General features: G+C 44.9%; 96 protein-coding genes and 1 pseudogene (1 of these 97 running past the window's edge). 59 read left to right on the forward strand and 38 right to left on the reverse strand.

Annotation, left to right across the window (positions count from 1 at the left end):
- The first annotated feature begins 58 nt into the window (after positions 1-58).
- The 4 genes from D5I41_RS12655 (at position 59) to D5I41_RS12670 (ending at position 5,677) form a co-directional block, all read left to right on the forward strand.
- Complete coding sequence (locus D5I41_RS12655; protein ID WP_119010084.1) at positions 59-2,605, forward strand: metallophosphoesterase family protein; 2,547 nt, start codon at positions 59-61, stop codon at positions 2,603-2,605.
- Positions 2,606-2,741: 136 nt separating this feature from the next.
- Positions 2,742-3,596: a peptidylprolyl isomerase gene (locus D5I41_RS12660; protein WP_119010085.1), complete on the forward strand. Its 855-nt coding sequence runs from the start codon at positions 2,742-2,744 to the stop codon at positions 3,594-3,596.
- Positions 3,586-4,533: a HupE/UreJ family protein gene (locus D5I41_RS12665; protein WP_162892834.1), complete on the forward strand. Its 948-nt coding sequence runs from the start codon at positions 3,586-3,588 to the stop codon at positions 4,531-4,533. The genes D5I41_RS12660 and D5I41_RS12665 overlap by 11 nt, the downstream gene beginning before the upstream one ends.
- 295 nt (positions 4,534-4,828) lie before the next feature.
- On the forward strand, positions 4,829-5,677 hold the full coding sequence (locus tag D5I41_RS12670) for an alpha/beta hydrolase (RefSeq protein ID WP_119010087.1): 849 nt from the start codon (positions 4,829-4,831) through the stop codon (positions 5,675-5,677).
- A gap of 473 nt (positions 5,678-6,150) precedes the next feature.
- Here D5I41_RS12670 and D5I41_RS12675 read toward each other — a convergent pair whose 3' ends face one another.
- A complete protein-coding gene (locus D5I41_RS12675) occupies positions 6,151-6,795 on the reverse strand; it encodes a TetR/AcrR family transcriptional regulator (protein ID WP_119010088.1) in 645 nt (214 codons plus the stop codon).
- Between the two features lie 68 nt (positions 6,796-6,863).
- Entirely contained in the window at positions 6,864-7,604 is a 741-nt protein-coding gene (locus D5I41_RS12680) for a DAPG hydrolase family protein (RefSeq protein ID WP_119010089.1), read from the reverse strand.
- A gap of 670 nt (positions 7,605-8,274) precedes the next feature.
- On the opposite strand from D5I41_RS12680, the gene D5I41_RS12685 reads away from it, so the two are divergent.
- The 3 genes from D5I41_RS12685 (at position 8,275) to D5I41_RS12695 (ending at position 11,053) form a co-directional block, all read left to right on the forward strand.
- A complete protein-coding gene (locus tag D5I41_RS12685; RefSeq protein ID WP_119010090.1) occupies positions 8,275-8,754 on the forward strand; it encodes a hypothetical protein in 480 nt (159 codons plus the stop codon).
- Between the two features lie 136 nt (positions 8,755-8,890).
- Positions 8,891-9,889 (forward strand): LacI family DNA-binding transcriptional regulator, encoded by a 999-nt coding sequence (locus D5I41_RS12690; RefSeq protein WP_119010091.1) that lies wholly within the window; start codon positions 8,891-8,893, stop codon positions 9,887-9,889.
- A gap of 336 nt (positions 9,890-10,225) precedes the next feature.
- Positions 10,226-11,053 carry a family 16 glycosylhydrolase gene (locus tag D5I41_RS12695; RefSeq protein ID WP_119010092.1) on the forward strand — a complete coding sequence of 276 codons (828 nt, stop codon included), beginning with the start codon at positions 10,226-10,228 and terminating at the stop codon, positions 11,051-11,053.
- A 74-nt stretch (positions 11,054-11,127) separates the two neighbouring features.
- Here D5I41_RS12695 and D5I41_RS12700 read toward each other — a convergent pair whose 3' ends face one another.
- Positions 11,128-12,129 carry a substrate-binding domain-containing protein gene (locus D5I41_RS12700; RefSeq protein ID WP_119010093.1) on the reverse strand — a complete coding sequence of 334 codons (1,002 nt, stop codon included), beginning with the start codon at positions 12,127-12,129 and terminating at the stop codon, positions 11,128-11,130.
- A gap of 259 nt (positions 12,130-12,388) precedes the next feature.
- Positions 12,389-14,410: an elongation factor G gene (gene fusA, locus D5I41_RS12705; protein ID WP_119010094.1), complete on the reverse strand. Its 2,022-nt coding sequence runs from the start codon at positions 14,408-14,410 to the stop codon at positions 12,389-12,391.
- A 403-nt stretch (positions 14,411-14,813) separates the two neighbouring features.
- Here fusA and D5I41_RS12710 point away from each other — a divergent pair, with 403 nt between their 5' ends.
- Positions 14,814-15,287, forward strand: a complete 474-nt coding sequence (locus D5I41_RS12710) for a Fur family transcriptional regulator (RefSeq protein WP_119010095.1) — start codon at positions 14,814-14,816, stop codon at positions 15,285-15,287.
- Positions 15,288-15,297: 10 nt separating this feature from the next.
- On the opposite strand, the gene D5I41_RS12715 is transcribed toward D5I41_RS12710, so the two are convergent.
- The 5 genes from D5I41_RS12715 to D5I41_RS12735 form a co-directional block, all read right to left on the reverse strand.
- The gene (locus D5I41_RS12715) at positions 15,298-16,068 is read right to left on the reverse strand and encodes a glutathione S-transferase family protein (protein WP_119010096.1); all 771 of its coding nucleotides are present in this window, start codon (positions 16,066-16,068) and stop codon (positions 15,298-15,300) included.
- A gap of 342 nt (positions 16,069-16,410) precedes the next feature.
- Positions 16,411-16,740: a hypothetical protein gene (locus D5I41_RS12720; protein ID WP_119010097.1), complete on the reverse strand. Its 330-nt coding sequence runs from the start codon at positions 16,738-16,740 to the stop codon at positions 16,411-16,413.
- Between the two features lie 158 nt (positions 16,741-16,898).
- Positions 16,899-18,122 carry a dipeptidase gene (locus D5I41_RS12725; protein ID WP_119010098.1) on the reverse strand — a complete coding sequence of 408 codons (1,224 nt, stop codon included), beginning with the start codon at positions 18,120-18,122 and terminating at the stop codon, positions 16,899-16,901.
- 410 nt (positions 18,123-18,532) lie between these two features.
- Positions 18,533-20,692 carry a glycoside hydrolase family 3 N-terminal domain-containing protein gene (locus D5I41_RS12730; RefSeq protein ID WP_119010099.1) on the reverse strand — a complete coding sequence of 720 codons (2,160 nt, stop codon included), beginning with the start codon at positions 20,690-20,692 and terminating at the stop codon, positions 18,533-18,535.
- Between the two features lie 426 nt (positions 20,693-21,118).
- Complete coding sequence (locus D5I41_RS12735) at positions 21,119-21,790, reverse strand: glutathione S-transferase (protein WP_119010100.1); 672 nt, start codon at positions 21,788-21,790, stop codon at positions 21,119-21,121.
- A 377-nt stretch (positions 21,791-22,167) separates the two neighbouring features.
- Here D5I41_RS12735 and D5I41_RS12740 point away from each other — a divergent pair, with 377 nt between their 5' ends.
- From D5I41_RS12740 to D5I41_RS12755, 4 genes are all read left to right on the forward strand, one after another.
- Entirely contained in the window at positions 22,168-23,736 is a 1,569-nt protein-coding gene (locus tag D5I41_RS12740) for an ABC-F family ATP-binding cassette domain-containing protein (RefSeq protein WP_119010101.1), read from the forward strand.
- 385 nt (positions 23,737-24,121) lie between these two features.
- Positions 24,122-25,213: a NapC/NirT family cytochrome c gene (locus D5I41_RS12745; RefSeq protein ID WP_119010102.1), complete on the forward strand. Its 1,092-nt coding sequence runs from the start codon at positions 24,122-24,124 to the stop codon at positions 25,211-25,213.
- A 13-nt stretch (positions 25,214-25,226) separates the two neighbouring features.
- On the forward strand, positions 25,227-27,677 hold the full coding sequence (locus D5I41_RS12750) for a molybdopterin guanine dinucleotide-containing S/N-oxide reductase (RefSeq protein ID WP_119011507.1): 2,451 nt from the start codon (positions 25,227-25,229) through the stop codon (positions 27,675-27,677).
- Between the two features lie 105 nt (positions 27,678-27,782).
- Positions 27,783-28,322, forward strand: a complete 540-nt coding sequence (locus D5I41_RS12755) for a hydrolase (RefSeq protein ID WP_119010103.1) — start codon at positions 27,783-27,785, stop codon at positions 28,320-28,322.
- A gap of 96 nt (positions 28,323-28,418) precedes the next feature.
- Here D5I41_RS12755 and D5I41_RS12760 read toward each other — a convergent pair whose 3' ends face one another.
- Positions 28,419-28,904 (reverse strand): VOC family protein, encoded by a 486-nt coding sequence (locus tag D5I41_RS12760; protein ID WP_119009913.1) that lies wholly within the window; start codon positions 28,902-28,904, stop codon positions 28,419-28,421.
- Positions 28,905-29,125: 221 nt separating this feature from the next.
- Here D5I41_RS12760 and D5I41_RS12765 point away from each other — a divergent pair, with 221 nt between their 5' ends.
- Together D5I41_RS12765 and D5I41_RS12770 are read left to right on the forward strand one after the other, a co-directional pair.
- Positions 29,126-30,037: a LysR family transcriptional regulator gene (locus tag D5I41_RS12765; protein ID WP_119010104.1), complete on the forward strand. Its 912-nt coding sequence runs from the start codon at positions 29,126-29,128 to the stop codon at positions 30,035-30,037.
- Between the two features lie 108 nt (positions 30,038-30,145).
- Positions 30,146-31,348 (forward strand): MFS transporter, encoded by a 1,203-nt coding sequence (locus D5I41_RS12770; protein WP_119010105.1) that lies wholly within the window; start codon positions 30,146-30,148, stop codon positions 31,346-31,348.
- 48 nt (positions 31,349-31,396) lie between these two features.
- Here D5I41_RS12770 and D5I41_RS21225 read toward each other — a convergent pair whose 3' ends face one another.
- Entirely contained in the window at positions 31,397-31,615 is a 219-nt protein-coding gene (locus D5I41_RS21225; protein WP_147094862.1) for a hypothetical protein, read from the reverse strand.
- Positions 31,616-32,059: 444 nt separating this feature from the next.
- On the opposite strand from D5I41_RS21225, the gene mrcB reads away from it, so the two are divergent.
- Together mrcB and D5I41_RS12780 are read left to right on the forward strand one after the other, a co-directional pair.
- On the forward strand, positions 32,060-34,339 hold the full coding sequence (gene mrcB, locus D5I41_RS12775; RefSeq protein WP_235868913.1) for a penicillin-binding protein 1B: 2,280 nt from the start codon (positions 32,060-32,062) through the stop codon (positions 34,337-34,339).
- A 220-nt stretch (positions 34,340-34,559) separates the two neighbouring features.
- Positions 34,560-36,467 (forward strand): BCCT family transporter, encoded by a 1,908-nt coding sequence (locus D5I41_RS12780; RefSeq protein ID WP_119011508.1) that lies wholly within the window; start codon positions 34,560-34,562, stop codon positions 36,465-36,467.
- A 59-nt stretch (positions 36,468-36,526) separates the two neighbouring features.
- On the opposite strand, the gene D5I41_RS12785 is transcribed toward D5I41_RS12780, so the two are convergent.
- Both D5I41_RS12785 and D5I41_RS12790 read right to left on the reverse strand, forming a co-directional pair.
- Positions 36,527-37,555: a metal-dependent hydrolase gene (locus D5I41_RS12785; RefSeq protein WP_119010107.1), complete on the reverse strand. Its 1,029-nt coding sequence runs from the start codon at positions 37,553-37,555 to the stop codon at positions 36,527-36,529.
- A gap of 77 nt (positions 37,556-37,632) precedes the next feature.
- A complete protein-coding gene (locus D5I41_RS12790) occupies positions 37,633-38,508 on the reverse strand; it encodes a LysR family transcriptional regulator (protein WP_119010108.1) in 876 nt (291 codons plus the stop codon).
- 60 nt (positions 38,509-38,568) lie between these two features.
- On the opposite strand from D5I41_RS12790, the gene D5I41_RS12795 reads away from it, so the two are divergent.
- On the forward strand, positions 38,569-39,006 hold the full coding sequence (locus tag D5I41_RS12795; RefSeq protein WP_119010109.1) for a CidA/LrgA family protein: 438 nt from the start codon (positions 38,569-38,571) through the stop codon (positions 39,004-39,006).
- Positions 39,003-39,689: an LrgB family protein gene (locus D5I41_RS12800; protein WP_208639151.1), complete on the forward strand. Its 687-nt coding sequence runs from the start codon at positions 39,003-39,005 to the stop codon at positions 39,687-39,689. Before D5I41_RS12795 ends, D5I41_RS12800 begins: the two co-directional genes overlap by 4 nt.
- A gap of 313 nt (positions 39,690-40,002) precedes the next feature.
- Here D5I41_RS12800 and D5I41_RS12805 read toward each other — a convergent pair whose 3' ends face one another.
- The 3 genes from D5I41_RS12805 to D5I41_RS12815 all read right to left on the reverse strand — a co-directional run bounded on the left by D5I41_RS12805 (position 40,003) and on the right by D5I41_RS12815 (position 43,025).
- Positions 40,003-41,034 carry a porin gene (locus D5I41_RS12805; protein ID WP_119010111.1) on the reverse strand — a complete coding sequence of 344 codons (1,032 nt, stop codon included), beginning with the start codon at positions 41,032-41,034 and terminating at the stop codon, positions 40,003-40,005.
- A gap of 442 nt (positions 41,035-41,476) precedes the next feature.
- Entirely contained in the window at positions 41,477-42,727 is a 1,251-nt protein-coding gene (gene yjeH / locus D5I41_RS12810) for an L-methionine/branched-chain amino acid transporter (RefSeq protein WP_119010112.1), read from the reverse strand.
- 46 nt (positions 42,728-42,773) lie between these two features.
- On the reverse strand, positions 42,774-43,025 hold the full coding sequence (locus D5I41_RS12815) for a hypothetical protein (RefSeq protein WP_119010113.1): 252 nt from the start codon (positions 43,023-43,025) through the stop codon (positions 42,774-42,776).
- A gap of 222 nt (positions 43,026-43,247) precedes the next feature.
- On the opposite strand from D5I41_RS12815, the gene D5I41_RS12820 reads away from it, so the two are divergent.
- The 3 genes from D5I41_RS12820 (at position 43,248) to D5I41_RS12825 (ending at position 44,185) form a co-directional block, all read left to right on the forward strand.
- Positions 43,248-43,634 (forward strand): hypothetical protein, encoded by a 387-nt coding sequence (locus D5I41_RS12820; protein WP_119010114.1) that lies wholly within the window; start codon positions 43,248-43,250, stop codon positions 43,632-43,634.
- A gap of 86 nt (positions 43,635-43,720) precedes the next feature.
- Complete coding sequence (locus tag D5I41_RS21230; protein WP_162892835.1) at positions 43,721-43,888, forward strand: hypothetical protein; 168 nt, start codon at positions 43,721-43,723, stop codon at positions 43,886-43,888.
- Positions 43,889-43,984: 96 nt separating this feature from the next.
- Entirely contained in the window at positions 43,985-44,185 is a 201-nt protein-coding gene (locus tag D5I41_RS12825) for a hypothetical protein (RefSeq protein ID WP_119011509.1), read from the forward strand.
- A gap of 11 nt (positions 44,186-44,196) precedes the next feature.
- Here the strand turns inward: D5I41_RS12825 and D5I41_RS12830 are convergent, their stop codons facing one another.
- From D5I41_RS12830 to ugpB, 5 genes are read right to left on the reverse strand one after another with little or no spacing between them, the layout of a single operon-like run.
- Positions 44,197-45,036: an HAD-IIB family hydrolase gene (locus D5I41_RS12830; RefSeq protein ID WP_119010115.1), complete on the reverse strand. Its 840-nt coding sequence runs from the start codon at positions 45,034-45,036 to the stop codon at positions 44,197-44,199.
- Positions 45,029-46,135 carry a sn-glycerol-3-phosphate import ATP-binding protein UgpC gene (locus tag D5I41_RS12835; protein WP_119010116.1) on the reverse strand — a complete coding sequence of 369 codons (1,107 nt, stop codon included), beginning with the start codon at positions 46,133-46,135 and terminating at the stop codon, positions 45,029-45,031. Before D5I41_RS12835 ends, D5I41_RS12830 begins: the two co-directional genes overlap by 8 nt.
- A gap of 3 nt (positions 46,136-46,138) precedes the next feature.
- Entirely contained in the window at positions 46,139-46,987 is an 849-nt protein-coding gene (gene ugpE / locus D5I41_RS12840) for a sn-glycerol-3-phosphate ABC transporter permease UgpE (protein WP_119010117.1), read from the reverse strand.
- The gene (ugpA, locus tag D5I41_RS12845; RefSeq protein WP_119010118.1) at positions 46,987-47,868 is read right to left on the reverse strand and encodes a sn-glycerol-3-phosphate ABC transporter permease UgpA; all 882 of its coding nucleotides are present in this window, start codon (positions 47,866-47,868) and stop codon (positions 46,987-46,989) included. The genes ugpE and ugpA overlap by 1 nt, the downstream gene beginning before the upstream one ends.
- Positions 47,869-47,918: 50 nt before the next feature.
- Positions 47,919-49,226, reverse strand: coding sequence for a sn-glycerol-3-phosphate ABC transporter substrate-binding protein UgpB (gene ugpB, locus D5I41_RS12850; protein WP_119010119.1), 1,308 nt, complete (start codon positions 49,224-49,226; stop codon positions 47,919-47,921).
- 218 nt (positions 49,227-49,444) lie between these two features.
- On the opposite strand from ugpB, the gene D5I41_RS12855 reads away from it, so the two are divergent.
- The 8 genes from D5I41_RS12855 (at position 49,445) to D5I41_RS12895 (ending at position 59,615) form a co-directional block, all read left to right on the forward strand.
- A complete protein-coding gene (locus D5I41_RS12855) occupies positions 49,445-50,182 on the forward strand; it encodes a glycerophosphoryl diester phosphodiesterase (protein ID WP_119010120.1) in 738 nt (245 codons plus the stop codon).
- Between the two features lie 17 nt (positions 50,183-50,199).
- Positions 50,200-50,958, forward strand: coding sequence for a DeoR/GlpR family DNA-binding transcription regulator (locus D5I41_RS12860; RefSeq protein WP_119011510.1), 759 nt, complete (start codon positions 50,200-50,202; stop codon positions 50,956-50,958).
- Positions 50,959-51,463: 505 nt separating this feature from the next.
- A complete protein-coding gene (locus D5I41_RS12870; protein WP_119010122.1) occupies positions 51,464-52,771 on the forward strand; it encodes an MATE family efflux transporter in 1,308 nt (435 codons plus the stop codon).
- A 54-nt stretch (positions 52,772-52,825) separates the two neighbouring features.
- A complete protein-coding gene (locus tag D5I41_RS12875; protein ID WP_119010123.1) occupies positions 52,826-53,590 on the forward strand; it encodes an ATP-binding cassette domain-containing protein in 765 nt (254 codons plus the stop codon).
- Between the two features lie 3 nt (positions 53,591-53,593).
- On the forward strand, positions 53,594-54,400 hold the full coding sequence (locus D5I41_RS12880) for an ABC transporter ATP-binding protein (protein ID WP_119010124.1): 807 nt from the start codon (positions 53,594-53,596) through the stop codon (positions 54,398-54,400).
- A 12-nt stretch (positions 54,401-54,412) separates the two neighbouring features.
- Positions 54,413-55,918, forward strand: coding sequence for an ABC transporter substrate-binding protein (locus D5I41_RS12885; RefSeq protein ID WP_119010125.1), 1,506 nt, complete (start codon positions 54,413-54,415; stop codon positions 55,916-55,918).
- 5 nt (positions 55,919-55,923) lie between these two features.
- Complete coding sequence (locus D5I41_RS12890) at positions 55,924-57,660, forward strand: ABC transporter permease subunit (RefSeq protein WP_119010126.1); 1,737 nt, start codon at positions 55,924-55,926, stop codon at positions 57,658-57,660.
- A gap of 1,769 nt (positions 57,661-59,429) precedes the next feature.
- Positions 59,430-59,615, forward strand: a complete 186-nt coding sequence (locus D5I41_RS12895; RefSeq protein ID WP_119010127.1) for a hypothetical protein — start codon at positions 59,430-59,432, stop codon at positions 59,613-59,615.
- Positions 59,616-59,621: 6 nt separating this feature from the next.
- Here the strand turns inward: D5I41_RS12895 and D5I41_RS12900 are convergent, their stop codons facing one another.
- Entirely contained in the window at positions 59,622-60,629 is a 1,008-nt protein-coding gene (locus tag D5I41_RS12900) for a LacI family DNA-binding transcriptional regulator (protein ID WP_119010128.1), read from the reverse strand.
- A 151-nt stretch (positions 60,630-60,780) separates the two neighbouring features.
- On the opposite strand from D5I41_RS12900, the gene manD reads away from it, so the two are divergent.
- The 4 genes from manD to fdhF all read left to right on the forward strand — a co-directional run bounded on the left by manD (position 60,781) and on the right by fdhF (position 70,061).
- Positions 60,781-61,998, forward strand: a complete 1,218-nt coding sequence (manD, locus tag D5I41_RS12905; RefSeq protein WP_119010129.1) for a D-mannonate dehydratase ManD — start codon at positions 60,781-60,783, stop codon at positions 61,996-61,998.
- A 46-nt stretch (positions 61,999-62,044) separates the two neighbouring features.
- Positions 62,045-63,178, forward strand: a complete 1,134-nt coding sequence (locus tag D5I41_RS12910; RefSeq protein WP_119010130.1) for a Gfo/Idh/MocA family protein — start codon at positions 62,045-62,047, stop codon at positions 63,176-63,178.
- 179 nt (positions 63,179-63,357) lie between these two features.
- Positions 63,358-65,640 carry a 5-methyltetrahydropteroyltriglutamate--homocysteine S-methyltransferase gene (gene metE, locus D5I41_RS12915; RefSeq protein WP_186811132.1) on the forward strand — a complete coding sequence of 761 codons (2,283 nt, stop codon included), beginning with the start codon at positions 63,358-63,360 and terminating at the stop codon, positions 65,638-65,640.
- Between the two features lie 221 nt (positions 65,641-65,861).
- Complete coding sequence (gene fdhF / locus D5I41_RS12920; protein WP_119010132.1) at positions 65,862-70,061, forward strand: formate dehydrogenase subunit alpha; 4,200 nt, start codon at positions 65,862-65,864, stop codon at positions 70,059-70,061.
- 116 nt (positions 70,062-70,177) lie between these two features.
- Here fdhF and D5I41_RS12925 read toward each other — a convergent pair whose 3' ends face one another.
- A complete protein-coding gene (locus tag D5I41_RS12925) occupies positions 70,178-70,579 on the reverse strand; it encodes a glycine zipper family protein (protein ID WP_235868914.1) in 402 nt (133 codons plus the stop codon).
- A 180-nt stretch (positions 70,580-70,759) separates the two neighbouring features.
- Here D5I41_RS12925 and D5I41_RS12930 point away from each other — a divergent pair, with 180 nt between their 5' ends.
- From D5I41_RS12930 to D5I41_RS12950, 4 genes are all read left to right on the forward strand, one after another.
- Complete coding sequence (locus D5I41_RS12930; RefSeq protein WP_119010133.1) at positions 70,760-72,307, forward strand: cryptochrome/photolyase family protein; 1,548 nt, start codon at positions 70,760-70,762, stop codon at positions 72,305-72,307.
- Positions 72,308-72,324: 17 nt separating this feature from the next.
- A complete protein-coding gene (locus D5I41_RS12935; protein WP_119010134.1) occupies positions 72,325-72,972 on the forward strand; it encodes an endonuclease III domain-containing protein in 648 nt (215 codons plus the stop codon).
- 650 nt (positions 72,973-73,622) lie between these two features.
- Positions 73,623-74,642 (forward strand): IS110 family RNA-guided transposase, encoded by a 1,020-nt coding sequence (locus D5I41_RS12945; protein ID WP_119009901.1) that lies wholly within the window; start codon positions 73,623-73,625, stop codon positions 74,640-74,642.
- 285 nt (positions 74,643-74,927) lie between these two features.
- Positions 74,928-75,122 (forward strand): hypothetical protein, encoded by a 195-nt coding sequence (locus D5I41_RS12950; protein ID WP_119010136.1) that lies wholly within the window; start codon positions 74,928-74,930, stop codon positions 75,120-75,122.
- A 716-nt stretch (positions 75,123-75,838) separates the two neighbouring features.
- On the opposite strand, the gene kdgR is transcribed toward D5I41_RS12950, so the two are convergent.
- Complete coding sequence (gene kdgR / locus D5I41_RS12955; protein ID WP_119010137.1) at positions 75,839-76,624, reverse strand: DNA-binding transcriptional regulator KdgR; 786 nt, start codon at positions 76,622-76,624, stop codon at positions 75,839-75,841.
- A gap of 216 nt (positions 76,625-76,840) precedes the next feature.
- On the opposite strand from kdgR, the gene D5I41_RS12960 reads away from it, so the two are divergent.
- Together D5I41_RS12960 and D5I41_RS12965 are read left to right on the forward strand one after the other, a co-directional pair.
- Positions 76,841-77,368, forward strand: coding sequence for a YgjV family protein (locus tag D5I41_RS12960; RefSeq protein WP_119010138.1), 528 nt, complete (start codon positions 76,841-76,843; stop codon positions 77,366-77,368).
- A 117-nt stretch (positions 77,369-77,485) separates the two neighbouring features.
- Positions 77,486-78,163 (forward strand): DUF3047 domain-containing protein, encoded by a 678-nt coding sequence (locus D5I41_RS12965; protein WP_119010139.1) that lies wholly within the window; start codon positions 77,486-77,488, stop codon positions 78,161-78,163.
- On the opposite strand, the gene D5I41_RS12970 is transcribed toward D5I41_RS12965, so the two are convergent.
- Positions 78,155-78,979 (reverse strand): FTR1 family iron permease, encoded by an 825-nt coding sequence (locus D5I41_RS12970; protein ID WP_119010140.1) that lies wholly within the window; start codon positions 78,977-78,979, stop codon positions 78,155-78,157. The genes D5I41_RS12965 and D5I41_RS12970 overlap by 9 nt on opposite strands.
- Before the next feature lie 319 nt (positions 78,980-79,298).
- Here D5I41_RS12970 and D5I41_RS21235 point away from each other — a divergent pair, with 319 nt between their 5' ends.
- The 4 genes from D5I41_RS21235 (at position 79,299) to D5I41_RS12985 (ending at position 82,494) form a co-directional block, all read left to right on the forward strand.
- Positions 79,299-79,454: a hypothetical protein gene (locus D5I41_RS21235; protein WP_162892836.1), complete on the forward strand. Its 156-nt coding sequence runs from the start codon at positions 79,299-79,301 to the stop codon at positions 79,452-79,454.
- Positions 79,455-79,853: 399 nt separating this feature from the next.
- Positions 79,854-80,735, forward strand: a complete 882-nt coding sequence (locus D5I41_RS12975; RefSeq protein ID WP_119010141.1) for a LysR substrate-binding domain-containing protein — start codon at positions 79,854-79,856, stop codon at positions 80,733-80,735.
- Positions 80,736-80,872: 137 nt separating this feature from the next.
- Positions 80,873-81,766, forward strand: a complete 894-nt coding sequence (gene yihG / locus D5I41_RS12980; protein ID WP_119010142.1) for a 1-acylglycerol-3-phosphate O-acyltransferase, YihG family — start codon at positions 80,873-80,875, stop codon at positions 81,764-81,766.
- Between the two features lie 167 nt (positions 81,767-81,933).
- A complete protein-coding gene (locus D5I41_RS12985; RefSeq protein WP_119010143.1) occupies positions 81,934-82,494 on the forward strand; it encodes a sugar O-acetyltransferase in 561 nt (186 codons plus the stop codon).
- Between the two features lie 59 nt (positions 82,495-82,553).
- Here D5I41_RS12985 and D5I41_RS12990 read toward each other — a convergent pair whose 3' ends face one another.
- The 5 genes from D5I41_RS12990 to D5I41_RS13010 form a co-directional block, all read right to left on the reverse strand.
- Positions 82,554-83,735: a multidrug effflux MFS transporter gene (locus D5I41_RS12990; protein WP_119010144.1), complete on the reverse strand. Its 1,182-nt coding sequence runs from the start codon at positions 83,733-83,735 to the stop codon at positions 82,554-82,556.
- Between the two features lie 111 nt (positions 83,736-83,846).
- Positions 83,847-85,235 carry a HAMP domain-containing sensor histidine kinase gene (locus D5I41_RS12995; RefSeq protein ID WP_119010145.1) on the reverse strand — a complete coding sequence of 463 codons (1,389 nt, stop codon included), beginning with the start codon at positions 85,233-85,235 and terminating at the stop codon, positions 83,847-83,849.
- Entirely contained in the window at positions 85,232-85,918 is a 687-nt protein-coding gene (locus D5I41_RS13000) for a response regulator transcription factor (protein ID WP_102555283.1), read from the reverse strand. Before D5I41_RS13000 ends, D5I41_RS12995 begins: the two co-directional genes overlap by 4 nt.
- 11 nt (positions 85,919-85,929) lie before the next feature.
- Entirely contained in the window at positions 85,930-86,505 is a 576-nt protein-coding gene (locus D5I41_RS13005; RefSeq protein WP_119010146.1) for a PepSY domain-containing protein, read from the reverse strand.
- A 225-nt stretch (positions 86,506-86,730) separates the two neighbouring features.
- Complete coding sequence (locus tag D5I41_RS13010) at positions 86,731-87,633, reverse strand: 1,4-dihydroxy-2-naphthoyl-CoA synthase (RefSeq protein ID WP_119010147.1); 903 nt, start codon at positions 87,631-87,633, stop codon at positions 86,731-86,733.
- 221 nt (positions 87,634-87,854) lie between these two features.
- Here D5I41_RS13010 and D5I41_RS13015 point away from each other — a divergent pair, with 221 nt between their 5' ends.
- Positions 87,855-89,291, forward strand: coding sequence for a M48 family metalloprotease (locus D5I41_RS13015; protein ID WP_235868915.1), 1,437 nt, complete (start codon positions 87,855-87,857; stop codon positions 89,289-89,291).
- Positions 89,292-89,579: 288 nt separating this feature from the next.
- Here D5I41_RS13015 and D5I41_RS13020 read toward each other — a convergent pair whose 3' ends face one another.
- The 4 genes from D5I41_RS13020 to D5I41_RS13035 all read right to left on the reverse strand — a co-directional run bounded on the left by D5I41_RS13020 (position 89,580) and on the right by D5I41_RS13035 (position 93,923).
- Complete coding sequence (locus D5I41_RS13020; RefSeq protein WP_119010149.1) at positions 89,580-90,929, reverse strand: carbohydrate porin; 1,350 nt, start codon at positions 90,927-90,929, stop codon at positions 89,580-89,582.
- A gap of 20 nt (positions 90,930-90,949) precedes the next feature.
- Positions 90,950-91,366 carry a GYD domain-containing protein gene (locus tag D5I41_RS13025; RefSeq protein ID WP_119010150.1) on the reverse strand — a complete coding sequence of 139 codons (417 nt, stop codon included), beginning with the start codon at positions 91,364-91,366 and terminating at the stop codon, positions 90,950-90,952.
- Between the two features lie 14 nt (positions 91,367-91,380).
- A complete protein-coding gene (locus tag D5I41_RS13030; protein ID WP_119010151.1) occupies positions 91,381-92,046 on the reverse strand; it encodes a DUF3299 domain-containing protein in 666 nt (221 codons plus the stop codon).
- Positions 92,047-92,147: 101 nt separating this feature from the next.
- Positions 92,148-93,923, reverse strand: a complete 1,776-nt coding sequence (locus D5I41_RS13035; protein WP_119010152.1) for an amidohydrolase family protein — start codon at positions 93,921-93,923, stop codon at positions 92,148-92,150.
- A 214-nt stretch (positions 93,924-94,137) separates the two neighbouring features.
- Here D5I41_RS13035 and D5I41_RS13040 point away from each other — a divergent pair, with 214 nt between their 5' ends.
- The 6 genes and pseudogenes from D5I41_RS13040 (at position 94,138) to D5I41_RS13065 (ending at position 100,534) form a co-directional block, all read left to right on the forward strand.
- The gene (locus D5I41_RS13040) at positions 94,138-95,130 is read left to right on the forward strand and encodes a helix-turn-helix domain-containing protein (protein ID WP_119010153.1); all 993 of its coding nucleotides are present in this window, start codon (positions 94,138-94,140) and stop codon (positions 95,128-95,130) included.
- Between the two features lie 173 nt (positions 95,131-95,303).
- Positions 95,304-96,659 (forward strand): dipeptidase, encoded by a 1,356-nt coding sequence (locus tag D5I41_RS13045; protein ID WP_119011512.1) that lies wholly within the window; start codon positions 95,304-95,306, stop codon positions 96,657-96,659.
- Positions 96,660-96,730: 71 nt separating this feature from the next.
- Positions 96,731-96,859: pseudogene (gene tatA, locus D5I41_RS13050) on the forward strand (twin-arginine translocase TatA/TatE family subunit); the annotation flags it as partial.
- 27 nt (positions 96,860-96,886) lie between these two features.
- A complete protein-coding gene (locus tag D5I41_RS13055) occupies positions 96,887-97,726 on the forward strand; it encodes a hypothetical protein (RefSeq protein WP_119010154.1) in 840 nt (279 codons plus the stop codon).
- 381 nt (positions 97,727-98,107) lie between these two features.
- The gene (locus tag D5I41_RS13060) at positions 98,108-98,401 is read left to right on the forward strand and encodes a hypothetical protein (protein WP_119010155.1); all 294 of its coding nucleotides are present in this window, start codon (positions 98,108-98,110) and stop codon (positions 98,399-98,401) included.
- 513 nt (positions 98,402-98,914) lie between these two features.
- Entirely contained in the window at positions 98,915-100,534 is a 1,620-nt protein-coding gene (locus D5I41_RS13065; protein ID WP_186811115.1) for a BCCT family transporter, read from the forward strand.
- A gap of 68 nt (positions 100,535-100,602) precedes the next feature.
- Here D5I41_RS13065 and D5I41_RS13070 read toward each other — a convergent pair whose 3' ends face one another.
- Positions 100,603-101,757 carry an amino acid permease gene (locus D5I41_RS13070; RefSeq protein ID WP_119010157.1) on the reverse strand — a complete coding sequence of 385 codons (1,155 nt, stop codon included), beginning with the start codon at positions 101,755-101,757 and terminating at the stop codon, positions 100,603-100,605.
- A gap of 610 nt (positions 101,758-102,367) precedes the next feature.
- Between D5I41_RS13070 and D5I41_RS13075 the strand changes: the two genes are divergently transcribed.
- The 3 genes from D5I41_RS13075 to D5I41_RS13085 all read left to right on the forward strand — a co-directional run bounded on the left by D5I41_RS13075 (position 102,368) and on the right by D5I41_RS13085 (position 105,842).
- Positions 102,368-102,958, forward strand: a complete 591-nt coding sequence (locus D5I41_RS13075) for a murein L,D-transpeptidase catalytic domain family protein (RefSeq protein ID WP_119010158.1) — start codon at positions 102,368-102,370, stop codon at positions 102,956-102,958.
- Positions 102,959-103,153: 195 nt separating this feature from the next.
- Entirely contained in the window at positions 103,154-104,368 is a 1,215-nt protein-coding gene (locus tag D5I41_RS13080; RefSeq protein ID WP_119010159.1) for a peptidoglycan DD-metalloendopeptidase family protein, read from the forward strand.
- A gap of 265 nt (positions 104,369-104,633) precedes the next feature.
- Complete coding sequence (locus D5I41_RS13085; protein ID WP_235868916.1) at positions 104,634-105,842, forward strand: multidrug effflux MFS transporter; 1,209 nt, start codon at positions 104,634-104,636, stop codon at positions 105,840-105,842.
- A gap of 40 nt (positions 105,843-105,882) precedes the next feature.
- On the opposite strand, the gene D5I41_RS13090 is transcribed toward D5I41_RS13085, so the two are convergent.
- Positions 105,883-106,881 carry a TerC/Alx family metal homeostasis membrane protein gene (locus D5I41_RS13090; RefSeq protein ID WP_119010161.1) on the reverse strand — a complete coding sequence of 333 codons (999 nt, stop codon included), beginning with the start codon at positions 106,879-106,881 and terminating at the stop codon, positions 105,883-105,885.
- Positions 106,882-107,253: 372 nt separating this feature from the next.
- The gene (locus D5I41_RS13095; protein ID WP_119010162.1) at positions 107,254-108,516 is read right to left on the reverse strand and encodes a metal-dependent hydrolase family protein; all 1,263 of its coding nucleotides are present in this window, start codon (positions 108,514-108,516) and stop codon (positions 107,254-107,256) included.
- A gap of 655 nt (positions 108,517-109,171) precedes the next feature.
- On the opposite strand from D5I41_RS13095, the gene D5I41_RS13100 reads away from it, so the two are divergent.
- From D5I41_RS13100 to D5I41_RS13125, 6 genes are all read left to right on the forward strand, one after another.
- Positions 109,172-110,659, forward strand: coding sequence for a SulP family inorganic anion transporter (locus tag D5I41_RS13100; RefSeq protein ID WP_119010163.1), 1,488 nt, complete (start codon positions 109,172-109,174; stop codon positions 110,657-110,659).
- 10 nt (positions 110,660-110,669) lie between these two features.
- A complete protein-coding gene (locus tag D5I41_RS13105) occupies positions 110,670-111,503 on the forward strand; it encodes a universal stress protein (RefSeq protein WP_119010164.1) in 834 nt (277 codons plus the stop codon).
- Between the two features lie 448 nt (positions 111,504-111,951).
- Positions 111,952-112,488 (forward strand): GNAT family N-acetyltransferase, encoded by a 537-nt coding sequence (locus D5I41_RS13110; protein ID WP_119010165.1) that lies wholly within the window; start codon positions 111,952-111,954, stop codon positions 112,486-112,488.
- Between the two features lie 137 nt (positions 112,489-112,625).
- Complete coding sequence (locus D5I41_RS13115; RefSeq protein WP_119010166.1) at positions 112,626-113,417, forward strand: helix-turn-helix domain-containing protein; 792 nt, start codon at positions 112,626-112,628, stop codon at positions 113,415-113,417.
- A gap of 76 nt (positions 113,418-113,493) precedes the next feature.
- Complete coding sequence (locus D5I41_RS13120; protein WP_119010167.1) at positions 113,494-113,943, forward strand: GNAT family N-acetyltransferase; 450 nt, start codon at positions 113,494-113,496, stop codon at positions 113,941-113,943.
- A gap of 273 nt (positions 113,944-114,216) precedes the next feature.
- Entirely contained in the window at positions 114,217-114,831 is a 615-nt protein-coding gene (locus D5I41_RS13125; RefSeq protein WP_162892838.1) for a nucleotidyltransferase family protein, read from the forward strand.
- A gap of 132 nt (positions 114,832-114,963) precedes the next feature.
- On the opposite strand, the gene D5I41_RS13130 is transcribed toward D5I41_RS13125, so the two are convergent.
- Positions 114,964-115,343, reverse strand: partial view of a TetR/AcrR family transcriptional regulator gene (locus tag D5I41_RS13130; RefSeq protein WP_119010169.1) — the 3' portion only. 217 nt of this gene lie beyond the right edge of the window; the window shows 380 of its 597 coding nt (coding positions 218-597); the start codon falls outside the window, past its right edge; the stop codon is at positions 114,964-114,966.

The raw sequence follows: 115,343 nt of genomic DNA on the forward strand, positions 1-115,343 counted from the left end.
TCATTGGTTTGATGACCATTAGTTCAATAATCATATCTTTCAATTTTTGGAGTATATAATGCGTATTATGTTGCCATTCTTGGCACTAGCAGTATTGACCGCTTGTAACAGTTCAAAATCAGATAACGATAGTCATGCGCCTGTAGAGCCGCCTGTTGTTAACCCACCTCAACTTGTTCCCCTGACAGGTTTTGCTCTCGGCGAATTCATTGTGAATGGTGAAGTGAAAGCTGAAGACATTTCTGTTGAGCGCGACCACGTAGTTACGGCTACAACTACACGCAACGGCCAGTTCGTGTTTTCTGGTGAACAACTAGATGGTTTGCATGAAGATAGTGTTTATTTAGTTGAGGTAACGGGTGGATATTTAAGTCGCTCTGGCTCTATGAGTGATGACAGTTTTACCACGAGCTTTGAGGAAGAAACCTTATCAGCTTTGGTTAAGACGGGCTTGAACAAAGATCTTATTATTAGCCCTTTAACAACGGGTATCTCACGCTATGTGATGGAAAATGGTCTTGACTACCAAGACTATGAAGCATTGTTGCAAAGCTTACCTGAACCACTGCAAGCCATGCTTGAGCTTGACGAAAATTGGTCGTCAGTTAATGAGTTGGGTTATGCAATCAGTTATTTGAACCAAGCAGTTGCTGGTGCTTCTGAGTCAACCATCACGGGTATGAATAACGTAATTTCGTCACTAGAAGATGATGCAAAGTTCGATACAAATGATCTTGTTACACCAGAGATGATTGCTGAGTTTGCACCGCTTGCATATAAGTATGCTGAACGTGCACACAATCACATCAATGCGGCTGGGCAGTATGGTGCTACATTAAATGGCAACGAAGAGAGAGTTAAAGTTGGTGTTGTACCAGATACACAAGGTAGTGGCGACAACAACTCTTGGATTCTTCAAGACGGTTTGATGAACTTCTATAAAGAGCAAGGCGTTGATCTTGTTTTAGCGGTTGGAGACTTGACCAACAGCAATACTCAATATGAGTACGATAACTGGCTACGTATCATGGATAAGTACATGGACGAAACCGACGTTACTATCCTGCCTGTACGCGGAAACCATGAGAAGAACAGCATCTCTATCGCTGATCCTTCTGGGGGAGCAGATATATTCAAAGAAAACCTCCACTTTATGACTGAAGGGGGTGAGCACTTAGAGGGTTATGAAGGTCTGACATATGCTCATAAGTACAAAAACGTACTAGCTATCAGCCTTGATGTATACAAACACCACAACGGCAGTGATCTCAACCTTAAAAACCCTTGGTTAACCGCTTATCCATGGATCCAAGCTTTACTGGAAAAATATCACGACGAAGTTGACCATGTCTTCTTATCCACCCATGAGCCTATGTTTGGACGCCGCCGTAATGGTTATTGGAGTAGTATCGCTCAATGGCCTATAACGGGTGGAGCAGATAAATTAGAAGAAATGATGAAGTTGTTCTCCGATAACAATATTACCTACGTTTCTGGTCACGACCACCAGTACTCTCGCTCGGCGATTTTGGTTGATAGAAATCGTAATGTCAGCGATGAGCTACAAAAGCTCGTTCCTGTGCAGTACTTCGATCATATGATTAGTGGTAATGCCTCGTTTAAAGAGTACACGACCCGTTATCATGCTGGTGCACATCACTCTAATGATGATGAGTCGGTTCATGAAAGGTTAGTGGCTCGTCACACAATGTCAGGTATTGATACCGTTGGTTTGAACGCTTCAATTTTTGATATTCGAGGTAACCTTATCGAATACACTGGATACGTGGCACCACACACCTATACACAGTCAATTCAAGATGAGCATGAAGAGCGTGAAGAATGGGACGCATTTGACTATGACATTCCGTTCGAGTTGATTGACCGTTACAGCAAGGTTAAAGGTGCACATTCATATATTCTTGATAGTGAATTCAATACGGCAACTGAGACGGGGCTTATTCACCTTACTGCCGAAGCGAATGATGACTATGTAGGGACTCAAGCTCAGCTGCTTAACTACATCAATTACACCTTCAATACCTACGATAGTGAGGGGAGTGGCGGTATTTTAGAGCGCACTATGAACCAGGATACGCTTCTTACCTTCTCTTTCTTATCTGATTCAGAAAGTAACACGACATTGACCGATGTCTTGATGGTTAGTGGTACTCAGCAACAAGATGGTGTTCATTTGGATTCAGCAGGTGTTAACGTAACAGATGAAGGTCGTTTTGATGCTCACCGCATTCGTTATGACGATGAATCAATGGATGGCTTTATTGAAGATGTAAAAGGTGACCTATATGCACTTGGCTTCATTGTGCCAGAGGGCGTTGAACTTGATGAAGTCGAACCTGCTCGTTACGAGGAAGCAACAGGCCAATGGATTTCACAAGCCTACTCTGAGGGTGCGTTGAGTGAAGGCCGTCCGTTTGATGATACGTACTTGCAAGCTGGTACTTCGCTACCGGCTGAAATCGCCAATATCACAGACACAGAGCGTCACAAAATCAATGGCGTCGATCCAGAGTCACGCATGATTTGGTTCTTGTCGAATCAAGATGGCAAATTTGCTCTAGTTCGCAAGGGCTCTGCACTGTAAGCGCAGTAATATGAGTTCATTCATAAGTAGGGGAGTAGTATCCCCTACTTATTCGTGTCACTCCCCTATGATTTATAGGCTCTATTGAGCGTCACTTCGCAGTTACTTAACTGCATGAGATCAGTAAGACAAAGTTATGTTGAAAAAGAACGCTATCTTCATCCTTTTTTTAATTCTTTCGGTGGCCTACACATACACTGACTATCATTCATCACAAACTAATAAAGAGGTTAGGGTTGATAAAGCTGCAGTCAATAATTATCTCCACCACACCCTTGAAATAGTTCATCCTGAAGCGTTTGAAAACTTTCAAACAGGGCTTGATAAACAAACGCAACAAGCATTAATCAATAACCTCATTAACGATGAAATCCTCTATGAATATGGAATGCGCAAGCGCTTTGCTGAAAATGATGGAGACATAAAACAGATCGTTATAGGCAAAGCACAAAATGATATCGAGATGGAGTTACTCTCTGAGATAGATATCAGCAATGATCAAGTCTATGCCTACTATTCTAGTAATATTGATGACTATGTGTCGCCAGAGACGATTTCATTGGAACTGATCAATTTAATTGATAGCTCAGAGCAAACGGTCGGGGCCGCGCTACGCGCTATTGATAACGGTCAGAGTGCCAAAGAAATATCAACTCTTGCCAATATGCCTAACTTGATGCGCAACACAGATCCTCAGCGCCTCGACTTGGTGTTTGGACCAGAGGTTAGACAGCAGCTCTTTGAACAGGCTCGTGCTGGTCAATTAAATCGCTGGCAACAGGGCTTTACGACGAAACAGGGTTACCATCTCTATCGCCTCTCACAGTATCAAGAAGCACAACCAATTCCATTTAACCACGTTAAACAAAGTGTTGCGCAAGAACTGCTGATGGACGAATTACGCACCGCTTACGACGCACGCTTGGCAGATAAAAGACAGGCGTTTGAGGTTACCATTGAGCTTGACCAAGGAGGCAATGATGCGTCGTAAGCTCACCCTTACTATCTTGTGTTGGTTATATTCGCTCAGTGCATTCGCTCACTCGTTGGACGCAATGTTTGTCTCAATCACCGAGTATGCTCCCAAGCAATATCGAGCGGTTGTTACCCCAAGCGCAAAAGCGGATGCTGGAAATACTCCAAACTTGGTATTTCCAGAATTTTGCTCAAACGAATCCATCTTGGAGAATTTTTATACCTTAAACTGCAGTGAAAGCCTCATTGATGCTCAGATCAAAGTGGACTACTTCCTCAACGATTTGTGGGTCAACATGGTGGTCAGCTTTCGTGATATCTCAGGTAGAACTTCGGCTATAGAGATTCATCAAGATAATTACTTCACCTTGTCACAAAGTACTCACAGTACCCAGAGCTTCTCTTTTTTAACTGGCTTTGAGCACATGCTTGCGGGTATTGAACATGTGCTGATGGTGATTTTAATAGTCATGCTCTACCCAAAATGGCGAACGTTACTGAAAGTGATTTCACTTTTCACGATTGCACATCTATCAGCAATGTGGGCAGGCGGACATATCTCAAACTTTATCAGTTCTCAAAGTGCTGAGTACGTCATTTATCTTGCTTTGATTATAGGATTCTATCGTTTGGTGATGGCTCCTGAAGAGCATGCGATTCCACCCGTGTTCTTCGCCCTTGTAGGGTTATTTCATGGCTTGGCAATGTATAGCGTCATTTCAGAGATTTCGGCTCAGGGCCAATCGTCACTAGAACTTGTGCATTTTAATTTTGGGGTGGAGTTTGCTCAGTTGGTTGTAATAGGGGGCCTATTATTGCTATCAGCAATCGTTCGTCGATTGCAGATACCTAAGCAAGAGATAACCAAACATCTCTCCCTTGCTACTTATGTTATGAGCTTTTTTAGCCTGTACTTTATGATCGACTTCATCGCTAAACATCATATCTATTAACCTAGACAGCCAAGTATCAAACTTGGCTTTGTCCAGAACCGTCATAGATGGCACTTCGTAACTCGGAAGTGTCCAAGACGTGCTATCGAACCATCCGAACTCGTGAACAATTGCTTCAACTCTTCTTTTGGCAGAAATAAATTGAACATATAGACCTCAAGTATATTTACCAACTTAGAAAAGAATCATTACAGCAAACTAATCATTAATATTAAACGTTCATTCGTTCACCCGCTCCAAATGCTTGTCTATTATTAACCATAAATATGACTATGATGTTGGAGAATTAGTGAGTATGTCTAGAAAAGGAGTTCTGCTTCTTGTTTTGTCATTGATATCAACTATTGCTATATCAGTGATAGTAGCTTCGATTATTGCGCAGCAACAATTTCAAGAAAGTACATTTACTTCTTCGTCTCAAGGGGTTGAAAAACCTACAGATATCGGACTTAAATATGAGAAAATCGATATTATTCTAGATGGTCGTATATTGAAAGCTTGGTATGTCCCTGCGAAAAATGAAGTAGGTGCCGTATTGGTTTTTCATGGGCAGAATGAATCTTTGTCAAGTTGGATATCAGCAATTCAACGTCTGAATAACTACGGATTATCGGTTTTTTTGTTTGATTACAGTGGTTTTGGAGATAGCCAAGGTGAACCATCGGTTACTGCGCTACGCGAAGATGCAGGGGCGGCGTACAAAGAATTCCGACGATGGAGAACAGACACTGTTCCATCGTATTTTCTTGGATATTCTCTAGGTACAGGCATTCTTATAGATGCACTTAGTCACTATGACATGCCTGCAGACGGCATAATACTCGCTAGCCCATTTTCAACTATTCGTGATGTCGCGATTGAAGAAGGTTCTATACTACCTCTATTCTCATTCTTGGTGCCAAATGCCTATGATAATGTTGAGGGAGTTATGTCTATAAAACTCCCAATTCACATTATACATAGCGAAACTGACGGCCGATTTCCTGTATGGATGGCTCAACAAATTGCTAGTGCTACACCAAATGCTGATTTAGTAGTCGTTCCTACTCCAACCCATTCAGAGTTCTTAGCTAGCCCTCTTGAACTAGGTGGTGATGGGAAGCTTTTCTGGGGTGCGGTTTTACATGCGATGCACCCTAATTAAACATGACACTTCAATGGATGTCAGAGGGATTAGTCAACTGACCAGTTCTCGCGAGCCGGCACACTCCGTCAATAGCATGTTGTTTTATACCGAGGGTACTTCAGGTAACGTCGAACAAAGGAAACGCACTCCAGAGAATATAAAAAAGTAATTACCTTAGTTAATCATGGGGTAACAGGCTGTTGCTCATTTGTGGGGAATGATAGTTGTTGAAGATTCTGTAACTCCTTAGGATTACTCGGTAATTGCTCGATGTCTAATGTGCATGTATTGCACATTAGCTAAAGCTAATTCGATGGCCAGTGCTATGACTTCTGAAACATTTTGGGGTATTTCCTTCTTAGCATAAAAGCACTAAGGTGCTTCCGCCCCAAAACGTGCCAGCTTAGTTTTGGAGCGATAATTCCGGTCACAATTTACCCTACATTTCCTAATGCTAGGTCAAGATCGGAGCGTTCACGTATGCTTCGCTATTAATACTCTCCAAAAAGTGAGTTCATTATCAGGCTTTGGTAATGCTTTTTGAAGTCGGGACAGTTCATTCGGGTATTGTTTAGAAGATTACTTAAAATAGGAAAGAGAATGGGCGAGGAAACTAAACCAAGTAGCACAATTAAGAATGTGTCCTCATTGTAGATTTCTAGTTGTTTAGACTCTTTTTTTGCCGCCGTGAACAACTTGCTTATATGTTGATGGGTAGGAATCAAAATTCTTGTAAGATATTGAGAACGCTCATTACTAACGTCATACTCCATACAGATAAGACGAAGCATCTTTGGGTGTTCAAATAAGGTATTGATCAACACAGCCACTGCATTTTTAAATAGATTTAAGTTGTTTAGATCCGTGGTTTTAGATTGATCTAAAGCTTGATTTAAATCGGCTAAATAAGCGGCATTGTGTCTGTCAACAATAGCAAACCAAATATCCAACTTTGACCCGAAATGATGCTGGATGGTGCTATGAGAAACACCCGCATGAGTCCCTATCTGCCGAATGGAAGTCGAATCAAAACCTTTAGTAGAGAAAAGTTCGAATGCCCCATTGAGAATATCATGTCTAGTTTTTTGTGCTTCTTCAGCAGTTTGTCGGCCAACCCTAATTGTTTTTTTACTCACGTGTTGCTACCTGTTAAGCGGAGAAAGTCTGAGTAGCTTTTATCGGCTACTCAGCTAATTTACAGAGATTAAAGGTTAGTTTCTGTTTCGTAAAGCTCAGGTAGGAAACCCGCGAGAATATTCATCTCCCCTATAGCATGGTCCATCAGGGCAAGTGCTGAGTGTTTATCGAAGACCAACGCTCTTGCTAATGCGGTATTACCAAGCAGACTCTGAATTGAAAGCACGGTTTCGTTTTGATTGTTAGGGTCTCGTGTCTCAACATACCCCATCCAAAACACCGAACGCATTTCTGAACCATATTCCGTTTTGGTGACGATATGGCACATCTTATTTGCATTGATCAACTCTTCACGTAAACCGCCACGCGCGCAGATAACAAATCGGTCATTGGTTTCCTCATAATTATTTAGAATTTCTGAAGGGTCGACAAATTGAATACGCAGCTTATTTAAGGTTTCACCGATGTATTCATCGACTAAGTGACTGGCTCCAATGTGTTTGCCTGGAAGTTTACTTTCCCAGTCCATCCATAAATGCTGCGTAGGATACCAACGCTGATAATGCTCGATTGTCTGCATGTAATCTGCAAACCACCAACGAACCATTTCTGGCTCAACATCAGGCATTCTCGTCAAGGCTTTAACAACCATAATGCCATTTCCAGCGCGGTAAACACCTGTTTCTAAATCTGTGTGTGAATAGGACAGCACATCCTTTCCGCGATTGGCTGTTGCCCAAGGGTTAACCCCGAATACAGCGATAAATAAAGTGGCGGCCACCGCCAAAATTACAATGTGTTTCCTCATATTCTATCTTCCTATCAGCATTTAACAATACGAGTGTATTGTTAAAATCCAAATTAAGCAATACAGTTGTATTGCTTAATTCAATAATCCGACTGATTGGGTGCGATTTAAGGACGCCGTATGCTTATACCAATCGTAGTAAATAACTAATCATCCTAGCTTGTTAAAACACTCGATAACGGCGTTAGAATTTTTGATTGTAGAATGACTACTTATCAAAAAGTTCTGCCTTGTTATCCAGCGTTTTTCCTACGCTATTTCTGACCACTTACTTACTGTGATTGGTATTATTTGTGTAACTTTATATGGGAACATGAAGGCATCTCAGATAAAACATGTACGGAAAATTTGAATGCTGTCAGGAGGGGATAGATATGAATGACGCTATGTTATGAGTTATTAAGATATCAACGTTCTGGTTTAACAACAGAGAACGGCTCACAATTGTCCAGATACGAGCTACATATCCATTCGAAATAAGCAATGGCAAAGCAAAAAGCTCTCTTCATATGAACACTCTCTTTAAAAAGTAGAAATAACTCTCTGTTATGTTTGTTCTGGTTGACGATAGAAATTAATGATATGTCATCAAATGGCAGTTATTGAAATCCGACTTTGGTTAAGATGTACATCAAATCGAGGTCACCTAGCCAAATTAAGAGAGTTATGTATGTCTAACGTAGAAAAGAATTATGGTTTCAACACTCAGCAACGCCTTTTTGTGGGTTACACGCTAGCGGTACTAGTCGACTTAGTGGTACTAAACCTGTTTGACGAGTACTGGGGATTTGTCAGTATCGAGTCTTTTACAATCTCACTGATTGCCGCATTGCTACTTCAGTTGCTACTTAAGCTTTCTATTGGACTTGAGCATAAGATTGCTAATCACTTTAAATCTAAGCCAGGTAAAGCCCCTAAGGTATACCGAGCGATTTCGACTTATATCATCTTGGTTGGTTCAAAGTTCATTATGCTAGAAGCAATCAACTTATTATTTGGTGAGAAAGTACAATTTACCGGCCCTTGGAACGGTGTTGTCGCTTTCTTCGGTGTGGTATTTGCTATCTTGATTGCTGAAACGATTGTATCGAAGATCTACTTTGCGCTAGACGATACTAAGAAACAATCAGTTGAAAAAGTCACAGCTTAATCAATGCATTACAGAGTCACCTCGTAAGAGGTGGCTCTTTTGTTATCTTGCGAACCGTCATTTTTAGACCTAGTTAACTGCACCACAGTCAATAATAGGTATAATTTTTCTCCCCTCCTTATGCCTGACAGCTTGAATGAAAACGCCCACCGCAAAAGACGTCGCAGATGCTGCCAATGTTTCTATGAGCACGGTATCACGCTATCTCAATCGAACTGCCCCAATTACCAAACAGACGATTATTGCCATTGAACAGGCCATATCTGAGCTGGGTTTTGTTCCGTTAAACCCTAAGCAGAAAGTCGTTAAGACTAAAGAAAAATTGATTGGTTTGATGATTCCGACATTTGATAGCTCTTTTATTAGCAGCACTTTAGATGGCATGGACCCCGCCATTCAAAATAGCGCGTATCGCCTTGTTATCGAAACGAGCAACTGGAACAAGGATAGAGAAGTAAAAGTGATTCATCGAATGCTGAAGCAAGGGATTGAGGGGCTTATTGTTCTAGTGAATAGCTTGTCGGAAGCAGAAATAAAAGCCATTGTTGATGAGTTACCCGTGTTGGTTGTGGCTGGTGTGAGCGAAGGTATTTATCAGCATATAAGCATTGATAACGTGGCTGGTGGACGTTTGGCTACCGACTATCTTATTGAGCTTGGCCACAGAAATATTGTGAATCTTTACAGTAGCGAGTTAGGCAATAAGGATTCCTTGCTACGTAGCCAAGGTTATCGTGAGAGCCTTGAAAGTGCAGGAATACACTATGATACAAAGCTGAGTTTAGAGGGCGGTTATCGAGCAAGTTGTGCCTCGCGAGCAACACAATCATTGATTGATCAAGGTATCGAGTTTACAGCGATATTCGCGGGCAACGATCTTAGTGCTCTAGGGGTAATCAAGACCTTATCGCAAAATGGCATCAAGGTACCTGATCAGGTGTCAGTGGTTGGTTTTGATGATTCGCCCGCTGCGTCAGTGTTCTTACCTAAATTGACAACTATAAAGCAACCCTTGTCGGAAATGGGAGAGGTGGCGATACAACAGATGATGGCCATGATCGCTGGCAAAACGGCAAGTTTACCAACTTTAAAACTCGAGATTATCGTTAGAGGCAGTACCGCTAGGATAGCCTGAAAGGTGAAAACCGGTTTGGGATTAGCTCGCTTTATTCTTTGAGCTAGCGTACATCGATCCTAACCACAAACCCAAACCATCTCATGAAACAAAAGTCTATTTTTTCATGCAACTCATTGTTTATTAATGAAAATTATGATGAAAGCGGTTTGCTGTTTCATCTCTCACTATTGATAGCACTCTGAACACTTTTTCTTGCAGATAAATATAATCATTTCAGTTAATTAGAACACTTGCTGTTAAAAGTCCGCATTGTAAATGGAGCTGAAAACACACCGAAAATAGTGCTCTATTTGATGCAGCTAGGTAGTCTCAACGGTCTTAAGGGAAGAAACAATGAATCGAATTGCTAAACTGGGTAGTGCTTTGCTAATGAGCTCTATTCTTATGGGATGTACATCAGGCAGCAGTGTGCCTGCAGAAAACCAGAATGCCAACCAAGATACTATGGCGGCATCTGGCAAGTTAAATACGACTGATGTACCTTTGTATGGCGCGGAGGTTTACAGCAAGGATAAGGTGAAATTTGGTAAGTTTGTCGTTCGAATGAAGATGGTGTCAAACCCTGGTGTCGTTTCATCGTTCTTTACTTATGACAACGAATCTTGGCAGGGCGGAATACCTTGGCGTGAGATTGATATTGAAGTGATTGGCAAAAACCCAAATCAGTTCCAAACCAACTTAATCACGGGTGACTCAGCGAATCGAATCCATTCTGAGAATATTCACGAGCTTGCGAATATGGATGAATTTCATGAGTTTACCGTGATCTGGACGCCAGATAAGATCAGTTGGTTGGTTGATGGTAAAGAGGTCTACACAGAACGTGCTGAAGATTCTCAGCAAGTCATTGATATGCGCTCGTCTCCGCAAAGCTACCGTATGAACCTATGGATTTCAGAGGCGGCTGAATGGGTTGGCAAGTTTAATAAAGAAGATCTTCCTCTCTACCAATACGTTGATTGGATTGAGTACCACAGCTATGAAAATGGTGAGTTTGAGCTAGATTGGCGTGATGACTTTACCTCTTTTGACAGCGAGCGTTGGGGCAAGGGAGATTGGGGCTTTGATTCCAACTTAGTGACCTTCGCGCCAGAGAACGTGATTATTAAAGACGACATGCTTATCCTTGGCTTAACGGCAGGAAGCAAGGGCATCAAATAACACCTAATCTCAACCGTTTATTTAGGTATTTTGAACACCGCTTTGCTCCGTTGGCTTAGCGGTTTTTTTAGTCTTCAATTCATCACTTTGGACGCACTGTCTCTAACGATGAGCTCAGCGGGTGGAACGAAAGGTTTATCGGCATTGCTGCTCATTATGTCGCAAATATGGCTTAGTGCTATCTTACCTATTTCATACAAGGGCTGGCGCACTGTGGTTAAGGCTGGGGTGACTATTTCTGAGGTATAGAGGTCATCAAAACCGATAACGGAGACTTGTTGTGGAACGGCAATATCATGTTCTCTTAGGGCTTGAATTACACCATAAGCGCTTAAGTCATTAGCAGCAAAAACCGCGCTGAACGCAATATCATCTTTGATGAGCTGAAGAACTGCATTGTAGGCGGTTTTAGTATAATAACCACCATCGACAATGAGCCTTGAATCGACCTGTAGTCCCGCCTCTAACAAGCTTTGCTTATAGCCTTCTAGTCGGTCTTTGGCATCTGGTCCCTCGTTTAAGCGGCCATGAGCATGAACAATCTTAGTATGTCCTAGCTGTATTAAGTGGTTGGTGGCAATCCTTCCTGCAATCACATTGTCGATCTTGAGTATCGGCAGAGATCCCTTATCTGAGCCTGCAACAATGAGTATCGGAAGCGTTCCTACCAATCGTTTAATTTCATCTTCGCTAAGTAAACTGACCACCAGTACTAGGGCATCCACGCCCAAGTTGAGCATCTGCTTTATGACCTTTTGCTCTCGAACCTTGCTAAAGCGTGAGCTTTCAATTCGCAAGCTGTAGGCACTGTTTTGGGCGCAATGATTAATGCCGTTTAAGATGCTAGCAAAGTACGAGTTATCGAACGTTGGCACTACTACGCCAATCTTCATGCTGCGAGCCTTGTTACCATGATGTTTTGTGGTCTTGGCGCTAAAGCTTAGCTCAGATATTGCTTGCTCTATCGCTTGGGCTTTCTCTTTGGCTATGTATCCCGTTTGATTGTTGAAGCGAGAAACAGTGCTTACAGAAACGCCAGCGAGGCGAGCGACATCATAAACGGTAGGCTTTTTCATATAGGTAGATTAGCGACTGAGCGTTATTGAAGAGTGATGCAATAATGTATCTTATTGTGAGATAAAAAGGTTTTGATTTTGCTACTTTTGTCTTGTATGTCTAGGCAGTGTTGACCTTTTGCTCGACCAGAAGCCGTTTGGGTAGTGCTGTGTTGGGTATTAAACAAAAATAACCTCAAAAAGTCAGCGGGCCTTAAGAGCACAGATAAAAAAGCACCAGAGGAACCCCCACTGGTGCTTTGCTTGTTTGGCGTTCTATTTACGCAGGATCTAGCTCCTTACATACTCGTTTTTGAACAAGTGGCGGGGCAGGTTCGTAGTGACTCAAACTCATGGTAAAGGTACCTTCTCCGCCCGTCATTGCCTTGAGTCTTCTCGAGTAGTCTTGAAGCTCATTAAGAGGCGCTTTAGCCATGATTAGGGTATGGCCGATGCTGATACTCTCACTGCCTTCCACAAGCCCTCTGTTCCCTGCAAGATCACCTGTGACATCACCAACGCTATTGATAGGCAACTCTAAGGTGAGGTCTACAATAGGCTCTAGAACAATAGGGTTTGCGTCTTGAACGGCTTGAAGAAAGGCTTTTTTACCTGCGATAACAAAGGCGATCTCTTTAGAGTCTACAGAGTGGTGTTTACCGTCAAACACAGTCACTTCAATGTCTCGTATTGGATTGCCAGAAATTGTTCCTTCATCCAAGCCTTGGCGAACGCCTTTTTCAACCGCGGGGATCAGTGACGTAGGGATAGCGCCACCCACTACCTTGTTGACGAATCTAAAGCCTTCGCCACTGGCGAGGGGGCTGACTTTGAGCTTCACCTCACCAAATTGTCCAGCACCGCCACTTTGTTTTTTGTGGCGATAGAGCGCTTCTGCTTCTCGGGTAATGGTTTCAAAGTATTCAACGCTCGGTTGGGAGGTGTCCACTTCTAGCTTGTAAACCTTGGCCATTTTTTCTAGAGCGACCTTGAGATGAAATTCCCCCTGACCGGAGAGTAAGGTTTCGTTGCTGCGGTGGCGGTGTTCAATCTCCAAGGTAGGGTCTTCACACGCAATACGTTGTAGCACCTCTCCCAATTTTTGTTCATCTCCACGTTTTTTGGGTTTTAGGCACAGTGAGTACATAGGGCTTGGGAAATCCAAGGTTTTTAAACTGACACCATCTTCATCATGCGAGTCGTGAACAATTGAATCGAAGTTGAGTTCATTGACCTTGGCGATTACGCAGATATCTCCGGCTCTAGCATGGTCAATTTCATTACGGCTTTTGCCTTGCAGTTGATAAAGGTGCCCAATCTTAAATGCTTTATTGCTCTCACCAACAAAGAGTTGGCTGCCTGTGTGTAAGTCTCCTTGGAACACTCGAAGGTACGCCATTTTTCCCATATAAGGGTCGACGCTGACCTTAAACACGTGTGCAACTGTATGCTCTAGAGTCTCACAGTTCACCGGCGTAAGTTTGCCGTCTTTCTCTAGCAAAGGAGGGTTGCCTTCATTAGGCATCGGCATGAGTTCACTTAGCGTTTTTAGCAGTAACTCTAGTCCAGCGCCTGTTTCTGATGAGACAAAGCAAATTGGGACTATGTGTCGTAGGCGCAGAGCTTCTTCAAATGGGTCGTGCAGCTGTGTTGCTGTGAGCGATGAGCCTTGTTCTAGGTAGGTTTCCATCAGGTCTTCATCAAGCTCAACCACTTGATCAATCAAGGCTTCATGCGCAGTATCAACAGCTTGGATAGAGGTAGTAAGCGTGTAGTCAGGCTCAAAGTAGCAATCGATCACATCAGTGCTATCTTTACTCGGTAAATTTAACGGTAGGCAGTTACTGCCAAAGATAGTTTGAATCTGCGTAAGGAGTTCGGGTAACTGCTCTGGGCGTGTGTCTATCTTGTTGATGATAATCATCTGGCAGTTGTTTCGCTGTTTGGCGAAATCAAACAATCTGCGAGCGCTTTGATTGATTGGAGTATTGGGGTCGATAACAAGCGCCGCTGTTTCAACGGCAGGAAATACGCTTAGGCTTCTTCCTAGTAATTCGTTCTGTCCTGGAGTGTCGATAACGTTGAGACGGTGTTTTTTGTAGCTTAGGGTGACGGGGGTGGCTTCGATGCTGTGTTGATAATGAATGGATTGCTCATCAAAATCGGTGACAGTATCACCTCTGTCAACACTCCCAAGGGAGTTGGTTTCATAACAATGAAACAGCATCTTTTCTATTAAAGTGGTTTTACCTACACCGGCTTGACCGGTAAATACAATGTTGCGAATGTGATTGATAGGCATAGTAGCCTCCTTGCAAGATTCTTTCTAGATATCCTCAACCAAAGGCATTGAGAACTAATTTGGGCAATAGAAGGTTGGGGCGGGAATTCCCGCCTTGTCGTCTTCCAAGTCATCTTGCGAGATAGGAGCCGCATAGGCTGTACTCAATGGAAATTGAACACTGTTATAGCATGACGAATTTCATTGGCTCTTGGTGTGATCAGCCTAGTTATTAGGCCGTTTGAAAGTTAATCTAAATCAAAATTTACTTAGATAGTTTAAAAGTTGACAAATTTTGAGTGAAGGTTGTGAGTCTGAATGCTATTTGAGAGTGAGGCGTTGAGTAAATAGTAGGAAAATCGTCGCGTTTTAAAGTAGACTAATCTACCGTGTTTACGTCAATTAAGCAGATCTAAAGAACCCTATGCAAGACCCTCGCGAAAGCTCTAAAACCGAAGCCATCATTGAACACGCTACTGCCAAGTGCAAGCAAAACGGTGGACAGCTGACAGAAAAACGAAAGAAGATCCTATTGTGTCTGACTGGAACTCAAAAGGCGCTATCGGCTTATGAAGTCGCTGATCTGTATAAAGAACAGTATGGCCAGAGCATGTCACCGATGTCGGTTTATCGCATATTAGATTTTCTGCAAGAGCAAGGCTTGATTCATAGACTGCAAATTGCCAATAAATACATCTCATGTATGCACATTACCTGCGCTCATAGCCATGAAACGGCGCAATTTTTAATTTGTTCTAATTGCTTTAAGGTCAAAGAGGTCAGTATCGATCCTGCACTGTTCAGTGAACTAAGGCAAAACGTCGCTGATGCTGGCTTCGTATTTGCTAGTCAGCAACTAGAGGTGAATTGCCTTTGTGAGGATTGCAAAAACCTATAGGGTTAGTGAGCTATTTACCCATCTGAGGTAGCCAATCCAAGATAGCTCGTTTGAAGCTTGGGCGTTGCATTATGGCTTCTTTCCACTGTTCAAGGTGCTGATAATTCTCAAATGGAAATTTGGCGGCTTTGAGTACGATAAGCTGCGGCACCCAGGCAATATCCGCGAGAGAGTATTCTTCTCCGGCTAACCATTTGTGGTCCTTTAAGCGCTCATCCATCTTTTTAAAACAGTCATCAATAACCTGTGTCGCATTGACAACGTCTTGCTCAGAAAACCCTTCATTAGAATTAAATCGTTCATGAAACTCGAGTAGAGCCTTATCAAAGGTTTGATTCTTGCGATAGTCACCCATCTCTTGTTGTGAGCGTTTCATCTTATCGCTGAAACCAAGGTTCGCATACATGTAGGTCTTGATGGATAAGTGATTGTCACGGGCTAGGTACATCCACTGGTACATCTGGCTTTCGTCCTGTTTGGACTGTGGGCGAAGAGAACCTGATGTGTAGTGTTGATCGATATAGTCGATGATATCCGCCGAATCAATGATAACTACGCCGTCGTCCACTAGAGTTGGAACCACAGCATTAGGGTTGATGCCAATGTATTCCTTGGTTAGCTGCTCGCCTTTTTGTAAATCGATAGGGTGGCTTTCCCACGCTAAGCCTTTTTCCTCTAGCGCAAGTCTCACTCGCATTGCACAGTTAGAAAATCCTGTGTGGTAGAGATGCAATCCTTTGAAACTTTCTACCGATTTATTGGTTGGTTTGATAATACCCATCTTGTTACCTCTTCATCGATTAGTGCTAGTGAGGGAAATCTGAACAACCAAATGGTTGACAAACACAACTTTAATGTTATTGGTGGATTTTGTCAACCATTTTATGTCTGTCATTTTGTTGGTTCATTTTAAAGAGCTTCAGGAAGGTGCTATCAACAGAAAACCTAGCTAGATAAAGCGTTGTAATTTAACAATTAAAACGACGGTTTGATGTTTCTAGGTGATCTAGTGGTGGATTGTACAATGTGCGCTGGATCAGCCTTTGTTAGAGTCATAGAGGTCGGTCTAATCGTTTTAGATCCTGATTATGACCGACGTTTTTAGGCTCTATTGTTGTATATATTATTGGCAATGAATATTGTCTTTAACCGCTTGTGGAACCGCTATATTGTCACATTTAAGGGTAGTAGGCGCTTTATCTTGTTGCTGTCCATTAGTTTCAACGTACTGGTCGACATCACCCGTCGCTTCTAGTTGCACTAGGGCTTGATTGTGCTCAACGGCGTTGATAGTGGCTTGCTGATCAGAAGTCATGGTTGCCATGTGTACCTCGGCTCTGACTTCGTCAGTAGACTCTGCAGCATTATTGGGATTTGCTACTGCTGCGCCTGCCATCAATGCAGAAGTAATGAGGCCCAGTTGGATAGTTTTGACGATGTGCTTGTGGTTCATGAATATTCTCCTAATCAAAAATCAATGACACCGCAAACGGCTGCGGTGTTTTGCTGTTGATAGAAGATTACATCGGAGTTTGTATATCTTTTAATCGCATTTGTAGGGTGCTGCCCTACAAAAAACGGCCACTAGGGCCGTTTTGTATAAGGTTACTATTATTTCCAAGATTGCTGATAAACGCGAGTTAGGTTGCCACCAAACAGCTTACGCAGGTCTTCGTCGGTGTAACCCATTTTCCAAAGTTCATCAACAGTTGCCGCTAGGTGTTTAGAAAGTTCAGCACAGCCGGTAGCACCTTCATTGAACGCATAAATCATATAACCATTATCGGTATATTTGTCCGCATGCTTCTTGGCAAAAGCGACCACTTTCTCTGTTTTCATCATGTCATCGGTAGCGATACCCACATGGTCAACACCAACTACTTGCACCGCACCATCAATCATTTCAGCATATTGCTTTGGTGTAATGTCTTCTGGCCAAACACCGTCCATCATCCACTCAGTACCAGTGACCGAGATGACGCCGCCCATGTCGGCTACTGTTTTTGCTTGTTCATCTGAGATCAGGCGATAACAAGGAGCAAGGCGGTAGTCAGCATCGCCTTTTTTCAAACCCTTGCTTGCCATGCGCTCTTGCGTTTCAGGCACTGTTTCATGAGGCTCACAACCGTAGGTAGAGGCCAGAGGTGAATGCGAATAGATTGCAGGGACACCCTTATGGTTCTTCTTCATATAATCGGTAATGTCTTTGGTGGTCTGGTTCGACGTATGCGAAAGGTCAACGGTAATACCGTGTTTCACCATCTCGTCGATGACGTTCTTACCAAAATCGGTTAGACCCGATTTGTCACCACCCATGCCAGAGATCACGCCAACACCGGTTTGCTCTTTGCCGTTATAAACCAGTTGCATGGTTTTGATGCCCATATCCGCCATGGTTTTTACCTTACTTACATCACCTTCCAGCATCATCGTGGTTTGAGAGTTCCACATAATTGCGTACTCACCATTTTTGTGTGCCAGTGCAAAATCTTCAGGCGTCTTTACAATGCGTATCTTGGTATCGGCGGATTTGATTGCATGGTTCCACTTTTGATACTCAGACTGAAATGCTATCCACGTTGGTGTATGCGGCGCGCCTAGAGTAATTGAAGCACCAGTAATGCCACGTTGATGGGCAAGGTCAATGTATTGCGCTACTTCTGAGTCTTTGTCCCAGCCCGTTTGATAAGGTGATGCATAGAAATCGATAGCGACATTGTCCACAACAAACTGCTGCGCTTTAGGGGTTGCCTGCTCGTGCCAATCTTTAGTTTCAATGGATGCAAATGCTGAAGTAGACGCAAAGATTATTGATGCAAGAAGTAACTTTTTCATATCTAAATTCACCTGTTTGTTTAGGCTGTATCGCCGTGTTGATGTAGTTACTATAACGGTTGGAAAATCTCCAGATACCCATATTGCGCCACATATTTCAGAATGATCTTAGGGTAGGTAAAGCGTGCAAGGTAACTGTAACATATTGATTTGTAATTATTAGCTTAGACTAAATCTCAACTAGTGAAGGAAAATATAACGTTTAAGAGCGATGAAATAGTTGGGTATAGAAGCGCACAATAGTTAAGGCAACCATGACGTACACCAGCATGTTCACCGGCGTCGTGATCTCATAGACGAGCCACTGTGGGTTGCCGAAGATAGGAGAAAAACAGACTTGCCAAACAAGAAAGGTTGAGAACAACTGCCAGTTAAGCTGACAGTTGTTGGTTCTTGTTACAGCTCAGAGATTAACCTTGAATGGTAAATGTCGCTGATAGCAGAGCGTTTGAGTCGTTACCGATGAATACGTCTATCTCACCTGCATCGTTGGTAAAGCGCTCTTCAGCGCCGTAGTATGCCAATGATTCGGGTGTAAGCGTTAACTCCACCTGTATTGACTCTGCAGGCTTAAGGGTTACCTTCTTGAATGCCTTGAGCTCTTTTACTGGGCGGGTAGTGGAAGCCACTTTTCGTCGAATGTAACACTGGACGGTTTCACTTGCGATAACCTTACCAAGGTTAGTTACGGTCACCAAAACCTGTTGGTCTTCATTAGGCGTAACCATTGCGTGGGAGAGTGTGATATTGCCAAATTCAAATTGGCTGTAGCTCAACCCAAAGCCAAATGGATACAGTGGGGTTTCTAAACTGTCTTTGTAGGGGTGATAGTCAGGGAAACCTCGCATTTTACCTATAGGTTTGCGAGCGTAATACATAGGTATTTGCCCTGTGCTACGAGGGACTGTTATTGGCAATTTACCACTTGGGGATACCTCACCAAACAATAGTCTTGCCACCGCGGTGCCTGTTTCTGTTCCCGACTGCCATGCTTGAAGTAGTGCATCGGCGTATCGTTCTGTCATCGGTGACGGAATTGGGCGCCCGGTGCACTGCACTACAATCAGAGGCTTACCTGTCTCGCCTATCGCTTGTATGAGTTCTTCTTGACCTGGTGGTAGCGTCAACTCAGCGATATTACGTGCTTCACCATTACGGCGTTGGCTTTCGCCGACACATAATACGACCACATCAGCGCTGTTAGCGCACTCAACCATTTCATCACTAAAGGTGGCGTGCTCAGTTAGAAGCTCAACGTTTTTTACTAGGTTAGCAATGCCTTCTGCAATAGAGGTGACGTCGCCCGCTTTACCGTCGAGACACCAAGAACCAAGGTGTTGGCGCTTGGAATGTGCATGAGGGCCGATCACTGCAACCTTGTAGGCTTTATCGCGTAAAGGTAACACTTGGTTGTCGTTCTTAAGCATGACAATACTTTGCTCTGCTAAATCGAGGGCTTGAGCGACGTGATCGGGGTGGCGTAGTATTGTTTTATGCCTATCTGGATCAACGTATGGGTTCTCAAATAGGCCCACCTTAAACTTCGCCTCTAACACTCGGCTGGTGGCAAGGTCGATGGCTTGCATTAATTTGCAGTCGTTCTCAACTAGTTGCGCTAAATGGTCTTCGTAAGCTTCATTGGTCATGGCCATGTCGATGCCAGCCAGTAGTGCCTTTTTGGCCGCGCCTTCGCCATCTTTAGTGACACCAAAATATTCAAGGTCAGCAATGGAACCCCAATCACTGACAATCATACCGTCAAACCCGTTCTCTTCTCTGAGCCAGCCGTTTATGAGCTTTGAAGCGGATGAGGTTGGCGTGCCTCCAAGGTCATTGAACGCTGTCATTAAGGTGGCGACACCGGCTTCTACTGCTGATGCGAAAGCAGGTAGGTAGACGTTATGTAAGGTATTGTCTGTGATTTCCGTTGTGTCGTAATCACGACCTCCCTCTGCAGCACCATAACCCACAAAATGTTTAGCGCAAGCAAGGATAGAGTCAGGGTCACTTAGGTCGTCACCTTGGAAACCTTTTACAACAGATTGAGCGAATTGCGAACCGAGATACGGGTCTTCGCCACTACTTTCAATAACCCGTCCCCAACGAGGATCGCGCACTATGTCTAGCATAGGGGCAAAGGTCCAGTTGATGCCCAGTGACGCCGCCTCTTTAGAGATACTGCGATACGCTTCTTGTACTAGTTTAAGATTCCACGAAGCCGCTTGTGCTAAGGGGATCGGAAGCACCGTTGCTTGACCATATATAACGTCTCTGGCAAAAATGATGGGGATGCCCAATCGACTGCCTTCTACTGAGGCCTTTTGAATTTCGTTTAGCTGCGCTGGCTCTACCGTGTCGACAGGGTTGTTTCCTGCCCAAGCAGTCTCAGCTAAGATTTTCGAACCCCATTGTCCCTGTTTAACCTTAGCTAGATAGTGTTGTTTATTGTTTTCGTAGTCATGCATCGGACATTGGCATAACTGACCAATTTTCTCAGCTAAAGTCATGCGACCGAGTAAGTCATGTACGCGCTCTTTAACCGGTAATTTAGCGTCTAAATAAGCATTCATTACAGCTCCTAAAATGGGATAAATACCCTTGAGATTTTGGCAATGGCTTAGTTCAACATAGAACGCGTTAAGGGCATAAACTCTTTGTAAGTGAGATGCTAGAACATTGATGCATATCGAGTTTTTAATAGATACAGCATCAACAGCTTCATTTCGAGCCTGTCTCTGTTTCCCTGTACCCGCCTTGTTCTAGGTGGGAGATGGAGTTAAGACTATAAAATGAGTGCATCTAAGAGAAGTTTCCCCCTTTTTTAGACGCACTCTAATGGAAAATATCGGCCTGTACTTTGCTAACTAATGAGTGTTGGGATAAGAATTGCTTACTTGTGCGCAAACTTCACATGCTGATCGGCTTGCCAATGAATCCCTTTAGAAAGTGTTTGTGAAGTAAGGGTTCGCTGGATAAATGACGTTGTCATTTCAGTTCTATATTGCTCTCTTTCTTGCCAAATAACAGTCTTTTCGATTTTCAAGCCAGAGTTCATGTTGCTGCATAACTATAGAAAATAGCGAGCTTTGTAGGTAATCATTTAGCCATTTTCGCAGATTAGGGTAGGGGCTTTGACGAAAGCGCTGTTTGTCGATCTTGGCGAATTTACGCATAAAAGGTAATAGCGCAATATCCACTAGGCTTTCATTTTCTGAGAACAAATAGGGGGACTTGCTTAGTCTTGCCTCAAGTGAACCAACATACTCTTCACAAGCTTCACGACATTCTTGTAGGTCGTCGTCGTGATAGCGCTTGGCGCAGCTGTAAGCGTCAAATAGAGGAATGAAATTGCGCTCAAACTCAGTAATGAAAGAGATCATCAAGGGTAGCGCTTGCGGGTCTTCGCAGCGCAATAGATTGCCGGGGTCATCTTGCCTTAAAGCCCACAGCATGATCTCTAAGCTTTCTTCTAAGACAACCATTTGGTCTGCGTCAGTATTTGGCAAAACCAATACCGGCACAGTGCCCTTAGGGGAGGCGAGCAGCATTTCTTTTGGTTTGTTGTCCAGCTTAATGGCTCGAATGAGAACCTGCTGATTGGCCTTTATAAGCGCAGTTCTTGCTCTCATAGCATAGGGGCAATGCTGCAGTGAATAGAGTATTGGCATTTTTTTCATACGCTTAAGTGTAGTGAAGAAAACCGCGAAGCTACTTTTTGATGTACAGTTTATGGGTTTCATTTTGGATACAACTTACGTTTTGTGAGCCAGTAAACTTGACTAACTCTTCGCCAACTCGTTAATATTGGCGCATCACTTCTTTCGGAGATTACGCCAATATGAATAACTAAACCTGTCATCCATTTTTCATTTTATTTTTGGATTTACAGGGTTAGTAGGCGTAGCTCACTTACCGATATTTCGTTGCACCAGACATTAATCTAGTTTCTCTACGCTTTGCGTGTGTTGGCATCGATCTCATCTTAAAACTGCATTTATCACTGCATTAGCTGCGGCTGTTGTCCCTGTCATACAGGAGGCAAATTATGCCAGTATTACAGGCTAACCATATTAGCCATCAATTTGATAACGGTGATATGCCGTTTCAACATCTATCTTGCGCTATGAATCAGCGCCGTGTTGGGTTAGTTGGGCGCAATGGCGTCGGCAAATCGCTGTTTGCCTCTATATTGTGCGGAGAGATAGCACCATCTGATGGCAAGGTGACCTTACCCTCTTCGTTTGCGACTTATCGCCAGCAACCCTCAGAGTTACTCTCTAGCAACAGCACCATTGCGCAGTTTTTAGGGAAAGATAAGGTGCTCGAAGCGATCGGAAAGATTGAAGCGGGCGACAGCTCTGAACACTGGTTTGAACTCGTGGGAGAACAGTGGGATCTTGCGATTAGGCTACAGAATCAATTGCGAGAAATAGGTTTACCACCGCGTTCAGACGCACTTTGTTCAGACCTTAGTGGAGGACAATTGGCACGACTGCAACTATGGCAATTGTTTGAACAAGACGTTGAACTTCTCATTCTCGATGAACCCTCAAACCACCTTGATGTAGCTGCCAAGCAATGGTTGATAGAAGCTATGCGCTCTTTTGAGGGGGCTATTTTACTTATCAGTCACGACCGTGAACTGCTTCGTCAAATGGATGAAATCTGGGAGTTATCGGGGCTGGGTCTTACCGTGTTTGGCGGGAACTACGACGATTATGCAGAGCATAAACGGACGGAGCTAAGGGCTGTCGAGCGTCACTTAGCCAATGTAAGCAAGCAAACTAAGCGTCTAGAGGAACAAGCGCAGCGCAATCGCGAAAAGGCAGAGCAAAGGGCGGCGCAAGGGAGTAAACAGCGCAAAGAGGGAAGTCAGCCAAAGATTTTGCTGGATGCGAAAAAGGATCAAGCAACCGCACGAGCCTCAAATCGGACTAAGAATGAGCAGCTTCGCCAAGCTCACTTGCAAGATAAAGCGCAAACATTGAAATCGAGAAAAGAGCAACTGGAGAATCAAAGGCTTTATCTTGCCGATACCCAAAGTAGCTCACGAAAGGTTATTTCGCTGCTTGAGGGGGTATTGCCGTTTGGCCATGCACAGCCGATTACGTTGCAGGTTTTTGCGGATGATAAGATTCATCTTATGGGTAGCAACGGAAGCGGTAAGTCGACGCTATTAAAGATATTACTTGGAGAATTCGCACTTAAGAGGGGCGAGTTGCATATCAATACCCCATTGTATTACCTAGACCAGCACTTTGGCGGTATTGATGTCGATCTTTCTATATTTGAGAACCTGATGCAGCAATGTGAAGGTATGCAAGAGAGTGACGCTAGAACCTTGCTAGCAGGGATCGGTTTTCGTCGAGACCACGTATTTCGCCTTGCTAAAGTACTTAGCGGTGGCGAAAAAATGAAGCTTGCTATGCTCATTGTCAGTCATCAGCCAACGCAGCCGTTACTTTTGTTGGATGAGCCTGACAACCACTTAGATCTTGAGTCGAAGATGATGCTGGCTACTGCACTGCAGAGTTACCAAGGAGGGTTTATTTTGGTGAGCCATGACCAAGACTTTTCTAAAGAGTCTGGAGTGACTCGACAGATCCAGTTTTAAGCCGCGATAAATACCCTTGTCTAATCCTGAGTCAGCGCGAACAACGCTGGCTCATTACTGTGCCTTGTCAATGTCAGTTATGTCTCAAACTAACCGCCTTCAAATCTAGAAATTGATCTAAATTATCAAGTTATTGATTTTCTGAGAATTATTATTGGAAAGGCGATCTTGATTCACGTTTTGAATCCTCGTTCTTTGATACAACAGAGTACACCTACTACCTTTGAGGTAATTGCGTGCCCCGTTGCCAGATAGAAGGCTTATTTGGTGATGAGAGGTCAAAGTGGCGCTCATAAACCCAGTTGTAGATATATTCACTCATGCCGATGGTTTAGTTCGGGCTTTTAGAATGTGCAAAAAGTACCGCTAAACAAAGGAAACTATTATGAAGAAACGTTATATCGCTTTGATTGCACTGATCGGTGTCGGTATTGGTTGGCTCAGCCTAGGTGGTACAGCCGCAATACTCCACTATACCTCTAGCACTGAATTTTGTGTGTCTTGCCACACTATGGAAAAGCCACTTTTAGAGTACCAAGGTTCAGTGCATTTCAGTAACCAAAAAGGGATTCGCGCTGAATGTGCTGACTGTCATATCCCTGAGGAACCACTGGATTATTTGATTACCAAAATTCGTGCCTCGAAAGACATCTATCACGAGTTTGTCACCGGCAAAATTGATACCGACGAAAAATATGAGCAGCATCGTTTAGGCATGGCTGAAATGGTGTGGGAGCAAATGCGTGATAACGACTCGGCTACGTGTCGCTCGTGTCATAGTTGGGAAGCAATGGAAACCTATGACCAATCAGCGAGCGCGCAAGATATGCATGCTTATGCGCAGACCAGCGGTGAGACCTGTATTGATTGCCACAAAGGGGTTGCACACTTCCCACCACAAATGGAGCTAGATACTTCAGAGTTCGATCATCTATTTGATCTCGCTAAAAATACTCAGCCAAACGCTGAAAATGTTTACCCAATTGAAAGAATTCAAATGGGTGAGCTTGCGACGATTAACCCAACCGTTAAATTGGCAACCGTTGACAGTGACGGTGATAAGCGCACTGTTAAAGTCTCTGGTTATCAAATGAAGGGTGCTGAGACGGTTATTTACATGGGTGAAGGGCAACGTGCAATTCTGGCCACACTCACAGAGCAAGGCATTGAGGCACTTAAACTGGGTGAGCCTAAAACAGATGCCTACGGCAACGAATGGCGCACTGCTGAGCTGACGGGTTCTATTGAAGACCCTGTTCTGGACTCTGCTGAACCACTTTGGGCCTACGCCGAGCAGTTGGATAATGTTTATTGTGCAACATGTCACGCCAAGATTGCACCGCATCACTTTACAGTTAACTCATGGGGACCTGTTGCTAAGAGCATGGGAGACCGAACTGATATTACTGAGTTGAACCTTGAGATCTTAACTAAATTCTTCCAAAACCACGCTAAAGACGTGGCAAATCATGAATAAGGACGATGTGACTATGACTAATATTTCTCGTCGCGGTTTTTTGAAAGGTGCAGGAGCCTCTGCAGGTGCACTCGCTATTTCATCTATTGCCCCGTTGCCTGCTAGTGCAGCTACTGGTCGTTCTGACTCATTGATCCTAACCGCCAGTCGAATGGGACCATTATTGTGTGAAGTCAAAGATGGTCAGTTGGTTTCAACTAAAAGTGGTTTAGCTCAGACTGTCCCGAACAGTTTGCAGCTTACAGGACCGTCACAGGTACACACCAAAGCTCGTGTTAAGTATCCGATGGTGCGTAAGGGCTATCTAGAAAACCCGAGCAACCCGCAAGGGGTTCGTGGGCGTGATGAATTTGTTCAGGTGTCTTGGGATGATGCATATAAGCTGATTCATGAACAACACATGCGCATTCGCAAGCAGTATGGACCAGAGTCGGTGTTCGCTGGCTCTTACGGCTGGCGTTCAAGTGGCATTTTGCATAAAGCTCAAACCTTACTGCAACGCTATATGAGTATGGCTGGAGGCTATTCTGGTCACCTAGGGGATTACTCTACGGGTGCTGCGCAGGTGATTATGCCTCACGTTGTGGGCTCTATCGAAGTGTACGAGCAACAAACGACTTACCCTGTGATTTTAGAAAATAGTGAGGTAGTGGTGCTTTGGGGGCTTAACCCTCTTAATACCCTGAAAATTGCTTGGTCTTCAACGGATGGACAAGGGCTTGAGTTCTTCCATCAGCTGAAAAAATCAGGCAAAACTATCATCATAATTGACCCAATGCGTTCAGAAACGGCAGAGTTCTTTGGTGATGCCGCGCAATGGATTGCTCCTAACCCTCAATCCGATGTGGCATTAATGATGGGGGTGGCGCATCAACTGCTCGCAAACAAACAACACGATACCGAGTTCCTAGATAAGTACACCGTAGGCTTTGATAAATTTGAAGCGTATTTGATGGGTAAAGAGGACGGTGTCGAGAAAACACCGCAGTGGGCTGCTGAAATCAGTGGTGTATCGGTGAAACAGATAGAGCTACTGGCTAAGATCTTCAATGAAAACCGAACCATGCTTATGGGCGGATGGGGAATGCAGCGTCAGCAATACGGCGAGCAGCGCCACTGGATGCTAACTACATTGGCATCAATGCTAGGGCAAGTAGGCTTACCCGGTGGAGGCTTTGGTTATTCTTATCATTACTCTAACGGTGGTAACCCAACGCGTGATGCTGGCGTACTACCTGCTATCTCACCTACGCTAGGTGGCGCATCAGCTGGTGGTAATGACTGGGCTATTCAGGGGTCGGTTACCGCATTTCCTGTTGCTCGCATTGTTGAGTGTCTCGAGCGTCCTGGAGCTCAGTACCAACATAATGGTCATACGCTTACGTTCCCTGAACTCAAGATGATCTGGTGGGCCGGTGGTGCCAACTTTACCCATCACCAAGACACCAACCGCTTAATTGAGGCATGGCAAAAGCCAGAATTAATCGTCATCTCTGAACCATACTGGACGGCTGCGGCTAAACACGCAGATATCGTGTTGCCAATTACGACGTCGTTTGAGCGTAACGATATGACCATGACCGGAGACTATTCAAATCAACATTTGGTTCCAATGAAACAAGCGGTTAAACCGCAGTTTGAAGCGCGTAGTGACTTAGATGTCTTTTCTGATATGGCTGAATTTATTAGGCCTGGTGGAAAAAATGTTTACATGGAAAACAAGACAGAGATGGAGTGGCTGCGCGATTTCTATAAAGCGGCTCAGCAAGGTGGACGCAATGCCCGTGTACCTATGATGAACTTCTCCAAGTTCTGGGAAGCAAATGAGTTGATAGAGATGAAGTGGAATGAGAAAAACGCGCAATTTGTTCGTTTTGGTGATTTCCGTGAAGACCCTGTGATGAACCCGTTAGGTACACCAAGTGGCAAGATAGAGATCTTCTCTAAGACCATTGAGGGCTACAAGCTAGAAGATTGTCCTCCGCACCCAACCTGGATAGAGCCTACCGAATGGGCGGCTAACTATAAACAGGGTGAGTTGCAGTTAATGACCTCTCATGCGGCACATCGTCTGCACAGTCAGTTTAACTACGCAGATATTCGCAAGGAGTATGCGATACAAGACCGCGAGCCTATTACTATTCACCCAGAAGATGCCAAAGCTCGTGGAATAAGCGATGGTGATCTTGTTCGCGCCTTCAATGACAGAGGACAAGTCCTGGTTGGGGCTCATGTGTCTGATGGAATTAAACAGGGCAGTGTGTGCATACACGAGGGTGCATGGCCAGATCTTGATCCTAAGACTGGCATGTGTAAAAACGGTGGACCGAACGTGCTAACTATGGACATTCCAACCTCTCGCCTAGCCAATGGTAACTGCGGTAACTCTGGGGTGGTTAGAATTGAAAAGTTTGTTGGTGAAGCACCAACGCTTACAGCATTTACACCACCTAAGAATGGGTAAATCTCAGCTCTAAAGTAGAGTGCTAAAAATAATAGAGGCAACAGCAGTGTTGCCTCTTTTTTATTGAGCCTAAATTATCGTGTATTAAATCTGATGAGGGTGCGTATGCTAACAAAAGAAAAAACAGGGCTTATCGTCGTTGATGTTCAGGGGAAACTAGCCCGGCGGGTACATGACAGTGAGGCTTTGATTTTTAATTGCACAAAGCTGATTACTGGCGCGCAGATACTGGGTCTCCCCATTGTCGTACTCGAACAAAACCCTCAAAAATTGGGCCCTACAGTGGATGAGATTGCGGCGCTTTTTGGTGACTTAAAGCCCATAGAGAAATTTACTTTTAATGGATGTGAGTCGGCCACTTTTGTTGAGGCAGTTAAAGCCCATAATGTAGAGACTTGGCTGGTCTGCGGTATTGAAGCGCATATTTGTGTGTATCAAACGGCAACAGGGTTGGCAGAGCTTGGATATAAGGTTGAAGTGGTCAGTGACTGTGTGTCGTCCCGTACTTTAGACAATAAGCATCTAGGGATAAAGCGCATAATTGAGAGTGGCGCTGTAGTTACGGGGCTAGAGATGTGTTTGTACGAAATGGTGGGGGATTGCAGGGCGTTAGAGTTTAAATCGATTTTGCCACTGATTCGCTAACAGAGCATCTTCATAGACGACATGAATAGCTAAAAACTAGACACGCAAAAAGGACTGGCAATAGCCAATCCTTTTTCATTTCACTCACTGTCTCGATTAAGAGTAATCAGAAGCGTAAGTTTCTTCGTAAGTGTGCGAGTAAAGCTCAAACAAGTTGCCAAACGGGTCTTCTAGGTACACCATTTTCTGTGGTTTGCTGTCGTCTTCTGGGTGGTAGCGCATGATGTCCATACGAACCTTACCGCCGTATTGTTCTGTGCGAGCGATAGCACCTTCAAAGTCGTCTGTTTGTAGGCAGAAGTGGAAGATACCTAGGCGAGAGAAGTCAACTTCGTGACGCTGTTGGCGCTCTTTCATTTCGAACATCTCAACACCGATGCCGTCAGAGGTGACAAGGTGTGCAATGTTAAAGCCTTTAAAGCCTTCGCCGAATACTGCGATACACATACGGCCAATAGCGGTTTCGCGCTCTTCGATAACCTTAGTGTTGTTCATTACGATATTAAGGCCTAGCGCTTTAGTGTAAAACTCAACCGCTTTGTCCATATCACCAACCATGATACCTACGTGATTCATTTTCATAATCTGCTCCAATCTCTTAGTCATTTGTTTCGTGTTTTGCGTCGATGGAGAGAGTATATGGAGAAAGCGTTATCAGTAAAAATTATTAAAAATTATCCAAATGATAACATTATGTTTTATGATGAGTATTCTCGATAGCAACAGCGCAAGTGTTGTCGAGTCCCTTGAGTATGTTTGATAGAGTAGACCTAATCGTTGATGGAAATAAGATGCTCTAAGACATGGAATTCAAGAACCTTAAAAGCTTTGTCGCGGTTGCTACTCACCTCAGCTTTTCCCGTGCGGCAAAGGAGTTGAATACAGTACAACCCGCTATTAGTCGTCACATTACCGCCCTTGAGGATGAACTGGATACCAAGCTCTTTTTCCGGACCTCAAGAGAGGTCTCTTTGACGGTGGCAGGGGAGAGGCTGTTTCAAGACGCTGGCTTCTTGCTTAGCCAGTTAGAGCAAACAAAGCAAGCCGTTGTGCGAGCCTCGAAGGGGCAGGTCGGGCGGTTATCTATCGGCTATCTAGGCGGAGCTACGTTGTTTTTCTTGCCAAGATTGGTGAGAAACTACATTCAAAGTCATGTAGATATTGATGTGAATTTGATTGAGCTAACGGCCTCTGGACAAATTGAAGCTCTATTAGAAAAGCGCATCGACATTAGCTTTTCTAGGCCTTTACCTGAACAATTCGCTGAGCGTTTTATTTCTAAAGAGGTTTATAAGGATAAGTTAGTTTTGGTGGTGTCCCGGGATCATCCTCTTGCTCAAGTACCTAGCATAAAGCTCAATCAATTGACCGATGAACCCTTTATTTTGTTTGCTCGTGAATCCGCAGTAGGGCTGTATGACTCTGTAATTAAAGAATGTCAGTTGTGCGGTTTTTCTCCACGCATTGTGAACAGTCCTCGTCAAATGCAAACAGTGCTAACACATGTGGCCTCTGGGCTTGGCGTATCGATTGTGCCCTCATCGGTTCGAGACTTACGTAGTGACGAGTGCGTATTTTTGCCCATAGAACATTTGCAATCTAGCCTGCAGTTAGTGATGAGCTATCGACAGCATAATACATCGCCAATGATTCAAGATTTTGTGGAACTGGTTGAGCAAGACCTCGATACTATACAACATCATATGTCGCGTTAATCTATGCACTTTTGTTATTGAATCTAAAGTAAATCATCATTTCTGTTATTAATCGGCTTCTTTTAAGATTGTGCTACTTCGAAACGACACAATTATCAGAGCATGATTATGATCCAAGCAAAAACACCCACATTGGGTACAGGCCGTTTACTTTTAATGTCGAGCGCAGTCTCTGCCACTGCGGCCAACCTGTATTATAACCAACCAATATTGCCACAAATGGGCGCTGAGCTTGGCTTAACACAAGATCAGTTGGGCTCTATTCCAGCAGCGACCCAAATAGGCTATGCAGCAGCACTGCTATTCTTGTCTCCACTCGGAGATACCATGCCGCGTAAGCGCCTTATCGCTATCTTATCTGTAGTGCTTGTTATGTCTTCATTATTGGCATTTTCAGCAAGCAGTTTACTCGCGCTGATAGCAGCGTGTTTTGCTATTGGATTAAGTGCGAACATTACGCAGCAACTCATTCCTTTTGCTGCATCGCTCAGTACACCAGAGTTAAAAGGCAAGGTGATTGGCACACTGATGACGGGCCTCACTATCGGTATATTATTGTCACGAACCTTAAGTGGCTATGTGGGTGAGCAATTTGGCTGGCGCGCGGTTTTCATTATGTCCGCCGCTATCGCGATGATTTTCGGCGTTTTGCTTTACACGTTACTCCCAACCAATAAGCCAACAAGTACTATGCCGTATCCTAAATTAGTGGCGAGTATGGCTACATTATTTAAGAAACACAGTGTCTTGCGTCAGTCAGCACTGACCGGTTCGTTGTGGTTTGCTTCGTTTAATGCGCTTTGGGCTACATTGGCTTTGCATGTTCATGAAGCGCCGTTTAATTACAATGCGCAACAAGCTGGATTGTTTGGGGTTATAGCCTTGGCTGGCGTGATTGGTGCTAAGGTTTCAGGTTCGCTAGTTAGCAGGGTTGGTTCTCGCAACATGGTCAATATTGCGTTGGTGTTTATTGCGTCTGGTTTCGCAGTATCGGGAATGTTTGGAGACAGCTTAATTGGCCTAATCATTGGCATTATCCTTGTTGACCTTGGTGTGTTTAGTGCGCAAGTGTCAAATCAGGTACGTGTGTTCTCAATCGATCCTGCCGCGCAGAGTCGAATCAACGGCATCTATATGTTGGGCTATTACTTAGGTGGCGCATTTGGTTCATTTGCTGGCGTTATGGTGTTTGAGCAGTATGGTTGGCAAGGCGTTGCTGTGTTTAGCAGCGCAATGGTAGTAGGCAGTCTGATGGCGAACAACTTAGTGTCATCGAAGCTTAAACGCTCGCAACAAGTGGAACAATCTTAGGGTAGAAAGTAACAATGGGAGCAGCATGCTCCCATTTTAAGGTTGATGCTACTTGTCAAACATTCCTGAGGTTGCGACAGGGCGCAGGAATCTATGCGATGAATCATCGGGCACATTGGTTGAGTAAAACGCAATTACTAGGTCTTTGCCTGGAAAGACATACAGGCCTTGAGACTGAAGACTCGCCTTCCACATATCACCGTCGCTCCATATTGCATCCCATTGTCTGCTGTTGCCTAGACTGCTGTCATCATTGAGGCGGCTCACAAATTGTGGGCCATCAAAACCGGATATGTAATACCAATCGTACTAAATAACTGGTCATCCTAGCTTGTTAAAATACTTGATGACTGCGTTAGAATTTTTGATTGTAGAATAACTACTTATCGAAAAATTCTGTCTTGTCCTCGATAATTTTTCCTACGCTATTTCTGATCACTTACTTAGTGTGATTGGTATAAAAGTCTTATCGCGAACTTCACCACGAATACTCTAAATCATATTTATATTCTTTACATTGCCATTAATAAGAGCATCGAAGTGCCTTCATGGGCGGTGTTCAAATAATGCTCCGAAATTAGAGCTCCGATTGTCTGTTTGCTGTTTTGGATAAAGGAATAGTGGGATAGCTTGGCGTTTTAACGTCTTTCTGACACTCCAATCTGTAGGGAAAGTATGTTGCGCCGAGACTGAAATTGATAGCATAAAAACATGACCGACACTGCTTCCACCAAGGACAAAAACCGCCCATCACACCGAAAAATTATAGGGTGTGTTTTACTTCTAGTCGTGCTTGGTTGGGGAGCGTTCCACTACAGCGTTTCCTCAATGGTAGAACAACGCTTTTCTGGCCCCTTGTTTGAATTGCCTACTGTGGTCTACGCGCGACCAATGACCCTCAATCTTGACTTAGCGGTGAAACAGCAGGAAGTGGTCGATGAACTCAAGACCCTTAATTATCAATTAGTCGATAAGCCAGCACACAGTGGTGAGTACAGTGTGGCAGGCAATAACATTACTCTGGTACGCCGCCCCTTTGAATTTGCTGATGGCTTTCGTGATGTGCAGAGGGTCAAGCTGACGTTTAGTCGCTCACGCATTCAATCCATGGCTGATGTTGATAGTGGTATGGGGCTGGGCTTGTTCCAACTTGAACCTAAAATGATGGGTTTGATGGGGGAGGATGGCAATCAACATCGACTCTATCAGTCTTGGAAATCGATGCCGGAAGGTGTGGTAAAAGCGCTACTATTGACAGAAGATAGAGCGTTTTTCGAGCATGATGGTGTCTCAGTTACCGCTATTGCTAGGGCGTTCTTTACCAACGTCAAGGCGGGGCGAACTGTTCAGGGTGGCAGTACTTTAACCCAGCAATTGACCAAGAATCTGTTTCTTAGTAGTGAGCGCAGTTGGAGTCGAAAAATCCGCGAAGCCTATATGGCGCTACTCATCGACTCTCGCTATACCAAAGATGACATTCTAGATGGCTATGTGAACCAGGTTTATCTGGGCCAACAAGGTAAGGATGCGATCCATGGCTTTGAATTAGGTGCTCAGTTCTATTTCAATCGACCTCTACAAGAGCTACGAATAGACCAGCAAGCCTTGCTGGTGGCATTGATAAAAGGCCCGTCTTATTACAACCCTTGGCGCTTCCCTGAGCGAGCCAAGGCACGTAGAAATACGGTACTAAAATTACTGTCTGACGATGGTCATTTAGAACCTAAAGAATATGAAACGGCCATTGCTCGAGAGCTTGATATACAAGTGCGAGGCCATGTGAGTTTGAGTCGTCCAGCCTATTTTGACCTTGTTTCTGATGAGCTAGAAGTAGCACTGCCAGGACGCAGCATTAAAGGCGCACGCATATTCACCACCCTGGACCCTCTCTCCCAACAAAAAGCAGAAAGTAGCCTTTTATCAACGCTGCCATTGTTAGATGCCAAAGCGGGTGTGGAACTAGAGGCTGCGTTTATCAGCATCGATTACAGTAATGGTGCCATTCGCGCGATAGTCGGAAATCGAAACCCTAATTTTGCTGGATTCAACTATGCGCGCCATGGTAAACGACAAGTGGGGTCAATAATCAAACCGGCAGTGACCATGGCTGCACTTCGTTCCCCTGAAAAATACAATCTAGCCAGTGCCTTAGACGATAAACCTCTGACTGTTAAGCAGCCCAATGGAGACAATTGGAAGCCTCGCAATTACAGCAGAGAGTTTTGGGGAGAAGCCTCCCTGTATGCTTCACTTGCACACTCTCTTAATGTTCCCATGGTGAACTTAGGCATGGAGTTAGGATTAGAGAATGTGGCTGATTTTATTGAGCAATTGAGTGGACAACACAATGAGATAAACCCCCTTCCATCAATGGTGCTTGGGGCCTTTGAAATGACGCCTCTCGAGGTAAGCGGGCTATATCAACCCATTGCAAATCACGGTGCGAGGCAGCAAGCGTATTTGATCAGTGAGGTGGTTGATGCAAAGAGTAAGATCTTATATCAGCATAAGCTTAATCCAGAGCAGGTTGCGCCTGAACAAGCCGCAGATTTAACCATAGCGGCAATGCAGGGAGCGGTGAGCGAGGGCACGGCTAAATCACTGGGCTCTGTAGGTGTTAAGTACAAGCTAGCAGGAAAAACAGGCACCACTAATAACAACCGAGATAGCTGGTATGTGGGCGTTGATGGACGTGAGCTGGTGACGGTTTGGCTTGGGCGGGGGGACAACGGCAACACTAAGCTAACCGGTGCAACGGGTGCGTTATCTGTATATAGACATTACGTCACGCAACGTGGAGCGATAGAAATTAGTCCTCATTATGCCGATGATGTTGAGATGGTCAACTTTAGCCGTCGTGGTCAGGGAAAACTCGCAGCAAGTTGTGGTCGTGGCTCAGTCACCCTGCCAGTTTGGGGCGCAAGTCAATTTACTTCATCGGGGTGTGTTGGAGATGAAATAACGAATTTTTTCAAGAGCTTGTTTAATTAAGCCCAAAAAGGATACCAAAGATTTGCAAGTAAAAATCGAGTCAGGCATTGATTGCCCCATAGATGATGTGAGTTCAGTGACTCTAAAGGGTGTTTTAGCATAACCCTTCTCTTTAAATACCCGCATAAGCAATATGCTTAATCGTCACGACAAATAGCCTGAATTGTTAAAAGTTGAGGGGCAAGAGACTATGCCCCTTGATTTTATTGGGGTATTTGCAATGCAAAAGTCGTTCTCTCTTATAGATAAGCCAACCTTCTTTGGCGCTCTATTTTTACTCTTGAGTGTGGTGTTCCCGCTCATACTATTTCCAGTTCAAGGTGCCAACTGGATCTCGGTTGCTAAGTCGTTTATGACCGACAAGCTCGGGGTGTTATACCTTGCCCTTGGCATCGCTGCTATGTGTTTTATGATTTACACCATCTTCAGTGATCTTGGGCAGATCAAGCTAGGTGATGCCGATGAACAGCCAGAATTTAGCAATGCCTCATGGGCCGCTATGCTGTTCTGCGGCGGTATTGGCGCCAGTATTTTATATTGGGGCTGCATTGAGTGGGCCTACTATTACCAAACTCCTCCTTTTCAACTTCAAGCAGGAAGCGAAGAAGCGATACGCTGGGCCGCAACCTATGGTCTTTTCCACTGGGGACCTATCGCATGGTCTATCTACCTTATTCCAGCCCTGCCGATTGCTTACTTTTACTACGTTCGTAAGCAACCCGTATTAAAGATTTCTAGCGCTCTGATGCCTGTATTGGGTGAGAAACGTGCCAATGGTGGTATCGGGAAACTCATCGACGTGTTGTTTATCTTTGGCATGTTGGGTGGCGCAGCCACAACCCTAGGCTTGGCAGCACCGCTAATCAATGGTGGTCTGCATCATATCTTTGGTATTCCTAACAATACCCTAAGCCAGGTGGCTGTTTTACTTCTGTGTACCGCTATTTTTGGCTACTCAGCTTATGCGGGTTTAGAGAAAGGAATTAAGTTTCTAAGCAATATAAATTTCTGGGGTGCGATGGGGCTATTGCTGTTTGTGTTAGTGGCAGGGCCTACCGTGTTCATCTTAGAAACTGGCTTGGACTCTATTGGTCGAATGCTGTCGAACTTCTTCATGATGGCGTCTTGGGCTGAACCCTTTGGTGGCTATGGCGAGTTTAGGGACACTCATTTCCCGCAAGATTGGACCATCTTCTACTGGGCATGGTGGCTAGTGTTTGCACCTTGTATGGGGCTGTTTATTGCGCGTATCTCTCGCGGCAGAACCATCAAACAAATGGTGGTAGGGTCAATCTTCTACGGCTCTTTAGGTTGCTTCTTGTTCTTTATCGTACTGGGTAACTACGGTCTCTCTTTACAGCTTACTGGTGAGCTAGATGTGGTCAGTATCCTCAATCAATCTGGCGCTCCTGCCGCTATCTTTGCGACCTTGGATACCTTACCTATGGGGACTATGGTTATCGGGGTTTTTACGCTGCTGTGCGTCATCTTTACCGCTACCTCTTTTGACTCTATCTCATACATCTTGGCGTCGGTGGTACAAAATGATGTGACTGAAGAGCCAATGCGTTGGAACCGTCTGTTTTGGGCCTTTACCTTATCATTTCTACCGACCGTATTGATGTTTATGGGGGGCTTATCGACGCTGCAAACCGCTGCCATTGTCGGTGGTCTGCCACTGTTGGTTATCTCTATGATGTTAATGGTGTCCTTTGTGCGTGCGGCGACACTTGATATTAAACATCAGCCGGAATATGAAGAGCCAACGATTAACATCGAAGACCTTCCTGAGATGGATCCATGGTCAGCTGAGGGTATGGCGCTAGCTCAGTTTGAGCGCTTTAAAGATTTGGCGCAACAAGCCGCTGAAGAAGAGCGTGAGGCGATGGCAAGCCTAATGAGTATGCGAAAGGAAATTCGAGCCTATGCCCTTGAGCATCACAATGACGCACATTGCGCAAATCATCACCTGCCTGAAGAGATGCAATCTGAGCTACAGAAATTAACGGACGAACTGATGATGGCAAAAGAGAAGAAACAAGCCATGTCAGAACAGGCACAAGAATTAAGAATGACGTTCAACGCCATTATCTTAGAAGGTTTATCTGCAAATATGGCAACTTCCTAGGCACATAGCAGATATTATTAAGCCGAGTCGCAAGACTCGGCTTCTTTTTTGAATTGATGTTATCGATTGTAGCCTAGGGTCTGTTTCGTCAGGTTTGCATCGATGGATTGATCGCCCTTCATTCGCTCCCACAATGTGCTTAAATGCTCAAAACCTCTTTGACTTGGAAAGCGCTGCGGCGCGTCGGCTAATATCCAATTACCAGCCTCATCACGCTCGGCATAGACAAACTCAAATGAAAGATTGTTGCCCATGCCAAGTCGCAAGTCCGAGACAATGAGTGAATCGTTCTCTTCGCGGTAATTTAAGTAGTTATGCGAGAAGGCTTTCAGCCCTTCTAATGTTGCTGGCTTTTCTTCTAGAGGCCATGCACCTAATGGGCGAGCCAAAAAGTCGATATTAGTGTCTTTATCGAGTATTGATGCAAGGCCTTCCCAATAGTAATCGTCGTCCATCACCACCACGCGCCAAAGTACTGTATTAAACGGGGTTGGGGTGATCATGACCTGTTTGTTTGGCAGGTTTTGCGCGGCTAGGTTATGTTCGACTCGATTGGCTATGTATTGCTGAGCGGCAAAGCCCCAGCCTAGGTATAGGGTCGACAGAAGCAACACGCTTTGACACCATCTAGCCCCCATTGTTTTGGAGAACAGAGCGACAATAATCGCCATTAATAATGGGAGCGTATAGAGCGGGTCGATGATGAAGATATTGCGCAGTTCGAAATAGCCCTCAAACGGCCAAATAAGCTGCGTGCCATAGGTGGTCATGGCGTCAAGAAGTGTATGGGTTACGAGCACGCTTACGGTCAGTACAGATACTCGCTTGAAACTCCAGAACGCATCGGGACGAAATCGGCAGTAAAGCCAAGATAACAGCAGTGCAAACGGAGGCAATAGCAATAAAGAGTGTGTGAAGCCGCGATGCTTAATGGTGTTGCTGACTGCATCTCCATAATCGAGTACAACATCAAGGTCGGGGAGTGTGCCAAGTACGGCACCAGCTAACAGCACCTTGGCATTGCATTGCTTTCCTGCAACAGCACCGGCAATGGTTGCCCCTAGCGCTGCTTGTGTTACTGAGTCCATTGATTTCCTTTTATCGAAAACGTTCTTTAAATGAAGAGGGTATAAGATCAACGTAATAATGGTTCTGCCACTATACCTTAATTGCCAGCGCCGCGAATCACACCGAGCATAGCCTCACTGGCTTTTGATACATAGTGCTCTTTACTCCAGATAGCGGCAAGCTCCCAGCGAATGTTCTGTTTAATGGGTACAAAGCAATAGTCATCACTATTGAGTCTTCTACAGATGGGTTCGGGCATGAAGCTCACACCCGTTCCACTCTTTACCATAGCTGCCAAAAAGTCCCACTGACTGCTTCTAACTCCGATTTTAGGTGTGAACCCGTGCTCAAGACACATCTGGTTGATTACCTCTGAGATAATAAACTCAGGGTTATACAGATAAAATGGCAGATCCTTAAGTTCGACAATATCGAGTTGTTGTTTATTTTCCCACTGCTGTGTTTTTGGTAATACAGCAAAGATGGGATAGCTGCCAATCGCCCAAGTGTTAAATCTTGGGTCGGGTTCGGTAAGCATGGTAATGGAAATATCAATTTTTCCATCAAGTACAGCACGCTCCAGTTTACGACTGCCGCTCTCTACGATTGAAACCTCTATGTCTGGATACTGAAGAGAGAACTCCTGAATGAGGTGGGTATAAAGATGACCCACCATTGGGGGGATCCCTAGGGTAATCTTGCCACTTTTGAGCTGTTTTAGATCGTTGAGCCGCACTTCTAACTCTTGTTGTTGAAACAGTATCGACTGTGCGTATTGAAAGACGATCTCGCCAGCATCGGTTAATCCTAGATCCCTGCCATTGCGATAAACGAGGGCTTGCCCATAAGCGCTTTCCAAAGATTTAAGCGCCTTGCTAATCGTAGGCTGAGTGACAAAAAGCTGTTCAGAGGCTTTGGTAAAGCTTTTGCTTTGGATCAGGGTGACAAAGTACTGAAGCTCTTTCATGGTCATATTTACATTCCTTTTTGGAATACTTTGTGATTATTTTATTCATTGGAGTTTGGTTATTCAATGTTTGATAATTTAATCACCATTTCGTCAGCCGTATTTTCAATGAACAGCTTAAAACTAAAACACATAGGCATGACCATCATACAAATCGTAGCGCTCTGTCTAATTTGGCTATTCTCCGACTGGCTTGTGTCCACTTTACATATTCCTTTGCCTTCGAACGTGCTTGGTATGTTCTTATTATTGGCTTTATTGTTTAGCAAAGTGGTCAAAGTGAAATGGCTTAAAGCGGGTTCTAACTGGTTGATAGCCGAAATGCTGTTGTTCTTTATTCCTGCGGTTATCGCCATTGTGAACTATCAAAGTTTGTTTGAGCAGCAAGGGCTAAAGATTGCTCTGGTTATAGGCGCTAGTACCATCTTCGTTTTATCGGTAACGGCGCTGGTGGTGGATGTGGTTTATCGCTATGAGCTTAAAAAACTTCGGAGTACTCGATAATGCACACGTATCTAGCTATTTTCTGTTTTGTTTTTACTGTTATGGGTTATTACTTTACCAAGTCACTGCATGGTCGATTCAACAAGACTTGGTTGATACCTCTGGTTTCGGTGCCGGTGTTGATTGTTGCAGCGCTGCTACTGCTGGGAATTAGCTATGACGACTATATTCAAGAATCCCATTGGTTGGTTTGGATGTTAGGGCCAGCGACTGTCGCATTTGCTATCCCTGTGTATGAAAACAGACGATTGATCAAAAACCATTGGCTGTCGATCTCTCTTGGGGTAGTCGTTGCGGTGATTGCTGCTCTAGTGAGTACGATATTACTGAGCAAAGGTATGCATCTTTCTGAGTTGCTACAGAAAAGCTTAGCGGTTCGCTCGATTACCACACCTTTTGCAGTAGTGGCTTCCAAAGCCATTGGTGGTCAGCCCGATCTCACCGCAATATTTGTCGTTATGACGGGTATCGTCGGTATTGTCGTTGGTGAAACTATGCTGAGCCTATTTAGAATCCGCTCTTGTCACGGCAAAGGGGCCGGTCTTGGGGCGTGTGCTCATGGCTCGGGCACAGCAATCGCCTATGGCATTCACTCCAAGGCGGGGACTATTGCAAGCCTAATCATGCTGTTTTCAGGGGTAGCGACGGTTCTGCTGTCACCTGTTATCGCTCTGCTTGTGTAGTTTATACCAATCGTAGTAAATAACGGGTCATCCTGGCTTGCTAAAACACTCGATAACGGCGTTTTTCCTACGCTATCTCTGACCACTTTCTTACTGTGATTGGTATTATATCGCTGTATCCCATACGAAAGGCAATGTCGCTAATACTCTCACTTGATTGCGCTAAAAGCTGCGCGGCTTTGCTTAAGACCGCTTGTTTCTTTATTTCTTTGAGGGTACTTATTAGGGCTGATTTCAATAGGTTGATGCTTATTAAACAGAGAACGAATAGAGCTCAATACACTAACGCGACTGAGCTCTTTGCTTCAATGGGTTAGAAGCTGTAACGCATACCCAGCATTACTTCGTCTTGGTCGTTGTCACCGATACCTCCTTGGCCTTCGTCAAGCAGGTTGATCTTGTAGCTGCCGAAGAAGGCTACGTCACCCATATAGCGCGCGTATTCGATACCAACGAAGTTGATATCCAGATCTCGAGTATCTTCTGCATGGAAGTAGCTGTAAGTTAGGTTCACGTTGTTTTGGCCAAACGCGTAACCTAAGTAGGCATCGGCTGCATTGTAGTTTGAGCCCTTAACATATTGATTGTTTTCAACAGCAGTAGATATAGTACCGCCTTGGTATAACGCTGCTAGCCAAAGACCGTTTTCATGGGTGTATTTTGCTGCTGCCATAAACGCGTCAGTGGTATCAGTGTCATTGCCGTTACCGTACGTCTCGTCACTAGCGGCATAACCCACACCAATGTCTAGACCGAAAGGCAGAGCGTATGCCACAACAGCGCCGTAGCCGTTACTTTGTGCAGATTCACTGTCTGAATTAAAATTGCCGTCAACTTGTACTGTCAGGCCTGAATTAGTAGTCCACTCATAGCGCAGTACGTTTTTAGCTCTGTCTGCGGTAGCGACTGTGTATTCGTTGATGTAGCCACTGTAGGTTTCTGCGGCATCGGTCCAGTCCGTCAGATATGTCACAGCGTTGTTTTGGTGACCATAGTAGAAGTTACCAATATTTGTTTCTACGCCTGCGTATAAGAAACGAGTGTTAACGGCAACGTCATCCTTTGCACCATCTTCGTTCTCGGTCAATTCAAACTCATACTTACCAAAGAAGGCAATTTCTTCAGATAAATTTTGAGTGCCATCAACGCTTAAACGAACGCGAGAGGCGTCAGAGTAGGTATGATCGTTACTGTCTGTCTTGTTTGCATCTGAGAAGTTGCCACGCACTTCCGCGCGCCCGCCAAAGTTTAGAATAGTATCTTCGTTTTGATAAACGGTTGCTGCTGAAGCTAAAGTGGAGGCGAAGATACTAGATACTGCAATAGTCGATAGTTTTAATTTCATGGTAAAACCAAATTTCCTTTTAGTAAAAAAGACCCACCCAATATTCGTGGGAGTAATTCATTATTATTCTTTAATTAATTGTGCTTTTAATATTTAACGATAATAAAAGTACGAAGTGGATTTTTTAATAATATGCAGGAGTTGTACAATCGTGTTTGATGGATCAAGTCCTCATAAGGGCAACTTGAGAAGGCACTGAGGCGACGGGATTAGCATTGTGGTTATTGCCTGTGGCTATCCAATTGAATAGCATAATAAAAGCAGGTGGAGCCTTTCTAAGTCTTGAGAGTGTTTGATTCTAAAGTCGTAGTGAACTGTTATAGTGTTTACGATGATCAATGCTCAAATCAAAGCTGTGGCGTTCTATTTTCTTATTATAAATGAAGGTGGTTAGTAATCATTAATGATACTTATATGTGCAGCGATATTTAAAAAAATATGGTTATATTGGTTTAGTCTTATTAAATCTAGGAATTAAAATCCAGATTACAGCCAATAATATAACGGCATAAGTCATAGCTAACCCAATTGAGAATAAGACTAGAACACATAAGATTGTCGAAAATATCGCAAGAGCTTTTTCTTTGCCGTTGAGTAGCTTGACGGCACTTAGCATCGCAAACAGATAGATCACCACGAAGATCCCATTGGCTAAGGTCAGAAACACTTCGATATCTATATTTGAAAGTTCTCCAAATACACACGATAACGCTAAAGTAATGCCAACAATGACCGTGGCTACAGATGGCACTCCCTTGATTGATATTCGTGCTATCGAGCTTGAGGGTTTGTACTCTCTTGCCAGTGACCAAATCATTCGCGCTAAGCTTTGTGTGTACAGGTTGATGGTGGCAAAGCATGCCAAGAATCCGGTTAAGCTGATTAACCACGTAAGCCCAGAGCCAAACAAGAGATTGGAAAGATAAGGCACTGAGGTGGTATTTAACTCTTGTGTTCCAAAGGCGTGATGCTTTAGCACAACCAAAGAAAAGAGGTAGTAAACAGTGCCCGCGATAAGGCAACCCACCAAGATAGCGATAGGGTAATCCCGCTCAGGTCGCTTAAACTCTTCGCCCATATGCGCAAAGGCTTCAATGCCAACAAAGCACCAGAACATCACCGCTACAGCACTGCCAATGGCAGGAAGGTTATTGGTAGGAGAAGATGCGGGAATACTGTCAGAAACTGAAATGTCACCAAACCACACAAAAAGCCCAACTAGTACCAATATTCCAATTGCAATGCCGGTTTGGAACTGACTGGATATTTTACTACCTGAAAAGTTTACAACCATTAAAAGAGCAACCACAAGCAACTGGGCAATCAATGGTTGCCCTAGAAAGTGGGGTAAAAACTGTTGAGCAAACCCACCGGCGATAGCAATGGCTGCCGGAACACCTACAGGGATAACACTGATAAATAAAAGAGCGATGGCTTTTTCAAGGCGAGATCCAAAGGCCTGCTTTACAAAGTAAGAGGCTCCTCCTGCATTGGGATAACGTTTACCGAGAGCGGCAAAGGTGAAGGCAATTGGGCACACCGCAAAGATAAGCAACCACCATGCCCACAGCATATCTTGTCCGGCAATGCTGGCTGCGATAGCGGGCACCATGAAAAGCCCTGTACCAAGCAGGGTGGTGGACATCTGGCCTATGCCACCAATCAATGTAATCTCTCGTTTTAACCCTGACATAGCCTTCCTAGATATGCGTTTTGAGATTTGAACTTAACACTAAGCGCTAGTGTGTAGCGTTGGCACGCTCTAGTAGCTCGCTCTGTGTATAGTTTTCTGCCTCTCTACCTTCCGCTATCAAATCAAGCACCTGATAATCAGTAAGAGTAGAGAACTCTTTGTTTAAATAGTCGCGAAAAGCCTGTTCGTTAGGCCACTTACCCCGAACGATATAACCATCATCCTTATCGAAGTCTTCGGTCTCAAAAAACGAAAAATCCGTCATACCAATGTTGTGGCAATACAGTACTAGATACACGATGAATCCTTGAGAAAAGCTTGTTAGGTTAAGTATTTAAAGTGAATCGATCATGATTTGCAAGGCTTTATAGGATTCTTAAGCTGTGGATTGTCTGGCTTATGTTTTAACTCGAATAAATCCTAAACAGAACTGTAAGATAACCGTAAATTCTCTTTCTCATTAACAACTTACACATTTTAGCGTTTTACTATCCGTGCAAATTGTTGCAGTGGAAGTCATATGAAAAAGTTAGTAAACCTCTTGGCGGTAGTGGGTTTGTGTGTATCGCTCGGTGCCAAGGCTGAAACGGGAATTGGTGTATCTGTGGGTAAGCCGTTTTGGGGGCTAGATGTGGCCCACAATGGCTTTCGAATGAATGTGAGTCTGGATGATCAATTTGGCATTGGAGCGAACAAAACCTTTGCGGTGTCGGGTACGCCAATGTATTTCTTTATTGGTGGTCAGTATGTGGACAGAAACCAGCACTATATTGCCCTGACTCCGGGCATTGGCGCGGAGTTTCGAGTGAAGCCTGTTGGGTTTTATATCGATCTTACCCCAGCGATTTATCTTGATGAACTGGATGTTGAGTTGGAAGCAAGAGCAGGGATTAAGGTGTATTTCTAGCGGAGCGTGATTTCATTCATGGGATAATTTGAACTTAAGTATCGGTACTACGTAAGAATGGTCATTGTTGCTGTGAGGGAATAACCATGAAAACGCTTCTTTTATCTGCTTTGCTTTGGCTTTCGTTTGTTTCAACATCGTTTGCTGGCACAACACCTTGGCTGCCTTGCTACGTCAATGGCGAGTATGTTGGCAACATTATGATTACTGAGTGCCGAAAACAAAACGGCAAGGTCTATAAAAACGAAAAGTAGTCGGTAGTTGAGAACTTACAGTTGAGAACCTAGAAATGAAAGCCTAGAACATCCATTGTTCTAGGCTTGGGCGTTTATTACATCGATGCATATCAGATGTCAGTGGAAGTCATTGGTTTTGGGGGTTATCCTGCGGCATTCTCTGCGGTCACTCACCATTTAGGGATGCGTACCCTTGAGCTTACTCGTTGTCGCCGTTCTGCTATTGCTTTGGTCTCCAACTCGAAACTTTCTTATTGGCTTCTTTTCACCCTTCATCTTCTTCATCGTGCTGTGCCTAGCCGCGATCGCTTTTAGCTAATGGGCCTTTAAGCGGAGCGACACAGTTGACCGGTAAGACAATCCTGTTTTGCCTCGATAATAGTGCGAGCGAGTTGCGCGAAACCAAATCCACCCTCTTCATTTAAAAGCACGCTAGGCTTGTGCGTTAGTTGAGGCAACACCTTTTGAATGTTACGCACGCCAAATGTAGTGGGTAGCCAAGCAAACATGGCCTCATCATTTTGCGAATCACCAATATAAATCACCTTGTCTAAGTCGATGTCACTAAAAGGTGAGTGTGCCTTGAGATAGGCTTCACTTGTTACGCGCTTACTGTGCTTGCCTATCCAAACATTAAGATGAATAGAGCTAAGAGATGCGTTGACTGTCTTACTATCAATAACCACAGCTCTCGCTTTCGTCAGCAACTCCTTTGCTACTTGTTCACTGACGGACTCTCTGTCTTGGCTGAGGTTAATTGCTACATCGCAAAAGCGAAATGGCTGGTCTGCTGCAAAATCAATACCCTCATAATCTTCCAAGATTTTAGCAAGAGCCGTTTTAAGCGCTGTTTGCTCAAGATGCATTTGAGATAGAGGGATATTCGATTCGGTTGCAAAGCCAGATTCGTTTTGGCTCATCCAAAATGCGCCATTTTCTCCGATAGCGCCATGAACGGGCCAAACCTTAGCGATTTGATCGCACCAACCTGCACACGCTCCTGTAACAGCGACTACCTTTACTCCAACTTCTTGTAGATCGTACAGGGCTTTTAAGGTGATATCGGGAAGTTGTCCCTCCCAGGTCAACGTATCATCTACGTCAGTCAGCAGCCATTCGATGTTCGCCAGTTGCTGCTGCTCAATTGAGTGTAGTGGTTTAAGCATTCACCACCTCTTTTACACACTCTTGGTGAGAGGAAAACTCGATGCGTTTTTCGCTTGTCGAATCAAATAAGTGCAAGTGCTGGTGGCTAAAAGTAAGGCCTAGAATATCACCTGACTTAATGCTTTCGTGTCCATCCACGCGCACTACCAGTCTTTGTTCACTGCTATCTAAGGTGTGACAATAAAGCAAGAGATCAGCGCCCAATGCCTCTATGAGCTCGACCTTGACGGAGAACTTTGGTGTGTTTTGCTCAACGAATAGATGCTCAGGGCGAAGGCCAACCTTGACTTTCCCTAAGGCTAAGTCTTGAGTCGCAATGGCGGTGAGTGAGTCGGCAACGTGCATACCAAGCTCACTGATCTGTCCATCTAGGATGTTCATGGCAGGTGAGCCCATAAAGGTCGCCACAAATAGAGAGGCTGGAGCATCGTAGATCTCCAATGGAGACCCTACTTGCTCAATATCGCCCTTGTTTAATACCACCAATTTATCAGCCAGCGTCATGGCTTCTACCTGATCATGGGTAACGTAGACAGAGGTTGTATTGAGACTCTTCTGTAAGCGTTTGATCTCAAGGCGCATTTGAACACGCAGCTTAGCATCTAGGTTGGATAAAGGTTCATCAAACAGGAACACCTTGGGCTTGCGAACAATAGCGCGGCCCATTGCGACGCGTTGACGCTGCCCGCCAGATAGTTGCTTAGGTTTGCGATCTAATAATTGGGAAAGTTCAAGCATTTCTGCCGCTTGCGTAACCAACTCATGGATTTCTTTCTTGGGTGTTTTTCGGTTTCGCAGTCCATAGGCCATGTTGTCGTAAACCGACATATGCGGATACAGGGCGTAGTTTTGAAAAACCATAGCGATATCGCGCTCGCCGGGTTCTCTATCATTCACCACCTTATCGTCAATGCTGAGTTCGCCACTTGAGATTTCTTCAAGACCGGCGAGCATGCGAAGCAGGGTGGATTTACCACAGCCACTTGGGCCAACGAGCACAACCATTTCGCCGTCATCAATAGAAAGATTAAGGCTATGGATAGCTTGATATCCATTTGCATAGCGCTTTGCGATATTTGAAAGAGTTAGGGTAGACATAATTTATTTCTCCGAGTCCACTAGGCCTTTAACAAAGGCTTTTTGCATCGCAATAACAACGATAACAGGGGGTAGCATGGCAATAATGGTGGTGGCCATGATCTTGTTCCATTCAATCACGCCATCGACGACGCCAAGCATCTGCTTGATGCCCATAACAATGGTGTAATAACTGGCGTCAGTAGTGATGAGCAATGGCCATAGATACTGGTTCCATCCGTAGATGAAGGTAATGACAAACAGCGCCGCGATATTGGTTCGTGATAGTGGCAGCAAGATGTCAAAAAAGAACTTGATAGGGCCTGCGCCATCTATGCGAGCGGCTTCGACTAATTCCTTGGGAACAGTCAGGAAAAACTGCCTAAACAAGAACGTGGCGGTGGCACTGGCAATCAATGGAATGGTAAGCCCATAGTATGAATTCAACATGTTGAGATTTGTTACTACCTCAAAGGTGGGCATGATTCTTACTTCTACAGGCAGCATTAGGGTGAAGAAAATCATCCAGAAGGCGAGCATTCTTCCCGGAAAGCGAAAGAACACCACAGCGTAGGCAGACAGAATAGAGATAGTCAGCTTGCCTATGGTAATGCACATTGCCATCACGAAAGAGTTCAACAGCATTTGCGGGATAGGCAGGGTGCTGTTGTTGTACGCCTCGCTACCTGAAAGCAGGTCTCTGAATACACTGAATCCAAGGTCGCCAAACCACAGTGGCGTGCCAGTCGCAAACTCTGTATTGCTATGAGTAGTCGCCACCAGAGCAATCCATACCGGAAGAGCGATGGAAACGATGCCTACAGTCAAGACTAGGTGACAAAAGAGTTTGAATAGCGGTCGTCTTTCTACCATTAGTAAGCCACCTTCTTTTCTACATATTTAAATTGAATCACAGTCAGTGAGGCAACCAGTGCCATCAATATCACGGACTGTGCTGCCGATGAGCCTAGATCTAGGCCAATAAAGCCATCGTTATAGACCTTGTAAACCAGGGTTGAGGTGCTGTTGCTTGGTCCGCCTTGCGTCATGGCATGAATGACTGCAAAGGTGTCGAAGAAGGCGTATACGAAATTCACCACTAACAAGAAAAAGCTGGTTGGTGAGATAAGGGGAAAGCTGATGCTCATAAAGCGCTTGATCGGTCCGCTTCCATCAATGGCGGCGGCTTCATGCAGAGATTTAGGCACTGACTGTAGCGCAGCTAAGAAGAACAAAAAGTTGTAGCTGATCTGTTTCCACGTAGAGGTAATAACCACCATCCACATGGCATGATCGCCATTCAGCGTAGGGTTCCAGTTTACTCCCAAGGCTTTTAATACCTCAGTGATGACGCCAATGGTTGGGTCAAAAAGAAACAGCCATAAGGAACCGGCGACAACGGGAGCGACGGCGTAAGGCCAGATAAGAAACGTCCTGTAGAAGGTTGCCCCACGCAGAATCTGCTCTGCAAATGCCGCCAATACTAGCGCTGAAACTAAGGCCAGTACTGCCACACACACACTAAACATCATGGTGGTAGAAAAAGAGTCCCAATACAGCTGATCATTGAACAGTCTGATGAAGTTTTCCAACCCCACAAATTCGCGACTGATGCCAAAGGCATCTTCGAGTTGAGTGGATTGGAAAACCGCCTGCCCAGCAGGCCAGATAAAAAACACTAAGGTGATGATCAGTTGGGGCGCTATCAAGGCTACAGGTAGCCACTTGTGCTTAAACACAACTTGAGATGACATAATGGTAAGTCCAAAAGGCGCCACCCAAATATAGGTGGCGCAGTACTAAGTTACTTTTGTGTGCGCTCGAAGCGACGCAGTTGCTGATCCCCACGCTCAACAGCGGTGTTCAAAGCTGTTTTCGCTGATTTTCTGCCAGCCCAAACTGCCTCTAACTCTTCGTTGATGATGTCGCGCGTTTGTAGGAAATTACCAAAGCGAATGCCCTTAGAGTTTACGGTTGGCTCGCTTGAGGTCATCTGCAATACAGCGGTATCCGTGCCTGGGTTTTTGCTGTAGAACCCTTGCTCTTTCGTTAGCTCGTACGCCTCTTTAGTGATGGGTAGGTAGCCAGTAAACTGATGCCAGCCAGCCTGAACTTCTGGGCTAGATAGGTAGCTGAAGAACTTAGCTACGCCTTTGTATTCAGCATCAGAGTGACCGCGCATTACCCAAAGAGATGCACCGCCAATGATGGTGTTTTGTGGCTTGGAAACCAGCGTGTCATCGTATGGAAGCTCAGCTACACCAATCTTGGTGTTTTGCATATTCTCTTGGATTCCAGCAAGGCCTGCCGAAGAGCCCATCGTCATGGCACATTCGCCAGTGTAAAACAGCGGCATACCGTCTGACTGGCGACCGCCATATTTGAAGATGCCTTCTTCTGACCATTTTCCTAACTGTTCAACGTGCTTAACAAAGGGTTCTGAGTTAAAGCGATAGTCAGTATCAAAGCCATCGAAGCCGTTGTTATTGGTGGCAACAGGGATGTTGTTGCGGGCACCAAAATTTTCGATCTGTACCCAAGATTGCCATGTGGTCGTGAAGCCACACTTTTCACCGGAAGCGATTAACTTGCGAGAGACGGCTTCCATCTCTTTCCATGTTTTTGGTGCTTCCTTGATACCTGCTTTTTCAAACATATCTTGGTTGTAATACATTACAGGTGTAGAGCTGTTAAACGGCATTGAGAGCATCTTGCCATCGTTAGAGGTGTAGTAACCTGTTACAGACGGTAGATAGTCATCAGCATCGAAGGGTTCTTTTGTGTCTTCCATTAATTGGTAAACAGGGTAGATGGCTTGCTGTGCGCCCATCATAGTGGCAGTGCCTACCTCAAAAACCTGCACAATAGCCGGTTGCTCTTTTGCACGAAAAGCAGCAATAGCACCCGTCATAGTTTCCGCATAGCTGCCTTTGAAAACAGGCTTAATTTCATACTCTGATTGGCTAGCGTTAAAGTCAGCGGCAATCTCGTTTACCTTTTGACCTAAAGAGCCACCCATGGCGTGCCACCATTCAACTTCTGTTTTAGCTTGAGCGTGAGCACTGACTAGTGCAGTTGCGAGTAAAGCGCCGGTTAGGTGCTTGATAGACATAACGTTTCCCTTTTTCGTTGGCTGAAAGAAAGCGAATGTTCAATTTTGTTCATATTCGCTTTTTTGTGTTCAAGTGAAAGTTAAACGAGATAAATGACGCTTCAGTGACAGAAAAATGAACTTATTTGAAACCGAATAAATTAAAAAATGTGACATAATTCAGTCATAAAACGCTGACACTCTACAAGTGAATCAATATGAACACAGAGTGAACTCAGATGAAAAAGGAACGCAAAACGACGGCTCATCGCGGTGTCTCAAGCCTAGCGCCTGAGAATACAATGGCGGCTTTTAAGCTGGTTAAGGAGCATGGCAGTCAGTGGATTGAGATTGACGTGCAATTGTCGGCAGACGGGGTACCTATGGTTATCCATGATCGCACGGTTAACCGTTGCACCAACGGGCGTGGCAGTGTGAGAGAGATGAGCGTGTCGCAACTAAAGATGTTGGATGCAGGAGGATGGTTTGACGATAGGTATGTTGGTGAACGCATCCCAACCCTAGAAGAGACGCTTTTATATGTGCAGGAGGCTGGGCTTCATCTCAACATTGAGCTTAAGGTGTACCCTGAAGATAACGTCCTCGCTTTATGCGATAAAGTGAAAGAGGTCGTTGAAGAGTCAGAAATACCACTGTCACAGGTGTTGTTTTCGAGCTTTGACAATCAGGCGCTCTATCAGATGATGCTAACATTGCCCTTGGTGAGAAGAGGCCAGCTTTGGCAACAAATCCCTGATGAGGCTCTTGCTTTACTGCATAAAATCGAGGCCTATAGTGTTCATTGTGATTACCGTTTTCTGGTCAAGCAAGAGGCTGAATTAATAAAAGAAGCAGGTTATCAGTTGTTTTGTTACACACCTAATTTCCCTGAGTTGGTCGAGAAGCACTGGCAATGGGGCGTAGATATGATGATAACGGACGACCCTAAAGCCTATGCTTTAACTCTGGAAAGTTGATAGTTGATATTACCAATATGCAAAATCTGAGTTTACGCCAACAACAAATGCTAGAGATGATCTCCTCCCAAGAATACTGCAGTGTGGAGGCGCTCTCGGAGCATTTTTCGGTCACTACCCAAACCATCCGCCGAGATATTAATGAGCTATGCACCTTAGGATATGCACAGCGGCATCATGGTGGGGTAGGTTTACCTGTGACGCTTGCGAACCGTAGCTACATTTCCAGGGTGAGCACCAATCAAGATGAAAAACGTGCGATAGCCCGTGAGGTAGTCCAGAGGATCCCTGATGGCAGTACCGTTTTCCTAGGAATAGGAACAACCATTGCAGCTATAGCTGAACAGTTACTCAATCATACCCAGTTGCGCGTAGTGACCAATAATTTCCAGGCCGCTCATATCCTTTCTCAATACGATCATATTGAAACCTGGATGCCCGGAGGAAGATTACGCAGTACCGATGGTGATATTGTTGGTGAGGAAGTCAGCCGATTCTTTGAACAGTTCGTCGCCGATATAGGCATAGTAAGCTGTGCATCAGTATCTCAAGTAAGAGCGGTATCCTCTCACTTATCTGAAACAAATCCGATGAATGAAATGGAGATTGCTATGGAGCATGAGCTTCGTGAGGCGCAGGTCAGCCAAGTGATCTTGGCTAATTCTCAGCAGAAGTGGCTAGTAGCGAACAGCAGCAAATGGCACAGAAAGGCCAATGCACGTGTCGCCGAGCTTGATTATTTTGACCATGTGTTTGGTGATAGAAACAAGTGTTGAGTTGGTTGCTGTTAGTGACACACGGCTAAAGAAAGGTTGCTTTTAAATGGATTATCTATCTTAAAATCAATTGCATCATGCGTTTTTGCGCAAAGATAATATAGTGCATAGAAGGCGCGGCTATTCAATAACTCGCTGAGTTTCAATAGTACGACGACTTGTCTTTAGACAATGAAGCCTACACATCTTTTTGCCACAAATGTTAAGACACATTTGCCAAATCTTTTGCTTAGATTCACTGTTCAAGCATTTGACCTGTGATGCACACAAATGACCGTCCAATATCAATCTTTCAATATGCTCAGCACTTATCTCTACTTGCACTGTGTTTTGATTCCAGTCCATAATACGCGCTCAATTTTCATTAATGATAATCATTCTCAAATACTAGCATGGTAACCGAGAACAGAAAACCATCGATTTATTAATGATAAGAGAATGCGCATTCTGAGCGCTTAATACTATTTGCTGCCTAAGGCAGTCATGTTTCGCGGATTTTAGCTAGATGAATTTGTCCCACAAAGATTATTTAAAGATTGCTTTTCCTTTTATTGTTTCAACAGTTACCCAACCTCTACTCGGCGCTGTAGATACAGCGGTGGTAGGGAAGATAGGCGTTACCGAACTCATTGGTGGTGTAGCCATCGGCGCCGTGATTATGAATACCTTATACTGGTTATTTGGGTTCTTCAGGGTCAGTACCACAGGTCAAAGTGCTATTGCGCTGGGCAAGAACGACGACCGAGAGTTGGCGAGCAGTCTGTTACAACCATTTACCCTCGCATTGCTCGTTGGTTTGGCCTTTATTTTGCTTCAACCCTTGATATGGAGCGGGGCGATGTGGGTGATCTCGCCTGATGCAGAAGTCGCGATGCACGCTAAGACCTATTTTAGCATCATGATCTTTGGCGCCCCTTTTGTACTGCTTAACTATGTGATTATTGGCTGGTTGATGGGACAAGCGAAGGCCAAGGCAACCTTGCTTACCCAGGTTTTTGGTAATGTATTGAATATTATCTTGGACGTAGTGTTCGTCTACTACTTTGACCTTGGTGTCGCTGGAGTGGCATACGCCAGTTTAATTGCACAAGTTACCACCTTTGCTATTGGCGGTTATCTAGTACTGGCAACCTCAAAGGTTTCTCTATTAAGTCATCTATCTTTGGTCAAAATTTCACGTGCTGATCTTAGGGTGATAGTAAGCGCTAACATGGATCTGCTACTGCGTACCGTGTGCATTTTGGTGTTCTTCAACATGATGGCACGTGTAGGTTCACAGTTGGGTACCGATGAGTTGGCCGCCAACGCGATTATGATGCAGGTGACTTTTCTTGTGAGCTATATGTTCGACGGCGTAGCCAATGCCTCTAGTGTATTTGCGGGAAAAGCGGTGGGCAGAAAGGACATCCGATTGCTAGACGATGTCTTAAAACTCAATATGCAATGGACCACAGGGTTCATTGTTGTACTGACTCTGCTGACCTTAGTGTTCAAGTATGACCTTGTGATGCTATTTACTGATATACCCAACGTGGTGGGCATCTATCAAGATATGTCAGTCTGGTTGATTATTTTCCCTTTAGTGGCTGGCTATGGTTTAACCCTCTACGGGATCTTCACTGGCACTGGTACAACAAGGCCTGTACGAAATTCTAGCTTTATTACTCTGCTGGTGTTCTTAGTGGTTCAGTTCGTTGCAGTGAAGCTATGGGGCAATCATGGGTTGTGGCTGGCATTCACCTTGTTCTATGTTGGCCGATTTGTATTTTTGTACCCTTACATCGGGCAAATTAGAGTTAGATGTTTTAAATGATATGTTATATCATCCACGCATATTTCGAGACCTGATTACGCTAGCTAAAATATAATGAACAACGACTTGCCTCTGCTTGAGGTTTCTAATCTCACGATCAGTGACTCAAGAAGAACCATCTTTAAAGATTTGAGCTTTGCCATTAACCCTGGACAGACCTTAGCGGTAATGGGGCCATCTGGTATAGGCAAGTCTATGTTGTCCAAGGCCATAGCGGGCTTTACCCCTGCTGATATCGAAGTGTCGGGTAGCATAAAAGTTGCTGGTGTAGAGGTGGCTCAATTGCCACTTTTGGCACGAAAGGCGATCCAAAGGCCTGCGGTTATCTTCCAAGATGCACTGCAGGCGCTTAATCCATTGGCTAAAGTCGGCGCTCAACTGAGCCTAGCACTGAGTTCAACGAGCACTAAAGCTAGCGCGCAACAGCTTCAACACATCACTGAGCTTTTGCAGAGCCTAGGTTTCGATTATCCAAAGGAAATACTTGCCAGTTATCCGAGCCAGCTCTCTGGTGGCCAAAGGCAAAGGATCTGCATAGCTATCGCGCTATTGGGTGATGCCAGTGTCCTTATTGCAGATGAACCGACCAGTGCCCTTGACCCTGTCTCTGAAAATGAAATTCTAAGCTTATATCGTCAGGCTATTAAGCAAGATCAATTGGCCGGATTCTTGATTACCCATGACCTTCAAGCGGCGTTGGCTTGTGACAAGCTCTTAGTCATTGATGATGGCAAGATGATCGCTTACGGCCAGCCCTATCAAGCATTACATGAGAGCGAGCACAGGTTCTGTTCTCAAGTACGAGAGCTGATGGCATAACCTATGACACACCAACACGATCTATCGGCACAAATCCAGTTTGATGGGGTTTGTGTCCACTACACCGCTTCCAAATGGTTCAAGAGAGAGCCTTTTCGTGCGCTTCACGGCTTAGACTTGACGATCGGCACAGAAAATCTAGCAGTAGTAGGGCCATCTGGAGCAGGGAAATCTACCCTGATTGAGCTGTTGTTTGGGCTTAGGTTGCCGACCTATGGCGAGGTGACTATTTGTGGCTTGCCACTTTCAACGTCGTCAAAAAAACAAAGGATGGAGCTGTGTAAGCACATTCAGCTGATCCCTCAAGAGCCTCACACTAGCCTGAATCCTTATTATTCCGTTCGCAAGATCTTACTTGAGCCTATGAGAAATGTAGGAATCCTTGATAAGCACGAACAGCGAATGGCAGAGGCATTGACGGCTGTGGGCTTAGAGATCAAACATCTGGACTATCTGCCAACACAGCTGTCGACGGGGCAAGCCCAGCGAGTGGCAATTGCCCGTGCATTGGTGGTCGAGCCCTGTGTGTTGGTGGCCGATGAGCCAACAAGTAGCCTAGACCCTATTAGCCGAAAGCAGGTGCTTGATTTGTTAAAGCACCTACAAAAGACCCGCCATATGCGACTTATCCTAGTGACCCATGACTTACAGGCAGCCAAGGCGTTGTGTAGTCATGTATTGGTACTAAGCAAGGGTAGGGTGGCTGAATATGGTAATCTTGACAGGGTGCTTAGCGCCCCTCAACACACAACGACACAAGCCCTTATTCAGGCACAACACGTTTCTACTTTTACACCATCATTTAAATAAAAGAGTAATTCCATGCGCTTATCTATGAGTAAAATTGCGGCATCAATCGCTTTGATTCTTCCCCTTTCAGGATGCTTTGATTCAGGTTCAGAACAAGCGGTAGCCACTGAGTCTAAGGCTGAAGCTACTGAGCTACATGTGGCTATGATGCAGCCCCCAAGAACGGGTCTTTCTCCACTATCGGATGATGCATTTAAGCTTTCTCGTTGGAGCACAGCTGAAACCCTGATCAACCTCAGCGACCAATCTATTGCAGAGCCAATGCTTGCAACAAGTTGGGAGCAAGTAGACCCAATGACGTGGCACTTTACTCTGCGTAAGGGCGTGAAGTTTCATGATGGTTCGGAACTGAATGCCGATATGGTGGTGAACTCATTAGAGCGCGCCCTGCAGGCTGCACCTAAACCCCGCATCCTAGATAGTATTGATTGGGAAGTGAGTAAACTGGCCGAGGATAAGATCGAGATAAAAACAAACTTCAACGATCCCCTACTGCCAAGCCGTCTTTCAAGCCCTCAGTTGTCAATCCTTTCCACTGCCGCTTATCTGGATAATGGACGTGTAGACCCAACTCGCGCGGGCTCTGGGCCTTTTGTACTGACTAACATCAATGGCACGACGAGCGCAAATCTAGAACGCTTCGATGATTATTGGGGCGAGAAGGCGAAGGTTGAGAAGGTATACGCTGAATACGTTCCAGATGGTTTTGCACGAGCTGCAGCACTGCGTACTGGTAAAGCAGACATTGTTGAAGCAGTACCTGTTTCACAAATCGCAATGATCGATTCAGAGCTTCTTCATGAAGTGGCAATGCCACGCACCAACACCCTGTACTTAAACAGTAAGTCTGCGGTATTCAAAGACATTGAGATGCGTAAGATTGCCTCGGGTGCCGTTGATCGCGACCAAATTATCAGCATGGTTTATGAGAACCATGCCGACAAAGCGCAGGGTCTGCTTGGGCCTGCACTAGCGTGGGCTGCGCCAATTCGAGGCGAGGCTGCGCCAATCGACAGCACGGCGAAGGCGAATGGCGAGACCATCACTATCGGTACCTTTACCGATCGCGCAGAGCTTCCTGAGGTTGCAGCACTATTAAAGCAACAGCTTGAAGCTGCTGGATTTAAGGTTGAGCTTGATATCCGCGAGTACGCGCAAATTGAAAATGATGCCTTAGCGGGTAAATTTGATGCCTTCTTGCTATCGCGCGCAACAGTGCTGGATTCTGGTGACCCAGTTGCTTATATGCAAAGCGACTTTAGCTGTGAGGGGTCGTTTAATCTTGGCCTGTTCTGCTCAGAAACTGTTGACCAAGCTATTAAACATGCTGATCTTCAGCAACTTGGAGAGCCTCGTCAGCACGCGATTATTGAAGCTGAGAAGCAGATCCTAGCTGAATACGCGGCGATTCCACTGCTGCACGAGCGTGTCATTCAAGGTGAGAGCACTCGAGTAAAACACGCACAGCGTGACCCTCGCGAGCGTCGTCTAGTAGACCAACAAACAGAGGTCAACTAATTAGCATGCTGTCTGCTGTAGCGAGGCGAATAAGCCTAGATCAAGCGATGCCTTGGGTATCTCGCATCTTCTTTTTGGCTTTTGTGGTTGTATTGGTGGGGTTGATGCCGGAGTTTGCTGGCATCGATCCAAGTCAATCCATCCTTCGCGCTCGTTCGGGTCATCAGCAGTTACTCACTGCTGAGGCCTTGCAATCGATTCGTGATGAGTTGCAGTTGGATCGTTCTACTGGCGAGCGTCTGTGGGATTGGTTATCTAGTGCGATGCAAGGGGATCTTGGAACCTCGTGGGTTGATGGTTCACCGGTTATTGATGGGATACGGCACACAGCGTCTACCTCGTTTACATTAATGGCAAGTGCTTTGGCGCTCACTGTCATCTTTTGTTTAATTGCATTTATATACACCATGGTAAGTTGGCATCGCGGGCGATTGGCATCTTCACATAATAGCCTGAGCTCTGTATTGGTGGCTCTACCTGAGTATGTGATCGCTGCAATGCTGATATTGGTGTTTGCCATTTGGCTTCAGTGGTTACCCCCTTATGGTTGGGTTGAGTGGAAGAACCTATGGCTACCTAGCCTAGCTCTTGCCTTACCTGCCAGTGGCCTTCTTAGTCGTCTACTTAGTGACAGCCTTAAGCGTGTCCTTAATGAGCCTTGGGTGATCACTTGGCTTAGTGCGAATATCTCTATTTATCAGATCACCTTGTTTGCTCTGAAGAGGGCGATGAGCAACCTGATCCCGCAGTTCTCTATGGTCATTATTGGCCTGACGGGCGGGGCGGTTGCCGTTGAGATGATCTTTTCTATTCCAGGTATTGGACGAATGTTGCTAGGAGCGGCGAAGTCCCAAGACCTTCCTATTCTGCAGGGAGGGCTACTCGTGCTATTGGTCTTCTCAATTGCGATTAGCTGTATCGGGATATTACTGCAGAAAATAATACTAGGTAAGGCACTGTCTAGCGGCAAGCTTATTGGCTCGCAATCATCGTTTAGTTTTACTAAAAGTAAGTGGAAGCGACTGGGTAGCCTTTCTATCTTTGTGTTTCTTTTTGTCTTTGTTGGACTCGCAACAGTCAATGACCCCTATACCAGTCAGTTTGGGCGTTTGGTATCGCCAAGCCTGGATATTCCCCTTGGCTCAGATGCAATCGGTCGAGATCTCTTTGCTCGCGTTGGAACGGGGATGTTATCAACACTGCAGGGTGGCATTTTAGCTACAGTGCTGAGTCTGTTCGTTGGTATCGTGTTGGGTTTGTGTACTCGATATAGCCAGGGTCTCATTGAGATCACCAAGGGCTTGCCTTATATCATTGTGGGTCTGTTGGTGGCGGGCTTAACAGGCATGAGCCCTCATAGTGCTTTGATTGCGATCGTGGTGACCTCGTGGGCACCGCTGGCCGCGCACTGTTCAAGCTTGTTATTGGAGGCAAAGGCTCAGCCTTATGTTCATCTAGCCCCAACATGGGGAGTAAGGTCTTGGGATATGTATAGGCATTACTTGCTTCCCTATATATTACCCCCTTTGCTTCGACACGCGCTACTTCGCCTGCCGGTAATCACGTTGAGCCTAACGTCACTGAGCTTTATTGGCTTAGGTGTGAAACCACCAGAGCCGGAGTGGGGGCTATTGATAGCAGAAAACCTTCCTTATATTGAACGCTCACCCTTTGGTGTTGTTGCGCCTATTCTTGGGTTGGTGTTGCTTGGGATTGCGGTAAATCTGATGTTTGATGATTAACTGACCGACAGCTATTAGCCTGACTTTCATACATCCCGATATGTCATTGCCGAGGTATTTTATCGGCAATCTTGAGTGTGCACAGTAGGATCCCCGATAGGAGCGCTCGGGGATGACGAGTTCAGAGGAAATTGGGGGGAGATCGCTATCTCAACCAGACGTAAAGTCGTCCCAGCCAGGCGTAAAGCCATCTCAACTAACGTTTGATGATTAACTGACTGACAGCTATTAGCCTGACTTTCATATACCCAGATATGTCATTGCCGAGGTCTCTTATCGGCAACCTTGAGTCTGCACAGTAAGATCCCCGATAGGAGCACTCGGGGATGACGAGTTCAGAGGGAATTGGGGGTAGATCGCTATCTCAACCAAACGTAAAGCCGTCCCAGCCAGGCGTAAAGCCATCTTAACTAAAGATTGATGATTAACTGACTGACAGCTATTAGCCTGACTTTCATATACCCAGATATGTCATTGCCGGGGTCTCTTATCGGCAATCTTGAGTGTGCACAGTAAGATCCCCGATAGGAGCGCTCGGGGATGACGGGATCAGAGGAAATTGAGGGTAGATCGCTATCTCAGCCAAACGTAAAGCCGTCCCAGCCAGGCGTAAAACCATCTCAACTAACGTTTGATGATTAACTGACTGACAGCTATTAGCCTGACTTTCATATACCCAGATATGTCATTGCCGGGGTCTCTTATCGGCAATCTTGAGTGTGCACAGTAAGATCCCCGATAGGAGCACTCGGGGATGACGGGATCAGAGGGAATTGGGGGAAGATCGCTATCTCAACCAAACGTAAAGCCGTCCCAGCCAGGCGTAAAGCCAACTCAACTAACGTTTGATGATTAACTGACTGACAGCTATTAGCCTGACTTTCATATACCCAGATATGTCATTGCCGAGGTCTTTTATCGGCAATCTTGAGTGTGCAAAGTAGGATCCCCGATAGGAGCACTCGGGGATGACGGGATCAGAAGGGAACGGATAGGACAGAAGACAAAAGGCAGAGGCATTCGAGGTGAGGGCTTGACTTGTAACCAAGAGTTAGAGTGTCAGCTATCCACGAGAAAATTTTCAGCGCGTCATTGCCGAGGTGTTTTATCGGCAATCTTGAGTGTGCACAGTAAGATCCCCGATAGGAGCACTCGGGGATGACGGGATCAGAGGAAATTGGGGGGAGATCGCTATCTCAACTAAACGTAAAGCCGTCCCAGCCAGGCGTAAAGCCATCTCAACTAACGTTTGATGATTAACTGACTGACAGCTATTAGCCTGACTTTCATATACCCAGATATGTCATTGCCGAGGTCTTTTATCGGCAATCTTGAGAGTGCACAGTAAGATCCTCGATAGGAGCGCTCGGGGATGACGAGTTCAGAGGAAATTGAGGGTAGATCGCTATCTCAACCAAACGTAAAGCCGTCCCAGCCAGGCGTAAAGCCATCTCAACTAACGTTTGATGATTAACTGACTGATAGCTATTAGCCTGACTTTCATATACCCAGATATGTCATTGCCGAGGTCTTTTATCGGCAATCTTGAGTGTGCAAAGTAGGATCCCCGATAGGAGCACTCGGGGATGACGGGATCAGAAGCGAACGGATAGGACAAAAGGCAGAGGCATTCGAGGTGAGGGCTTGACTTGCAATCAAGAGTCAGACTGTCAGCTATCTATGAGCAATTTTCCAGCGCGTCATTGCCGAGGTCTCTTATCGGCAATCTTGAGTGTGCACAGTAGGATCCCCGATAGGAGCACTCGGGGATGACGAGTTCAGAGGAAATTGGGGGGGAGATTGCTATCTCAACCAGACGTAAAGCCATCTCAACCAAACGCAAAGGCGTCTCAACTAAACGTAAATCCATCCCAATGAAGCGCACAGCCACCCAAGCCAAACAGCCCGTCATCCCAGACTTGATCTGGGATCTTAGGCAGTACGATGCCGACTAGAACGCACTAAACTCGGCGTACTGAGTCTCTTTCAACCAGCGTTGAAGGAACAATCACCCGCTGAAATTCCTTATGCTTGCCCATAATGGACTCAATGGAGAGCTTTGCAGACTCGACGCCAATTTGGTAGGCATCTTGGCGAACCACAGAGACTGGAACCTTAAACAGTTCCACCATAGGGATTTCATCGAATCCCAGAACAGAGGCTTGCTCTGGTACTTGAATGTTGGCGGTATTAAATGCTTGTAAAAGCTCAGCAGTAATCGCTAAATGTTGGGTGAAAAAAGCGCTCGGTGCCGTCTTCTTTTCTAACAATTCAATCGGGTCTTTGTTGAACCCTTGCTCTCTATCCCAATAGAGAATGGCATCAGGATTCTTTTCAATCCCATGTTTTTCAAGGGCGTCTACATACCCCTGATAGCGAGCTTGACGTGACTGGCTCTGTGAAAACTCTTGGGCGACAAAACAAATATTGCGATGACCCATTTCAATTAAGTGCTCGGTGGCTTCAAAGGCGGCCTGTTGATAATCGGATAGCACCAAGTGACTGAGACAATCGGGATACTCCAATTGGAATTGCACTATAGGCATGCCACCGGCAATAAACTGATTGATGAGCTCTGAGTTTTGACCCGATGAGGTGATGATGATGCCATCTACGCACATTTGCTGTAGTGATAATAGTGCGCGCTTCTCGGCTTCTACATCAAAGTCACTGTTATAAATCATCACATTGTAATTGTGTTTTTTGCAGTAATCGTCGATTCCGCGCATAACGCGACTGGTGTTGAAGCCTGCGATATCACGCACCACTACGCCAATGGTTTTGGTTTTCTCTACCTTGAGGCTGCGTGCGATAGGGTTTGGGACGTAATTAAGCTCTTTGATCGCCGATTCGATCTTTAGCTTAGTTTGTGGCGACATATGACCAAAGCGACCATTAAGATACTGTGAGACCGTACTCTTAGATACACTGGCCTGTGTCGCTACATCGACAATTCTTACTTTCTTCATATTCGCTTTTAAATTGTTAACCACGTCAAACTAGAGAGTTGACATTCTATTCTGAGATCTAGATGATAGCAAGTAAATCGGTTTACAAAACCGTTTTAGTAAACCGATTTACTCAAATATAAATCGAATTAAAACTGAATGAGAGATTAAGATGATAATCCAAGATGTAAAAGTATTTGTCACCAACCCAGGAAGAAACTTCGTCACTGTTAAAGTGGTTACCGATGAAGGTGTGTTTGGCCTAGGTGATGCAACGGTTAATGGTCGTGAAATGGCAGTGGCAGCTTATCTAGAAGAGCATGTGAAGCCATGCCTAATCGGTCGCGACCCGCACATGATTGAAGATATTTGGCAATACCTCTACATGGGCGTGTACTGGCGACGTGGTCCAATTACGATGGCCGCAATTGCTGCTATTGATATGGCACTTTGGGACATTAAGGGCAAGCTAGCTGGATTACCCGTCTATCAGTTACTTGGCGGAAAATGTCGCAACGGTGTTAGGCTTTACGCTCATGCCAATGGTGAGACCATCGAAGATACCTTGGACAAGGCTGAGGAATGCATAGAGCAGGGCTTCAAGGCTGTACGTCTGCAGTCGGCTATACCAGGATTATCTGAAACCTATGGGGTTCTTGGTGACAAGAAAGATTACTTTGAGTTGCAAGGCAATCGCCCATTACCGCCAGAGCAGGATTGGTCTACTAGTAAGTACTTTAAATTGGTGCCTGAGTTATTTGAAAAAGCCAAGGAGCGCTTTGGTGATCAAGCTGAGTTTCTGCATGATACACACAGCCGTTTAACGCCAATTGAATCGGCAAAGCTGGGAAAGATGCTCGAACCGTACAACCTTTTGTTTTTAGAAGACGCATCGATTGCTGAAAACCAAGAAAACTATAAATTGATTCGTCATCACACCACAACGCCTCTTGCCTTGGGTGAAACCTACAACACCATTTGGGATTGTAAGGACCTGATTCAAAACCAATGGATTGATTACATCCGCACCGCAGCAACCCATGCTGGTGGTATTACCGGGATGAAGAAGATTTCAGACTTTGCCGCGGTGTACAACGTAAGAACCGCTCCGCACGGTGCGCCTGATCTGTCGCCAATCTGTTTTGCCGCGCATATGCACTTGAATATCTCTACTCATAACTTTGGTATCCAAGAGTTTGTTGGCTTTGGCAATGAGGCATGCCAGTCCATCTTTAAGCACGATATGAAGCTAGATAACGGCATGATTTTAGTCAGCGATGCGCCAGGGCTGGGCGTGGAATTTGATGAAGAAGAAGCCGCGAAATACGAATACAAGCGCTCATACTTGCCAGTAAGCCGATTGGAAGACGGTACGCTTTGGCACTGGTAAGCCTCATACAAACTAGCGTTTATTAAACAGAATTTTTGGAGAAGAAATGAATCAGAAAGTATTAGTGTTCGGTACGGGGTTTGCGGGCCAAGGGCATGCCAAGGCATTTAGAGATGCGGGCGCAGAGGTTGTCGGTATTGTTGGGCGCACTGAGCATGTTGTGACTCAGGTAGCCAAGGATCTGGATATTCCCTACTCAGGAACAAACTGGGCGCTGGCATTAGAGATGTGCAAGCCGGATATTGTTTCTATTGCGACGCCAGGCGGAGCACACGTAGAGGCGATCAAAGAAGCCATTTCGTTTGGTTGTCATATTCTCTGCGACAAACCGCTTACTGAAAGTGGTGACACAGCACTAGAAATCTATCGCCTAGCAAAAGAGAAAGGCGTTAAGACAGCATTTGCATCAAGCTTTCGCTACATGCCAGAGATCATGCATGCCAAGCAACTGGTGGCCGCAGGGGCGATTGGTGAGCCCACAGAAGTTGAGTGTATTTCTCACTTTAATCTAGATAGAAACATCCCATTTGGTTGGTCACATCGTATTGAGGCAGGTGGCGGTCGCTTGAACAACAACTTCACGCACTTGTTGTCGATTGTGACCTCTGTGGTGGGTGACAAACTCCTGTCCATTAGCGGTGAGGTGCGTAACGATATGCCAAAAGCGCCAGTGGTTGATGGCGTGCATAACTTTACTGAGCGTCGAAATTTTATCCCTAAAGACATCAATGACCCGAATTTAGAGTGGCGTGATTGTGATGTAGAGTGGTCTTACACAGTCCTAGCTCAAATAGAGAGCCGTATTCCAGCGGCTAACCCCGTATCTGTTTTGTTTAAGCATGGTGGGTTAACCCCACGCTTTAACGAAGACCATATCGTGTTCCATGGCAGTCAGGGCTCTATCTATATTAAGGGGCACTATGGAGATGGACCTCTGCACTTGTGGAAAGAAGGACAGTGGCAAGAAGTTGCGTTGCCTCGCGAAATCACCGATCAGCTGCCAGCGATAGAGTGTGAAACACAGCGCAGTTGGACCCATCTTGCTACGCAGTTAGTGAAGGATGTCAGTGGCATTGAGGTGGAACCTTACCAGACGTTTGAAGATGGCTGTAGATATCAGCTGATCATCGACCTGATCCGTAAGAACGATCGCTGGGTGGATGTGACCGATCTACTGTAATTGTTTGTTATTGATAACGCAGAGCAGGCTATTGCTCTGCGTTTTTTCATTCCAAGTTACGCCAGATCGCACCATTCCTATACTGAAATTCCTTCATAACCCATATGAATCATTCGATGTTGTTTCCTGTCGCCACCTAAGCGATATTTTAGACGTCCAGACATCTTAATAGGAGCGGCATCATGACAACAACACACATTCTTGGTTACCCACGAGTTGGCGAAAAACGCGAGCTTAAATTTGCACTAGAACAATATTGGAATGGAGAATCCGATGTTAAAGCATTGCAAGGCGTCGCCTCGGAAATTCGCAAAAACAACTGGGCACTTCAGCAAGACAATCAACTGTCATTTGCTACTGCGGGTGATTTTGCATGGTACGACCATGTATTGGGTACCAGCCTGTTGCTAGGGCATGTGCCAAAGCGTCATAAAAATGGCTTTCCAGATCTTGATACCCTATTTCGCATTGGCCGAGGACAATCTCAAGCAAGCTGTGGCTGTTCTGGGGAAGCCGCGTCAGACATGACCAAATGGTTCAACACTAACTATCACTATATTGTTCCAGAGTTCTCAGCTGACGATAAGTTTGAGCTAAGCTGGACTCAGTTATTTGATGAGATCAATGAGGCGCAAAAGCAGGGTCATAAGGTTAAACCCGTTTTATTGGGGCCGCTTAGCTACCTTTACCTAGGCAAGGAGGTCGAAGAGGGGTTCGATCGCCTAACGCTTCTGCCAAGACTGCTCGCGGCCTATCAAGGGATCTTCGCCAAGCTAGAAAAACTGAATGTTGAATGGGTTCAAATAGATGAGCCAATCCTATCTCTAGAGCTGGATGCAAAATGGCTTAGCAGCTTTAAGCTGGCATACCAAGTAATAAGAAGTGACGTCAAAGTGCTTCTGACCACCTATTTTGATTCAGTGGTAGACGCGCTGCCGACGATTACTGAGCTTGCCATTGACGGCCTGCATGTGGATTTGGCCAGCGCACCTGAGCAACTGTCAGAGGTTGTTGAAGCTCTTCCTGAAAATTGGGTGCTATCGGCGGGGGCAATAAACGGTCGCAACGTATGGCGAGCCAATCTTGTAGAAAAACGAGAAAGCCTAACAGCAGCAAAAGAAAAGTTAGGTGAGCGCTTGTGGATTGGTACCTCTTGTTCACTACTGCACAGCCCTGTTGATCTAGAGTTAGAAACGGGATTGTCCGCAGAAACTCAATCATGGTTTGCATTTGCTAAGCAAAAAGTAGCAGAAGTGAACTGGCTTGCTAAGGCGTTAGATGGCGACAAGCAAGCTATCGAATATTGCGAGCAATACAGCCAGCCTATCATCAAGCGACAGCAATCAACCTCGGTAAACAAGGCAAGTGTTCAAAAGAGACTGGCTAATCTAACCCCGGCAGATGCCAAGCGCAGTGCCAACTATGCTGAGCGCTCTCATCACCAAAAAGAAGTGATTAAGCTGCCATTGTTGCCAACGACCACCATTGGTTCTTTTCCACAGACAAGTGAAGTGAGAAAAACCAGAGCCGCCTTTAAGCGAGGTGAACTGACACAAGGGCAATACCGCGAAATCATTCAAGGCTTTATCCAAGATACAGTAGAGCGTCAGCAGGCCATTGGTTTGGACGTACTGGTGCATGGTGAAGCCGAGCGCAACGACATGGTTGAATACTTTGCTGAAAATCTCGCAGGCTTTCAAACTACGCAATTTGGCTGGGTACAAAGCTACGGCTCTCGCTGCGTGAAACCTGCCATTGTGGTAGCGGATATTGAGAGAGAACAAGCGATCACCGTCGATTGGACTCAATACGCGCAATCCCTTACAGACAAACCGATGAAGGGCATGCTAACAGGGCCTGTAACCATTCTTTGTTGGACCTTTCCTCGTGAGGATATTTCTCGAGAGGCGATCACTAATCAGCTGGCTTTTGCACTGCAAGATGAGGTTGCTGATCTGCAATCTGCAGGTATCAATATTATTCAGATTGATGAGCCTGCAATACGCGAAGGTTTGCCACTAAAGAGTAGGGATCATCAAGAGTATCTCAATTGGGCAGTGAACGCGTTTAAGGTGTCTGCAGCAAGCGCCAAACCTGAAACTCAGATACATACCCATATGTGCTACAGCGAATTTAATGAGATCATTGACTCGGTCGCAGCCCTAGATGCAGATGTGATTACCATAGAAACCTCACGCTCAAACATGGAACTTCTGAACGCCTTTGAAGAGTTCAATTACCCGAATGAGATTGGTCCGGGTGTTTATGATATTCACTCACCTAACGTTCCAAGCGTTGAATGGATAGAGCAGTTAATTGAAAAGGCAGCAACACGGATTCCTGTCGAGCGCTTATGGGTAAACCCAGATTGCGGTCTCAAGACACGCAACTGGCAAGAGACAGAGCAATCCCTTAAGAACTTGGTTGAAGCAACTCACCGCCTAAGGGCGAAACTGGCATAGGCAATCTTGGTAAATGTTGTAAACCTAGGGTTAGCTTCGGCTAACCCTTTTGTTGTTACACATCAATTCCTCCTACCAGTCACATTATTTGTATGACAAATAGCCAAGGGGCTTATTTCCATAGTAGTATTGTGGAATTGAATAACCTTGCGTAATGCGCGGTTATTCCTATTCAAATAATAAAATTCCCGCACGACGGGGTGAGTGATTAGGAGTTGGCTATGGTTCAGATTGTCATTGATGGAAAGTATCGAGTAGTAGAGCAGGGCATGACTCTGCTTGAGGCTGCCAATGTGTGTGGTGTGAAGATACCCTCACTGTGTGGTGCTAACAAAAGTGGCGAGAAGGTGCCGTGCGATTTATGTGTGGTAGAGGTTGAAAGTGGCGGAGTGCAGCGCTCTTGTGAGCTTGAGGTGTTCAATGGGCTGAACGTTGTCACTCAATCTGATCATCTGAGTGAACATCGTCGTCAAGCCCTGAACCGCATCATGACCGACCACTATGCCGACTGCGAAGCGCCGTGTAAAACGGCTTGCCCTGCGGGTGTTGATATCCAATCTTACCTGTATCACATCGCACGAAATGATCATCAAAAAGCCATCGAGGTGATCAAGCGTACCTTGCCAATGCCTCTCTCTATTGGGCGCGTTTGTCCTGCATTTTGTGAAACTGAGTGCCGCCGTGGTTTGGTGGATGACTCTATTGCGATCCGCCAATTGAAGCGTCATGCGGCTGACGCAGATCTAGAGGCTCAAGAAGCCTATATTCCGCCAAAGAAAGACGATAAGAACAAGCGTATTGCCGTTGTGGGCAGTGGGCCTGGCGGTTTGACGGCAGGATATTATCTATCCAATGAAGGCTATGATGTTACGGTATTTGAGTCTATGCCTCATGCGGGTGGCTGGCTGCGTTACGGTATCCCTGAGTATCGACTGCCTAAAGCTATCCTAGACAAAGAAATTGAATTGATGTGCCGTAATGGCATGTCGGTAGAGTGCGGCAAGAAGCTTGGTGAAGACTTTACTCTTTCCTCATTGAGCGAGGAATACGATGCGGTCTGCCTTGCGGTGGGCGCATCTAAAGCGGTTGAGATGCACTATGCAGGCAGTGAGCTGGCTGGCTGTTACCTAGGTGTCGACTACCTAAAAGACTATGTTACCGAGCAAAACTACACCACCGGCAAAAAGGTTGCCGTCATTGGTGGCGGTAACACGGCTATTGATTGTGCCAGAACCGCTGTACGTGATGGTGCTGACACGACCTTGATCTATCGCCGTACTCGAGCTGAAATGCCCGCGGAAGACTACGAGATAGAAGAAGCAGAACACGAAGGGGTGAAGTTTCACTTCCTCACCAACCCAGCAGAAAACATTGCGGATGAAGAGGGTCGAGTGACTGCTATCCGCCTTGAAAAAATGGAGTTGGGCCCAGCCGATGCTTCGGGCCGTCGCAGTCCAAAGGCGACAGGCGAGTTCTTTACTGAAGAATTTGATACGGTAATTGCGGCGGTTTCACAAAAGCCAGATTTAAGCTTTATGGACGATGAGCAACTAGAGATTCCACTCACTCGCTGGAACACCGCTGATGTGAATCCAGCGACCATGCATACGGGGACAGGAAACATCTTCAGCATTGGCGACTTTCGCCGTGGCCCTGCCACAGCGGTAGAGGCTGTGGCCGATGGCCGCATTGTTGCAAAGGCCATAGACCGCTTCTTTGAAGGGGACATGGATAGCATTCCTGCGGTGCCATTTAATTCTCGTAAAGGCAAAACCGTTAAACAGGTTGATCCTCTTCACTTCCAAAACATTCAGAAAGTCGCTCGCAGCATTATGCCTGAGCTGACTAGCGCTCAGCGCGAACAGAGTTTCTCTGAGGTAGAGCTGGGCTTTGATAATGCTGAGGCGATGGCGGAAGCTGCTCGCTGTCTGGAGTGCGGCTGTCAGGCAAACACTGACTGTGACCTTCGTGACTACTCCACTGAATATGGAGCAGAGCAGTCCTATAAAGGCATCGCAGAGATTAAGTCTGATGCTGACTGGCAAGCAGTGCGCAGTAGTGATACTCGCAGTAAATTCTGTGTTGATAATAGCTCTGAGTTTATCGTGTTTGATGCCAACCGCTGTATTAGTTGTGGGCAGTGTGTGCAGGCGTGTCGGGAACAGTCTGTGCATGGCGTGCTTAGCTTTATGACCAATCAAGATGGTCGCCCAGCGGCGCGCCCTGAGTGCCGTCCAAACTTCGGCCCAAATCAAACCCTGATGGGAGACTCTGCCTGCGTTCAATGTGGCGCTTGTATTCAGGTGTGCCCAACGGGCGCAATGATGGATGGTCGTGACCGAGCGCAAGGTCGTATTGAAAATCTTAAGGTAGTGGATACCATCTGTACCTATTGCGGCGTAGGCTGTAAGGTCAGTATGCATGTGGATGAAGAGGCTAATGCCATTCGTTATGTTAAGGGTGGCGACTCACCCGTCAACGAAGGCATGCTTTGTGTGAAAGGCCGCTTTGGATTTGACTTTGTTGGCAGTGATGCACGCTTAACCACGCCACTGATTCGCAAGGATGGTTGGTTGCAGCCTGCATCATGGGAAGAGGCCATTGAACTGGTTGCGAGTAAGTTTGGCTCTATTAAGCAGACCTTTGGTGGCAATGCGTTAGCGGGTTTCTCTTCGGCAAAAACCACCAACGAAGACAACTATGCCTTCCAGAAATTAATCCGTCGCGAGTTTGGCACTAACAACGTCGATCACTGTGCTCGCCTATGCCATGCCTCAACAGTAACAGGCCTAGAGGCCTCGTTGGGTAGTGGCGCAATGACCAATGACATCCCAAGCATTAAGCACTCCGATGTTATCTTTGTTATTGGTTCAGATACGACAGCTGCGCACCCAATCATTGCCTCGCACATTAAGCAGGCGATTAGACACAATGGAGCCCGCTTGATTGTCGCAGACCCTAAACGCATTGGGCTCGCTGACCATGCCGAGCTTTATTTAGCGCAAAGACCGGGCACTGATGTGATGCTTCTTAATGGGGTGATGCAACAGATCATCAAGAACGGTTGGTACGATATGGATTATATCGAAGACCGCGTTGATGGCTTTGATACTCTGTTGCAAGAGGTGATGTCTCCAAACTATGCCCTAGACAAAGTGGAGTTGGTGACCGGCATCAAGGCTGAAGATGTTTACGCTATGGCTCGCACCATTGGTACAGCAAAACGCACCGCTGTTTATTACGCTATGGGCATTACCCAGCACACCACAGGACATGAAAACGTACGCTCTATTGCTAACCTGCAGTTACTATGTGGCAACATTGGCATAGAGGGTGGCGGTATTAACCCGTTGCGCGGGCAGTCCAATGTTCAGGGTGCTTGTGATATGGGGGCTCTACCCAACAATTATCCAGGCTATCAGAAGGTGTATAACCCGCTGGTACACCAAAAGTTCGCTATTGAGTGGAATGCACCGAACCTGCCTACCGAAACAGGCTTGACCCTCACGGAGATCATTGATGCGGCGTGTAAGCGTGAGGTTCGTGGCTTGTATGTTATGGGTGAAAATCCAGTACTGAGCGATCCAGATCAAGCGCATGTACTTGAAGGGTTAGAGGCACTGGATTTCTTAGTGGTACAAGATATCTTCCTCACTGAGACCGCAGAATATGCTGATGTAGTATTGCCTTCGTGCTCGTTTGCTGAGAAATCGGGTCACTTTACCAACACCGAGCGTCGCGTTCAGCGCTTGAATCCCGTGGTGAATCCACCGGGAGAAGCGCTTGAAGACTGGGTGATTATTCAGGATATCGCCAATGCTATGGGTGGCGCTTGGGATTACAAACAGGTAAGTGATATCACCTATGAGATTACTCGCGTCACGCCGCAATATGCGGGGCTAGGTTGGGATGCTATTCCTGCTGTGGGTAAGCACTGGCCAAGTAACAAGAATAACCCTCAGGGCACGCGTATCATGCATAAGGAGCAGTTTACGCGTGGCAGAGGGCAAATGGAGGCGATTCCATTTAGGTATGCCGCTGAGCTTCCTGATGAGGAGTATCCTCTTATCCTAACCACGGGTCGTATTCTAGAGCAATTCCACACCGGAACCATGACCCGTAAGACGAAGGGACTGGATAACCTAGCGGGCCCAAGAGCGATGATCAGCGTGGCAGATGCAGAAGAGATGGGGATTGGCAACGGTGAGATGCTGAGTGTTTCTACCCGACGTGGCACCATTGATATTGCAGCCTTTGTGACCAAGCGTATTCAAAAGGGCGTGGTGTTTATTCCGTTCCATTTTGCAGAGTCGCCGGTAAACCGCTTAACCAATACGGCTAAAGACCCACACTCAAAGATCCCAGAGTTTAAAGTGGCTGCGGTTAAAGTGGTTAAGAAGTGTGAAGAAGCGGTAAGCTAAGTATTGGAGCAGTAAAACAAAAGCCAGAACGCTATAAATAGACGTTCTGGCTTTTTTGTCGCTTTAAGCTCATACGTTAATCGCGTCGCTTTTGCCTATGAGCATGGTTTGTATGATCAGTTAAGAACTGTATACCCACGACCCAGCATACAATTTCGCATGATGTCGTGCTCTGCGATTTCGTGTTGTTCTTCGTTGTATTTTTTCTCTGCACCATGGGACAAGGCACCCCCTATGATGCCAATACCTGCACCAACCTTCGCTCCCTTAGATCCACTCCCTCCAGAGATAGCACCACCAGCTGCTCCTAGTGCGGCGCCCTTGGCAGTGGAACCGACTAGATCATGGCCGAGAGAATCGGTTTGTTTTTGCTCTGCTTGCTCGCTGTAGGTTTGGCACTCGTAGAGATCTGCGTGGTATTTTTCTTGTTCGACCCCTTTGGTATCGACGATGATGTTTGCGTAAGTCGCTAGTGGCAGGATAGTGAGGAGCGTCGCCACTGTTGTTATTCGTTTCACGTTACTGTCTCGATTAAAGATTATGCGAGTAGGGTAAGCGCTGACCGGAACTTAACTAAATCGTCGTTGATGGACTTAATCATGCAAATTTAAGATTTTAGGTGCTATTTTTCAGTGATCATTTAGACACGTTGATGAGTATCTAAATGGACAGGGACATAATTAGATAAGGAAAAATGGATGGAATACGCCTGCGTGCGACTGATTCTTGGTGATCAATTGAATATCCAGCACCCCTGGTATGAACAAGTTAACGACGATATTTTGTATGTGATTGCCGAGCATCATCAAGAGGCGACGTATGTGAATCACCATATTCAAAAGGTCTGTGCCTTCTTTTCCGCTATGTCGCTCTTTGCTAAAACATTGAGAGATAAAGGCCATCATGTGTTGCACCTGACTCTGGATGATACTCAGGTGTTCTCAACATTTAGTGAGCTACTTACCCATCACGTTAACGAGGTGCAGGCGGCACGTTTTGAATTTCAAAGACCAGATGAATACCGGCTCCTTACACAGCTACTCGCACTAAAGTTTCCCAGTTGCGTTAACAAAATGGTGGAAAGCGAGCACTTCCTATTGCCGTTTGATGACATTGCTCAGCAATTTCCCGAAGGCAAGCATGTGCTAATGGAGCACTTCTATCGCCGCATGCGCAAGCGCTTTGATATTTTGATGGAAGAGGGGCAACCGGTAGGGGGGCAGTGGAACTTTGATAAAGAAAATCGTAAAAAGCTGACCGCAAAAGATGTCGCTTTGGTCCCTGAGCCTTTGATGTTTGCAACCGATGTACAGGACATAGTGCAGAGATTAGAAAGACACAAGGTCGCAACAATAGGGCAGATACAAGGGGAGTTGCTGTGGCCTGTTTCTCGCGAGCAGAGCTTGCAATTGTTGGCTTATTTTTGCCGACATTGTTTACCCAATTTTGGTCGCTTTCAAGACGCAATGACTGAAAAAACAGAGCATTCATGGAGTCTCTATCATAGTCGCCTTTCTTTTTCCCTCAATAGTAAATCGCTCTCACCTTCTGAGGTGATCAGTGCATCAATCGACGCGTTTTTACGTTCTGAGGGAGAGATAGATATCGCTCAGGTAGAGGGCTTTGTGCGCCAGATACTAGGGTGGCGTGAGTATATTCGCGGAGTGTACTGGGGCAATATGCCTAGCTATTCTAACAAGAATGCTTTGAGTGCAAACAACACTCTTCCAGATTATTTTTGGACTGGGAAAACCCAGATGTCTTGCCTACGAGGCAGTATCTCGCAATCTCTCGACTACGCATACGCACACCATATTCAGCGCTTGATGGTGACAGGGAACTTTTGCCTGATCACCGAGATAGACCCAGACCAAGTAGATCAGTGGTACTTGGGGATATACGTCGATGCCATTGAGTGGGTAGAAATGCCGAATACACGAGGAATGGCGCTATTTGCCGATGGTGGGGTAGTGGCGACCAAACCGTATGCTGCCAGTGGCGCCTACATTAATAAGATGAGCGACCACTGTAAGAGTTGCTATTATGACGTAAAGAACAAAGTGGGAGAGCGAGCTTGCCCCTTGAACAGCTTGTATTGGCGCTTCATGAATAAACACAGAGAAAAATTGTCGCAAAACCCCCGCACGCGCATGATTTTTAGCGCTTGGGAGCGGATGGATGATGAGTTAAAGCAACAAACCCTGCAGCAGGCTGAGATCTACCTTAATCAACTAGAGGACCTATAAATTTGATGAGAGCTCCTATGCCAATCTCACAGGTCTTCTCCCAACTTGAGCAGCATTATGGGCGCTTCATATGGTGGCCAGAGCCCGACCCCTATCGAATCATGGTGGGTGCTATCTTGGTGCAAAATACAAACTGGCGAAATGCGCAAAAAGCGATAGATAATCTTGGCGATGACCTAACGCCCGCAACGATTTTAGGCTTAGACATCGAGGTGTTGGCACAAAGTATCCGACCCAGTGGCTACTACAATCAAAAAGCATTGAAGATCGGGGCTCTCACTCAATGGTATCAGGGGTACAACTTTGATATTGAACGAGTAAGAGCATTAGGGCTAAACGATTTAAGAAAAGAACTGCTTGGCATCAAGGGCGTCGGTGGCGAAACCGCAGATGTGATACTGACCTATGCGGTGGGTAAGCCCTCGTTCGTGATTGATGCCTACGCCCGCCGAATTTTTCATCGGCTGGGTTATTCGGTGCCTAAAAGTTATGAAGCCTTTAGAGAACTTATGCAGCAAGCACTTCCAGCTAGTACAGAGAATTACGCGCTCTATCATGGGCTAATGGTTGAACACGGTCAGAATTTTTGCAGACCTAAGCCTGAGTGCGATAAGTGCCCTTTGAATGGAGTGTGTCAGCGAGTTGATGTAGGTGTGCCGTCTTAAGTGGGAAGCATCGCTGCTTTCTAAGATGGCACAAGAGAACCTTAAACGCGCTGTCGAATACTCGCCTTTCCTTCCTATACAACTAACATCCAGTACGTCATTGCCGAGGTCTCTTATCGGCAATCTCTTCGTAGTGAAGATCCCCGATAAGAGCACTCGGGGATGACGGGACCAGAAGCGATCGGGTATGACTCAGGGAAGAAGACAGAAGACAGTGTTATCCGAGGTGAGGCTTCGACTTGTATTCAAGGTTCAGATTATCAGCTATCTACTATCCACCAACAAATATCCAACCCGTCATTGCCGAGGTCTTTTATCGGCAATCTCTTCGTAGTGAAGATCCCCGATAAGAGCACTCGGGGATGACGAGACCAGAAGCGATCGGATATGACCGAGGACAGAAGACAGAGGACAAAAGGCAGAGGCACCTCGAGGTGAGGCTTTGACTTGTAATCAAGAGTCAGACTGTCAGCTATCCACGAGAAACTTCCAACCCGTCATTGCCAAAGTCTTTTATCGGCAATCTCTTCGTAGTGAAGATCCCCGATAAGAGCATTCGGGGATAATGAAATGGACCCACCCTTTACACGGCGTCACAATGCGCCAAGATGAAGTTGAACAAACAAGCATCTAAATAAGGGTAGGTCCACATGACAAATGTAACGGTCGGATTAGATATTGCCAAGAATGTTTTTCATGCAGTGTTCGTCACATCACGCGGAAAAATCACTCGCAAGAAGCAACTTAAGCGAGCTACGACACTTTCATTCTTTGCCAAATTGACACCTCAAGTGATTGCCATTGAAGCCTGTGGTGCCTCTAATCACTTGGCTCGGGAGCTCATCAAGCTTGGGCATAAGGTTAAACTCGTCCCTCCACAACATGTCACTTCATATCGTCGTAAAAATAAGAATGACTACAACGACGCAGAAGCGATAGCGGAAGCCGCACAACGTGACAATATGACGTTTGTACCGATAAAAACCATTGATCAACAAGACGCTCAAATGTACCTGCGTATTAGGCAACGCTTGATTAAGCAACGCACTCAACTAATGAACCAGATACGAGGATTACTGCTTGAGTATGGGCTCTGTATGAATCGAGGTATCTCAGCCTTGCGTAGGTCCGTTCCTGAGTTCTTAGAAGACTCAGGTAACGAACTGACCTGGGTCGCTAGAGAGTTGTTCAATGAACTGTACCTGGAGTTCTTGTCCTTAAACGACCGTATTGAACAGGTCGAGAGCAAGCTAAAGGCTTTTGCTAAAGAAAATTATGTCTGTCAGATAGCGCAAAGTGTCGTGGGTATCGGACCTATCACCGCGCTAGCGTTGTATGCAGCCATTGGGAAAGGGACACAGTTTAAGAGTGGTCGACACTTCTCTGCTTGGTGTGGTCTGGTTCCGAGACAGTTCTCAACTGGAGGGAAATCTCAACTGTATGGCATCACCAAGAAAGGTAACGTCGTACTCAGAGCGCTTCTGATACACGGAGCGAGGAGTGTACTCCAATATGCAGATAGGAAAGAAGACAAGGTGAGCGTCTGGGCAACTAAGCTGAAGCATGAGAAAAGCTTTAACAAAGCCTGTGTAGCGTTAGCGAATAAGTTGGCACGCATTGTCTGGGCTGTGATTACACACAACAAACCGTACCAACTTAAAGAAGCATAACTTGATAATGCTAACGCTCTAAACAGTAGGGAATTAACCAGTTAAACAACACTCATCGTCAGTTGCGATACATTTTACATCGATGGTTAGCGGTCATCCCGCCCCAGTGAAACTCTGACACCGTCATTGGCTCATCAGAAGCCGTGGGAATGATAAAGAGCATTGGGTGCAGATTACATCAAGGCCATGAGCACGATAGAGCTCAGTAAACAGGCCGAATATATGAACGACAATGACTCAATAACCAAGAATGTAAAATGACTTGCAAACTGGGTGGGTCCATATATGACGGGAGCAGAAGCGATCGGATATGACCTAGAACAGAAGACAGAAGACAGAGGAGAAAAGGCAGAGGCACCTCGAGGTGAGGCTTTGACTTGTAATCAAGAGCCAGACTGTCAGCTATCCACGAGAAACTTCCAACCCGTCATTGCCGAAGTCTTTTATCGGCAATCTCTTCGTAGTGAAGATCCCCGATAAGAGCACTCGGGGATGACGGGATCATAAGCGAACGGATATGACCTAGGACAGAAGACAGAGGAGAAAAGGCAGGGGCACTCGAGGTAAGGCTTTGACTTGTAATAAAAAGTCAGACTGTCAGCTATCCACGAGAAATTTTCCAACCCGTCATTGCCGAAGTCTTTTATCGGCAATCTCTTCGTAGTGAAGATCCCCGATAAGAGCACTCGGGGATGACGGGAGCAGAAGCGAGCGGATATGGCTCAGGACAGAAGACAGAGGCCAAAAGACAGAGGCACTCGAGGTAAGGCTCTGACTTGTAATAAAAGTCAGACTGTCAGCTATCCACGAGAAATTTTCCAACCTGTCATTGCCGAGGTCTTTTATCGGCAATCTCTTCGTAGTGAAGATCCCCGATAAGAGCACTCGGGGATGACGGGACCAGAAGCGATCGGATATGCCTAGGACAGAAGACAGAGGAGAAAAGGCAGAGGCACTCGAGGTAAGGCTTTGACTTGTAATAAAAAGTCAGACTGTCAGCTATCCACGAGAAATTTTCCAACCCGTCATTGCGAAGTCTTTTATCGGCAATCTCTTCGTAGTGAAGATCCCCGATAAGAGCACTCGGGGATGACGGGATCATAAGCGAACGGATATGACCTAGGACAGAAAACAAAAGGCAGAGGCACTCGAGGCGAGGCTTGACTCGTGATCAAGTGTCAGTTGCCGGCTAGTAGTTAGGCGACAGGGTAGTCGTGGTAACCTAATTGTTCTGAGATTCGTTTACCTGCGTTTTGTAGCATTTTCACGTACTCAGGCTTGCGGTCAATATCAAAACGAATAGTAGGGAAAGAAACCGATACTGAGGCGATAATGTTACCAAAGCGATCATAGATAGGCGCGGCTATACAGCGTAGTCCGGGTTCTTGCTCTTCGTTGTCTTCACCAAAGTGTTGCTTAGCAACCAGTTCAACTTCACCCATCAACTGGTCTGCGTTTTCGTGGGTTTTGTCGGTATGCTTGATGAACTCTACAGGCTCTAAGATACTTAAAGCTTCCTCGTGACTTTTACCTGCCAACAACACCTTGCCTATTGCCGTGCTGTAAAGAGGATTACGTCGACCTACACGAGAATGCATACGTAGGTTGTAGCTAGAGTCTATTTTATGAAGGTAAATGATTGCGCCTTCATCCAGAGCACCAAGGTGAACTGTCTCGTTGGTTTGATTAGATATTTCACGCATCTCTTTATCAGCAATATCAATTAAATCAACGTACTCTAAGGCTTTTGCACCAAGTTCAAATAACTTAAGCGTGAGTGCGTATTTATCGGCTTCTCCTTCCTGGGAGACAAAACCAAGCATCTTCATGGTTTGCAAGAATCGATAGGTGGTTGCCTTTGACATCATTAAGCGCTGTGAAAGTTCAGATACACCAATCTCTTTTTGCTCAGCGAGAGCTTGTAAAATATTGAACACCTTAAGTACCGATGAGACGGCTTCAGGCTGTGTGGATTTTTCCATCCTAGTCCTTGTTTTTTATTACTGCATTTTTTCGCAAAGTATACAGACAAAAATCGGCTGAGTCAGTTATTTCAAAAATGCTTTTCATTATTTTGAAACCGAACAGATTTGTTGAGGATATATCCAGTACATCTAATAATAATTAGATGAAACGATGTTTTAAAATGTATAATGTGTAAATCATTAGAATTAGTAATAGTGCCGGTGAGAGGGTAGATGTCAGATCTTCATTTTTGGGGACAAGTATTAGGATTTGTGGGTTACGCCATTGGTGTTTCTACGTTTTATCAAAAAGATGATAGGCGTTTAAAGATCATGATGATGGTATTCAACATTAATCATGTGTTCCACTACCTGTTGCTGGGCTCAATGATGTCTGCACTGAGCGCTCTACTCTCCGCGATGAGAACGACGACATCAATTTTCACCTCTTCCAAGTTAGTCGCATATATCTTTATTCTCGCATCTGGTTTGCTGGGATACATCCTTGCGGAAAGTTGGGCGGACATCTGGCCAATCTTAGGAACGGCTATTGGTACCTATGCGGTATTTGTCCTCAAGGGGATTCCTATGCGTATAGGCTTCTTGTTGGGTGCATGCTGTTGGTTGGTCAACAATATCATCGTCGGCTCAATCGGTGGAACGCTATTAGAAATGACCCTGATTGGTTCTAATCTGTTTACTGTGTTTCGCCTGCACAAAGATGCACGGGTATCGAGTGTAACAGCGGAAGAAGTACAATAGAGTTCTGAGTATCATTGAGTGCAAAGCGTCATCCTGACGCAGGTTGGGATCTTAGTGTACATAGTTGTATGATCCTGTTTACTTATAAACGAGAAATTAAGTGGCGTAGGAATAGCAATGAAAGATAATAGCTTGCCTGCAATTATGCTCTTGGGGTGTTTGTTAATGAGTCCTGCTGCGTTCGCACAGCTAAACATTACCGATATTGCTCAAGGTGGAATGGAGGCATGGACAACCAAGGATATTACCACGCCAACTCGTTACAATGTCACGGACTATAAAGACCGACCTGCAATACACGCACGCAGCGATAATACAGCTTCGGGTCTTGTTCTCAACAAGCGTATCGACCTCCTTGATACCCCTTACATGAATTGGTCATGGCTGGTAAAACAGTCTCTCCCTGAGCTTCAAGAAACCACCAAGCAAGGGGATGATTTTGCCGCGCGGGTATACGTGGTCATCGATGGTGGCATGATGTTCTGGAACACCAAATCCATCAGCTATGTTTGGTCTAGTGCTCCGGCAGGCGGTGAGGTTTGGGATAACCCCTTTGCAGGGGCTAACGTAAAAATGCTCGCCACCCGAGGTAGCGAGTCAAATCCTAAGCAGTGGTACGACGAAAAACGTAATATCTATCAAGACTTAATCGACTACTTTGGCGACAAAGGAAGCGATAAAGCCAATCAGAAAAGCTATCGCTATATCGACATGGTCGCGATCATGACCGATACCGACAACAGTGGCACCCATGCCGAGTCGTATTATGGTGATATTATCTTCTCATCACGATGATTGAGCGGTCATTTGCAGTCGGCTGTTCACTTTTTTACTTAGCGCAAAAATGGCCACTAGGGTAGAGGTATAGACGAGCAACTGCATTAAGCTGGGTTTCTCTGTATAGCCAAACACCACATGCATGATTAACGCTAGCCAGTTGCTATGATGGTCAAAATACGGTGTTGTATTCCAAACCTGCGGAATGAGTGGGGGAACTAGGCCGATTGAAGATAGTTTAGAGACGGCATTCGCCACCATGCCAGCCGACAAGAAGGTCATGACCACCGCAAACACGTCAAATACCTTGCCAATATTGACGCGAATAAGGCCAAAGTACATCAGCACACCAATCACAATCGCCTCTAGAGCGCCGAGCAGACTACCTAAGATGATGGAGTGAACAGTGACGGACGACTGGCTCATGAGTCCTAGCAAGAACAGTACGACCTCACTGCCTTCTCGTACCACAGTTAAAAAGGCCACAATAGAGAGTGAGAGCAGAGGTGAAGTAGCATCGGAGACATCAATATTAGAGATTTTTTGACCTAGTTTTTTACCCTCTGATTTCATCCAAATGACAGTCCAAGCAATAAGTAGGCTAGCAAGGATAAGGATGATAGCTCCAGTTAGTTTCGCTTTAAGTAGCGAAGCTATATAGGCGTTAGACAATGCCAGGCTAGCCAGTAAAATTGATACACAAACACCAGCAATACCGCCTAAAAGTATCCATCTATTTGCCCCCTTAACCTGATTTGTTGCCGCCAGCAGTAGGGTAATGATAAGCACCATCTCAAACCCTTCTCTAGAGACGATGGCCATACTTGCAAACATAACAACTCCGTTTATAAATGAAATGAATTCTCATTATCAATAGAATTAGCGTCATGTTACAGGTGGAAAAAGTGGAACTAAGATGCCGAATTTGGGTTTACTGGTATAGAGGAAGCTCAGTCTCACTTGGGCTGGACTGATAGTGAAAAAAGTATGATTCTTTGTGCTTTTCGATAGTTGCTATCAATGGGTTATCTGTTTTGATTGAAAATAACATAAGCCGCTTCCTTAAAGGTGATTTGTGTCGCTGTTATTGAACTATTGTTAATGTATTGTGATTTGTAATGTTCAGGGCTATTACGGATAAAGAGGATGTACCATGGTAGTGACAAAAGAGAACTTCAAGAAGGAAGCCAATAAGCGAGAGCAACCAGTATCGGACATGAAAGGCAAAACGTTGCCAAGGTTTTGGGTGTTTTTTTCCTTGTTAGCGGGTTGGTGTTCCTTAGTGGTTTATTCGACGCTGTCTAGTTAGTAGCAATGTGTTAACAAAAAAAGGAGCGAAAGCTCCTTTTTTGATCTCGTGTATAACACTCATTATCTAGTTAATTATACCAATCACAATAGGTAAGTGGTCAGAAATAGCGTAGGAAAAACGCTGGATAACAAGGCAGAACGTTTTGATAAGTAGTTATTCTACAATCAAAAATTCTAACGCCGTTATCGAGTGTTTTAACAAGCTAGGATGAGCAGTTATTTACTACGATTGGCATTATCTGCCTTTCAATACCTTAGTCACTTTGTCTATCCTTCAGCCCTTATTTGACATTCACGGTGCTATTGATTCTTGAAGAACTTGGTTTTAGCCATCTAGACGTTTACACTTCACTGCAAGGTGGGTATGTTAATAGGGTAAGGATCACTAGGATGGATGATGTTAGAACTAAAACACTTACGGACAATGCAAGGACTGGCCAAATTTGGTTCTATCGCTAGCTGCGCCGAGAATTTGCATATTACTCAGTCGGCTATCTCTCACCAGCTCAAGGAGCTCGAGGTAAGAATTGGTGGGCAATTGTTCTATCGCAAGACCAAACCGATACGTTTTACCTCCCAAGGGCAGGTTATTATTGAGCTCGCGAATCTAGTTTTGCCACAGATCTTGGCCACCGAAAAACAGCTAAGCCAGCCACAAGAAAATCCCCGCTTTACCTTAGCCATTGATTGTCACTCTTGCTTTCAGTGGCTGCTACCAACAATTAAGCGCTTCCAAAACCAATACGCAGCACTGGATGTAGACCTTGAGTCGGGTTTTCATCAGCACCCTCAAGAACGCCTGCTTGCGGGTGAGATAGATCTCATGATTACCTCTGATATCGAAACGCGCGGAGATATCCATTTTCTTCCATTGTTCGGCTATGAACTGCAACTGGTGATGAGCAGCGATCATCCTTTGAATGATAAACCTTTCATTGAACCCACTGACCTTGCCTCAGAAGTATTGCTCACTTACCCAGTAGATAAGCGCCGTATGGACGTTTATAACCTATTTCTTAAGCCACAGCAGTGTGAACCTCTTAAATGGAAGAAGGTAGACAATACATCAACGCTATTACAGATGGTTTCAGGTGGCTTTGGGGTTGCTGCTTTGCCTGATTGGGCTGTGCGCACGTTTGAAAACCAAGACCTTATCTCTACAAAGCCCTTGGGTGGCGGAATACGACGCCACTTATATGCCGGTGTACGCGTTGCAGACAGCAAGCTGGAGCATATACAGGCATTTACCGAATTAACACAGACACATCACGCCAAATAGAGCTCATCGGACGTGTTTCTGTTTTACCCGCGTTTATGTGCGATGTTTGGTATTGATTAAAGAAAATGTGTTTTTGAGATTAATATGCGGTTAATTCTGAGATATGATGACGCCTTCACATGCTATGGACTCAGCAAATGCTTAAAAATCTTCAGATGATCATGAATGTTTTCTTGGTCATGTTTAATACTGCTTACACCTCATTTGTTGTCAGTATTCTGGCAATTATCAAAATAGTCTTACCATTCGCCGGTGTCAAAGTCTCAATGAGCAAACTGGCAAATAAGCAGATGTGGCTTTGGGCAACGATTAATCTCTGGCTACTCAATGTCAATAACAAGATTGATTGGCAGATTGAGGGCGGAGAAAACCTTTCCACTGAGCAGTGGTATTTACTGATCTCCAATCACCTTAGCTGGGCTGATATCGTCATCTTATCTTCGGTGATGAAAGATAAGATCCCTATGGGTAAGTTCTTGCTTAAGCACAGCCTTTTATACGTTCCTTTTGTTGGCTTAGCCTGCTGGGGTCTAGACATGCCGTTTATGCGTCGCCACTCTCATGAGTTTTTGGTGCGCAACCCTGAGCGTCGGAATGATGACTTTGACGCGATTAACAAGGCGTGTGAGAAGTTTAGACGTGTACCTACGACCATGATCAGTTTTGCTGAAGGCACTCGTGCCAATCCAGAAAAAATGGCGACGGCGAAGACGCCTTATCAACATCTGTTGAAGCCAAAAACGGGTGGTGTTGCATTTACCCTTAACGCTATGAACGAGTTGTTGGATGGGGTAGTCGATGTCACTCTGGCTTACCCAGAGAACCGCGAAGACCCGTTTAATGACCTATTGAAGGGACGTCTAACTAAGGTTGTGGTGAATATTCGAGTGTATGATATTGATGAGAATCTGCGTGGCGATTACTTTAATGACAAAGTGTTTAAACGTGGTTTCCACCGATGGCTCAATACGGTTTGGCAAGAAAAAGACGAATACCTAAAGGGTGTTTACTCAACGAATAAAGACCAGTAAGAGAGAGGCAGCAGTAGCTGCCTTTTTTACGTCCCCTCCCCATAACTCTAGCCTCGCACTTCATAACTACAGAGCGTGACCATGTTCGATATTTTGAAATCCAATTCTCGCCTTTAGAACCCTCTTTTTGCATATTACTGATTCGATCTATTTCATCGGTAGTAGTAATGAAAACTGAAAAAGAAAAGATGCTGGCTGGAGAGCCGTACGAAGCATGGGATGAGGAACTTGTCGCAGAAAGAACACATTGTCGCAAGGCAGTAAAAAAGTTTAATGAGACCTTACCTGGAACACCTAATTGGCGTACCACGTTAGAAAATATGATCCCAGACAGTGGTGATGCTTATATTGAGCCACCGTTTCGCTGTGACTACGGCTCTAACATTAAGCTGGGCAAAAATTTCTATGCTAATTTCAATTGCGTCATTTTAGATGTCAATACGGTAGAGATTGGCGACAACGTGATGTTCGCCCCTAATGTGCAAATCTATACAGCTGGTCATCCTGTCGATCCAGTACAGCGCATTGAGGTCGGTATTGAGTTTGGTTTACCGATTAAGATTGGTGACAATGTCTGGCTCGGTGGCGGTGTGATTGTTTGCCCTGGGGTGACCATCGGTGAAAACGCGGTGATTGGCGCCGGCAGTGTGGTCGTGAAAGATATTCCAGCGAATGTTGTAGCGGCCGGCAATCCCTGCAAGGTGATTCGAACTATTGACGTTGCGTAATCAAGTTAGATCAAGCTAGACAAGACAAAAAGGCGCATGTAGCGCCTTTTTTCATTTGGTCATCCGTTTGGCACTTCACTCTTGAAGCCGCGGTAGATATTGCCGTAGGTAATAATTGAGAACAGTGCAATTACACAACCAAGTTGCCATGCTTGGGTGAGTCCAAGTGCCATCAATCCCATACTCACAATTGAAGAAATAATCATTTGCCCACCGCCCGACATTGCCGCGGCAACACCTGCTTTATGCCCGTATGGTTGCATTATCATTGCTTGCGCACAGGGCAGAGCTAAGCCATTGCCCAGCACCATAAATAATTGCCCGACCATCAACCATAGAGGCTCTAACGGGCAGAATATCAGCCAAATCGCGCCAATCATTTGCAGAAATGGGGTGATTCGTAGTGTTTTATGGATGCCAATGGCTGGCCTGAGTCGGTTGCTCAAAGAGGTACCAATCAACATTCCTGCCGTTGGGATTAATGCCCATAAGGCGTATTGATCTGAGGTCATGCCAATTTGGTCTTGCATGATGAAGGGCATCAATGAAACCGTGGTCACCACTAGGCTAAAGTTGAGCCATGAGATACTTGAAAAGCTAATGAAGTAGCGCGAGCCGAGCAATTCTTTATATTGGCCTATCATCGACCCCACAGATGGAACCTTGCGCTTGTCTAACATCGTCTCCTTAAAGTTCATCATCAGTACCAGCCAAGCAACTGCGACGTAGCAGAGCAAAGAAATAAACACCATGCCCCAGCCAAAGTAGTGGTTAATAAAACCACCGATGACGGGAGCAACTAATGGAGTGAGCGAGGCCACCATTGCGATGTAAGAGAGCGCCGTAGGCAATTGTGAACCTGTATAGCTATCACGAGTTGATGCCCTTGCTAGAACGGCACAGCACCCTGTACCTAATCCTTGTAGGAAGCGACCCAGCACCATGGCGTGGAATGAGTTCGAATACAGGATAATGGCTCCCAACCCTAGCATTGCAATCAACAATCCACTCAAAAGCACTTTTTTACGGCCAAGGGCATCAGAAATGGGGCCATAGATGAATTGCGAAGGTCCAAATCCAAGTAAGTAAATACCTACTAGTAATTGAGCCTGATCCAATGTGATTGAGAAATCTTTGGCAATCCAAGGAAGAGATGGAAAAACGAGGCCCATACTCAACTGACCAATACTGATGATCAAACAGGCGAGAAAAATAGGCTTTTTACGAAATAGCTGAGTCATGGGTGTCCGGCTTGGTATACGCGATGAGTATTAGAAGGAGAGTCATCGTGCTAAATTAGAAATTGAACCAGGGGTTCACCTAGCAGTATACCAAGCTTGTATGACTTTTTCTTAGCCTTTTGTGTTAGGGATGTGAAACACAATCTTAAGGCCAGCTTCTTGTATTGAATCGCTGAAACTAATATCGATATCCATCTCATGCAGTTTTGCTACTACCGCCACTAATGCGAGTCCAAGGCCATGTCCTGGGGTATTTCTAGATTTGTCTGCACGGTATAAGCGTTGCATAATCTTCTGCTGTTGATCCTTAGGCACGCCAGGACCGTTGTCTTTAATAATGAGAGCGTCTTGCGATAACTGTATACTGACATGTGCCTGATTAGGGCAATACTTATAGGCATTATCAAGCAGGTTGTAGATCAAGCGAAACAGTAAGGAAGGCTCACCTTTCATGACCACGGGTGAAACGTCTATAGAGAGTGTTTGCTGCTTTTCTTCTAGTTGGGCCTCGGCAAGTTCAGCCGCATCTTGGATGATGCGAGAGAGGTCTAGATCGACAAACTGGCTTTTATCGCCAATATTTTCAAGCTTACTGAGTTCAAGCATGGCATTGAAGGTCTGCAGTAGATCATCAAACTCTTGTTGAATCTGAGTAATTTGTTCATCAGTTTGGTGTGTGTGTTCAGCGCCACTCTCTAGGGTAGATAGGCGGTTTTTGATGCGTGTAAGGGGCGTTCTTAGGTCGTGAGCAACAGCGTCAGTCACCCCTTGGATCTGCGTGATAGATGACTCAATCTCATCCAACATAGCATTGATGTAGTGTGCGATATTATCCCACTCATCATGAGAGTTATTGGTTTGAATTCTGCCCCCAAAACGTCCTTTCTCTATCTGAGAAACCACCGAATGTATGCCGGATAATTGTGACTTCATCTTGCGGCGTATTATCCAGCTTGGGATAAGTGCGATAAAAAAGGCACAAATGAGCACCACGATGGCGGCATTTTCAAAGTTTTCACGTACCTGCCATAGGTATTCGCTATCGGTGGCAACCAGAACAGAATAACCGTCCATTTCAAACTGACAGCCTTCCAATAGAGAGAGGTTGCCACTATTTCCTCGGACAACAGGAAACGGCTTGAGTGTTGGACATGAGGGCAGGGTGCTTGGGAAATGATTGAGGGACCCATAGATCTCGCTTGTGTCACTTCGCAACACAGTGATAATACCATGTGGGTCGTAAAGGGTGTCATCAAGAAGGTCGGGTAAGGCGCTAGGTGCATTGGCTTCACTGACGCTTTGTAACTGCTGTGCGTGTTGTAGCAAGATTTGCTGACGTGACTGTATCAGCGGTTGTATGCTTAGTTGGTAGATAGTGAATAATGCTACTGCTACGGCAAGCCAAAGCATGATTGCTATAGACAAAGAGAGCCGCCACAGAGAGTGACGACGCCATGTGTTGATTACCAATGCCTTGCCTTGAGCTAGCAGGTTATTCATGTTGCTTTTACCATCCGATAGCCAGCACCACGTACCGTTTCAATGAGGTTAGGCTGCCCTTCAATTTCTAGCTTCTTTCTCAGGCGTGCAATGTGTACGTCTATGACATTGGTTTGAGGGTCAAAGTTGTAATCCCATACCGCCTCAAACAGTAGCGAGCGCGTCACCACTTGCCCAGCATGCTCCACCAAGTAGCGCAGTAGCTTAAACTCTTTCGCTTGCAGGTTAACCTTTTGCGAAGCCACGTAGACCTCTTGCGACAACAGGTCTAACTGAATATGGCCATTGCGAAGCTGGCTCTGAATCGATGGGGCGGATGACGACACCGCTCTACTTGCTAGGATCTCTACACGGGCTATTAGTTCTGCTAACGCGAAGGGTTTTGTTAAATAGTCATCACCCCCTTGTTTTAGCCCTTTTACTCGTTCATCTACGCTATCTAGTGCACTAAGGATAAGCACGCGAGCAGTGGTATTTGCTGCTCGTAAAGTGGAAAGTACGGTGAGGCCGTCGATAGAGGGCAACATGCGATCGAGCACGATCACTTGATACTCTCCTTCAAGGGCAAGAAACAAACCATCCTGCCCATTATCTGCGCTATCTACCTCATAGCCTTGTTGCTTGAGTGATTGACAAAGGTACTCTCGAGTATCCTTGTCATCTTCGATCACCAATACCTTCACTTAGACTGTCCTTATTTATGCTTCTTGTTCTTCATTACTGGGATTTCTTCACCAGTGGCCACATTAACCAGAAGCTTTTGTTTGCCTTGCTCAGTGCTCGCTAGCTCGACTTCATAAAAGACGATGCCTTTTTTGCTTTCAAGTTCGACTTCTAAAGCCTTAGCTGAGTATTTTTCTTCCAGCTCGGTCAGCTTTTTCAGAATATCAAATTCGGCTTTTTGCACTTGCTCAATAGCGTAGCGCTCATCGTCATCTAAGTCACTGAAACCAAAAGTGGTTAGGTTTTCAGATTCGTGTCTGAGTAGCGCACCATCTTGCACTGAGTAGCTCATCTTATGCTCAAAGCCCTCGTCTAGGTCAACGACCTTAAATTCGTAAGCGAACATGGTGTCTTTGTAGTCATCTAGCTCTACCTCAGTAACCACACCCGTTGAGATAGTGCGAATCTCAGGGGCTAGGTTCACTAGGGTGGCAGAGCCTGAGCTGAGCGCCATTAGGCTTAGCGCTGCTTCTTGTTGGTCGTCTGCATGAACAAATGGCACAACAGAAAGAAGGCTGGCAAATAGTCCGGTTTTAAGTAGTTTCATGTTTGTTTTCCTCGGCTAGGTAGTAATTGGGAAATAATGGGCAAGAGCATGGGTGACTGAAAATAGAAACGCATAAGCTGTTGCACATACCAGTAGTCCGCGTTTGTTTTTGTGTCTCACTTTCGTTTCGCTCCATGTCTCTCGATATGCAATTACTATAAAGGGCCGAGATAAACCCAAGATGGAGAGAAGATTAAATAAAATTAATCTTCTCAAAAGAGGGGATTAATAGTGCCAAGGGAACTTGGTGAAATCCTTCGCGCGCTTCTCAAGGAAGGCATCTCGGCCTTCTTGTGCTTCATCAGTGCCATAGGCTAGGCGAGTGGCTTCACCAGCAAATAACTGTTGCCCAACCAAACCATCATCAGGCAAGTTGAAACCATATTTCAGCATACGCATTGCAGTAGGAGATTTACTGTTGATCTCGGCTGCCCAGCGCAGTGCTTCTGTTTCAAGGTCGATGTGATCGATGACCTTATTCACCATGCCCATGTCATAGGCTTCTTGAGCGGTGTAATTAAAGCCGCAGAAGAAGATCTCTCGAGCACGCTTTTGGCCTATCATTTTAGCCAGATATGCGGAACCGTAACCAGAATCAAAGGACGCAACATCTGGGTCGGTTTGTTTAAAGACTGCGTGCTCTTTTGAGGCAAGTGTCAGGTCACACACGACATGTAAGCTATGCCCGCCGCCCACGGCCCAGCCAGGCACCACTGCAATGACTACCTTTGGCATAAAGCGAATTAAGCGCTGAACCTCTAGGATATGTAAGCGTCCCATACGTGCCACGTCCGCCACGTTCTCACCATCGCCCTCATATTTATAGCCATCTTTGCCACGAATACGTTGATCACCACCAGAAGAGAAAGACCATTGTCCTTTTTTAGAAGGACCATTACCGGTCAATAAAACGCAGCCTACATCTGACCACTGCCTTGCGTGATCAAGTGCAGTATACAGCTCGTCTACCGTTCTAGGGCGGAAGGCATTGAGGCAATCGGGACGGTCAAAGGCAATACGAACTGTCCCTTGGGTCTTACTTCTATGATAGGTAATATCTTCGAAGTCAAAACCGGGTACAGCTTCCCAAAGTTCGGGATTAAAAATAGATGAATTGGTGTCAGTCATAATAATTCTCACTGGATGTTTCTATTAGGCTAGGAATTTGCTTGGTGTCAGTCAACATGAGTCTATGATTTGTTGGGTTTTTTCGTTACTTGTGTCGTTAAATTCAGCAATGTCATAAGATTTCGGTCAAGGATTTCGAAATAGTGGATTGAACAACTATCTTGATGATGAACTTTTGTTATTATCGAGAGATATGAAACAAAATGTTAAGCAAGGACGATATGAATTTTTTTGTAGAGAAGAATGTAGCGAGAACATTCATAGTTTCAGCGGTAGCACTTGGCTTGGCTGCGTGTAGTGTCAGCACTGATTATGATAAACAAGTAGGCGCGCAAAATGCGAGAGCGGTTGAAATGCAAATGGGCGTGTACGATAAAAATGAGATGGAAGCGTACGTACAGCAAATCGGTGCTCGTTTAGTAAGTCACATTGAGAACCCTGAATTTGAGTTCCAGTTCAAGATAGTTGATGACGCCATCCCGAATGCATTTGCACTTCCTGGTGGGTACATTTTTGTATCACGTGGATTACTTAGCCTAGTGAATAATGAAGATGAGCTCGCCTGTGTAATGGCGCACGAGATTATTCACGTGACCGAACGTCACTCAGTGAAACAGATGCAATCGAGCGTGCTTCCAGGTCTTGTAGAGCTGCCGGGTAATATTGTGGGTGGTGTCATTAATGAAGATCTCGGTGATCTTATCAATGCGCCAATCACGACCAGCAATAGCTTGTTGATGGCGGGCTATAGTCGTGGCCATGAAAGTGAAGCCGACAGACTGGGCATTCAGCTGGCAGCAAAAGCGGGCTACGACCCTCTTGCGATGAACAGCATCTTGAGCCGCCTTAATAGAGCGGTAGAGATCCAAACCAAGCAAGAGTCGGAAAAAAGCTATTTTGATTCTCACCCGTATACGCCAGATCGTGTATCCGACGTGGAAAAGGAAGCAAAAGCTCTCAACGTTGCTGAATTGGCACCAATCCACAAAGATTTCGTTTCTCAAATCGATGGTCTACTGGTGGGAGAAAATCCAGGCAAGGGATTGTTTAGAGAGCAAACCTTCTTACAGCCTGATATGAAATTTGTTATCGACTTCCCTGAAGAGTGGCAAACAGTCAATCAAGCGGCTGCTGTAGCAGCGGTGGATAAAGAACAAGATGCAGCGGTCGTATTGAGTATTGCATCTAACGAGTTTAGTGCCAAAGAGCATGCACTTCGCTTCCAAAATGAGCTTAAGCGCCGTTATAACATGGAGTTAGATGTTGATGAGAAGAAGCTGGGTTGGGGCAATTCCATCTACAGTATCACACTCACCAATGAGCAAAAGCAGGGTACCAGTTATATGACTCGTGGTTGGATTAACCTAGGTATTGATACCTATCAGATTGTGACGATCTCCACTGAAGATAAGCAGAAGGTTGCCAATGATAGTGCTAGCACTTTCCGCCCAATGTCAGAGGAAGAATTGGCGTCTATTACTCAATTAGAACTTAAGGTTGTTGATGCCAAGCAAGGCGAGACAATCGATACCGTCTATAAAGAAAGTAACAGTAAGACCTCCGCCGAAATGTTAGCGGTCATGAACGCTGTCGATGAGGCAGAAGCGCTTAAATCTGGAGATAAAGTAAAGGTTATCGTTGAAGCGCCTTACAAGTAGCTAGCGCAAAGAGACAAATAAAAGATAAGCGCTAATTTAAGTTATTGCGCTTTCCTGTGGTCAACAGAGAGGAACTCAAATTGAGTTCCTTTTTAATTGGGTGTTAGCTTTAGAAAAACTGTTATCGGTTTGCTCGAAGGGTGGGCTGGCTAACTCACTTTTGCCCCTTTATGTTTTAAGTTAGTTTTTTTGCACGGCATTTAATTTGGCATTTAACTTACTTTTTCTTATGAGACAAATTCTAGAAATGTGGCCAAACTTGTTCATCCACTACAATTCACTATTAATTCAAAAATCAACTCTCGCTCTTACACCAAAGATAGTTTCTGCATTTTCTGGCACATCTGACATTAAGGGGTTGTCAATGTATTGGATGCTGGGTGTGACAGCAAAGTGCTGAGATACTTGAAAGTTATAAAACAGCTCTGATGATATTTGAGACTCTCCACCCAACCCATTCTTATGGCCATTCGCAAAGCGCCCATAGTTAGTAGCAATACCAATAAAGTCAGAACGAGACATTACTTTATACAGGATTCCGAAGGTAGCAGTGTTATTAAAGAAATCATGGTCTCCTTCAGAAAAGCCAACTTTAGCAAACGGCATGAATACATCGTTGAACGTCCAATTTATGGCGCTCGATACACCCCAAACGGCTTCTTGACCATAATCTTCTCGTTCATCCGTGTGCCATGCTGCAATATGCAAATTTTTGTAGTAACGATCGCCTTTAGTCGGACTCCAACCTAGATGAACCCACTTGAAAAACTCAGCGCCACCTTCAAAGAACACGTTACCATCGCCGCCGTAACCATTGGCATCTGTGACGCCACCTTGCACATAAACAGAGTCGTTAAACCAATGCCCAGCGGCAATACCCCAAGCCGTATCGGGTAATGCTTGAGATGTTTCTAGTAGAATATTCACATTTGAAAACGTTGTTTGAGGGTTTACATAGCCCTGAACACTAAGGTAATCATTTGGGTCGTAAGAACCAATAATGTATCCCGTATCCTTGTCTATTCTCTGGTTCCAAGCCATCGTTATAATTTTAAAATTACCGTCAAAATCACCAAATTGCGTAGCAGTGACGCCGTATTGACCAAATTTACCAAAGGTACCTGGTGCGCCATTTCGACCTAACGCATGTCGATTGTCTACCAGTAAAGAAAAGTAACCTGGGGTAGCGGTGTCTTTGCCTATCACCGTCCATTGCAGATTCAATCTAAAGTTTCCCCCCCAGCCATTATCATCGCCATTGGTTTGATACATTGTCGAATAATGGCCACCAAATTTTAATCCATACTCGTCATCCAATTTGGCTTTGAATGGCTTCCAGTCTGAAAAAGCGCTATCCAAGATAGGAAAACGAAATGCCGGACTTTTGGGACGGTGAGCTTCTTCAAATTGACCTTGTGGGCTATCTGGTCCCCCGAACTGCGGCTGTTCAGCATGATTTGAATTTTCACTCTGATTCTGAGTATCCTCACTCATTACTTGTAACGGAGAAAGCAATACTAAAAGAGTTAATAGACGACTAAATTTATTCATACAGATGCTCGTTGGAAGTAGGGGGAGTCTTGTTGTTTCATTTGATTGATAATGCAGTGGGCACTTAATGATCTCCCACTGATTCATGTTTGTTTCCCTGCAAAGAATTACTTTTTTGTATCCATTGTGTCTTTTACGCTCTTAAACACTTGCTCTGCTGTTTTGGTATCCATGACTTCAATGAACTCAATTTTATCCATGAAACCTTGTGCTGTTCGCATGTAAGTGATTTTTGCAATATCAAGTGAACTTGGAAAAGCAACAACGCCGTAGTTCATTGGCTCCCCTACTGCTAACCAATAACTCACCAGCTCTCCCCCCATTGCTTCAATTGCCGGGCGAGCCGTTTCTTCCATGTTTCCACCCGATTGAATTACGCCAGCCCAAGCTTGCGCATTTGGCTTCGCAATCATTAAGTAGCATTTCATTGTGGTTTCTTCTTTCGCCATTACTGGAGCGGTAAAAGAAAAAGTGGCTGCGATTGCAATAGAAGCGATAGCAAATAGTTTTTTAATCAAAGACATAATTAATTCTCAATTTAATAGTTAACAATAGTAAGAGCTTCCATTTTGTAGACAGACTCCACCTGAGTGTTGCCATCCACGATATGGATTTCTTGTTTGGTTTGACCAATGGAAAGTTCACCCTCCACCCATACAGGTTTCATCAAGTCTTCTAATTCAAATCCTTGTGGGTAGTCGATTAGAACGATTTGGTTCGGCGGTGGGGGTGGTGTATGGATACACTGACCGGCAATAGGGACTAGGTAGAATTGAATGACTTTCAAACCATCCATCTCTACCGGTACGACAAATCCAGGTATTCTCCCATTCAGACCCTCTACTTTAGGGTTAGGTAAAAATGTTGCTGATTGACGCTGAAAAGCATTTTGTCGACGCTTTTCAAAAATAGAGTTGTAATCAATCTTTTGAGCATCCAGTTGTTGACGCGCTTCTTCTGCTTTTGCCGTCAGCGCATCGCTCGGAGTCATATTCGGATGACTTTTTTCTGTTTCATATCGTGTGATGCTGTCTAACCAAATAATCTGTTGTGAACTTAAACCTTTAAATGGACTTTCCACCTCTACGGGTTCAGGGCGCAGGTCTTGCCAACCTATGGTGTTTTTTGTTGTGTTTGCTAATGCCAGTGTAGAAAAAGACACAGCCAATACGCCGAGTGATAGCAGTTTAAAAAGATGCTTCATTGAAACCCCAGGATTAAATATGAATAAAAAGTAAGACAGTTTGAGGGGCTTATAGATTGAGCCCCTCAGCCATTCCTTAGACAAGAATCCATTGTTTGTGATTAGCCGTTTGCACCAAGTTTTGCGGCTTCTTGAACGCTCATGTGCTCAAGGTCTTCTTCATATAAAATAGAGTCGACCTCTGGGTTTGCTACTTTACCGTCACGACGAATTGGTTGACCCGCATCCATATTTTGAAGGTATTCGCCATTTTCGACAGCCATTTGACCGTTAACGATAACGTGTGGAATACCGGCACTTTGAGAAACTTGCTTATCGGTGTAGTTTGCTGTTTCAGTAACCGTTTCTGGGTCAAACATTGTGATATCAGCAACCATGCCTTCTTCAACTCGACCACGCTCACACATATCGTCTACACCTGATTTGCACAGCATCTTTGCAGAATATGTACTCGCATTGTTTACAACACGGCTTAGAGGGATACCCTCTTCGCGAGCCATACGTAGACAAATTGCACGGCTACCAGAAGCGCGAGGGTGACCAGTCAACTCGTCAAGCGGAGTATCGAGAGTAGGGAATGTGTTGTCTTTCTTCATCAAAGGAAGCGCATCGTTTGCAATAACCATGTTTGGTTGTGCACAGAAGTGAGGTACCCACGCTTCTGGGCGAGCAAACCAAGTTACTACTGTTTCAGGAGACTCTTTCTTCAATTTAGAGAATTCTTCTGTGGTTAAGAAATGATTCAAACCTGGGTGGAAGATGTTCTTCTCAGGCGTCATGTTCCAACGTTTGAAGTTTTCAAGATTAAGTGGTGGCGCACCCAAGTTTGGTGACCCTGCAGCCCATGGGTATTGCTCTGCCCAAACCAATTGACCATTTGAACGAGCATGCTGAAGCATATCTTCTATTTCACGCCAGCCGTGGTTGTTGTTATGAGAAATCAATACTGGTTGGCCTAGTGACATGCCGTTTGCCATTATTTCTTTCAAACCCATTGCGTTTTCTTGAGGAGCTTGGTCCCATGGCAGCATGCGAAAGTGACCAGAGAAACCAGCACCGTACTTATGTGCCAATTTTTGTAAGTCCCAAACCTCACGAGTTCGTGATACAGAGCCAAAGTAACCAATAGTGGTAGAAATACTAATGGCGCCATCTTGTAGCTCTTTTTCTAAGAGATCTTTTTGAGCTTGGAACTCTTCTGGCGTTGCATGTCGTGTTGCCCACTGGTTACCCGTTGCCATCGCCTTTGCGCGAATAGGGTAAACAAAGGTGTTTTCACCACCCTCAACGCCATCCATTGTCTGGATTCGTGCAAACTCATGGCCAGCTGCGGTGAAATAGTTTACAGCTGACGCACCGACGCGCTTACTGTAAAACTCATCAACTTTTAGTGAGCCGTACTCAAGATCACCCATAGAAGTAGTACCATCAGTCAGCATTGCTCTGTTGGTGACATGATCCATACCGTGAGTATGTGTATCAATAAAACCCGGTGCTACAACCAAGCCTGTCGCATCAATGACCTTTGCATTTGAAGTCTGCTTAGCTGAGAATGCTTCAGCAGAAACTGCCGCAATACGGCCGTCAACAACCCCCACATTTAATACAGCATCAGTACCAGAGGCAGGGTCAACAACTCGACCGTTTTCAATGACGATATCAAAGGGTTTGCCTTCAATTTCAGCCAATACTGCTGGAACAAAAGATTTATCACTATCCCATCGTACTGTTGTGATTTCAGAGATGAGCTGCTCTTTTGCTTGTTTTTCTGCCAGTGCTTGCTTCGATGCTTCATTGTTTGCATCAAATGGTGAACATCCACTGATCGCCACTGCAGAAATAACAAGGGCAAGTAAAGATTTGGAATGCATTAACATATCACTACCTTTTATATTGAGTTGTTGTATTACCTTGAGGAAGTAGGGAGAGATTAGCACTGGCTATTACAGAATCGACTATCATTAAGGGTCACGCGTGCTATCTTTAAAGCTCAAACTCAATTGGTGACGGTTTTGTAGTGTGTTACGACGAATACAGCGTTGATAAATAACGTCAACAGACCCTAATTAACGTTAAGAGGAGGTTGAGATAATGGACTCTATACAAGGCATCCCTCTCATAAAAACATCGGCGATTCGACCTTTCATTTCACGAGCAGAAAGGCTCGGCATACCATGCAAGCATTATGCTAAACAAGTGGGTTTGGATATCGATGTCATTAAAGAGTACAACTGTATTATTGGTGAGCGGACACTGTGGCGATTTATCGAACTGATTGCTAAAGCAGAGACACTTTCATTCTTTGGTTATGACACTTCAAAAGATGAGAAGGCAGGCAACCTATCATTTATTTTCGCGCAAACGAATGCTCAGAGCGTGACATTGGCCGATGCCCTCCAACAGTTAATTACCCTTGTTTCTTTTGAAAGTTCAGCGTGTGATATCTCTATAGAATATCTAGGTGATAAAGCTTGGATAAAACGCAGGCCACCATTTGTTAAACAAGATGGCAGTTGGCAAATGGAGCAATATGTCATTGGTAAATTGATTCAGTTCATTCGAGTATTTTCGCACCAAGATTGGATGCCTGAAGCCCTAAAGCTGACATCTCCTCAGGCTCCATTACCTGATGAATTATTGAGTGTTGAAGTTGAATGGGAGTGCGTGTTCACAGAAATTTGTTTCCCTATTCAGTTTCTATCTAACACGATTGATCCTTCTAGCATTCAACCTTTCAAAGAGACCTTGGCTATCAAGTCGGGGCCTTATTCTGATATTTCATTAGAGAATTTTGTGCGAGCTCAGGTTCTGATGCATAGAACCAATATGGATGATGTTGCAGAAGAGGTAGGTATAAGCAAATCTACTTTAAAGAGACGATTAGCTAAATTGGGTACTAGTTTTAGTCAATTATTGGAACATACACGCTTTGATATGGCAGTTAGCTTGCTTGAATCTCGGCGCTATTCTGTGTACGAAATTGGATATCTACTTCAATACCAATACCCTGAAAATTTTATGCGAGCATTCAAGCGAATCTCAGGCCTTACCCCTACGGAATATGCACAAAAACACTTTTCTTAAAGATAGATACTAATTTAATGGTGAGCCCTAATGATAGTTATCGTGGGCTCAAATGATATCTTCTTATTTTTCCTTGTCGGTATAGTGAGCCCCACAAGGAAAGAGAATGTTCTTCTCGTAGTTATCTCTAAAACGGACTTTTGAAACCTATTCAAAATAATTAGAGAAGCATTATGAACTCACGTCGAAATTTCTTAAAAGGTATGGGCGCAACTTCTGTAGGTGTTGTTGCTGCTGTTGTTGCACCAAAAATCATCGCGACGACTCGTCACCCTTCATGCGATGACATGAAAGTGTTAGGTGTGGGTTCAGCTCCAGTGCCTACTCCACAAAATGACCCTCGTGGATTTAAATACTTTGGCCCTAACGCTAACGCCAAACACAACACTTATCCTGTGCATGCTCGTCAAGCTGTGATGGTTGACTTTGGCTTGTCTGCTAAGCAAGAAGAAGAAGCACAAGAGCTATACCGTGAATGTTCGGTTTACGATGCTGAATTTGAAGTCGACTACTACCGTGAAGTCTTTGCAAATATGCAAGCAAACGAGGTTGGTTTTGCTTCAGGTTCTATGTCTATGGATGCCTTCCCTGCGTACTACGTCAATAATCGTAGTGGTGACGAGCGTCAAATTGAAGCATGGGATTGGTGGACACGTGAATCTCTAGATAAAAACCTGATGTTCTGGCGTGATGAAGTGCAAAAGCACCACCCAGAAATGATGCTTTGCCACAACCACGCCGATCTAATGACAGCGAAGCGACTCGGTAAAGTGGGCATGATGATGGATACACAAAACTCATTGTGGATCGGTCAAGATGAACGTCAAGTTAAGAAATATAAAGACCTTGGTATTCACCGTTGTCAGATTGCTTACAACTCTCAAACTCTAATGGCTACAGGTTGTTACGATGCGATCGTAAGTGTTGATGCGGGTCTTACTGACTGGGGGCGTCGCATGATTGGTGAGATGAATGAAGTAGGCATGCTGGTAGATACTGGCCACTCATCGACTGAAACTTTGCGTCAGGCTATTGAAGTCTCTGAACGTCCAATCATTTGTTCACACGCAGGTGTAAGAGATTGGGCTCCAAACTCTATGCGTACTCACAACCTTGCTGATATTAAAAAGCTGGCGGATACCGGTGGCGTATTTGGTCTTGTTGGTGTGACATCAACTTTCGTTGACATGAAAGATATGGGTGCATTTAAAGACAACGTTTCACACATGGTTGAAGCAATGCACAAACTGATCAATGAGATCGGTTCTGACTCTCTTGGCTTCGCACTTGATCAGGTTCAAGCAATGTCTTGGGAAGAACTGACGACAGCGCCAGACTGGTCTAAAGAAGCCGTCGCCGCTATTCAGCTTCCACCAATGCCACTGCAAGACCAATTTGTAGGCATGGATAACCACTCTGGCTACTTCAACCTCTGTCGAGGTCTACTGGCTAAAGGCCACTCTCATAGCACCATTAAGAAGGTTTTGGGTGGCAATATGATTCGCCTAATCAAAGAAGAAGTGAAGTAAATTTCAATTTTCAATTCATCTAGGCTCATCCAAATAGGTGGGCCTAATACTCAAGAATGACCGAGGTTTTTATGGGCGGAATTAGCATTTGGCAACTGGTGATAGTGGCAGTAATCGTAGCGCTATTATTTGGAACCAAAAAACTGAGCGGCGTTGGGAGCGATCTAGGAGCCTGTATTAAAGGCTTCAAAAAAGAAATAAAAGCTCCCCACAAATAGGCGTATGACATGTACAAAATCATCAAGACTTTAATCCTAGGTGCCTCTTTGATTGCAACAACTTCTGTTGCTGAGGAAAATTTACAGAAGGCGACAAATAACAAATCAGTAGCCGAAAAAGCAGCCAAAGAGTTAGCTAACCCAAACACTGCTTATGCAAGTATGACTCTCAAACTTCAGTACTTCGGTGGCTATGAAGATGGCGGCAGTTCTTTCAATACAACGTTTCAGCCTGTACTGCCTTTCCCATTAGATAATGGCGACAAGGTTATTTTTCGCCCAGCTATCTCTTATGTTTCAAGCGACTACAGTGTAAATGGTGCAGAGGCACCATCAGGAGTTTCTGATATTTCGTTCGACTTAGCGTACGCCACGTCATTTGGCGGTGACCCAACCAATCTGATCGCGACCGGTATATTTGCAACAGTACCAACAGGTTCAAGTGACCTTACGGGTGATCAGTTTGCAGCAGGTCCTGAGCTTTTCTTAGGTAAATTGAGTCAGCAACGTATCTATGGTGCGCTTAATACTCACCAATGGGGCTTTGCTAATAATGGCGAAAAAGATGACGTCAATCGTACTGGCGTTCAGTTAATCTGGGTTGAAATTTTAGGCGGAGGTTGGACTGCTGGTTCTGCACCGCAGATGAGTTATGACTGGAATACAGATCAAGCAGAAATCCCACTTAACTTGATGGTTTCTAAAACCACGGTAATTGCAGGTCGCCCTTGGAAGTTTGCTCTAGAAGCCAATTACTACATTGAAAAAGACGAAAAAACGCGTCCTGATTTTATGATTGGTTTTAACATTACGCCAGTAGTAGAGAACCAACTCGCTAACTTATTTTAAGGTGCCTATAACTGAGATTATTAGGAAGTTAGTACAATCGAGTAGGTCGTTATTTAGAAATATGATTAGTGCAACCTAGCATTGATGCGACAGCACGAAAGAGAGGTGGGCTCAATGTTTGCGGTTATTATCCTTCCACACCTAGCGTGAGGCAGAGTATTAATAATTAATCGTAGAAGGTAGCGATTGAAAAGATACGAACTCAATCTATCGAGCCTAAGAATAACGTCATATAAGCAATATGGTTCGCCAGTGCTAGAGCGTGGATTCTGCAATTGAATGAAGCGCCGCTTTTTTGTACTGCTGGCATCAATTGGTAATTATTGTTCAAAATGAAATGATAACATCCTCAATTACTCCCACTATTTTTAGAGGAAGAAGATGACACTAACTGCTTTCATTGCTCGCGTAGCCAATATTGCAAATCGACAAGGTTTAAAACCTGAAGTGACAAACCTCAAGTCAAGTTCCGTTGAGATTAATTTACTTGGGGTGACCATCGGCCATTTGTGTAACCTTGCAGAGGCGTTTGGCTTAACAGTGAACCCTGTGGATTTGAATAATGGGCTAAAGCAGTACACCCATATTGAATGCCTTTGGCCGCAAAACATTGCACTCACCGGCATCTTTGACGAAAAGACAGGTCGCTTTGCTCTTAAGTATCTACAGAATTAGGCTGGGTGTACAACAAGTCAAAAATCCAGCAGTGACTTTATCTAAGATGAGGGTCACTACTAGATTAAATTAGTTTACGAATGAGGGGGTTCCCTGGGACTCGAAACGATTGGATGTGACGCTGAACTGCTTCCATCAGTCGAGTCAACAGCCTGCCTTATCACTTTAGAAGTGATATTTGATGACTTAATTGAGTGTCAAACTGTTGTCCAAAAGTGAGCTGCCCAAATAGCACCATAGCAAGATTTTTATAGACCAATTGCTGGTGATCTCGTCACTTCAGTAATCTGCAGTTTTAGTCGAAGAAATGAGCGATTTTGTGTGAAAACGTCAAAAGTGACCCTTTTGTGTTATCATGCCGCCGTAGGGGATAAGATCAGAGCTTAGAGTCGCGGGCAATCGACAACTATTTTTAATGCCAATATCGCACTCATAAGACTCGTCTTATCAAATTATTACTAACATGGAGTTAGTCGTTTGTTATCGCTTTTGCGATAGCTAAACCCATTGTTTATGAGTTCTAAATCAAAAAAATATAGTATTGAATCCACCGACTATCAGGTCGGTCAAGATAACGTAACGAAATGGGGCATGGATATCCATAACACCGTTTTTATGGGCTCTCTAGCGTTATCACTTCTTTTTATTGTTACACTGCTAGTCATGTCGCCAGCTGAGGCTAAAGCTGCGATTGATTCTGTGAAAGGCGCTGTTCTTTCATACTTCGACTTCCTATTTATGTGGGGAGCAAACCTCTTCCTAATCTTTGCCATCGTTATTGCTTTTTCACCTTTAGGTAAAATTCGCTTGGGCGGTGATAGCGCTACTACTGACTACTCAACGTTTTCTTGGATAACGATGCTGTTTGCAGCGGGTATGGGTATTGGCCTTATTTTCTGGGGTGTTGCAGAGCCGACCGCGTTCTTTACAGGTTGGTATGGCACGCCATTGAACGTTGAGTCACATACGATGGAAGCTCGCGAGCTAGCATTGGGTGCAGCGACGTTCCACTGGGGTCTGCACGCGTGGGCTATCTATGGTGTAACGGCACTTTGTCTGGCTTACTTTGTGTACAACAAAGGCTTACCACTGGCGATGCGCTCTGTGTTCTATCCGATACTAGGGGATAGAGTTTGGGGCAAAACAGGTGATGTTATCGATATCCTGACCGTTCTGGTGACACTATTTGGCTTGGCGACGTCTCTTGGCTTAGGTGGCACGCAGGCAGCGAGTGGTATCAGTCATGTATTTGGTTTTGATAACAGCTTGCTACTTCAGCAATCTATCATCGTACTGATCATGGGCCTTGCTATTATCTCTGTGCTACGTGGTATGGATGGCGGTGTGAAGCTGCTCAGTAACATAAACATGGCGATTGCTATCCTATTTCTTCTGTTGATGGCGGTGCTGAACTTCACAACAGTATTAGACTCATTCACAACGGCAGTCGTTGGTTACGTTAAAAATGCGTATGCATTGAGCCAAACTTCTGGTCGTGAAGATACTACCTTCTTGCATGGCTGGACAGTATTCTACTGGGCTTGGTGGGTTGCGTATGCACCATTCTTTGGCATGTTTGTCGCACGTATCTCGAAAGGGCGTACAGTTCGCCAGTTCCTTGTATATGTGTTGATCATACCTACACTAGTGACTACAGCATGGATGTCGACGTTTGGTGGCATTGCCATCCAACAGATGATTGATAACGTGGGAATACTGGGAGCTAAACAAGCGCTTAGTGATGTCTCTTTGAGTCTATTCTATATGCTTGAGGCCTATCCTATAGGCGACATACTATCAGTGGTTGCGGTGGTCCTAATCGTTGTGTTCTTTGTTACTACGTTGGACTCTGGCTCGATTGTTATTGATAGCATGACTGCCGGCGGGAAAATGGACGTACCAATGAAGCAAAAAATCATTTGGGCACTGATCTCAGGCACTATCGCTATGGTGATGTTGTGGATTGGCGGCACTGAGTCTATTCAGGCGCTACAGTCGATCACGATAATTGCAGCAATGCCATTTACCATCATTCTACTGATTGGTTGCTTTAGCTTGGTGAAAGGCTTACTGACAGAAGTAGGCGTTTCAAAAGCAGATGCTGACTATGTTGAAGCTGAAGTGAAAAAATAACTTACTTTTAATAAAGTAAAAATGTCAAAGCCTCGGTACGTAATGTGCCGAGGCTTTTTTGTTTGCGTTTATACCAACTGAGACATCAACAAGAAGCCGCCAAAAACAAATCCAAACAGCATCATATTATTGCCCCCCTCTGCGGCGTAACGCTCACTCAGGGTATCGGTCTTGCGCAGCTTGAACACCATGGTCAAAGGAACGAATACGGCTAGGAACACTAATATGATTCCTGCATAGGCCAGTACAGATAAGAACTGATCCGCCGCCAAAATTGCGCCAACTAATGGGAATACGAAGGTAATCACATACGTCACTACGCGGTTTTGTTTGAAGGTGTCACTATTTTGATGAAACAGCGACATAGCAACGCCAAAGAAAGAGGTGAGTAGCGCTAGACCTGTGAAGAGTGAAAGCACAGTGCCAATCCAAGGTGCTTCATGTTCAAACCCTGCCATTAACTCAGAAACACTAGAGAACTGTTTTAGTTGCTCTGGTGGCAAGTTGCCCACAACCGCAAACAACCAACATAGGTAGCAGAACAGCGGGATCAAAGAGCCGATAATAACCATATTGCGCAGCTGCTTATCTGTCGCATCACTGTTGTATGTAACCAAGCTTGGTATCACCACCATAAAGCCAAAACTAGTGAAGAGCACAGCACTGGTCTTGATAAGCTCCAACTGGTTATGATTGCTCACTTGCGCCAGGTTTTGCGTTGAAAACTCTGGTAACAGTGCAAACAAGGTCACGACTAGGCTCGCTATCATGATCAAGAAAAGCGCGCGGTTAAGTTTATCTATCACACCGGTACCACACGCTACGATAGCGCCAGCAACTAGGGTGAATAGAATCTGGCTTTGAGTGAAACTGATGGAGAGTCCAACCGCGGTTGCGCCCTGCGATAGAAGGTCTGCGGCACCTAGGATGTATGCCATTAATAAACAGATCAGTAGTGCGTAAAGTAGGCCGTTTGTAACGAGTTGCCCGCCCTTACCTAGGGATGCACGAGCGATTGAATTAAGACCTAAACCGCCACCAGATTTAATGGTGGCTTCGAGTAGAAGCAATGCAGAGTAGGTAGTACCGAACCAAATAAAAGCCATCAATAGTGTGCCGTACACTAGGCCAAACTGAGCCAATACCATTGGAATTGCAAGCATGCCAGCGCCAAGAGCGGTGCCGGAGATAATAAGGGCGCTACCCAAAAGTTTTGTATTCATTTTCTATAAAACCGTAAATATTAATTAAATTTTGAATTCATGCGCGTACGCGCAGGCGTATTGAGAAGGGAGTGAAGATCAATACGAAAAGTAAAATCGAGAAAATGAATATGACGGCAAGAGGGGGTTACAAGTGCAAGGAAGAGCAAAAGGGAATAGAGGTGCTTTTGATGTGTGAACTTGTTGGTGTGGTGACCCTTCTGTGGGCTCCATAATGGGTGCTGTAATCTTGAAAATCATAAAGATGTCCTGAACCAAAAGACAATCCTTTGAAGCAAACATAGTAAATCCTGAACTATGTGATCTCGAAATGAGATAGCTTCATCTTATACAGGAAGACGATGATTGCAATGGGCACATTTTCAACTGCTTAAATAAGCACCATATGACGAGGGTGCGTGATGAAAACAATGTTTTTAGTGCAAGATACAACTATTTGCAGAATTATGACTTGATCGATTGATCAATTAATATACAATCCCGATCTAAGCATTAGCCCAGCATATGACGAAAATGAATAGTCGAACAGCGTGGGTAAATGAATTTTAACCTCTAATGGCGAGCTATATCATTGACTTTAAAATCATTTTTTATACTTTTATCGGCACTCATGTTGTCGAGCGCAGTAACCGCAAAAACAGTCGAAAAAACATCACAAACTAACCAGATTAAAGATAAGTATCACACCATAGGTCTAGAAGGTGTAATGGACTTTGATCTGTTCAAAAACGCTTATCAGGCATATAAGTCAACAGATGGTGCTAAAAAGCCCGTACTGACTATTATTGACTATGATCGCCCATCGACAGAAAAGCGTTTCTTTGTCATCGATCTCGAAAAAGAAGAGTTGGCGTTTGAAACCTATGTTGCTCATGGCGTGAACAGCGGTGGTAAAACTGCGACAGAATTTTCGAACATAATGAGCTCTCGACAAACCTCGCTAGGTGTTTTCCTAACCAATGAAACCTATTACGGTAATCATGGTTACTCCTTGCGCCTTGATGGCGTAAGTAAAGGAGTGAACGATATGGCAAGAGACCGCCACATTGTTGTTCATGCTGCAGATTATGCGACCAAAGAGTTCATTAACAAGCACGGTTATCTAGGACGCAGTTGGGGTTGCCCAGCACTGTCTCCAGAAGTGAACAAAGAGATCATTGATATGATTAAGGGTGGCAGTGTTATCTACGCGAGTGCGTAAAACGACGCCCCCGGAAATACAAATCTAGAATTTATAAGCTCGTCGATTGTATCGGCGAGCTTTGTTGTTTCTGGAAGTTTGGTATTGGAATCGACACTATGGTTCACCCCATTGGTCTATCAAGCTCATAATCAGGCTTTTTAATTTCATTGTTATGTTATAACATCTCGGCAATTCCATCACGCACGATATGTAATGAAACACTTTAGACTTATCGCTTTGGCTATTGCCATCGTCGCTTTTACGCTTGCCTTCTTGTTACCCAAAGCACTGCAACCTGAATCCAATAACGGCCAAGATGTCGAGATTTTGATCACTCAGGCACCAGAGGCTCCGCGAGAGCCAACGCCTGTTCGTGTTCATTATTTCGTTAAGGTTGGAGATACCCTCAGTGACATTTTCTCTGCGTGGGAGCTACCCTACAGTAACTTACAACAGGTGCTCTCGGCTGATCAAATCCCGCTGCAACTCGATACGATAAAGCCAGGGGATCACCTTGAGTTTGTCATTGACCCTGTAACAAGGCAGATCATATCCCTTACCTATAATATCAGCTTGATTGAGCGTGCGACTTATACTCAGATAGAAAGTGGTGAGTTTGATTATCACTTTATAGAAGAAGAAGGTGAGTGGAGAGAAACTCTTTATTCGGGCATTGTTGAGGGTAGCTTCTCTTTATCGGCTCACAGAGTTGGTTTGAGTTCCAACCAGATCGCTAATATCACTCGGGTTCTGCACGATAAAATTAACTTTGCTCGAGAGCTTAGGGCTGGCGATCAGTTTGATGTGTTGATCAATAAGCAGTATCTAGGCGATCACCCTACAGGCAATAGCGAGGTTAAGGGCATTTCCTTTAAGTTAGCGAGAAAAGAGGTTGCGGCATTTCTAGCGGATGATGGTCGTTTCTACGACCGTGAAGGAAATAGCTTAGAAAGAGCGTTTAACCGCTACCCCGTTGATCCGCAATATCGCCGCATCACCTCTTCATTTAACCCGAGGCGAAAGCATCCTGTGACTGGGCGTATCAGCCCTCACAACGGAACAGACTTTGCTACGCCTGTGGGAGCGCCAGTGTATTCGACCGGTGACGGTAGGGTAGTCGGGGTTAGAAACCACCCTTATGCAGGCAAGTATCTTGTTATCGAACATAACAGTGTCTATACCACTCGCTATCTTCACCTGGACCGATTCTTGGTTAAGAGAGGCGACTATGTGGAGCGTGGACAGAAGATTGCTATCGCAGGTGCTACCGGAAGGCTAACGGGCCCTCATTTGCATTTTGAAGTGCTAGTACGAAACCGAGCGGTAGACCCTATGAAAGCGGATTTACCCATGGCGAGTTCGATTTCAAAAGAAAACAAAGAGTCGTTCGCTGCGCGAATCTCTGAGTTTGATGAGCTAGCTATCTAGTTTACGGGTAGCTTTGAATTTTAGAGAAAGGGTTAACTCTGTAGTTAACCCTTATCTTTGCTAACTAATACCAATCACAGTAAGTATAGAGAGGCGACTAAAATTTAATCGATAGTCAGGCAAACGATTACGTTAGTGCGTGTCCCTCTTTAAAAAGGATATGGTAGTGATTTTGAATGATCAAACCCTACATAAGCGATTATTCAAAATTTGAAGGCTCGGCTATGATCACGATACTCTCAAAGATGTATGTGAATGACTCTATATGACTCAACGATCAATAACACAGCGATGTTCAGCACCGTCAACGCTTACTTTAGTGTTGTTGACCGGGTTAGCGGCAATGGCAATCAGTCTCTTTTTGCCTTCATTACCGCATATGGCGGAATACTTCGATGTTGACTATCCGGTCATTCAGATCTCGATTTCTGGCTACATCATAATGACCGCTGTGGTTCAGCTCCTTGCAGGGCCTTTATCTGATAGGTACGGGCGTCGCCCTGTGGTGCTAGGTGCTATCGTTGCGTTTTCGCTTGCGACAGTAGGCTGTCTATTGTCTGAAAATATCTGGCTGTTCTTATTCTTTAGGATGCTCCAAGCTGTGATTGTCACTGTGTCGATCATTGCACGAACGGTGGTGCGAGATACTGACTCTGGTCCACAAGCAACACGCAGAATGAGCTACATCATGATGGGAATGTCATTAGTCCCTATGATTTCGCCTACGATAGGTGGCTTTTTAAGTGAGCTTTTTGACTGGCATGCAGCGTTTCTGCTGTTGCTGGCATTTGCGATGATTGTGGGTGTGCTTGCGTATTTTGACATGGCCGAGACGGCACCAAAACTTCATCGGACGCCAACGACGCGTAATCGGGGCTTTAGAGCTCTAATGAGAGACAAACACTTCATGAGCAACTCCTTGATTACCATGCTGTCAAATGGCGCGTTCTTTATCTTTTTATCCGCAGGTCCACTGATTGCAACTCAGCACTATGGTTTGTCTCCATCCGCTTTTGGTATGTATTTTGCGCTAACTCCGGCAGGTTATCTGTTAGGTAATTATCTGACCAGTCGTTTAAGTCAGACATCGTGCTCAAAAGTGCTCATAAAGATGGGCAGTGGTATTGCTGTGCTGGGTCTTGTTGGCATCATGTTTGTTGTCAATGGCGGCGTAGATAGCCCTAGTATTTTCTTTGGGCTCATGTTGTTCGTGGGGCTTGGGAATGGCTTAATCATTCCTAATGCGACCGTGCGAATGCTGAATGTTGATCCAACATTAGTGGGTTCAGCGTCGGGGTTGGGCGGGTCAATAATGACTGCTGGTGGTGCTTTGCTGTCTCTTTTATCAGATATTGCCGTCTATCCAAATTCGGGAGTATTGCCGATAACGGGCGTCTTACTGGCCTGCTTTATTGGTGTGCCGCTAATGTTATCTATGCAAGATGAGCCAAATAAAAGGCTAGCGGATGGCTAGCCTGAATGGATTGATAAGTAACGAGCGTGCGCTTTGCTGTTTATGAATTTGATAATTCACTAATGCGGTTTTTATACATAGATGCAACTACCGCACTGCTCATAATGGTCACTAAGAAGCCTAAAGACCATGTGGTTGCAATAGCATACTCTGTGCCTACCAATACCATCTTAATACCGATAAAGATCATGATGATAGAAAGCGCGGGCTTGAGGTAGACAAACTTATCCAACATTGCTTGCAATACAAAGTACAGCGAACGCAGTCCAAGGAGTGCAAACACGTTTGCAGCCAGTACCAAGAACGGCTGCTGGGTTACAGCAAAGATTGCAGGGATTGAGTCCAATGCGAACATGACATCCATCACCGCGATAACACCCACTACAATCAGCATTGGGGTCGCAATCCATTTGCCAGCTTGCTTGAATATCAAGCTGTTGCCTTGATAGTCATCTGACACAGGTAGCAACTTGCGAATGAACTGCTCAGGGTAAGGGTTTACTTCTTCCTCTTCGCCTTTATCGCGAGCCAACTGAATGCCGGTCCAAATTAGGAATGCTGCAAATAGATACAAGACCCAGTGATACTCTGCCAGTAGCTTAGCACCGATAACAATCATCACCGCGCGTAATACCAAGGCACCAATAACACCCCATAACAGAGCTCTAGGCCGCAAGTGTTCCGGTACCTTGTATTGGCTAAAAATGATGGCAAATACAAACAGATTATCGACGCTTAGAGACTTCTCAAGCAGATAGCCAGTTAAAAATGCAACGGTTGCTTTGTTTGCCGAGTAAACGCTGTGCGGTGCGTAGACATCCCAGAAAAAATAGATAGAAGCGGCAAATACAAATGCCAACACGAACCAGAATATGCTCCAGCCAAGTGCTTTCTTCATTGATACTGCGCCACCGCGAGTTTGGTAGATATCAAGCGCAACAAGTACAAGGGTCAATAGACCAAAGACGCCATACATGATGAGCGATTCTTGCATTGGTACAGATGAGCTTAATTGGGTGGTATTTTCTATTGGGGACATACTTCCTCCTGGGCAGAAGGACGGTGTTTAGGTGACCTTCCGCAAAACATAAAAACCAACAGGTATACGAGGTATGCTGCTGATCAATGAATGCGTTGGTCTCGTTGGAGTGACGGAAAAACATCCAATCACCTTTACTTACCGGTTAAACATGCGCTTAACGGGATGACGATAAGTAAACTTGCGCTAACTACTCCCCAAAACAGCGCCATGATAGGCTTATTTTGGCTAATAGCCAACAAAAACTATTTGTAGTTGAGGTACAAAAGCTTTGTTTAGTGATGCTGCTCAAGCGAGTAAGTTTTATCTGTGATGCTTAAGCAAAAAAGAGGCTTCAACCTTAGTTGAAACCTCTTCCGTTTTGTTCGAGTTCTATAGGGTGTTTTTGTACACTTCACCGTCTTTCATAATGACCTTCTTCGCATCATCACTCATCACACAGTCAACGCCTTCAAGAGGGTTGCCATCGATGATCAATAGGTCAGCGTAAGCACCTTCTATAATTTGACCAAGCTTGCCTTCTTGATATGGGTGTTGGTAAGTCGACATCTCAAACAGGCGACCGCAGTTAGATGTTGCCATGCGAAGCGCTGTAATGGTGTCGAAGGTTTTTTCGATAGCACCTAGTTCCTGCATCTGTGTTTCATGAACATTCGAGGTCCCTACGCAATCTGTACCATAGGCAAGGTTCTCAATGCCATACTTCTTAATTAAATCAGCCGATTTAAACATCGCCTTACCTACGCGCTCTGTCTTCTTGTAGGTTTCCTCGTTTGGAAGAGGGATCTTGCGCTCTGCAATCAGCGAAGCGGTAAAGTACGACGGAACCACCCAGATACCTTTGTCTTTGATGATTTTGGCTATTTCATCATCCATGATGGTGGCATGTTCAAAACACATTACGCCAGCTTCGGCAGCGCGCAGCATTGCTGGAGTAGTATGGATATGAGCCGCAACATAAGTGCCATAATCTGATGCAGCCTCTACTGCTGCCTTCATTTCGTCTAGAGTGTATTGCAGTGTATCTAGCGGATCAAACGTTGATGATGCGCCACCGCCGGCCATGATCTTAATCTGCGATGCGCCTTTAAATAATTGCTCACGCACAGCTCGTAATACCTCAGTGCGACCGTCTGCTACTTTAAATGTGCCCGATTTCATCAGTGGTGAGTCTTCATGACCATTCGCTAAGCGCTCTTGAGCCTGGTTTTGACGATAGTCTGAGTGACCACAGGTTTGTGAGATAGCCGCTTGAGAAGGCAAGATTCGAGGCCCTGTTGCGTAGCCACTATCAATGGCGTTCTTAAGTCCCAGAGTGTTGCCACCCACATCACGACAAGTGGTGAATCCGCGCATTAGCATTTCTTTCGAGATCTTAGCTGAGCGAATGGCCATCTCTTCGCGAGTCATTGAGTCCATTACATCAAAACTACCTGAAAGGGTAATGTGTACGTGGGCATCAATGAGACCAGGCATCACCGTCCCACCTTTTGCATCGATGACTTCGTCCGCAGTGCTCGGGTCGATATCGCCAATCTTGATGATTAGATTGTCTTCAATAAGAACAGAAACGTTTTCGACTAACTTGTTGTCTGTACCGTTAAACACATTCGCATTAGTAATTAGCTTTTTCATATTCTGTTCCTCTTTAAGGCTGCAATCATTCGGTTGATGCATTCATCTTAGGGGTACAGGCGTACGAGTAATTGCCATTTGGTGACAGCTGGGTGTTCTTTTAATTTTCTAGTAAGGAGAAGAAAACGAGAATGTCATGAATCTCTAAATGGGTAGCACCTATGTTAAAGGTGGAGATCTAAGGTTTTTAAAGTGGACTGACAGAAAGCGCAGTTCTAGGAGTAATGTTCTTTTTTCTGACTGGAATTGAATAGGGAAGTGCTGCCAAGCTGATTTTTACTCCTTTTTCAAGCCAGAGTATTTATTTGAATACCCAATAAAAGTAAGATCTAAGTTTGCATTTATTTACTCAGCATTCATGCTACTAACGATGGATTAAGAAATCCATCCGAGTATACTTGCCATTTTTAAAATACAACAAAAGGATGTTAATACCTGTGTTAATTACGCCGCCTTAAACGCTCCATCCCTCCTATAGCTCTCACTGCTAACCGAAGTAGAATACTAGCCTTTAGTATCTTGCTTATTCTTTGCGCTTGTTAATTATCCGCCTTTATTAGGCAGCTTTTTCACGCCAAAATTTTATCAAAGAAGCATCTATCTACACCCCAGATCTATTTCTGGTGCGTTTTGCCGTGCCTAAATTGAGAATTCAATGTACCAAAATATAAAACTTGATTGGATGTCTAACATCCGTGGAGACCTACTTGCTGGTCTCGTTGTTGCGCTCGCGTTAATTCCTGAAGCCATTGCCTTTTCTATCATCGCTGGTGTTGACCCTAAAGTTGGGCTCTATGCCTCTTTCAGTATTTCTGTTGTTATCGCAATAACCGGAGGGCGTTCGGGGATGGTTTCGGCGGCCACTGGTGCCATGGCATTATTAATGGTTACCTTAGTAAAAGAGCATGGGCTGGAATATTTGCTGGCCGTAACTGTGCTTACTGGTGTTCTGCAAGTATTGGCAGGATATTTGAGGCTCGGTAGTCTCATGAGATTTGTCTCACGTTCCGTCGTAACTGGTTTTGTAAACGCTCTCGCTATTTTGATTCTCCTTGCGCAGCTGCCTGAACTCACCAACGTAACTTGGCATGTTTATGCGATGACCGTTGGCGGACTAGGCATCATTTACCTCTTCCCTTACCTTCCGATCATTGGCAGATTAATCCCTTCGCCTTTAGTGTGTATTATCGTCCTGACGATAATCGCTATCGGATTTGACATTGATATCCGCACTGTTGGTGATATGGGTAATTTACCCGATACTTTGCCTGTCTTCCTTTGGCCTGATGTACCTTTCAACTTAGAAACCTTGTTTATCATATTCCCGTATGCAGTTGGACTTTCTGTCGTCGGTTTATTGGAATCGATGATGACGGCGACGATCGTTGACGACCTTACCGACACAAGCAGTGATAAAAATCGAGAATGTAAAGGCCAAGGCATTGCCAACATCTTTACTGGCCTGTTTGGTGGTATGGCGGGATGTGCCATGATTGGGCAATCGATGATCAATATCAAATCAGGTGGTCGAGGTCGATTATCGACGCTATCTGCTGGTGTGTTCTTGCTTATCATGGTCGTATTTCTTGGTCCCTGGTTGAAGCAGATCCCAATGGCAGCATTAGTCGCTGTGATGATTATGGTGGCTATCGGAACCTTCTCTTGGCGCTCTATTATGGACCTAAAAAAACACCCGTTATCAACTAATATCGTCATGCTTTCTACTGTAATTATTGTTGTGGCGACTCACAACTTAGCGATTGGTGTACTTGTCGGCGTTCTGCTTGCCTCGTTGTTCTTTGCTAACAAGATAAGTCGAATGATGGTAATCAAAAATGACAGCATGGAGCAGAACTCTCGAAGGTATACCGTTATCGGACAGATCTTTTTCGTATCTTCAGATAAGTTTATTGAGTCGTTCGATTTTAAAGAAGTAATTGAATCAGTAACGATAGATTTATCTGCAGCACACTTCTGGGACATCACATCAGTTTCGGCACTAGACAAAGTTGTCGTTAAATTTCGCCGTGAAGGTACACATGTTGACTTGATTGGAATGAACCAAGCCACGCGTACCATTGTCGACAAATTTGGTGTGCATGATAAGCCCGAAGAAGTTGAAAAGTTATTGGCAGGACATTAAGGAAAAATGCATGAAAAATATAATCGCTTGTATAGACGGCTCTAACTTAACAACTTCAACCTGTGAAGCCAGTGCTTGGGTTGCAAGTAAAATGGATGCTCCGTTAGTTTTATTTCACGCTCTGGATCACTCCACTTTACCCGTGGTTAGTGAGTTCTCTGGCCAAATCGGTTTAGGGAGCCAAGAAGAGTTGCTTGCAGAGCTAACTGAGCTTGATCAAGCTCGCAGTAAAATCATGTTAAAACACGCTAATGCATTACTTACTGAAGCTCAAAATTGGATTGTAAATCAAGGCGTAAAAAACGTGAGCAAATTACAACGCCATGGCAGTTTACTGGAAGGTCTCGAGGATCTTCAGGATGAATTGCGTGTATTGGTTATTGGGAGGTCGGGAGATTCACACTCAGTTGGTTCACAGCTTGAAACCGTAATTCGTTCTATTAGGGCGCATATACTCGTCGTGTGTGAAGACTTTCTACGTCCAGACTCATACATCATAGCGTTTGATGGTAGTTCTTTTAGTGAGAAATTGGTCGAAAAGGTAATTCTAACCCCTTTGCTAAAAGGAATAGATTGCCACTTAGTGATGATTAATGATGGTGGGAATAAAAACGAAGCGTTCGACAAAGCAAGAATCCAACTCGAAGAGTCGGGTATAAAAGTAACTGCAGTGGCACTAACTGGTACGGTCGACAAAACACTTATCGATTACCAGCAACAGCATGGCATCGGTATGATGGTGATGGGCGCTTATGGGCACTCTCAACTAAGACAGTTTTTTGTAGGGAGTAATACCTCCAAAGTTTTATCTAACAGTCGCGTCCCATTATTGTTGATTCGATAGATTCTCGTTGAGTTTCAAATTGTCGGTGAAGTCCAGGTTGATGCCCGCAATCAATCTGGACACAAAATAAAAAGACTTATCTCTAGGGTTTGTTGACCTTTTGCGATTAAATTTTGCTCGACCAGAAGCCATTTAATCAAGGCGAGGGACTTGCCGCCTAGTCATCTAAGCAAAAGTCGCTCAACGAAGAGTAAATGGCTTCTGGCCGAGCCCTTCGGGTAGCGCTTTGTTGGGCATTTCTACCGCGTTAGTCGCTTTTCATGTGGAACCACCACACCTAAAAGCGACTGCCTTGTATTAATACCCAACAAATCGCTACAAAAATAACCTCAAAAGGTTAACAGACCCTAGTTGTACCTTTAAATGTCTAGCAATACCAATACACCTTGACCTGTCTATAACTTTATAGTTTAACCTTAGTTCCATCATTCATAACAGATTACTTGAAATGAACTTTATACTGTTAAAGCAGCCACAGGCTGAATCACTAAAACAACTTTTCACGTTGACGTTTAGCGACTCTGAAGGTCCGGAGGAAGGAAAGGTAGTCGGTCAGCTAGCTAAAGATCTTATTGAACAGACGGATAGCGACGATATATACGTGTTTGCTGCGATGGATCACGAAGAGCTAATTGGTGCGATCTACTTCACTCGTCTTCGATTTGAATCAGATAAAATAGCATTTCTACTCGCTCCTGTAGCTATACGTACCGATTTTCAAGGCAAAGGTGTTGGTCAGAAGCTTATCAAATATGGATTAGAAACGATGGCTGAAGGTGGCGTATCTCTTGCGTTTACATATGGAGATCCAGCATTTTATGGTCGCATTGGCTTTGAACGCATTACTACAGAGCAGTTTTCTGCACCACGTGAATTGAGCTATCCACATGGCTGGCTTGCTAAATCGTTATCGCAACATCCTTTAGACTCAATTACTGGCTCCTCGCGATGTGTAAAGGCGTTTGATAAACCAGAATTGTGGTAACGAGGTATTTCACCGCTAAGAGTGCGAGCTAGTTGGCAAGCTAGCTCATCTTTGCCTCATTGTGCGCTGGCTAAGGAAGTTTAATCTTTTGAACATCGTATGCTTCACCTTAGTTTTATTCATAGTATTATTGATGGATGAATACATGGAAACTTAAGCCAGCATCAGACTATCTTGCCTTATATGTTGAGTATATTTGGGCACTGGAAGTCACTGAACCGAGTCAACAGTCAGCTTTGCTGCTTCCGAACCCTTCCGCTAATGCCGTTCTTTCTCCCTCAGCAGATAAACATGTTTACCGAAAAAACGGGTTCAAATTAGAGGTTCAAGGTGGGCATTGGTTGTCTGCTTACACGGAAGAGCTATATGTCGATGATACGCACCCACGCCAATTATTAGGCGTGAAGTTCTTTCCTGAAGGCGCATTTGGCTTAGGCCTGATGCAAGAACACAGACCTAGTCAGAAGATTATTCAACCTTTACCTGCTTGCTTGAGATGGTCGGATGAAATCAATATCAATTGTCCGAAAAGGGCAGCAACCGTTATAGAGTCGCAGTTACTTTCTCTACCTCCCGCGAATGATCAGCGAGTATGGGAAAATGTTCGCAAGGCTCGTTTACATATCAACGAAGGAAAAAGCCTCGACTTGTTGCCAATGTCTAGACGAACACTTGAGCGACAGTTTTCATTAGTGACAGGCCTATCTCTCAAGCAATATGAGCAAATGGTAAGAATGGATCGCCTTATATGGGCTATCTACCAAGAGCAAGCTGAGCGCATAGACTGGAGCGACCTTGCCTATAGATTTGGTTTTAGCGACCAGCCCTACCTTATACGTCAATTAAAGAAAGCGATTGGCGTTACTCCTAAACGGTACTTAATCGAAAAACATCTTTCTATCGATCTTTTTGGTGACTTCAATCATTAAACTTGTCGCATTTGTTCAATTTTCCCAAGACTACAAGGGGTAGATTAACCCCATGGTGATCAACAGGTAATAAAGAATGAAAATTAGACAGGCAAGTATAAGTGATGCTAGCTCTCTGAAAGAGTTATCTAAGCATGCAATTACAGCGTGTTACATCGGTTTTATGGGTGAGGAAATGGTCAATGGCTACCTATCTAGCGGAGCTAGTGACGATGAAGTTGACAAGCATATTAGCAATACCTTTGTAGCCGTTGATGATAGCGAGGTTATCATGGGATACGTCGTGGTTATTGATGGCCTAGTACACATCATGATGGTATCGCCAGAACAGCAACGAAAAGGCATTGGTGCACGGTTGTTATCGTTTGCTGAGACGAAAATCCATAATGACAACTTGAAACCAACACTGGAAACCTTTGAAACCAATACTCAAGCGATGAGCTTTTACCTAAAAAATGGATGGTCTATTACTCGTAAGGAGTCTGATCCTGATTTTGGTTTTGTTCGAGTATTTTTCGATAAATGAAACTAATCACGGCATAACCAGTTAGAGCGCTTATTCTAGCTGGTTTTTGTCCAATTCCTTCTTTCGATCGATTAAACCCATACTTTACGAAGCGTCATTTGACTTACTTTTCGTCATACTCTCAGTGCAGTGAATAAGTGAATAAGTGAATAAGTGAATAAGTGAATAAGTGAATTCTTGACCGTATTGCACATCATCGATTTGTAGCTGTATTGCACAAGGATAACACCTTGGTAATATGGCATTAAAGATAGCTCAACTAAGATACTTAATGTGGACAAAATTACGGAAAAAGCGATAAAAGAAGTGGTTGGCAAGTACGATCCTCATACGGTTATTATATATGGTTCAAGAGCAAGAGGTGATGCAACAGACGAAAGTGATGTAGATATGGCGTGCTTTCTTGATGAACCACCTATTTCTGAGGACTTCAGGAGCTTTGATGGTATTTTCCTTGATGCTTGGATATATCCAACAGACGCTATGAAAACCCCAGAGAGTTTTGTGCAGATGGGAAAAGCTTTTTGTGCTATTGACAAATACGGCCTTGGAAAGGAGCTATTACGGAAAATAGATGAGAGAAGAACAGCAGGGCCAATCCCTTTAACCGAAAAACAAAAGAGCAACATCATTGAGCTAAGAATGAAAAGCCTAAAGCGAATAGTTAAAAATGATATTGAAGGAAACCATAGAAGGGCACACCTCCAGTTTACTTTACTAGAGACTTACTTTCTTTTGAGAGATAAATGGTTTTTTGGAGCAAAAAGCAGTTTGGCTTGGCTACAAGAAAACGATCAAGTAGCCTTTGACCTCTTTGAGAAGGTTTACCAATCTCCTCAAGATTATCAGGCGTTGAAAAGGCTAACGCAGCATACAACTCGCATATAAGTTGACCCAAAGTGGCGTTATGTAACTTTGAGTGCGCTTCATTAGCAAACATTTTGTCCTGAGATGCAAAACGGCTGAGAAGGTTTTGCCCCATTAGGTGTTACTGTATTTCAGGACTCTCTTTCATTTTGTTCATACTGTTACAAAAGAGACTATGTGCTTAACAAATGACTTTTGAGTTTCTTCACCAACCCCTTCGAGTATCATTTTGTTAAGGTATATCGATGAGCCTAAGATGATCTTCGCACAGTCTTTGGTGTGTTGCTCCGTTTTTGTATTATCTGAACCTGCGGCAATGATTGCGCTTAAGGCGTTGATGATTTGCGATTCATAATGCTTATATTGAGCCTCAACCTCTGGACTAAATGTTGTTCCAAACATCAACCAGACTTTCACGTAATTCTGTCTCTCTTTAAGAAGATTCAGGGTATGCATCGCACTTTGGTATAAGCGTTTTTTAAGATCTGGCTCTTCTGATGCAATATCCGCAACCGTGCTGACAATAAAACGGC

The organism is Vibrio superstes (genome assembly GCF_003569005.1).
In the GTDB taxonomy this organism is placed as follows: Bacteria; Pseudomonadota; Gammaproteobacteria; order Enterobacterales; family Vibrionaceae; genus Vibrio; species Vibrio superstes.

Excerpts from the sequence above, each read along its gene's own strand:
- D5I41_RS12655 (WP_119010084.1), top strand. The coding sequence starts at position 59 with ATGCGTATTATGTTGCCATTCTTGGCACTAGCAGTATTGACCGCTTGT.
- D5I41_RS12660 (WP_119010085.1), top strand. The coding sequence starts at position 2,742 with ATGTTGAAAAAGAACGCTATCTTCATCCTTTTTTTAATTCTTTCGGTG.
- D5I41_RS12665 (WP_162892834.1), top strand. The coding sequence starts at position 3,586 with ATGCGTCGTAAGCTCACCCTTACTATCTTGTGTTGGTTATATTCGCTC.
- D5I41_RS12670 (WP_119010087.1), top strand. The coding sequence starts at position 4,829 with ATGTCTAGAAAAGGAGTTCTGCTTCTTGTTTTGTCATTGATATCAACT.
- D5I41_RS12680 (WP_119010089.1), bottom strand. The coding sequence starts at position 7,604 with ATGAGGAAACACATTGTAATTTTGGCGGTGGCCGCCACTTTATTTATC.
- D5I41_RS12685 (WP_119010090.1), top strand. The coding sequence starts at position 8,275 with ATGTCTAACGTAGAAAAGAATTATGGTTTCAACACTCAGCAACGCCTT.
- D5I41_RS12690 (WP_119010091.1), top strand. The coding sequence starts at position 8,891 with ATGAAAACGCCCACCGCAAAAGACGTCGCAGATGCTGCCAATGTTTCT.
- D5I41_RS12695 (WP_119010092.1), top strand. The coding sequence starts at position 10,226 with ATGAATCGAATTGCTAAACTGGGTAGTGCTTTGCTAATGAGCTCTATT.
- D5I41_RS12700 (WP_119010093.1), bottom strand. The coding sequence starts at position 12,129 with ATGAAAAAGCCTACCGTTTATGATGTCGCTCGCCTCGCTGGCGTTTCT.
- fusA (WP_119010094.1), bottom strand. The coding sequence starts at position 14,410 with ATGCCTATCAATCACATTCGCAACATTGTATTTACCGGTCAAGCCGGT.
- D5I41_RS12710 (WP_119010095.1), top strand. The coding sequence starts at position 14,814 with ATGCAAGACCCTCGCGAAAGCTCTAAAACCGAAGCCATCATTGAACAC.
- D5I41_RS12715 (WP_119010096.1), bottom strand. The coding sequence starts at position 16,068 with ATGGGTATTATCAAACCAACCAATAAATCGGTAGAAAGTTTCAAAGGA.
- D5I41_RS12720 (WP_119010097.1), bottom strand. The coding sequence starts at position 16,740 with ATGAACCACAAGCACATCGTCAAAACTATCCAACTGGGCCTCATTACT.
- D5I41_RS12725 (WP_119010098.1), bottom strand. The coding sequence starts at position 18,122 with ATGAAAAAGTTACTTCTTGCATCAATAATCTTTGCGTCTACTTCAGCA.
- D5I41_RS12730 (WP_119010099.1), bottom strand. The coding sequence starts at position 20,692 with ATGAATGCTTATTTAGACGCTAAATTACCGGTTAAAGAGCGCGTACAT.
- D5I41_RS12735 (WP_119010100.1), bottom strand. The coding sequence starts at position 21,790 with ATGCCAATACTCTATTCACTGCAGCATTGCCCCTATGCTATGAGAGCA.
- D5I41_RS12740 (WP_119010101.1), top strand. The coding sequence starts at position 22,168 with ATGCCAGTATTACAGGCTAACCATATTAGCCATCAATTTGATAACGGT.
- D5I41_RS12745 (WP_119010102.1), top strand. The coding sequence starts at position 24,122 with ATGAAGAAACGTTATATCGCTTTGATTGCACTGATCGGTGTCGGTATT.
- D5I41_RS12750 (WP_119011507.1), top strand. The coding sequence starts at position 25,227 with ATGACTAATATTTCTCGTCGCGGTTTTTTGAAAGGTGCAGGAGCCTCT.
- D5I41_RS12755 (WP_119010103.1), top strand. The coding sequence starts at position 27,783 with ATGCTAACAAAAGAAAAAACAGGGCTTATCGTCGTTGATGTTCAGGGG.
- D5I41_RS12760 (WP_119009913.1), bottom strand. The coding sequence starts at position 28,904 with ATGAAAATGAATCACGTAGGTATCATGGTTGGTGATATGGACAAAGCG.
- D5I41_RS12765 (WP_119010104.1), top strand. The coding sequence starts at position 29,126 with ATGGAATTCAAGAACCTTAAAAGCTTTGTCGCGGTTGCTACTCACCTC.
- D5I41_RS12770 (WP_119010105.1), top strand. The coding sequence starts at position 30,146 with ATGATCCAAGCAAAAACACCCACATTGGGTACAGGCCGTTTACTTTTA.
- mrcB (WP_235868913.1), top strand. The coding sequence starts at position 32,060 with ATGACCGACACTGCTTCCACCAAGGACAAAAACCGCCCATCACACCGA.
- D5I41_RS12780 (WP_119011508.1), top strand. The coding sequence starts at position 34,560 with ATGCAAAAGTCGTTCTCTCTTATAGATAAGCCAACCTTCTTTGGCGCT.
- D5I41_RS12785 (WP_119010107.1), bottom strand. The coding sequence starts at position 37,555 with ATGGACTCAGTAACACAAGCAGCGCTAGGGGCAACCATTGCCGGTGCT.
- D5I41_RS12790 (WP_119010108.1), bottom strand. The coding sequence starts at position 38,508 with ATGACCATGAAAGAGCTTCAGTACTTTGTCACCCTGATCCAAAGCAAA.
- D5I41_RS12795 (WP_119010109.1), top strand. The coding sequence starts at position 38,569 with ATGTTTGATAATTTAATCACCATTTCGTCAGCCGTATTTTCAATGAAC.
- D5I41_RS12805 (WP_119010111.1), bottom strand. The coding sequence starts at position 41,034 with ATGAAATTAAAACTATCGACTATTGCAGTATCTAGTATCTTCGCCTCC.
- yjeH (WP_119010112.1), bottom strand. The coding sequence starts at position 42,727 with ATGTCAGGGTTAAAACGAGAGATTACATTGATTGGTGGCATAGGCCAG.
- D5I41_RS12820 (WP_119010114.1), top strand. The coding sequence starts at position 43,248 with ATGAAAAAGTTAGTAAACCTCTTGGCGGTAGTGGGTTTGTGTGTATCG.
- D5I41_RS21230 (WP_162892835.1), top strand. The coding sequence starts at position 43,721 with ATGAAAACGCTTCTTTTATCTGCTTTGCTTTGGCTTTCGTTTGTTTCA.
- D5I41_RS12825 (WP_119011509.1), top strand. The coding sequence starts at position 43,985 with ATGTCAGTGGAAGTCATTGGTTTTGGGGGTTATCCTGCGGCATTCTCT.
- D5I41_RS12830 (WP_119010115.1), bottom strand. The coding sequence starts at position 45,036 with ATGCTTAAACCACTACACTCAATTGAGCAGCAGCAACTGGCGAACATC.
- D5I41_RS12835 (WP_119010116.1), bottom strand. The coding sequence starts at position 46,135 with ATGTCTACCCTAACTCTTTCAAATATCGCAAAGCGCTATGCAAATGGA.
- ugpE (WP_119010117.1), bottom strand. The coding sequence starts at position 46,987 with ATGGTAGAAAGACGACCGCTATTCAAACTCTTTTGTCACCTAGTCTTG.
- ugpA (WP_119010118.1), bottom strand. The coding sequence starts at position 47,868 with ATGTCATCTCAAGTTGTGTTTAAGCACAAGTGGCTACCTGTAGCCTTG.
- ugpB (WP_119010119.1), bottom strand. The coding sequence starts at position 49,226 with ATGTCTATCAAGCACCTAACCGGCGCTTTACTCGCAACTGCACTAGTC.
- D5I41_RS12855 (WP_119010120.1), top strand. The coding sequence starts at position 49,445 with ATGAAAAAGGAACGCAAAACGACGGCTCATCGCGGTGTCTCAAGCCTA.
- D5I41_RS12860 (WP_119011510.1), top strand. The coding sequence starts at position 50,200 with ATGCAAAATCTGAGTTTACGCCAACAACAAATGCTAGAGATGATCTCC.
- D5I41_RS12870 (WP_119010122.1), top strand. The coding sequence starts at position 51,464 with ATGAATTTGTCCCACAAAGATTATTTAAAGATTGCTTTTCCTTTTATT.
- D5I41_RS12875 (WP_119010123.1), top strand. The coding sequence starts at position 52,826 with ATGAACAACGACTTGCCTCTGCTTGAGGTTTCTAATCTCACGATCAGT.
- D5I41_RS12880 (WP_119010124.1), top strand. The coding sequence starts at position 53,594 with ATGACACACCAACACGATCTATCGGCACAAATCCAGTTTGATGGGGTT.
- D5I41_RS12885 (WP_119010125.1), top strand. The coding sequence starts at position 54,413 with ATGCGCTTATCTATGAGTAAAATTGCGGCATCAATCGCTTTGATTCTT.
- D5I41_RS12890 (WP_119010126.1), top strand. The coding sequence starts at position 55,924 with ATGCTGTCTGCTGTAGCGAGGCGAATAAGCCTAGATCAAGCGATGCCT.
- D5I41_RS12895 (WP_119010127.1), top strand. The coding sequence starts at position 59,430 with ATGACGAGTTCAGAGGAAATTGGGGGGGAGATTGCTATCTCAACCAGA.
- D5I41_RS12900 (WP_119010128.1), bottom strand. The coding sequence starts at position 60,629 with ATGAAGAAAGTAAGAATTGTCGATGTAGCGACACAGGCCAGTGTATCT.
- manD (WP_119010129.1), top strand. The coding sequence starts at position 60,781 with ATGATAATCCAAGATGTAAAAGTATTTGTCACCAACCCAGGAAGAAAC.
- D5I41_RS12910 (WP_119010130.1), top strand. The coding sequence starts at position 62,045 with ATGAATCAGAAAGTATTAGTGTTCGGTACGGGGTTTGCGGGCCAAGGG.
- fdhF (WP_119010132.1), top strand. The coding sequence starts at position 65,862 with ATGGTTCAGATTGTCATTGATGGAAAGTATCGAGTAGTAGAGCAGGGC.
- D5I41_RS12930 (WP_119010133.1), top strand. The coding sequence starts at position 70,760 with ATGGAATACGCCTGCGTGCGACTGATTCTTGGTGATCAATTGAATATC.
- D5I41_RS12935 (WP_119010134.1), top strand. The coding sequence starts at position 72,325 with ATGCCAATCTCACAGGTCTTCTCCCAACTTGAGCAGCATTATGGGCGC.
- D5I41_RS12945 (WP_119009901.1), top strand. The coding sequence starts at position 73,623 with ATGACAAATGTAACGGTCGGATTAGATATTGCCAAGAATGTTTTTCAT.
- D5I41_RS12950 (WP_119010136.1), top strand. The coding sequence starts at position 74,928 with ATGACGGGAGCAGAAGCGATCGGATATGACCTAGAACAGAAGACAGAA.
- kdgR (WP_119010137.1), bottom strand. The coding sequence starts at position 76,624 with ATGGAAAAATCCACACAGCCTGAAGCCGTCTCATCGGTACTTAAGGTG.
- D5I41_RS12960 (WP_119010138.1), top strand. The coding sequence starts at position 76,841 with ATGTCAGATCTTCATTTTTGGGGACAAGTATTAGGATTTGTGGGTTAC.
- D5I41_RS12965 (WP_119010139.1), top strand. The coding sequence starts at position 77,486 with ATGAAAGATAATAGCTTGCCTGCAATTATGCTCTTGGGGTGTTTGTTA.
- D5I41_RS12970 (WP_119010140.1), bottom strand. The coding sequence starts at position 78,979 with ATGTTTGCAAGTATGGCCATCGTCTCTAGAGAAGGGTTTGAGATGGTG.
- D5I41_RS21235 (WP_162892836.1), top strand. The coding sequence starts at position 79,299 with ATGGTAGTGACAAAAGAGAACTTCAAGAAGGAAGCCAATAAGCGAGAG.
- D5I41_RS12975 (WP_119010141.1), top strand. The coding sequence starts at position 79,854 with ATGTTAGAACTAAAACACTTACGGACAATGCAAGGACTGGCCAAATTT.
- yihG (WP_119010142.1), top strand. The coding sequence starts at position 80,873 with ATGCTTAAAAATCTTCAGATGATCATGAATGTTTTCTTGGTCATGTTT.
- D5I41_RS12985 (WP_119010143.1), top strand. The coding sequence starts at position 81,934 with ATGAAAACTGAAAAAGAAAAGATGCTGGCTGGAGAGCCGTACGAAGCA.
- D5I41_RS12990 (WP_119010144.1), bottom strand. The coding sequence starts at position 83,735 with ATGACTCAGCTATTTCGTAAAAAGCCTATTTTTCTCGCCTGTTTGATC.
- D5I41_RS12995 (WP_119010145.1), bottom strand. The coding sequence starts at position 85,235 with ATGAATAACCTGCTAGCTCAAGGCAAGGCATTGGTAATCAACACATGG.
- D5I41_RS13005 (WP_119010146.1), bottom strand. The coding sequence starts at position 86,505 with ATGAAACTACTTAAAACCGGACTATTTGCCAGCCTTCTTTCTGTTGTG.
- D5I41_RS13010 (WP_119010147.1), bottom strand. The coding sequence starts at position 87,633 with ATGACTGACACCAATTCATCTATTTTTAATCCCGAACTTTGGGAAGCT.
- D5I41_RS13015 (WP_235868915.1), top strand. The coding sequence starts at position 87,855 with ATGAATTTTTTTGTAGAGAAGAATGTAGCGAGAACATTCATAGTTTCA.
- D5I41_RS13020 (WP_119010149.1), bottom strand. The coding sequence starts at position 90,929 with ATGAATCAGTGGGAGATCATTAAGTGCCCACTGCATTATCAATCAAAT.
- D5I41_RS13025 (WP_119010150.1), bottom strand. The coding sequence starts at position 91,366 with ATGTCTTTGATTAAAAAACTATTTGCTATCGCTTCTATTGCAATCGCA.
- D5I41_RS13030 (WP_119010151.1), bottom strand. The coding sequence starts at position 92,046 with ATGAAGCATCTTTTTAAACTGCTATCACTCGGCGTATTGGCTGTGTCT.
- D5I41_RS13035 (WP_119010152.1), bottom strand. The coding sequence starts at position 93,923 with ATGTTAATGCATTCCAAATCTTTACTTGCCCTTGTTATTTCTGCAGTG.
- D5I41_RS13040 (WP_119010153.1), top strand. The coding sequence starts at position 94,138 with ATGGACTCTATACAAGGCATCCCTCTCATAAAAACATCGGCGATTCGA.
- D5I41_RS13045 (WP_119011512.1), top strand. The coding sequence starts at position 95,304 with ATGAACTCACGTCGAAATTTCTTAAAAGGTATGGGCGCAACTTCTGTA.
- D5I41_RS13055 (WP_119010154.1), top strand. The coding sequence starts at position 96,887 with ATGTACAAAATCATCAAGACTTTAATCCTAGGTGCCTCTTTGATTGCA.
- D5I41_RS13060 (WP_119010155.1), top strand. The coding sequence starts at position 98,108 with ATGACACTAACTGCTTTCATTGCTCGCGTAGCCAATATTGCAAATCGA.
- D5I41_RS13065 (WP_186811115.1), top strand. The coding sequence starts at position 98,915 with ATGAGTTCTAAATCAAAAAAATATAGTATTGAATCCACCGACTATCAG.
- D5I41_RS13070 (WP_119010157.1), bottom strand. The coding sequence starts at position 101,757 with ATGAATACAAAACTTTTGGGTAGCGCCCTTATTATCTCCGGCACCGCT.
- D5I41_RS13075 (WP_119010158.1), top strand. The coding sequence starts at position 102,368 with ATGTTGTCGAGCGCAGTAACCGCAAAAACAGTCGAAAAAACATCACAA.
- D5I41_RS13080 (WP_119010159.1), top strand. The coding sequence starts at position 103,154 with ATGAAACACTTTAGACTTATCGCTTTGGCTATTGCCATCGTCGCTTTT.
- D5I41_RS13085 (WP_235868916.1), top strand. The coding sequence starts at position 104,634 with ATGACTCAACGATCAATAACACAGCGATGTTCAGCACCGTCAACGCTT.
- D5I41_RS13090 (WP_119010161.1), bottom strand. The coding sequence starts at position 106,881 with ATGTCCCCAATAGAAAATACCACCCAATTAAGCTCATCTGTACCAATG.
- D5I41_RS13095 (WP_119010162.1), bottom strand. The coding sequence starts at position 108,516 with ATGAAAAAGCTAATTACTAATGCGAATGTGTTTAACGGTACAGACAAC.
- D5I41_RS13100 (WP_119010163.1), top strand. The coding sequence starts at position 109,172 with ATGTACCAAAATATAAAACTTGATTGGATGTCTAACATCCGTGGAGAC.
- D5I41_RS13105 (WP_119010164.1), top strand. The coding sequence starts at position 110,670 with ATGAAAAATATAATCGCTTGTATAGACGGCTCTAACTTAACAACTTCA.
- D5I41_RS13110 (WP_119010165.1), top strand. The coding sequence starts at position 111,952 with ATGAACTTTATACTGTTAAAGCAGCCACAGGCTGAATCACTAAAACAA.
- D5I41_RS13115 (WP_119010166.1), top strand. The coding sequence starts at position 112,626 with ATGAATACATGGAAACTTAAGCCAGCATCAGACTATCTTGCCTTATAT.
- D5I41_RS13120 (WP_119010167.1), top strand. The coding sequence starts at position 113,494 with ATGAAAATTAGACAGGCAAGTATAAGTGATGCTAGCTCTCTGAAAGAG.